89 protein-coding genes, 1 tRNA gene and 2 rRNA genes (2 of these 92 only partly in view) are annotated in these 115,343 nt (G+C 64.6%); 39 read left to right on the top strand and 53 right to left on the bottom strand.

Annotation, left to right across the window (positions count from 1 at the left end):
• Positions 1-732, top strand: the final stretch of a protein-coding gene (locus AC1DVS_RS05375; RefSeq protein ID WP_478020899.1) for an ABC transporter permease. The gene continues 1,776 nt to the left of window position 1, outside the view; 732 of the gene's 2,508 nt are visible here — the last part of the coding sequence; its start codon lies off the left edge, out of view; the stop codon is at positions 730-732.
• A gap of 257 nt (positions 733-989) precedes the next feature.
• On the opposite strand, the gene AC1DVS_RS05370 is transcribed toward AC1DVS_RS05375, so the two are convergent.
• The 9 genes from AC1DVS_RS05370 to AC1DVS_RS05330 form a co-directional block, all read right to left on the bottom strand.
• Entirely contained in the window at positions 990-1,535 is a 546-nt protein-coding gene (locus AC1DVS_RS05370) for an NADPH-dependent FMN reductase (protein ID WP_478020897.1), read from the bottom strand.
• A gap of 4 nt (positions 1,536-1,539) precedes the next feature.
• Positions 1,540-3,108 carry an aldehyde dehydrogenase (NADP(+)) gene (locus AC1DVS_RS05365; RefSeq protein ID WP_478020895.1) on the bottom strand — a complete coding sequence of 523 codons (1,569 nt, stop codon included), beginning with the start codon at positions 3,106-3,108 and terminating at the stop codon, positions 1,540-1,542.
• Positions 3,109-3,213: 105 nt separating this feature from the next.
• Positions 3,214-4,143 (bottom strand): polysaccharide deacetylase family protein, encoded by a 930-nt coding sequence (locus tag AC1DVS_RS05360; protein WP_478020893.1) that lies wholly within the window; start codon positions 4,141-4,143, stop codon positions 3,214-3,216.
• The gene (locus tag AC1DVS_RS05355) at positions 4,140-5,375 is read right to left on the bottom strand and encodes an SGNH/GDSL hydrolase family protein (RefSeq protein ID WP_478020891.1); all 1,236 of its coding nucleotides are present in this window, start codon (positions 5,373-5,375) and stop codon (positions 4,140-4,142) included. The genes AC1DVS_RS05360 and AC1DVS_RS05355 overlap by 4 nt, the downstream gene beginning before the upstream one ends.
• A 43-nt stretch (positions 5,376-5,418) precedes the next feature.
• Positions 5,419-6,888: a mannitol dehydrogenase family protein gene (locus tag AC1DVS_RS05350; RefSeq protein ID WP_478020889.1), complete on the bottom strand. Its 1,470-nt coding sequence runs from the start codon at positions 6,886-6,888 to the stop codon at positions 5,419-5,421.
• 229 nt (positions 6,889-7,117) lie between these two features.
• Positions 7,118-8,530, bottom strand: coding sequence for a glucuronate isomerase (gene uxaC, locus AC1DVS_RS05345; RefSeq protein ID WP_478020887.1), 1,413 nt, complete (start codon positions 8,528-8,530; stop codon positions 7,118-7,120).
• A 46-nt stretch (positions 8,531-8,576) separates the two neighbouring features.
• On the bottom strand, positions 8,577-9,788 hold the full coding sequence (gene manD / locus AC1DVS_RS05340; protein WP_478020885.1) for a D-mannonate dehydratase ManD: 1,212 nt from the start codon (positions 9,786-9,788) through the stop codon (positions 8,577-8,579).
• 11 nt (positions 9,789-9,799) lie between these two features.
• Entirely contained in the window at positions 9,800-12,184 is a 2,385-nt protein-coding gene (locus AC1DVS_RS05335; RefSeq protein ID WP_478021273.1) for a glycoside hydrolase family 3 N-terminal domain-containing protein, read from the bottom strand.
• 2 nt (positions 12,185-12,186) lie between these two features.
• Positions 12,187-14,592 (bottom strand): glycoside hydrolase family 3 N-terminal domain-containing protein, encoded by a 2,406-nt coding sequence (locus tag AC1DVS_RS05330; RefSeq protein ID WP_478020883.1) that lies wholly within the window; start codon positions 14,590-14,592, stop codon positions 12,187-12,189.
• A 152-nt stretch (positions 14,593-14,744) separates the two neighbouring features.
• On the opposite strand from AC1DVS_RS05330, the gene AC1DVS_RS05325 reads away from it, so the two are divergent.
• The 4 genes from AC1DVS_RS05325 (at position 14,745) to AC1DVS_RS05310 (ending at position 21,974) form a co-directional block, all read left to right on the top strand.
• Positions 14,745-16,898 (top strand): alpha-glucuronidase family glycosyl hydrolase, encoded by a 2,154-nt coding sequence (locus AC1DVS_RS05325; protein WP_478020881.1) that lies wholly within the window; start codon positions 14,745-14,747, stop codon positions 16,896-16,898.
• Positions 16,899-17,321: 423 nt separating this feature from the next.
• A complete protein-coding gene (locus AC1DVS_RS05320; protein WP_478020879.1) occupies positions 17,322-18,401 on the top strand; it encodes a LacI family DNA-binding transcriptional regulator in 1,080 nt (359 codons plus the stop codon).
• 105 nt (positions 18,402-18,506) lie between these two features.
• Positions 18,507-20,285, top strand: a complete 1,779-nt coding sequence (locus tag AC1DVS_RS05315) for an IlvD/Edd family dehydratase (RefSeq protein ID WP_478020877.1) — start codon at positions 18,507-18,509, stop codon at positions 20,283-20,285.
• 15 nt (positions 20,286-20,300) lie between these two features.
• A complete protein-coding gene (locus tag AC1DVS_RS05310; RefSeq protein ID WP_478020875.1) occupies positions 20,301-21,974 on the top strand; it encodes a glycoside hydrolase family 43 protein in 1,674 nt (557 codons plus the stop codon).
• A gap of 84 nt (positions 21,975-22,058) precedes the next feature.
• Here AC1DVS_RS05310 and AC1DVS_RS05305 read toward each other — a convergent pair whose 3' ends face one another.
• Both AC1DVS_RS05305 and AC1DVS_RS05300 read right to left on the bottom strand, forming a co-directional pair.
• On the bottom strand, positions 22,059-22,886 hold the full coding sequence (locus AC1DVS_RS05305; protein WP_478020873.1) for a hypothetical protein: 828 nt from the start codon (positions 22,884-22,886) through the stop codon (positions 22,059-22,061).
• Entirely contained in the window at positions 22,883-23,461 is a 579-nt protein-coding gene (locus AC1DVS_RS05300; RefSeq protein WP_478020871.1) for a hypothetical protein, read from the bottom strand. The genes AC1DVS_RS05305 and AC1DVS_RS05300 overlap by 4 nt, the downstream gene beginning before the upstream one ends.
• A 187-nt stretch (positions 23,462-23,648) precedes the next feature.
• On the opposite strand from AC1DVS_RS05300, the gene AC1DVS_RS05295 reads away from it, so the two are divergent.
• From AC1DVS_RS05295 to AC1DVS_RS05280, 4 genes are read left to right on the top strand one after another with little or no spacing between them, the layout of a single operon-like run.
• Entirely contained in the window at positions 23,649-23,987 is a 339-nt protein-coding gene (locus AC1DVS_RS05295) for a hypothetical protein (protein WP_478020869.1), read from the top strand.
• Positions 23,974-25,209, top strand: coding sequence for an NRAMP family divalent metal transporter (locus AC1DVS_RS05290; protein WP_478020867.1), 1,236 nt, complete (start codon positions 23,974-23,976; stop codon positions 25,207-25,209). The genes AC1DVS_RS05295 and AC1DVS_RS05290 overlap by 14 nt, the downstream gene beginning before the upstream one ends.
• Positions 25,206-25,559 (top strand): PRC-barrel domain-containing protein, encoded by a 354-nt coding sequence (locus AC1DVS_RS05285; RefSeq protein ID WP_478020865.1) that lies wholly within the window; start codon positions 25,206-25,208, stop codon positions 25,557-25,559. Before AC1DVS_RS05290 ends, AC1DVS_RS05285 begins: the two co-directional genes overlap by 4 nt.
• Positions 25,559-25,789 (top strand): PRC-barrel domain-containing protein, encoded by a 231-nt coding sequence (locus tag AC1DVS_RS05280; protein WP_478020863.1) that lies wholly within the window; start codon positions 25,559-25,561, stop codon positions 25,787-25,789. The genes AC1DVS_RS05285 and AC1DVS_RS05280 overlap by 1 nt, the downstream gene beginning before the upstream one ends.
• A gap of 305 nt (positions 25,790-26,094) precedes the next feature.
• On the opposite strand, the gene galA is transcribed toward AC1DVS_RS05280, so the two are convergent.
• From galA to AC1DVS_RS05265, 3 genes are all read right to left on the bottom strand, one after another.
• A complete protein-coding gene (gene galA / locus AC1DVS_RS05275) occupies positions 26,095-28,617 on the bottom strand; it encodes a beta-galactosidase GalA (protein WP_478020862.1) in 2,523 nt (840 codons plus the stop codon).
• Positions 28,618-28,878: 261 nt separating this feature from the next.
• Positions 28,879-29,559 (bottom strand): hypothetical protein, encoded by a 681-nt coding sequence (locus AC1DVS_RS05270; RefSeq protein WP_478020861.1) that lies wholly within the window; start codon positions 29,557-29,559, stop codon positions 28,879-28,881.
• A gap of 173 nt (positions 29,560-29,732) precedes the next feature.
• Positions 29,733-30,860: a citrate synthase gene (locus tag AC1DVS_RS05265; RefSeq protein ID WP_478020860.1), complete on the bottom strand. Its 1,128-nt coding sequence runs from the start codon at positions 30,858-30,860 to the stop codon at positions 29,733-29,735.
• Between the two features lie 76 nt (positions 30,861-30,936).
• Here AC1DVS_RS05265 and AC1DVS_RS05260 point away from each other — a divergent pair, with 76 nt between their 5' ends.
• The 3 genes from AC1DVS_RS05260 (at position 30,937) to AC1DVS_RS05250 (ending at position 34,339) form a co-directional block, all read left to right on the top strand.
• Positions 30,937-32,019 (top strand): citrate synthase/methylcitrate synthase, encoded by a 1,083-nt coding sequence (locus tag AC1DVS_RS05260; RefSeq protein WP_478020858.1) that lies wholly within the window; start codon positions 30,937-30,939, stop codon positions 32,017-32,019.
• 114 nt (positions 32,020-32,133) lie between these two features.
• Positions 32,134-32,667: a response regulator gene (locus AC1DVS_RS05255; protein ID WP_478020856.1), complete on the top strand. Its 534-nt coding sequence runs from the start codon at positions 32,134-32,136 to the stop codon at positions 32,665-32,667.
• Positions 32,668-33,598: 931 nt separating this feature from the next.
• Positions 33,599-34,339, top strand: a complete 741-nt coding sequence (locus tag AC1DVS_RS05250) for a DUF6445 family protein (RefSeq protein WP_478020854.1) — start codon at positions 33,599-33,601, stop codon at positions 34,337-34,339.
• 89 nt (positions 34,340-34,428) lie between these two features.
• Here the strand turns inward: AC1DVS_RS05250 and AC1DVS_RS05245 are convergent, their stop codons facing one another.
• On the bottom strand, positions 34,429-34,881 hold the full coding sequence (locus AC1DVS_RS05245; protein WP_478020852.1) for a putative quinol monooxygenase: 453 nt from the start codon (positions 34,879-34,881) through the stop codon (positions 34,429-34,431).
• A 185-nt stretch (positions 34,882-35,066) separates the two neighbouring features.
• On the opposite strand from AC1DVS_RS05245, the gene AC1DVS_RS05240 reads away from it, so the two are divergent.
• Positions 35,067-36,104 (top strand): hypothetical protein, encoded by a 1,038-nt coding sequence (locus AC1DVS_RS05240; RefSeq protein WP_478020851.1) that lies wholly within the window; start codon positions 35,067-35,069, stop codon positions 36,102-36,104.
• A 5-nt stretch (positions 36,105-36,109) separates the two neighbouring features.
• Here the strand turns inward: AC1DVS_RS05240 and AC1DVS_RS05235 are convergent, their stop codons facing one another.
• Positions 36,110-36,766 (bottom strand): energy transducer TonB, encoded by a 657-nt coding sequence (locus AC1DVS_RS05235; RefSeq protein WP_478020849.1) that lies wholly within the window; start codon positions 36,764-36,766, stop codon positions 36,110-36,112.
• Positions 36,767-36,887: 121 nt separating this feature from the next.
• Here AC1DVS_RS05235 and AC1DVS_RS05230 point away from each other — a divergent pair, with 121 nt between their 5' ends.
• Positions 36,888-37,526 (top strand): glutathione S-transferase family protein, encoded by a 639-nt coding sequence (locus AC1DVS_RS05230; RefSeq protein WP_478020847.1) that lies wholly within the window; start codon positions 36,888-36,890, stop codon positions 37,524-37,526.
• Positions 37,527-37,533: 7 nt separating this feature from the next.
• On the opposite strand, the gene AC1DVS_RS05225 is transcribed toward AC1DVS_RS05230, so the two are convergent.
• From AC1DVS_RS05225 to AC1DVS_RS05175, 11 genes are all read right to left on the bottom strand, one after another.
• Positions 37,534-38,511, bottom strand: a complete 978-nt coding sequence (locus AC1DVS_RS05225) for a phosphoribosylaminoimidazolesuccinocarboxamide synthase (protein ID WP_478020846.1) — start codon at positions 38,509-38,511, stop codon at positions 37,534-37,536.
• A 200-nt stretch (positions 38,512-38,711) separates the two neighbouring features.
• Positions 38,712-38,945 (bottom strand): DUF6894 family protein, encoded by a 234-nt coding sequence (locus tag AC1DVS_RS05220; RefSeq protein ID WP_478020844.1) that lies wholly within the window; start codon positions 38,943-38,945, stop codon positions 38,712-38,714.
• A 222-nt stretch (positions 38,946-39,167) separates the two neighbouring features.
• Entirely contained in the window at positions 39,168-40,016 is an 849-nt protein-coding gene (locus tag AC1DVS_RS05215) for an aldose 1-epimerase (RefSeq protein WP_478020842.1), read from the bottom strand.
• Positions 40,016-41,422, bottom strand: a complete 1,407-nt coding sequence (locus tag AC1DVS_RS05210) for a sugar porter family MFS transporter (RefSeq protein ID WP_478020840.1) — start codon at positions 41,420-41,422, stop codon at positions 40,016-40,018. Before AC1DVS_RS05210 ends, AC1DVS_RS05215 begins: the two co-directional genes overlap by 1 nt.
• A 39-nt stretch (positions 41,423-41,461) precedes the next feature.
• Complete coding sequence (locus tag AC1DVS_RS05205; RefSeq protein ID WP_478020838.1) at positions 41,462-42,346, bottom strand: SMP-30/gluconolactonase/LRE family protein; 885 nt, start codon at positions 42,344-42,346, stop codon at positions 41,462-41,464.
• A 2-nt stretch (positions 42,347-42,348) separates the two neighbouring features.
• On the bottom strand, positions 42,349-43,110 hold the full coding sequence (xylB, locus tag AC1DVS_RS05200; protein ID WP_478021271.1) for a D-xylose 1-dehydrogenase: 762 nt from the start codon (positions 43,108-43,110) through the stop codon (positions 42,349-42,351).
• 53 nt (positions 43,111-43,163) lie between these two features.
• Positions 43,164-44,321, bottom strand: a complete 1,158-nt coding sequence (locus tag AC1DVS_RS05195) for a fumarylacetoacetate hydrolase family protein (RefSeq protein ID WP_478020836.1) — start codon at positions 44,319-44,321, stop codon at positions 43,164-43,166.
• 115 nt (positions 44,322-44,436) lie between these two features.
• Positions 44,437-45,351: an enoyl-CoA hydratase-related protein gene (locus AC1DVS_RS05190; protein ID WP_478020834.1), complete on the bottom strand. Its 915-nt coding sequence runs from the start codon at positions 45,349-45,351 to the stop codon at positions 44,437-44,439.
• The gene (locus tag AC1DVS_RS05185; RefSeq protein WP_478020832.1) at positions 45,348-45,962 is read right to left on the bottom strand and encodes an Isoquinoline 1-oxidoreductase subunit; all 615 of its coding nucleotides are present in this window, start codon (positions 45,960-45,962) and stop codon (positions 45,348-45,350) included. The genes AC1DVS_RS05190 and AC1DVS_RS05185 overlap by 4 nt, the downstream gene beginning before the upstream one ends.
• A complete protein-coding gene (locus AC1DVS_RS05180) occupies positions 45,959-48,100 on the bottom strand; it encodes a xanthine dehydrogenase family protein molybdopterin-binding subunit (RefSeq protein WP_478020831.1) in 2,142 nt (713 codons plus the stop codon). The genes AC1DVS_RS05185 and AC1DVS_RS05180 overlap by 4 nt, the downstream gene beginning before the upstream one ends.
• A complete protein-coding gene (locus AC1DVS_RS05175) occupies positions 48,097-48,564 on the bottom strand; it encodes a (2Fe-2S)-binding protein (RefSeq protein ID WP_478020829.1) in 468 nt (155 codons plus the stop codon). The genes AC1DVS_RS05180 and AC1DVS_RS05175 overlap by 4 nt, the downstream gene beginning before the upstream one ends.
• 147 nt (positions 48,565-48,711) lie before the next feature.
• Here AC1DVS_RS05175 and AC1DVS_RS05170 point away from each other — a divergent pair, with 147 nt between their 5' ends.
• From AC1DVS_RS05170 to hpnN, 4 genes are all read left to right on the top strand, one after another.
• Positions 48,712-49,779, top strand: coding sequence for a glycosyltransferase family 2 protein (locus AC1DVS_RS05170; RefSeq protein ID WP_478020828.1), 1,068 nt, complete (start codon positions 48,712-48,714; stop codon positions 49,777-49,779).
• 139 nt (positions 49,780-49,918) lie between these two features.
• Positions 49,919-51,853 carry a 1-deoxy-D-xylulose-5-phosphate synthase gene (gene dxs / locus AC1DVS_RS05165; protein WP_478020826.1) on the top strand — a complete coding sequence of 645 codons (1,935 nt, stop codon included), beginning with the start codon at positions 49,919-49,921 and terminating at the stop codon, positions 51,851-51,853.
• Positions 51,843-52,310, top strand: coding sequence for a DUF2141 domain-containing protein (locus tag AC1DVS_RS05160; protein WP_478020825.1), 468 nt, complete (start codon positions 51,843-51,845; stop codon positions 52,308-52,310). Before dxs ends, AC1DVS_RS05160 begins: the two co-directional genes overlap by 11 nt.
• A gap of 8 nt (positions 52,311-52,318) precedes the next feature.
• Positions 52,319-54,931 carry a hopanoid transporter HpnN gene (gene hpnN, locus AC1DVS_RS05155; protein WP_478020823.1) on the top strand — a complete coding sequence of 871 codons (2,613 nt, stop codon included), beginning with the start codon at positions 52,319-52,321 and terminating at the stop codon, positions 54,929-54,931.
• 219 nt (positions 54,932-55,150) lie between these two features.
• Here the strand turns inward: hpnN and AC1DVS_RS05150 are convergent, their stop codons facing one another.
• Both AC1DVS_RS05150 and AC1DVS_RS05145 read right to left on the bottom strand, forming a co-directional pair.
• Positions 55,151-56,188 carry an MlaA family lipoprotein gene (locus tag AC1DVS_RS05150; RefSeq protein ID WP_478020821.1) on the bottom strand — a complete coding sequence of 346 codons (1,038 nt, stop codon included), beginning with the start codon at positions 56,186-56,188 and terminating at the stop codon, positions 55,151-55,153.
• Complete coding sequence (locus AC1DVS_RS05145; protein ID WP_478020819.1) at positions 56,185-56,790, bottom strand: ABC transporter substrate-binding protein; 606 nt, start codon at positions 56,788-56,790, stop codon at positions 56,185-56,187. Before AC1DVS_RS05145 ends, AC1DVS_RS05150 begins: the two co-directional genes overlap by 4 nt.
• A gap of 227 nt (positions 56,791-57,017) precedes the next feature.
• Between AC1DVS_RS05145 and ispH the strand changes: the two genes are divergently transcribed.
• A complete protein-coding gene (ispH, locus tag AC1DVS_RS05140) occupies positions 57,018-57,998 on the top strand; it encodes a 4-hydroxy-3-methylbut-2-enyl diphosphate reductase (RefSeq protein ID WP_478020817.1) in 981 nt (326 codons plus the stop codon).
• Between the two features lie 10 nt (positions 57,999-58,008).
• On the top strand, positions 58,009-59,154 hold the full coding sequence (gene hpnH, locus AC1DVS_RS05135) for an adenosyl-hopene transferase HpnH (RefSeq protein WP_478020815.1): 1,146 nt from the start codon (positions 58,009-58,011) through the stop codon (positions 59,152-59,154).
• On the opposite strand, the gene AC1DVS_RS05130 is transcribed toward hpnH, so the two are convergent.
• The 7 genes from AC1DVS_RS05130 to hpnA all read right to left on the bottom strand — a co-directional run bounded on the left by AC1DVS_RS05130 (position 59,074) and on the right by hpnA (position 66,947).
• Positions 59,074-59,859 carry a phosphorylase family protein gene (locus tag AC1DVS_RS05130; protein ID WP_478021269.1) on the bottom strand — a complete coding sequence of 262 codons (786 nt, stop codon included), beginning with the start codon at positions 59,857-59,859 and terminating at the stop codon, positions 59,074-59,076. The two genes, hpnH and AC1DVS_RS05130, sit on opposite strands and share 81 nt — an antisense overlap.
• A gap of 62 nt (positions 59,860-59,921) precedes the next feature.
• On the bottom strand, positions 59,922-61,883 hold the full coding sequence (shc, locus tag AC1DVS_RS05125; protein WP_478020813.1) for a squalene--hopene cyclase: 1,962 nt from the start codon (positions 61,881-61,883) through the stop codon (positions 59,922-59,924).
• A 10-nt stretch (positions 61,884-61,893) separates the two neighbouring features.
• Positions 61,894-63,150, bottom strand: a complete 1,257-nt coding sequence (gene hpnE, locus AC1DVS_RS05120; RefSeq protein ID WP_478020811.1) for a hydroxysqualene dehydroxylase HpnE — start codon at positions 63,148-63,150, stop codon at positions 61,894-61,896.
• Complete coding sequence (hpnD, locus tag AC1DVS_RS05115) at positions 63,135-63,974, bottom strand: presqualene diphosphate synthase HpnD (protein ID WP_478020809.1); 840 nt, start codon at positions 63,972-63,974, stop codon at positions 63,135-63,137. Before hpnD ends, hpnE begins: the two co-directional genes overlap by 16 nt.
• Positions 63,971-64,813 (bottom strand): squalene synthase HpnC, encoded by an 843-nt coding sequence (gene hpnC / locus AC1DVS_RS05110; protein ID WP_478020807.1) that lies wholly within the window; start codon positions 64,811-64,813, stop codon positions 63,971-63,973. The genes hpnD and hpnC overlap by 4 nt, the downstream gene beginning before the upstream one ends.
• Positions 64,813-65,940: a glycosyltransferase gene (locus AC1DVS_RS05105; protein ID WP_478021267.1), complete on the bottom strand. Its 1,128-nt coding sequence runs from the start codon at positions 65,938-65,940 to the stop codon at positions 64,813-64,815. Before AC1DVS_RS05105 ends, hpnC begins: the two co-directional genes overlap by 1 nt.
• Before the next feature lie 2 nt (positions 65,941-65,942).
• Positions 65,943-66,947: a hopanoid-associated sugar epimerase gene (gene hpnA / locus AC1DVS_RS05100; RefSeq protein ID WP_478020805.1), complete on the bottom strand. Its 1,005-nt coding sequence runs from the start codon at positions 66,945-66,947 to the stop codon at positions 65,943-65,945.
• A gap of 221 nt (positions 66,948-67,168) precedes the next feature.
• Between hpnA and hpnI the strand changes: the two genes are divergently transcribed.
• The 6 genes from hpnI to AC1DVS_RS05070 all read left to right on the top strand — a co-directional run bounded on the left by hpnI (position 67,169) and on the right by AC1DVS_RS05070 (position 74,290).
• Complete coding sequence (hpnI, locus tag AC1DVS_RS05095) at positions 67,169-68,320, top strand: bacteriohopanetetrol glucosamine biosynthesis glycosyltransferase HpnI (RefSeq protein ID WP_478020803.1); 1,152 nt, start codon at positions 67,169-67,171, stop codon at positions 68,318-68,320.
• The gene (gene hpnJ / locus AC1DVS_RS05090) at positions 68,317-69,762 is read left to right on the top strand and encodes a hopanoid biosynthesis associated radical SAM protein HpnJ (RefSeq protein ID WP_478020801.1); all 1,446 of its coding nucleotides are present in this window, start codon (positions 68,317-68,319) and stop codon (positions 69,760-69,762) included. Before hpnI ends, hpnJ begins: the two co-directional genes overlap by 4 nt.
• Positions 69,763-69,764: 2 nt before the next feature.
• Positions 69,765-70,604 (top strand): hopanoid biosynthesis-associated protein HpnK, encoded by an 840-nt coding sequence (gene hpnK, locus AC1DVS_RS05085; protein ID WP_478021265.1) that lies wholly within the window; start codon positions 69,765-69,767, stop codon positions 70,602-70,604.
• Between the two features lie 9 nt (positions 70,605-70,613).
• Positions 70,614-71,522 carry a ferritin-like domain-containing protein gene (locus AC1DVS_RS05080; RefSeq protein WP_478020799.1) on the top strand — a complete coding sequence of 303 codons (909 nt, stop codon included), beginning with the start codon at positions 70,614-70,616 and terminating at the stop codon, positions 71,520-71,522.
• Between the two features lie 20 nt (positions 71,523-71,542).
• Positions 71,543-72,517: a lysylphosphatidylglycerol synthase domain-containing protein gene (locus AC1DVS_RS05075; protein WP_478020797.1), complete on the top strand. Its 975-nt coding sequence runs from the start codon at positions 71,543-71,545 to the stop codon at positions 72,515-72,517.
• A gap of 69 nt (positions 72,518-72,586) precedes the next feature.
• Positions 72,587-74,290, top strand: a complete 1,704-nt coding sequence (locus tag AC1DVS_RS05070; protein WP_478020795.1) for a tetratricopeptide repeat-containing sulfotransferase family protein — start codon at positions 72,587-72,589, stop codon at positions 74,288-74,290.
• On the opposite strand, the gene nagE is transcribed toward AC1DVS_RS05070, so the two are convergent.
• Genes nagE through AC1DVS_RS05050 form a run of 4 tightly spaced genes read right to left on the bottom strand, consistent with a single transcriptional unit; the run spans position 74,278 to position 83,430 of the window.
• On the bottom strand, positions 74,278-75,957 hold the full coding sequence (gene nagE / locus AC1DVS_RS05065; protein WP_478020793.1) for an N-acetylglucosamine-specific PTS transporter subunit IIBC: 1,680 nt from the start codon (positions 75,955-75,957) through the stop codon (positions 74,278-74,280). The two genes, AC1DVS_RS05070 and nagE, sit on opposite strands and share 13 nt — an antisense overlap.
• Positions 75,954-78,446 carry a phosphoenolpyruvate--protein phosphotransferase gene (gene ptsP / locus AC1DVS_RS05060; protein WP_478020791.1) on the bottom strand — a complete coding sequence of 831 codons (2,493 nt, stop codon included), beginning with the start codon at positions 78,444-78,446 and terminating at the stop codon, positions 75,954-75,956. Before ptsP ends, nagE begins: the two co-directional genes overlap by 4 nt.
• Positions 78,443-80,695, bottom strand: a complete 2,253-nt coding sequence (locus AC1DVS_RS05055) for a family 20 glycosylhydrolase (protein ID WP_478020789.1) — start codon at positions 80,693-80,695, stop codon at positions 78,443-78,445. Before AC1DVS_RS05055 ends, ptsP begins: the two co-directional genes overlap by 4 nt.
• A gap of 38 nt (positions 80,696-80,733) precedes the next feature.
• Positions 80,734-83,430, bottom strand: coding sequence for a TonB-dependent receptor (locus AC1DVS_RS05050; RefSeq protein WP_478020787.1), 2,697 nt, complete (start codon positions 83,428-83,430; stop codon positions 80,734-80,736).
• A gap of 237 nt (positions 83,431-83,667) precedes the next feature.
• Here AC1DVS_RS05050 and AC1DVS_RS05045 point away from each other — a divergent pair, with 237 nt between their 5' ends.
• The 3 genes from AC1DVS_RS05045 (at position 83,668) to nagA (ending at position 86,613) form a co-directional block, all read left to right on the top strand.
• Entirely contained in the window at positions 83,668-84,402 is a 735-nt protein-coding gene (locus AC1DVS_RS05045) for a GntR family transcriptional regulator (RefSeq protein ID WP_478020785.1), read from the top strand.
• A gap of 70 nt (positions 84,403-84,472) precedes the next feature.
• The gene (locus tag AC1DVS_RS05040; protein ID WP_478020783.1) at positions 84,473-85,477 is read left to right on the top strand and encodes an SIS domain-containing protein; all 1,005 of its coding nucleotides are present in this window, start codon (positions 84,473-84,475) and stop codon (positions 85,475-85,477) included.
• Positions 85,474-86,613 (top strand): N-acetylglucosamine-6-phosphate deacetylase, encoded by a 1,140-nt coding sequence (gene nagA / locus AC1DVS_RS05035; RefSeq protein WP_478020781.1) that lies wholly within the window; start codon positions 85,474-85,476, stop codon positions 86,611-86,613. The genes AC1DVS_RS05040 and nagA overlap by 4 nt, the downstream gene beginning before the upstream one ends.
• Here nagA and AC1DVS_RS05030 read toward each other — a convergent pair.
• Positions 86,595-87,587 (bottom strand): cupin-like domain-containing protein, encoded by a 993-nt coding sequence (locus AC1DVS_RS05030; protein ID WP_478020779.1) that lies wholly within the window; start codon positions 87,585-87,587, stop codon positions 86,595-86,597. The genes nagA and AC1DVS_RS05030 overlap by 19 nt on opposite strands.
• A gap of 180 nt (positions 87,588-87,767) precedes the next feature.
• Here AC1DVS_RS05030 and AC1DVS_RS05025 point away from each other — a divergent pair, with 180 nt between their 5' ends.
• From AC1DVS_RS05025 to AC1DVS_RS05010, 4 genes are all read left to right on the top strand, one after another.
• Positions 87,768-88,394: a RibD family protein gene (locus tag AC1DVS_RS05025; protein WP_478020777.1), complete on the top strand. Its 627-nt coding sequence runs from the start codon at positions 87,768-87,770 to the stop codon at positions 88,392-88,394.
• Entirely contained in the window at positions 88,391-89,164 is a 774-nt protein-coding gene (locus AC1DVS_RS05020) for a hypothetical protein (RefSeq protein ID WP_478020775.1), read from the top strand. The genes AC1DVS_RS05025 and AC1DVS_RS05020 overlap by 4 nt, the downstream gene beginning before the upstream one ends.
• A complete protein-coding gene (locus AC1DVS_RS05015) occupies positions 89,164-91,020 on the top strand; it encodes a WD40 repeat domain-containing protein (RefSeq protein ID WP_478020773.1) in 1,857 nt (618 codons plus the stop codon). The genes AC1DVS_RS05020 and AC1DVS_RS05015 overlap by 1 nt, the downstream gene beginning before the upstream one ends.
• 151 nt (positions 91,021-91,171) lie before the next feature.
• Positions 91,172-92,710: a hypothetical protein gene (locus AC1DVS_RS05010; RefSeq protein WP_478020771.1), complete on the top strand. Its 1,539-nt coding sequence runs from the start codon at positions 91,172-91,174 to the stop codon at positions 92,708-92,710.
• Positions 92,711-92,835: 125 nt separating this feature from the next.
• On the opposite strand, the gene AC1DVS_RS05005 is transcribed toward AC1DVS_RS05010, so the two are convergent.
• Entirely contained in the window at positions 92,836-94,062 is a 1,227-nt protein-coding gene (locus AC1DVS_RS05005; protein ID WP_478020769.1) for a hypothetical protein, read from the bottom strand.
• A gap of 125 nt (positions 94,063-94,187) precedes the next feature.
• Between AC1DVS_RS05005 and AC1DVS_RS05000 the strand changes: the two genes are divergently transcribed.
• Together AC1DVS_RS05000 and AC1DVS_RS04995 are read left to right on the top strand one after the other, a co-directional pair.
• Entirely contained in the window at positions 94,188-95,354 is a 1,167-nt protein-coding gene (locus AC1DVS_RS05000; protein WP_478020767.1) for a glycosyltransferase family 4 protein, read from the top strand.
• 262 nt (positions 95,355-95,616) lie between these two features.
• Complete coding sequence (locus tag AC1DVS_RS04995; RefSeq protein WP_478020765.1) at positions 95,617-96,000, top strand: hypothetical protein; 384 nt, start codon at positions 95,617-95,619, stop codon at positions 95,998-96,000.
• 386 nt (positions 96,001-96,386) lie between these two features.
• On the opposite strand, the gene AC1DVS_RS04990 is transcribed toward AC1DVS_RS04995, so the two are convergent.
• Entirely contained in the window at positions 96,387-97,139 is a 753-nt protein-coding gene (locus AC1DVS_RS04990) for a hypothetical protein (RefSeq protein ID WP_478020763.1), read from the bottom strand.
• A gap of 99 nt (positions 97,140-97,238) precedes the next feature.
• Between AC1DVS_RS04990 and AC1DVS_RS04985 the strand changes: the two genes are divergently transcribed.
• The 4 genes from AC1DVS_RS04985 to AC1DVS_RS04970 all read left to right on the top strand — a co-directional run bounded on the left by AC1DVS_RS04985 (position 97,239) and on the right by AC1DVS_RS04970 (position 102,736).
• Positions 97,239-97,919, top strand: a complete 681-nt coding sequence (locus tag AC1DVS_RS04985) for a class I SAM-dependent methyltransferase (RefSeq protein ID WP_478020761.1) — start codon at positions 97,239-97,241, stop codon at positions 97,917-97,919.
• An 8-nt stretch (positions 97,920-97,927) separates the two neighbouring features.
• Entirely contained in the window at positions 97,928-100,057 is a 2,130-nt protein-coding gene (locus AC1DVS_RS04980; protein ID WP_478020759.1) for a GNAT family N-acetyltransferase, read from the top strand.
• A complete protein-coding gene (locus AC1DVS_RS04975) occupies positions 100,054-100,917 on the top strand; it encodes a glucosamine inositolphosphorylceramide transferase family protein (RefSeq protein ID WP_478020757.1) in 864 nt (287 codons plus the stop codon). Before AC1DVS_RS04980 ends, AC1DVS_RS04975 begins: the two co-directional genes overlap by 4 nt.
• 205 nt (positions 100,918-101,122) lie before the next feature.
• Positions 101,123-102,736 carry a hypothetical protein gene (locus tag AC1DVS_RS04970; protein WP_478020755.1) on the top strand — a complete coding sequence of 538 codons (1,614 nt, stop codon included), beginning with the start codon at positions 101,123-101,125 and terminating at the stop codon, positions 102,734-102,736.
• A gap of 53 nt (positions 102,737-102,789) precedes the next feature.
• Here AC1DVS_RS04970 and AC1DVS_RS04965 read toward each other — a convergent pair whose 3' ends face one another.
• The 10 genes from AC1DVS_RS04965 to AC1DVS_RS04920 form a co-directional block, all read right to left on the bottom strand.
• On the bottom strand, positions 102,790-103,716 hold the full coding sequence (locus tag AC1DVS_RS04965) for an alpha/beta hydrolase (protein ID WP_478020753.1): 927 nt from the start codon (positions 103,714-103,716) through the stop codon (positions 102,790-102,792).
• A gap of 17 nt (positions 103,717-103,733) precedes the next feature.
• Positions 103,734-104,813, bottom strand: coding sequence for an NAD(P)-dependent alcohol dehydrogenase (locus AC1DVS_RS04960; RefSeq protein ID WP_478020751.1), 1,080 nt, complete (start codon positions 104,811-104,813; stop codon positions 103,734-103,736).
• A gap of 11 nt (positions 104,814-104,824) precedes the next feature.
• Positions 104,825-107,440, bottom strand: a complete 2,616-nt coding sequence (locus AC1DVS_RS04955) for a TonB-dependent receptor (RefSeq protein ID WP_478020749.1) — start codon at positions 107,438-107,440, stop codon at positions 104,825-104,827.
• A gap of 121 nt (positions 107,441-107,561) precedes the next feature.
• Positions 107,562-108,428, bottom strand: a complete 867-nt coding sequence (locus AC1DVS_RS04950) for a helix-turn-helix domain-containing protein (protein ID WP_478020747.1) — start codon at positions 108,426-108,428, stop codon at positions 107,562-107,564.
• A 227-nt stretch (positions 108,429-108,655) separates the two neighbouring features.
• Positions 108,656-109,489 (bottom strand): p-hydroxycinnamoyl CoA hydratase/lyase, encoded by an 834-nt coding sequence (locus AC1DVS_RS04945; RefSeq protein ID WP_478020746.1) that lies wholly within the window; start codon positions 109,487-109,489, stop codon positions 108,656-108,658.
• Positions 109,490-109,517: 28 nt separating this feature from the next.
• Positions 109,518-110,966, bottom strand: coding sequence for an aldehyde dehydrogenase (locus tag AC1DVS_RS04940; RefSeq protein WP_478020744.1), 1,449 nt, complete (start codon positions 110,964-110,966; stop codon positions 109,518-109,520).
• A 109-nt stretch (positions 110,967-111,075) separates the two neighbouring features.
• Positions 111,076-112,080, bottom strand: coding sequence for a hypothetical protein (locus AC1DVS_RS04935; RefSeq protein ID WP_478020743.1), 1,005 nt, complete (start codon positions 112,078-112,080; stop codon positions 111,076-111,078).
• Between the two features lie 261 nt (positions 112,081-112,341).
• Positions 112,342-112,418: transfer RNA gene (locus tag AC1DVS_RS04930), tRNA-Met, on the bottom strand.
• Between the two features lie 88 nt (positions 112,419-112,506).
• Positions 112,507-112,621, bottom strand: a 5S ribosomal RNA gene (rrf, locus tag AC1DVS_RS04925).
• 192 nt (positions 112,622-112,813) lie between these two features.
• Positions 112,814-115,343 (bottom strand): 23S ribosomal RNA (locus AC1DVS_RS04920) (it continues 267 nt past the right edge of the window).

Genomic DNA, 115,343 nt, shown 5'->3' with positions numbered 1-115,343 from the left:
CTGAGCGAGGAAGGCGCGCGGCGGCTGGGTTTCACCGACCCGCAAACGGCATTGGGCAAGACGATCATGACCGGCCTGACGCTTCCCGAATATGGGCAGGTGCCGGCGAGCGTGATCGGGGTCGTCAGCGATGTGCGATATCGCTCGGTGCGCGAGCCGCTGCAGCCGATCTTCTATTTCTATCAGACCGCCGGCTATTTCAACCTGGCGGTGCGCTTCCAGGGCGTAGCACCCAAGGCTGTCTATGACCGGATCGAGACGATCTGGAAGCATCAGGTTCCCGACATTCCGTTCAAAGCCAAGTTCGTCGACGATGTCGTCCGCGACCTCTATAATGCGGACGAGGCGCGGGCCCAATTGTTCGGGATGTTCGCCATCCTGGCAGTGGTAATCGGATGCCTCGGCCTGTTCGGCCTGGCCGCCTTCACCGCGGAACGGCGCACCAAGGAGATCGGCATCCGCAAGGTGCTTGGCGCACGGACGCGGGATATCCTGAGGCTGCTGGTCTGGCAGTTCAGCCGCCCCGTGCTGATCGCCAATCTGATCGCCTGGCCGATCGCCTGGTGGGTGATGCGGGGCTGGCTGAACGGGTTCGACACGCGGATCGCGCTGACGCCGGTACCGTTCCTCGCTGCCGGGTTGCTGGCGATGCTGATCGCGATCGTGACGATCTCGGCCCATGCCTGGCGGGTGGCGCGCACCAGCCCGATCCGCGCGTTGCGGTACGAGTAAGAAGAGGTCACGGCAGGCCCCTTCCCTCGGCCTGCCGTGACTTTGTGGGGCAGGCTATTCGCGAATGGTCAGGGAATTTCGGGAGTCTGTAAGCGGGGTGACGATCTTGCGGTCGATTAAAGTTTTTACTATGATCCGCAACTATAGATTAGACAAATGCTGGCTACCACCGGCATATGCCTGAATATATTCGTGGATTATCCTTAAAGAGATCGCAGAATTGACTTTATAATTTCGGTATTACTGCGATTTATACTTCAAGGCTTAAGCGAAGCCACAAAGCCTGTCAGGAAGTGCGCCAGCTTCGCTCGCACTGCTTCGTCGGTGAGGTTGCCCTCCTCGTCAAACGCTTTGCCCGCACCCGAAACCATCAGCCGCCCGCCGGTCCACAGCTCGGTGCCGAGGGTGCGCAGCGTCGGGAGCCAGGCGTTCTGCGAGAGGATCGTCCCGAAGTTGCTGGGCGAGGCGCCGATCATGGCCACCGGCTTGCCGCCGAATACGCGCTGAGCGTCAGATGGCGGACGCGACATCCAGTCGATCGCGTTCTTGAATACGCCCGGCACGCCATTGTTATATTCAGGCGTGACGAGCAGCAGCCCGTCCGCTCCGGCAACCGCATCCTTCAGGACAGCCACCGCGGGCGGGATGCCCTCGGCCTCAACATCGGCATTGTAGAGCGGCACCCCGGCGATCGAATGGATCGCCAGCTCCGCCCCATCGGGCATCACGTCTCGCGCGGCCCGCAACAGGCCGGCATTATAGGAGTGCCGGCGAAGGCTCCCCGAAATGCCGACCAGTTGCATGCGCTCAGCGCTCGCCGTCGACGAGGCGCTCGATGCCGAGCGGGTTCGCCTGCTTCAGCGCGTCGGGGAGCAGATCGTCGGGCAGGTCCTGATAGGAGACCGGACGCAGGAAGCGATCGATCGCCATGCTGCCGACCGAGGTCGAGCGGCCGTCTGCGGTCGACGGGAAAGGCCCGCCATGGACCATCGCGTGCGCGACCTCGACGCCGGTGCCGAAGCCGTTGACGAGGATGCGGCCGACCTTGCGCTCGAGATGCGGGATCAGCTTGCGTGCCTCGGCATGATCGGCCTCGACGATATGGATCGCCGCGGTGAGCTGGCCTTCGAGATGATCGACGACGGTCGTGACCGTCTCCAGATCGGGGCAGCGCACGACGAGCGAGGCGGCACCGAAAATCTCGTCCTGCAGCTCGTGATGCGTGAGGAAATCAGCCGCCGTGGTCAGGAACAGGCCGGCCTGTCCCTGGCAGTTATGGCCGGGCTTGCCGCGCGCGACCGTCTCGACCGTATTGTGGCTGCCGATCGCCTCGACGCCAGTCTGATAGGCCTTGGCGATGCCGGGGGTGAGCATCGTCGCCGCGGGCATATCGCCGAGCGCCGCTGCCGCTGCACCGATGAAGGTGTCGAGATCGGGGCCTTCGACGGCGAGGATCAGCCCGGGATTGGTGCAGAACTGGCCCGCGCCGAGCGTCAGCGAGCCGACGAATGCCTTGGCGGTTGCCTCGGCCTTGGCGGCGAGTGCGTTCGGGAACAGGATGACCGGGTTGATCGAGCTCATCTCGGCATAGACCGGGATCGGCTCGGGGCGGTTCTGCGCGATCTTCATCAGCGCCGTGCCGCCGCCGCGCGAGCCGGTGAAGCCGGCGGCCTTGATGCGGGGATCAGCGACCAGGCCCTGGCCGATCGAGCGGCCCGAATCATAGAGCAGCGAGAAGACGCCCTCGGGCAGGCCGCAATCGGCGACTGCCTTTTGCACCGCGCGGCCGACCAGCTGCGAGGTGCCGGGATGCGCGCCATGTGCCTTGGCGACGACCGGGCAGCCGGCGGCGAGCGCCGAGGCGGTGTCACCGCCGGCGACCGAGAAGGCGAGCGGGAAGTTCGAGGCGCCGAACACGGCAACCGGGCCGAGGCCGATGTTGCGCAGGCGCAGATCGGGGCGCGGCGCTGGCTGGCGATCGGGCTGGGCGGGATCGATCCGCACATCGAGATAGCGGCCCGCGCGCACGACGCCGGCGAACAGCTTGAGCTGGCCACAGGTCCGGCCGCGCTCGCCTTCAAGGCGCCCGCGCGGCAGGCCGGTCTCGGCCATGGCGCGCTCGATCAGCTCGTCGCCGATCGCCATGATGTTGGCGGCAATCGTCTCGAGGAAGGTCGCACGAACCTCCGGCGACGTCTCGCGATAGGTATCGAAGGCTGCATCGGCGAGCGCGCAGGCGGTGTCGAGATCCTCCAGCGTCGCGCCGCCGAAGCTCGGCTCCATCGTCTCGCCGGTGTCGGCATTGATGCCGCGGATCTCGCCTTGTGTTCCGCGTACCGCGCGCGCGCCGATGAGCAAATCGCCGTTGATCGTCATATTCCTGGTCTCCCTTGAGCGTTCTCGAAGCCGGCTGGGACAGCGACTCGAAAAGAAGCGGCAAATTCCTGCGCGCTGGTAGCGCTACCGTCGCAGCTTAGATAGTCATTGTGCCGGCGCGTTCGAGGGGGGCCGGCAAAGGGAATCGAGCATCTTCGATACATTCTCTACCGGCGTCGCCATCAGGCCCTTGGCCTGCAGCTGCTGCGAGCGGGGCAATGCGGGCGGGAGATTCGGATCCATATCCGCCGCGAAAACCGGATCCGCCTCGGCTTTCGCGAGGGTGGTGAAGGCGAATCCTTCAGCGCGATATTGGGCGAGCAGGCGCGGCAGCATCCGCGCGTCGAGGGCGCCGAGATGCATCAGCAGCACATAAGGAATATCGCGGCCGTACAGTGCGCGCGCGTCCTTGCGGGTGGCCGCGGCAGTCTCGGCGGCGACGCGGAGATAGCTTGTCTCGAGGGTTGCGACCGCCGCCTTGTCGCCGGCCGCGACGCAGCGGGCATAGGGCTCGTTCCACATATAATCGCCGAAGCTCATCGTGACCTGGGCGATGCGATAGCCGCGCGCGGCGAGGGCCTTGCGAACCTCCATGCGCTTTGCCGGATCGTCGCCCTCGACGAGAAAGGGGTAGCGGAACCATTTAAGGTCGGCACCCTTCATCATCGGCGCGATCACGCTTTCGGTGTGATCGATATCGGCGAGATAGTCGGCGAGGCTGACCTGGTTGAGGTTGAGATGCTGCCAGCCATGGTTGCCGAGCGGGAGGCCAGCCGCGCGCCACAAGTCCAGCACGGGCGCCGCGTCAGGCTCTTTCGCGACCTGATATCCGTTGACGAAGCCGTACACCTCGACCTTTTCGGCCTTGAACGCAGCGATCGTCTTGCGCGCGATTTCGACGCGTGTCGTGTCGGGCGGAAGCGCGCTGTGCGAGGGCAGATCGTCGAAGGTCAGCGCGAGGACCGGCTTCGCCTCCCGCGCTGCCGCCGGGGCGGCAACCAGGGCGAGCAGCGCAAGGGCGGCGGCGGCCCTCACTTGAACAACTCCAGCGGGATAGAATCCGCCATCGCCTTGTATCCCGCCGCCGAAGGATGGAGATGATCGCCGGAATCATAAGCCGGCTTCATCCGCATCGGATTGGCGGGATCGCGGGTAAGTGCGTCGAAATCGACCACCGCGTCGAAATTGCCGGGTGTGCGAATCCAGCGGTTGATCGCCTGGCGGTCGGCCTCGTTGGCTGCGTCGGGATGATAATATTCCGATCCGCCATAAGGCAGGATGGTCGCGCCGATCGCCTTGATGCCATTGGCCTGCGCCCGTGCGACCATCTGGCGATAGGCGCCGATGATCCGGGCGACGAGGCTCGCATGCGCCTCGGCACTTTGCGGCGCTTCGCGGGTGAAGGTGCCGAGATCGTTCACCCCTTCGAGCACGATCAGATAGCGTACCCCCGACTGTGCGATCACATCGCGATCGAAGCGGGCGAGGGCATTCGGGCCAAGCCCGTCGAGCAGCAGCCGGCCGCCGCCGACACCGTGGTTGAGCACAGCGACATTGCGCGTCGCGGGGGAGGCCTGGAGCCGATCGGCCAGCCGGTCAGGCCAGCGATTGTCGCCATTGGTGGTCGCGCCGCGACCGTCCGTGATCGAATCGCCGATCGTGACGATGGCGCGCGCGCCGGCCGGGGCAACGACCTCGACGCCTGCGAGCTGGAACCAGTGCTCGACCTTTTTCGCATCGGGCAGGTCTGTGGCGCCGACCTGGTTGCCATGGACATACCAGGATGTCGCGCGCGAGCCGGGATGGCTGGTCTGGCCTTTGGGCGCATCGGGGAGGTGGATGGTCACAGCGAGGCTGGTGAGCGCGGGGACGGGGAAGGCCAGCGGGTCGGAGAGATAGCTTGCGCCGGCCGGGATCGTTACCTCAGCTGAGCCGTCAAAGGTCAGCGCTTGGTCGCTGCCTGGCTTGGTCCGCGCCGTATCGCGCGCCGCCGACAGCGCGATATGCGCTGCGTCGATCCGCAAGGGCTCGGTGCCGAACGCGTTGGAAAACATCACCCGGAGGCGCGGCCCGCCGACGGTGACCCGGACGATCTGGCGGATCGTGGTGTCGGTCAGGTCGGCGTCGGGAAGCGTGTTGCGATCTTCGGGGATCTGCTGCGACGATGCCCAGCTCCGCACCCAGGTGTCGCGCGGCGCGGATGCCGCCGATCCGGCCATGGCGGTGCACAGGATCGTCAGGGCGAGCGCACGCTTGAGCATCCTCATCGGCATTTTCCTCCGTCGATCATCATTCCGCGACGCTTGAGCTTCATGATGCGAACGCCTCCACCGTGCCTCGCGCACCATGCGCCGCGAGCGAGGTCAGGTGCCTGACGAGCGCGCCGCGCACCTGCGCATCCGCCGCGAGCGCGGGTGGGAAGATCGCGTCGATCGACAGCAGCGCGTCGACCTGCGCCGCCGGATCGCTGATCCCGGCCAGCCGCGATGCGGTGAGGGCTGCGAGCGGATCGTCGACCACATGCGGATTGCCGGCATCGTCGCGTCCGCCCTGCCAGCGCATCCAGGCGGCGACACCGAGCGCAAGCGCGTCCGCTTCGAGCCCCTTCGCGCGGCGCGCCGCGATCGTCGCGAGCAGGCGCTGGGGCAGCTTCTGCGAGCCGTCCATAGCGATCTGGCGGGTGCGATGCTGGAGCGCGGGGTTGGTGAAACGCTCCATCAGCGCGGTGCGATAGGCGGCGACATCGAGGCCGGGCGGTGGCGAAAGCGTCGCCTCGGCCTCGTCCCATAGCGCCTGGACGAAACGCTCAAAGGCTGGGATCGCGACGACCTCATGCACGAAGTCGATCCCGGCGAGGCCGCCGAGATAAGCGATCGCCGAATGCGCGCCGTTGAGCATGCGCAGCTTGGCTTCTTCCCAAGGCGCGACCGAGGCGGTGATCTGGACGCCGAGCGTCTCGAAATCGGGGCGCGGGCCGCAGAAGCGGTCCTCGATCACCCATTGCAGAAAGGGCTCGGCCTTGACCATCGCCTGATCGGTGAGGCCGAGCGACGCCTCCAGCCCGGCGACATCGGCCGGGGTCGTCGCCGGGACGATGCGATCGACCATCGTTTCCGGAAAGGCGCCGTTCGCTTCGATCCAGTCTGCCAGCTCGGCCTTGTGCGCGCGGGCGATCGCCAGCACCGCCTGTTCGAGCCGCCGGCCATTGTGCGGCAGGTTGTCGCACGAGATCGCGGTGAAAGGCTTGAGGCCGAGGTCGCGCCGTGCCGAGAGCGCCGCCACGAGGAAGCCGGGTGCGGTCTTGGGGGCGGCCAGGTCCCTGCAATCCGCGGCGACGTCGGGGTCGTCGGCCAGCAGCGCGCCGGTGGCGGGATCGAGCTTATAGCCTTTTTCGGTGACGGTCAGGGTGACGATATGGACGTCCGGGTCAGCCAGCCGCTCGACCAGGGCTTCGGGGTTTTCGGGGGCGACCAGCACTTCGTGTACCACGCCCATGACCTTGAGGCTGTCGCCCGAACCGTCGCGGGTGACGAGGGTGTAGAGCCCGTCCTGCGGTTTCATCTCGTCGCGCACGCCCGCCGAGCGCAGCGACGCGCCGGTGATGCCCCAGCGGAGATCGCCCGCCTCCAGTGCGGCTTCGAAGATCGCGGCCTGATGCGCGCGGTGGAAGGCGCCAATGCCGAGATGGACAACCCCGGGCTTTACGAGGGCGCGATCGTAGGAGGGGACGGCTACCGTTGCCGGGAGAGCGCCGAGCGTTTCGTTGGAAAGGCGTTTCATCACAGCTGCTCCCCAGCGAAGGTCCTACCGGACTCACACATTGCCGGGTGCGGAAATCCTTCTCCCCCTGTGGGAGAAGGAGGGAGGAGCGAAGCGACGGAAGGATGAGGGGGAGTGAGGCTCGGCGGCGCTAAACCAACGAGAGTCCCCCTCACCCTTCCCGTCACTTCGTGACGGGCCCCTTCCCTCTCCCACAGGGGGAGAGGGAGAAAGAAGGTCGTCACCACCCTCACAGCTTGTATGCCGCCTTGGCGAGATCATAGGACAGCGCCCGCGCAACCTCATGCGCTTCGTCCTCTTCCAGCCGGTGCTCCGCCACGAGCTGGGCTAAGAAAGTGCAGTCCATCCGCCGCGCGACATCATGCCGCGCCGGGATCGAGAGGAAGGCGCGGGTGTCGTCGTTGAAGCCGACGGTGTTGTAGAAACCGGCCGTCTCGGTCGCGCGCTGGCGGAAGCGGCGCATGCCCTCGGGGGAATCGTGGAACCACCAGGGCGGGCCGAGCCTGAGCGCCGGGTAATGGCCGGCGAGCGGCGCGAGCTCGCGGCTATAGGTGTCCTCGTCGAGCGTGAACAGGATCAGGGTCAGCTTCGGATCATTGCCGTGCGCGTCGAGCAAAGGCTTGAGGTTGCGCACGAACTCGCTCGGCAGCGGAATGTCGGCGCCCTTGTCGCGGCCGAAGCGGGCGAGCAGCGACGGGTTGTGGCTGCGATAGGCGCCGGGGTGGAGCTGCATCACCATGCCGTCCTCGATCGACATGCGCGCCATTTCGGTCAGCATCTGGCCGCGGAACAGCTCGGCCTCGGCTGGAGTGGCGCGGCCTTGCCGGACCGTCTCGTATAGCGCCTCGGCCTCGGCGCGCGGAAGGTCCGCGGTGAAGGCGCTTGGGTGGCCATGGTCAGTCGAGGTCGCGCCCGCTTCACGGAAGCGCGCGCGGTGGAACTGGTGGGCGCGCAGATAGCCGGCATAGGTGCTGATATCCTCGCCAGCCGTTTCGCCGAACCGCGCGATATTCTCCAGGAAGCCGGCCGCCTCGGGGTCCATCACCGGATCGGGGCGATAGGCAGTCATTACCCTGCCCTTCCAGCCGCTGGCGCGGATCGCGCGGTGATGGTCGAGCGGGTCGAGCGGGCTTTCGGTGGTGGCGATCGCCTCGATGCCGAAGCGCTCGAACAGGGCGCGGGGGCGGAAAGCGGGGGTCTTCAGCGCCGCGTCGATCGTGTCGTAATAATGATCGGCCGTGCCGGCCTCAAGCCGCACCTCCAGCCCGAAGCATTCGGCGAACACCCAGTCCAGCCACATCCGCGAGGGCGTGCCGCGGAGCAGGTAATAATTCTCCGCGAAGATCTTCCAGATCGCGCGGCCATCGGTCGCGGTCGCGGTGCCGTCCTCGGTCGGCACGCCGAGCGTCTCGAGCGGCACGCCCTGGCTGTAGAGCATGCGGAAGACATAATGATCGGGGACGATCAGCAGCTGGGCGGGATCGGCGAAAGGTTCGTCATAGGCGAACCAGGACGGATCGGTATGGCCGTGGGGGGAGATGATCGGCAGGTCTTTTACACCGGCATATAAAGCGCGCGCGATATCGCGGGTGCGGCCGTCGGCGGGGAACAGCCGGTCTGGATTGAGCGTCAGTCGAGTCATTGACTACCTTCGTTACGTGCGGGCGTGCCGCAGCGTGTAGTTTCGATCACCAATTGGTCATAGTGCCGTCTTCAAGACGGTTCACCGGGAGATAGGCGCGCTTATACTCGTAGGTGGCCGCGAGGGCTTCGTCGATATCGACGCCGAGCCCGGGCTTGTCGCCGGGATGCATCATGCCGTTCTCGAAGCTGTAGGCGTGGGGGAAGACCGCATCGGTCTCTTCGGTGTGGCGCATATATTCCTGCATGCCGAAGTTCGGCACCGACAGGTCGAAATGCAGCGCTGCGGCCATGCAGACCGGCGACAGATCGGTCGCACCGTGGCAGCCGGTGCGGACATTGTGCATATCGGCAAAGCTCGCGATTCGGCGGAGATGGGTGATGCCGCCGGCATGGACCACGGTCGCACGGATATAGTCGATCAACTGCTCTTCGATCAGCTGCTTGCAGTCCCAGATCGAGTTGAAGATCTCGCCGACCGCGAGCGGAGTCGTGGTGTGCTGGCGGATCAGGCGGAAATTGGCCTGGTTCTCGGCGGGCACAGCGTCTTCGAGCCAGAAGGGGCGATAGGGTTCGAGATCCTTGCCGAGACGTCCTGCCTCGATCGGGGTGAGGCGGTGGTGGATGTCGTGGAGCAGGTGAACATCCCAGCCCAGCGCCTCGCGCGCCTTTTCGAACAGGGCCGGCACCGAGCGGAGATATTTCTCGCTCGACCAGAGATTCTCGGTCGGCAGATCTGCATCGGCCGGCTCGTAGAAATAGCGGTCCTTCGACACACCATAAGTCGAGGCAAGGCCCGGTACGCCCGATTGCAGGCGGATCGCCTTATAGCCCTGCGCCTGGTAGTGGAGCGCGTTGTCGATCGTCTCCTCGACGGTTTTGCCATTGGCATGGCCGTAGACCATCACGCCTTCGCGGCTGGCACCGCCGAGCAATTGATAGAGCGGCAGGCCGGCGATCTTGCCCTTGATGTCCCAAAGCGCTGTATCGACTGCGGCGATCGCCGACATGGTAACCGGCCCGCGCCGCCAGTAGGCGCCCTTGTAGAGATATTGCCAGATGTCCTCGATCCGGTGCGCATCGCGGCCGATCAGGCAGGGGACGACATGATCCTGGAGATAGCTGGCCACACTCAGCTCGCGGCCATTGAGGGTCGCGTCGCCAAGGCCGTACACGCCTTCGTCGGTCTCGATCTTCAGGGTGACGAAGTTGCGCCCCGGGCAGGTGACGATGACGCGGGCATTGGTGATCTTTGGCATGGGGCTTCCAGTCAGGCGATCGTGAGAATCGCCGATTGCACCTTGGCCGAGCTGTTGCCCGCCATGATCTCGACGCGGCCGGGCTCGACGACTTCCTTCATCTCCAGATTCCAGATGCGGAAGGCCTTTGGCCCGAGCGTGAAGCTGACTTTCCGTGTCTCGCCGGCGGCGAGCGTGACGCGTTCGAAGCCCTTCAGCGCCATCACCGGCTGAGTGACCGACGCGCCGAGATGGCGGATATAGAGCTGGACGACCTCGTCGCCGGTCCGCTTGCCGGTGTTGGTGACGTCCACCGTGACGGTGACGTTGCCGTCCGGCGCGATGCTCGGCGCCGAGAGCAAGGGCTTGCCGACCTCGAAGCTGGTGTAGCTCAGCCCATGTCCGAACGGGAACAAGGGCGCGGCGTCATCGAATAGATATCCGCGCCGGGCGCTTGGCTTGTGGTTGTAGAAGAAGGGGATCTGCCCGGCGTTGCGGACCACAGTAACTGGCAGCTTCGCACCCGGGTTGATGTCTCCGAACAGCGCCTCGGCCATCGCAGTGCCGCCTTCCTGCCCCGCATACCAGCATTCGAGGATGGCGTTGGCCTTCGCCGCCACTGTCGGCCAGCTTGCCGGGCGGCCATTGATCGCGACCACCACGATCGGCTTGCCGAGCGCATGGAGCGCCTCGAACAATGCATTCTGTTCGCCGAGCAGGTCGAGATCGGCGCGGTCGCCGAGATGGTTCTTCGCATAGCCTTCGCGGCTGGTCAGCTCGGTATCGCCGATCGCGAGCAGGATCACATCGGCCCCACGCGCCGCCGCGACGGCTTCGGCAATCAGCGCGCGGTTCTTGTCGGGGTCGGCGAGCACGACCGCGTCGGCCGTATTGTCCTCGGTCGTGGTGATGAAGACGCCCTGAGCGTGGATTACCGCCGCATCGCCGATCTTCGCGCGCACGCCGTCGAGCAGGCTGACGCGCTGTTTCGGGAAGCTCGAATAGCCGCCGAGCCGGGCGATCGCCGCATTCGGGCCGATCACCGCGACCTTTTGCGTGCCGGCCTTGAGCGGGAGCGTGCCGTCATTGCTGAGCAGGCACAGGCTCTTGCGTGCCGCCTCGAGCGCCAGCGCGCGGGCTTCGGCATTGCCGGTGATCCTGGCCGCGAGCTTGGCGTCGCCATAGGGATTCTCGAACAGGCCGGCGCGAAACTTGAAGGTAAGGAGGCGCGCGACCGCGGTGTCGATCGCCGCCTGGCTGACCGTGCCTTTGCGGACCTGATCGGCAAGCCCGCGATAGGCGAAGCCGTCGGGCAGCACGCAATCGACGCCCGCCGCCAGCGCAAGCCGCGCCGCCTCGTCGCGATCGGCCGCGACATGATGGATCCGGTCGAGCTCCTCGACTGCACCGTAGTCGCTCGCGACGATGCCGTCGAAACCCCATTCGCCGCGCAGCACATCATGCAGCAACCAGCGATTGGCGTGGCTCGGGACGCCGTCAATCTCGTTATAGGAAGGCATCACCGCGCCGATCGCGGTGCGCTCGACCACTGCGCGGAAGGGCGGGAAGAAATTCTCGCGCAACTCGCGCACCGATATCTCGGCCGGACCGACATTGGTACCGGATTGCGGCTGGCCATGGCCGGTCATGTGCTTGAGCGTCGCGAACACCTTGTCCGGCGCGAGGCGCTCATTCTTGCCGACGCCCTGCAGTCCCTCGACCGCGGCGACGCCCATCTCGCCGCAGAGATACGGGTCCTCGCCAAAGGTCTCCTCGATCCGGCCCCAGCGCGGATCGCGGGCGATATCGACCACGGGAGAGAGGACATAGGGCACGCCCCGCGCACGAGCCTCGCGGGCGATCACGCTGTTCACGCGGCGGACGAGACCGGGATCGAAGCTGCCGGAAAGCGCGATCGCCTGCGGGAAGCTGGTCGCCTCAGTCACCATGAAGCCGTGCAGCGCTTCCTCATGGTACAGGATCGGGATGCCGAGCCGGGTCTTCTCCATCGCCCAATGCTGCGCAGCATTGTTGAAGGCGATATTGTCGTCGGGCGTCCGCCAGCGCGCCGCGGTACCGCCCTCGGCCGCGCCGATTCCGGGCCCGCCACGCTTGTCGGACGGGCGCGAGATCTGGCCGATGCCGTCGGGATAAGCGGTGCTGGCCTTCGCGGGATTGAAGGCGAGCCCGTCCATCACATCGGCCTTGGTCGCCCAGAGCGCGATCATCTGCGCGACCTTCTCCTCGAGCGTCATTCGCCCGAGCAGATCCTTCACCCGATCCGCGATCGGCGCCCGCGCATCCTTGTAGAGTGCGCTTGCGGTTTTCGCGAAGGCGAGCCCCGGCGTCAGCGCGAGCACTGAAGCCGAGGACAGCCAGCCCAGCGCCTGGCGCCGGCCGATCGGGGTGGAGGCGATGCTCACTGGGTGACGGTGAGCGTTGCGGTCTTCAGATCGACCGAGTTGGGGCCGGCCATGATCTCGAACTGGCCCGGCTCGACCACGCGCTTCATCTCGAGATTCCAGAGCTCGAAGGCGCGGTGATCGAGCGTGAAGCTCAGGGTCTTCGCTTCGCCGGGCTGCAGCGTCACGCGCTGGAACGCCTTCAGCTCCTTGATCGGCCGGGTGACCGAGCTGACCAGATCATGGACATAGATCTGAACCACTTCATCGCCCGCCCGCGCGCCGGTGTTGCGGACATCGACCTTGACCTGGACCGTGCCGTCCGGCCGGATCGTCGGGCTCGACAGCTGCGGCGCACCGATCGAGAATTTGGTGTAGCTGAGGCCATAGCCGAACGGGAACAGCGGCGTCGCCTCGCCGAACAGATAACCGCGATGCGCCGATGGCTTGTAGTTATAGAACATCGGCAGCTGCCCGACCGAGCGCGCAATCGTCACCGGCAGCTTGCCGCCTGGATTGACGTCTCCGAACAGCACGTCAGCGGCTGCGTTGCCGCCCTGCTCGCCGAGGTACCAGCCCTCGATCACTGCATTGGCATTGGCCGCAACCTTGTTGATCGAGAGCGGCCTGCCGTTGATCATCACCACGACGATCGGCTTGCCGAGTGCCTTCAAGGCGTCAAACAGATCCTGTTGCTGGCCAACCAGATCGAGGCTCGACCGGTCGCCGAGATGGCTGTCGGCCCAGGCCTCGCGGCTGGTCTGCTCGGTATCGCCGATCGCAAGCACGATCGTGTCGGCGCCCTTCGCCGCCTCGACCGCGGCGGCGATCCGCTTCGCATTCTCGGCAGGGTCGGCGAGGGTGACGGTGTCTGCCCACCAATCGTCATTCTCGGTGATCTTGACGCCTTCCGAATAGACTATGTTGGCGCGCGTCCCGACCTTCGCCTTGACCCCGTCGAGGATCGAAACAGTGACCGGCGGCTCGCCATAATAGCCGCCGAGGCGGGCGACAGCGGCGCTCGGGCCGATCACTGCGATGGTCGGCTTGGCCGCACCCGCTGCGGGGAGGGCCAGTGGCAGCACGCCATCATTCTTGAGCAGCACCATCGACCGCGCTGCCGCCGTTCGCGCCAGCGCGCGGGCCTCGGCATTGTTGGTGACCTTCACCGCCGCCGCCGCATCGGCATAGGGGTGCTCGAACAGCCCGGCGCGGAACTTCATCTCGAGCATCTTCCTGACCGCGTCGTCGATCAGCGCTTCGGAGACCTTGCCGGCGCGCACCGACGCGACGAGCGTCTTGTAGCTGCCGCCCTCGGGCAGGTCGCTGTCGACGCCTGCATTGAGCGCGAGCAGCGCTGCCTCGGCCTTGTCCGCGGCGATGTGGTGAATGTCCTGGAGCTGGTCGATCGCATAATAATCGCTGGTGATCGCGCCCTTGAAGCCCCATTCGCCGCGCAGCACATCGTGCAGCAGCCACTTGCTCGCATGGCTCGGCGTGCCGTCGATCTCGTTATAGCTGGGCATCAGTGCGCCCGGCCCGGCGCGCGTGATCACCTGCTCGAAGGGCGGGAAGAAATTCTCGCGCAGCTCTCGCTCGGAGATCGGCGCCGGGCCGATATTGGTGCCGCTCTCGGGCTGGCCATGGCCGGTCAGATGCTTGAGCGTGGCGAAGACCTTGCCGGGCGCGAGCTTTTCAGGCTTGCCGGCGCCTTCGAGACCTTCGACCGCGGCGACGCCCATCTCGCCGACCAGATAGGGATCCTCACCAAAGGTCTCCTCGATCCGGCCCCAGCGCGGATCGCGGGCGACATCGACCACGGGCGACAGGGCGAGGGTGACGCCCCGCGCCGCGATCTCGCGCCCGGTAACGACATTGATCGCGCGGATCATGTCCGGATCCCAGCTTGAGGCGAGGCCGATCGGGATCGGGAAGCTGGTCGCGCCGACCGCGGCATAGCCGTGCAGCCCTTCCTCATGGAACAGGATCGGAATGCCGAGCCGGGTTTTGGTGAGGGCATAGCGCTGCAGATCATTGACCAGCTCTACCGTGCTCTTGATGCCCCGGCGCGCCACGACGCGCGGCGAGGAGGGACCGTCCGCATCCGAGGGGCGCGAGAAACCGCCAAGGCCATCCGGATACAGCGCCGCAACCTTGGCGATATCGATGCGCTTGTTCGCATCGAGCATCTTGGTCTTTTCCTGCCAGACCGTCAGCAGCTGGGCGACCTTCTCCTCGAGCGTCATCCGCTTGAGCAGATCTTCCACGCGTGCGTCGACCGGTGCGCTGGCATCCTTGTAGAGCGGCTTCGCCTCGGCGGGCGCGGCCGGGGGCGGCGCGGCGCTGAGCGCGACCGGCGCGGCGCAGGCGAGCAGCAGGACGAACGAGCGGCGGACGAAGCGCGACGCGATAGTGGATGGCATTATGGGGAACCCCTCCTGTGGACACGGTGTCGTCGGACAAGCCGCCGCGCCACCGCTTTTTCTGATAGCGCTACCATGATAAGTCAGGCAATGTCTGTCAATTGCCGATGGTCGCCGGGAGAGCCGGCCCGGCGCGCGTGAGAGGAAGTTCGATGAGTCGCTTGGTAGCATGGTGTGCGGCTCTGTTCATTTTGGCCGGCGCCCTGCCCGCGACCGCTGCCCGTGCCGAAGACGGCTATGATCTGTGGCTGCGGTACCGCCCGCTCCCGGTGGACATCCAGGCGCTGGCTCGCGTCCGTGCGACCGCCATCGTCACCGACAATCGCGACCCCTCCATTGGAAAAGCTGTCGAGGAGCTCGATCGTGCGCTTGGCGGCATGCTCGGCAGCGCCCCGCCGACGAGCGCGACGGTCTCGGCCGGTGCGATCGTCCTCGGCACAGCGGCCGAGCCGCGCATCCGGGCGCTTGGCCTGCCGCTCGCCCAGCTCGGCGATGAAGGCTATCTGATTCGCAGCGTGACCATCGACGGCAAGCCGGTGACCGTGATCGCGGCGAATAGCGGCATCGGCGTTCTTTATGGCAGCTTCGCGCTGATCGAGCGGCTGGAACGCGGCCAGCCTCTCGATGGACTCGACATCGCCTCCGCGCCGAAGCTCAAGCTCCGCATCCTCGACCATTGGGACAATCTCGATCGCACCGTCGAGCGTGGCTATGCCGGGCAGTCGATCTGGGACTGGTGGAAGCTCCCCGACTTCAAGGACCAGCGCTACACCGATTATGCGCGGGCCAATGCGTCGATCGGGATCAACGGCGCAGTTCTCAACAACGTCAACGCCAAGGCCGACAGCCTGACCGCGCCGTATATCGCCAAAGCGGCGGGGCTGGCGAAGGTATTCCGGCCCTATGGCATAAAGGTCTATCTCTCTGCGCGCTGGTCGGCACCGATCGAGATCGGCCATCTCAAGACCGCCGATCCGCTCGACCCCGCCGTCGCTGCGTGGTGGAAAGCGAAGGCGGACGAGATCTATGCCGCCATTCCCGATTTCGGCGGCTTCCTCGTGAAGGCGAATTCGGAAGGTCAGCCGGGCCCGCAGGACTATCACCGCAACCATGCCGATGGCGCTAACATGCTCGCCGCCGCAGTGAAGCCGCATGGCGGGGTCATCATGTGGCGCGCCTTTGTCTATGCGCAGGAAAATCCCGAGGACCGCGCCAAACAGGCTTATGACGACTTCAAGCCATTGGACGGCAAGTTCGCCGACAATGTCATTGTCCAGGTGAAGAACGGCGCGATCGATTTCCAGCCGCGCGAGCCCTTCCATCCCTTGTTCGGTGCGATGCCGAAGACCCCGCTGATGATGGAATTCCAGATCACCAAGGAATATCTCGGGATGGCGACTCACCTCGTCTATCTCGGGCCGCTCTATGAGGAAGTGCTGCAGGCCGACACCTGGGCGCACGGCAAGGGATCGACCGTCGCGAAGGTGATCGACGGGTCGCTCGACCATCATGCGCTGACCGGCATGGCCGGCGTCGCCAATATCGGCAGCGACCGCGACTGGAGCGGAGCGACCTTCAACCAGGCGAACTGGTTCGTGTTCGGGCGTATGGCCTGGGACCCCGAGGCATCGGCGAAGGCGGTTGCGGGCGAATGGTCCGAGCTGACCTTCGGGCCCAACCCGCAGATCACCCCGACGGTAGTCGACATGATGACGACGTCGCGCGAGGCGGTGGTGAACTATATGGAGCCGCTCGGCCTCGCCCATATGATGGCCACCAGCCATCATTATGGCCCGGCGCCCTGGGTGCATGAGCTCGCCCGGCCCGAGTGGAACCCGGTCTATTATCACAAGGCGGATGCGACGGGCATCGGCTTCGACCGGACGAAGACCGGCAGCAATGCCGTCGCCCAATATGCGCCCAAGGTCGCGGCGATGTTCGCTGACCCGAAGACCACGCCGGAACGGGACCTTCTCTGGTTCCACCATGTCGGCTGGGATCAACGCATGACTTCGGGCAAGACGCTGTGGGAAGAGCTTGTCGCGCATTATGCGCTCGGCATTGCGCAGGTCGGCGACATGCAACGTAAATGGCGGATGCTGGCGCCGCTGATCGATGGCGAACGCTACGCCAAGACCGATACCTTCCTATCGATCCAGCAGCGCGAGGCGCAGTGGTGGCGCGATGCGTGCCTTGCCTATTTCATGAGCGTTTCGGGTCGTCCGCTGCCGCCGGGCGAAGCGCCGCCGGCGCGTTCATTGGCAGACTATGAGGCGATCACCTTCCCCTACGAGCCCGGGAAGTAGCGCGGTAACATAGATTAGAGCCTGACTGGCGATTTCCTTCGCCCCGCAGCATTGACAGCCAGTCGCCAGAGGCATAGCGTCAATGTGATCGCTATCATTTATGTTCGGCGTGAGACAATGAGAGACCCGATAGAGGTCCGATTTGAGGGGTATGGCTTGAGCACCAATCTTGAAAAATTCCTGGTCGTGCGCGTCAGGCAGGGCCTCGCCCCTGTCACCCACAGCGGACGCTTCTGATGCGGAGGCCGTCGGATCTTTCCCCCCGTCGCCCTTCACACATCGGCATGGATAGCCCTCGCTAGCCGTGCCGATCTTTCTCCCCTGGGGCGGCTGGCGCGAGTCAGTCGCCCATTTTGTGTGTCCGCCCATGTTGCGGACTGCACCGCAACATCGTAGCCACCGTGCCAAGGGGAGCATCACGATTTGAGGCAACGTACATCTCGGCGGCAAAAGACCACCGCCACGATCAGCGATGTAGCCGAGAAGGCCGGCGTTTCGCCCATGACCGTGTCGCGTGTCCTGAACGGCGAGAGCAATGTCCGGCCGGCCACGCGCGAGGCAGTAAATGCCGCGATCGCGGCGCTCAGCTATTCTCCCAATCCCGCCGCGCGCAGCCTTGCCGGTGCGCAGCCGATCCGGATCGGCCTGCTCTACAGCAACCCGAGCGCTGCCTATCTCAGCGAGTTCCTGGTCGGCAGCCTCGATTGCGCCACCCGCGCCAATGTTCAGCTCGTCGTCGAGAAATGCGATGACGACGAACATGCCGATGAAGCGGCCCGGCGCCTGTTGCTGGGCGGCATCGAAGGCATCGTCCTGCCGCCACCGCTGTGCGACTCGGAACGCCTGCTTGCCGTGCTGCGCGAAGCCGACGGCCTCGCGGTCACGGTCGCGAGCGGCCATCCGGCGCCCGGTTTCTCGGCAGTGAGCATCGACGACCACCGCGCCGCCTTCGAGATGACCCGCCATATCGCCGCGCTAGGCCATCACCGGATCGGCTTCATCATCGGCAACCCGAACCAGACCGCCAGCGCACGCCGCCTCGCCGGCTACCGCGACGCGCTCACCGCGCTCGGCCTGCCGCAGGACGATGCGCTGATCGTGCAGGGCCTTTTCACCTATCGTTCGGGTCTCGATGTGGCCGAGCAGTTGCTCGACGTGGCTGATCCGCCCTCGGCGATCTTCGCCAGCAATGACGATATGGCGGCGGCCACGGTCGCGGTCGCGCATCGCCGCGGACTCGATGTGCCGGGCGACCTGACTGTCTGCGGCTTCGACGACACAGCCCTGGCCACGACGATTTGGCCGGAATTGACAACGATACACCAACCGATCACCGATATGTCGCTGGCGGCCGTTGAGCTGCTCGCAAAGGAGATTCGCAGCCGCCGCGCGGGGCAACGTGAGGACCCGAGTCATATCCAGCTCGACTTCACGCTGGTGCGCCGGCAGTCCGATGCCGCACCACGGCGGCGGCCGCCGGTCGTCGCGTCGCGCGCGCCCTGAGCTGCCCCGAGGGCTCGCAAGACTATTTTTGCGATAGCGACCTTCGAATTGAGGTCGCCGTGGTTCTATGTTACCGGTACCAATGATAGTTGTCAGGAGAGAGACGTGCAGCGTGAACCCGTAAAGGCCTTCCGGTCGCGTGACTGGTTTGCCGATCCGGAGCGGTCGGACATGACGGCGCTCTATCTCGAGCGCTTCATGAATTACGGCATCACCGCGAACGAGCTGCGCAGCGGCCGGCCGATCATCGGCATCGCGCAGACCGGCAGCGATCTTTCGCCCTGCAATCGGATCCATGTCGATCTCGCGCGGCGCACCCGCGAAGGCATCCGCGACGCGGGCGGCATTCCGATGGAATTCCCAACCCATCCGATCTTCGAGAATTGCCGGCGCCCGACCGCCGCGCTCGACCGCAACCTCGCTTATCTCGGTCTGGTCGAGATCCTGTACGGCTATCCGATCGACGCAGTGGTCATCACCACCGGCTGCGACAAGACGACGCCGTCCGGCATCATGGCCGCCTCGACCGTCGACATCCCGTCGATCGTGCTGTCGGGCGGACCGATGCTCGATGGCTGGCATGAGGGCGAACTGGTCGGCTCCGGCACCGTCATCTGGCGTTCGCGGCGCAAGCTCGCGGCGGGCGAGATCGACGAGGAGGAGTTCCTCCGCCGCGCGACCGACAGCGCGCCCTCGGCGGGGCATTGCAACACCATGGGCACCGCCTCGACGATGAACGCGGTGGCCGAAGCGCTCGGCCTGTCGCTGCCGGGCTGCGCGGCGATCCCCGCGCCGTACCGCGAGCGCGGCCAGATCGCGTACGAGACCGGGCGCCGCATCGTCGACATGGCGTATGAGGATCTGCGCCCGTCGAAGATCCTGACCCGGGCCAGCTTCCTCAACGCGATCCGGGTGATCACCGCGATCGGTGGTTCCTCCAACGCGCAGCCGCATCTGATGGCGATGGCGCGCCATGCCGGGGTCGAGATCAACCCGTCGGACTGGACCGAATATGGCTATGACGTACCGCTGCTGGCCGATGTCCAGCCGGCGGGCCGTTTCCTCGGCGAGCGTTTCCACCGCGCGGGCGGCGTGCCGGCGATCCAGTGCGAGCTGGCTGCTGGCGGACTGCTCGATACGAGCTGCATCACGGTGACGGGGCAAAGCGTGGCTGAGAATATCGCCGGGCGCGATGCGCGCGACCGCGAGGTGATCCGCGCCTTTGCGACGCCGCTGCAGGAGAAAGCTGGCTTCCTCGCGCTGACCGGAAACCTGTTCGACTTCGCGATCATGAAGACGAGCGTGATCTCGGCCGAATTCCGCCAGCGCTATCTGAGCCATCCCGGCAAGGAAGGGATTTTCGAGGCGCGCGCGGTGATCTTCGACGGATCGGACGATTATCATCACCGCATCAATGACCCCGCGCTGGAGATCGACGAGAATTGCGTGCTGGTCATGCGCGGTGCCGGGCCGATCGGCTGGCCGGGATCGGCCGAGGTCGTTAACATGCAGCCACCAGACGCGCTGATCCAGCGCGGCGTGGCCTGGCTGCCGACGCTTGGCGACGGACGGCAATCGGGGACGTCGGACAGCCCTTCGATCCTCAATGCCTCGCCCGAAAGCGCGGTCGGCGGGGGGCTTGCCTGGCTGCGCAATGGCGATGTGATCCGGATCGATCTCAACGCGGGCACCTGCAACGCGCTGGTCGAAGCGGCCGAGATCGCGAAGCGCAAGGGCGAGCCGGCGCCGCCGATCCCCGAGAGCCATACGCCGTGGGAGGAGCTGTACCGCGAAAAGACCGGACAGCTCGAGGATGGCGCGGTGCTCGAGATGGCGTTGAAATATCGCGGGATTTCGGCGAAGACACCGCGACATAATCATTGAGGTGATGGGGGACTGATGCGGATACGGGCCATGATCGCCGCGCTGCTGGCGCTGCCGCTCCTCGTTGCGGCGGCGCCAGTGCCCATCGCCTATTTCGACTGGTTCGATTATCGCGGTGAGGACCCGGTCGACCGCGCGATGAAGGCCGGGCCGGAGGCGTATCGCAACCCGATCCTGCAGGGCTTCTATCCCGATCCCTCGATCCTCCGGGTCGGCAGCGACTATTATCTCGTCAATTCGAGCTTCAGCTACTTCCCCGGCCTGCCGATCTTCCGCAGCCGCGATCTCGTTTCCTGGATCCAGATCGGCAATGCGATCGACCGGCCCGGGCAATTCGACTTCAAGCATATCGGCCTGTCGCGCGGCATCTTCGCGCCCGACATCACTTTTCATGCCGGGCTCTTCTATCTCGCCGGCACCTGCGTCGATTGCGGCGGCAATTTCGTGATGACGGCGAAGAGCGCGGCCGGCCCCTGGTCCGACCCGCACTGGAACCCGATCGACGGCATCGATCCCTCGCTGTTCTTCGATGATGATGGCCAGGCCTGGATCCTCAACAACGGTCCGCCGGTGGGCAAGCCGCGCTATGACGGCCACCGTGCGATCTGGGTCCAGCGCTTCGACACGCGGACGATGAAGCCGGTTGGCGAGCGCAGCGTGATCGTCGATGGCGGGGTACGCCCGGCCGACAAGCCGATCTGGATCGAAGGCCCGCACCTCTTCCGCAAGGACGGTCTTTATTACCTGATCGCGGCCGAGGGCGGTACGGCGGAGAACCATAGCGAAGTGGTGTTCCGCAGCCGATCGGTCACCGGGCCCTATGAGCCCGGGCCGGTCAATCCGATCCTGACCCAGCGCACGCTCGATCCGGCGCGGCCCTTTCCGATCACCTCGACCGGCCATGCCGATTTCGTCGCCACGCCCAAGGGCGACTGGTGGAGCGTCTTCCTCGGCACCCGGCCGTACCGGGACGACTTCTACAATATCGGCCGCGAGACCTTCCTGCTGCCGGTGCGCTGGCAGAATGGCTGGCCGGAAGTGACCGCGCCGGGGGCGGCTGTTCCATACGTCCATGCCCGGCCCGCCCTGCCGCGCCAGGCGGCGGCGGTGCCGAACAGCGGTGCCTTCCATGTCCGCGACGAGTTCACCGGGAAGGCGCTGGCGCCTTATTGGGTGCAGATCAGGGCGACCGATACGCAGTGGCACGGGCTGTCGGGCGGTGCGCTCGGGCTGGTCGCACGGCCGGTGGCGATCGGTGGGGCGGGAGACCCTTCGTATCTCGGCCGGCGCGTGCAGCATGGCTGGGCGACGGCAGAGACGCTGGTGCGGTTCGCGTCGAAGCGTGAGGGTGACCGCGCGGGGATCGCGGTGGTGCAGGACCCCGCCTATTTCTACGCCCTGTCGCTCGCCCGCACTGCTGCGGGATCGGCGATCGTGGTGGAGAAGCGCAACGGGCCGAAGGATCTGGCCGGCGGCGTGCCGGTTGCCTCGGTGCCGTTCAAGGGCACGACGGTGCGGCTGCGGATCGTGCTGCGCGGCGCGCTCTGCGACTTCCTCTATGCGGGGGCTGACGGGACCTGGCATGTGGTGGCGAAGGACCTCGATGCGACGATCCTGAGCACCAAGCATGCCGGCGGGTTCATCGGTGCGACGGTCGGGCCGTTTGCGAGGGCCGGCGGGGCTGACTGACGCGGCTTGCACGCAGTTTCCGTATTGGACGTTGCTGCATGCGGCCAGTAGGTGAATCGCGACCGAGCGCTAGCCGCGGGGGCCTTATTGCCCCGGCTTGCCGGTCCGCAGATCGACCGCCCGGCCATGCTCATAGCCCAGGATGCCGGGGATCGGCGCGAGCCGGTTGATGCCGCCGGCGCCGGGCTCGTAATATTCGCCGACCACCTCGAACTGCGCTGGCACGAGACCAAGGGAGCGCAGCGCTGCGGGAACCGGCGTGGTCGAGTCCGGCGGCACCAGCGCCTCGCCAAGCACAAGGCCGTATTGGAACATAGATGCCCCCAGATTGTCCTCAAGATGCGGGACAGGGGATGGCTTGTGGACCTTGTCGGCATAGAGCGAACCGATATCGGTGATCACCCCGGCCCGCGCGTCGAAACGAACGGTGCCCAGGCAGTTGCACGTCACCAGCATGTTGCCGCCCGCCATAACCCCGTACAGGATATAGGTCCCGGGCGGAACTTCGAGCAGGATCGTGCGCATCTCGCCGTCTTCGAGGAACTTGCCCGAATCGACGACGAAGCTGTTGGCCTTGCCGGCATAATCGAACTCGAATGTGTCGATGCCGGGCGCCTTGCCGTCCTTCGCCTTTTTGGTGAGCTCGGGCAGGGCCTTGTCATAAGCGAGCTTCCGGGCCGCACGATACTCGTCCAGTTCCTGCGTGGTTGGAATGCGCAGCATCACGTGCTGGATGGCGGACATGCCCGATTTCGCGTGGCTCGTCCTCAGGAGCAGATAGGCAACATCGGCGCGAAGAGCCGCGGGGGCGGTCAGCAGCGGTGTGACGCCGGCATTGTCCTTCGCTAGGGCCGTAACCGGTGTCGCCACGGCGATGGACAGGCCGAGCAGCGCGAGTGCGATCCGTTTCATTCGGTTACCGCCTCATCCTGTGGCTTGGGCGAAGCGGCGAGCTTGGCCTGCATCAGCAGCAATTGCTGCTCGTCATCCTTGTTCAGCGCATTCCAGGCGTCTTCGGTGATCGCATAGCGCTCATAGCCGCGGGTGCCCATGCAGCGGCGCATCTTGTTGCTGCGCGCGCCGCGCTCCATCTTGGGCGCGATGATCGCGGCCAGCCCGCTGAAGACGACAACGCCGACCATGGCCGTTAACATGTCGGGGCCAACGACCATGGGCGAACCCTGCCTGGTCTTTCGCCGATGGGCCTCGTCCCACGGAATGAACCCCGGGACCTTTGCCGGCCCCGCCACGACCAGATGCCCGCGGCATTCCAGGAGATCCCGATAAGCGTCGGCGAAGCTGACTGAGGGATTGTTGAAGTAATAGAATTTATAGCCCTCGCTACGGACTTTCGGATCCTGCGAAGGGGAGACATCGGGAAGCTTCACCGTCGCGGGATCGGGCAAGCCTTGCGGTGTATCCGCCGCCTGCGCCGCGGCCGGTAAAGGCTGCGCGAGCAGGAGCAGGATCGGGATGTATCTCATCATGCAACAATCGTCAGGCATTTCACCGATCAGGACAAGTGCCTGATCGTTTTTCGCGTCTCGACTGGTCTCGCCACGCCCGCTTTGCGCTCGCAGGTGGCGCAGACCGGCGGGGCACCGGCAATGCACGGGTGTTCAAAAGCAGGGCGGGCATCTCGGAACGGCGGTGTATCGACTGCGTTGTTCTCGGATGGCTGGCCGATCCTTATGCCTGTTCTTGCCGTTGACCCTCGCCGGCTGCGGGGGTGGGGGCGCTGAGCTGGCGGCGGTGAAGAGTGCGCATTCGCTGCTGGCGGAATGGGCTGCGGTCGAGGGGATGGCGGCGGCGGGGCGGGTGCCCGCGACGTACGCCGACGAGATGCGGCAAGAGGCGAGGCAGGGGCTCGCTTCCGATCGCCCGGCGCTGAAGAACCGAGACGCGACGGCGGCTGTTGATGCCGTGCTCTCGGCCTCGGCTGTGAGCGAGCCGCAGCTGAAATCCGCCGCCGACATGCTCGACGCGATCGAGAAAAGCCTTGAAGATCGCTGAACTTTCGCTCGGCATATTGACGGCCGTTGGCGGCTTCGTCGATGTCAGCGAGCTGGTCTTCATGCCCCAGGCGGGGTCGCGCTTCGGCTATGCGCTGGTCTGGCTGGTGGTGCTGGCGACGATCATCATCATCGTGTTCGGCGAGATGAGCGGGCGCACCGCCGCGATCGGCAAGCAACCCTTGTTCAACCTGATGCGCCACCGGCTCGGCCTCTCGTTCGGCCTGATCGTGCTGATCGCATCGCTGATCGCGAACACGATCATCTGCGCAGCGGAGATCGGCGGGGTCGCGCTGATCCTCCAGCTGGTCAGCGGCCTGCCCTTCCGGCTGATGGCGATCGCGGCGACACTCACCTTCGCCGCCTCGATCTGGCTGCTGCCGTTCAAATGGATCGAGCGCTGCTACGGCCTGCTCGGCCTTTTCATGATCATCTTCCTGGTGGCCATCGTCGCGATCCATCCGCCCTGGCACGCGATCGCGGGCGGGCTCGTGCCGCAAGTCCCCGCGGGGCTTTCGCATATCGACCTGATCGCCTTCAGCTATTTCGCGGTCGCGCTGCTGAGCGCAGTCACCTTCCCTTACGAGACCTGCTTCTATTCTTCGGGCGGGATCGAGGAGGATTGGGGGCCGAAGGACCTGGCCGTCAATCGCGTGACGACCATAGTCGGCTTCGGGCTCGGCTCGCTGCTCGCGCTGGCGCTGATGGCAGGCGGCGCGCAGCTGTTCGGCCCGGCGGGCATCTCGCCGGAAATGCCGGGGACAGTCGCACTGCTGGCGGCAGTGCCGTTCGGCAAGACGGGACTGCTGCTCGCGCTCGCCGGCATGTTCTTCGCCATTGCGGGGGCCGCGATCGAGACCTGCCTCGCCAATGCCTATAGCGTGGGGCAGTTCTTCGGCTGGCGCTGGGGGCGCAGCCAGGCACCGCGCGAGGCGCCGCGCTTTACGCTCTCCTGGCTCGCCTTCTTCGCGGCGGCGCTGGCGATCGTCATGACCGGCGCCGAACCAGTCCAGCTCGCCGAATTTGCCGTGGTCGCCTCGGTTCTGGTGCTGCCCTTCACCTATCTGCCGCTGCTGCTGATCGCCGGCGACCGCCAGCTGATGGGCGAGCATGTGAATGGCATGGTCTCGAGGACTCTGGGCTGGGGCTTCTTCGTCCTGATCTGCATCGCCGCCCTGGCCGCTTTGCCCCTGTTCGTCCTGACGCGTGGAGGGCAGCTGTGAAGGCGACCGACCGGATCGGGCTGATCGGCGAGGTGCGCGATCTCCAGATCATCGACGTGGACGGCTGCAATTGCGGCATCGTCGATGATGTCGAGCTGGATGGCGAGCCGGGCGGTGAGCTGGTGATCGCGGCGGTTCTGGTCGGGCCGGGGGCTTATGCTTCGCGGCTGCCGCGCTGGGCGATGTGGCTGGTTCGGCGCGTTGCGGGCGGTGGCTGTGTGCGCGTGCCGTGGGGCGAGGTGGAGAGCATCACGAGCGTGCTGTGTCTGCGGTGTCGGGCGGATGAGCTGGGGCTTGCCCGGGGCGAGGTGGCAGCGGCGCGGCTGTTGCCTCGGGTTGGAGGTGCCTGATGCGGTTGGGCGATCTTTGTGGTGCCAGGGTTGAGTCCGAAACGGGCGAAGCCATTGGGCGTGTGTCCGAGGTTCATGCCGAGCGGGGGCGGGTTGTTGCGCTTGGGGTTGGGGCTGGGAGCTTTTTGTCGCGGCTGTTTGGTGGGGGGCGTGGGCGGCGGGTTGGCTGGGATGAGGTGGTTGCGGTTGAGGATGGGAGGGTTGTCGTCAGGGGGCGTGGGGGTTCCTAGACGAGATTGCAGGATCGAAACCTGTGAGCCCCTCCCCTTAGGCTACTGGATTCACACATATTGCTGGCGCCGTTCTTCCCCTCTCCTCTTAGGAGAGGGGCAAGCTGCGCAGCAGCGCGGGGTGAGGTTGATGGCGAGGCGCTCGTTCCTACCAGTCACCCTCACCCTTCCCGCCGCTACGCGGCGGGCCCAGTGTTGGGTCGGCCATGCCCCCGGCATGGCCTGAACAGCGCGGGGCGCTGTTCACCCAACACTCCTCTCCCGCTGGGAGAGGGCGAAGTCTGGCAACCGTCCCCCCGCCTTCTTCAGACCAAGGGCACCGCCGGGCGGAGCTTTGCGCTTTGGGCTCGCAGGAGCAGCTTCGCGGGTGCCAAGGGGGTGGCGAACGGGGAGGCTTCCACGGCTTCGATCATGATCGGGCCGCTGCGCTTGCCGGACTGGATGATGAGCTGCGCCAGGCCGTTGAACAGCGAGCGTTCGGAGCCCTTGTCGCTTTCCAGGCAGTTCGGATCGCCATTGCCGACACCGATCAGCTTGCCCGCGCCGGAGACCCTGAAGCGCAGCTTGTGGTTCGCGGTCGGGACCGGGCGGCCCTTCGCGTCGAGTGCCTCGACCCGCACCATGGCGACGTCTTCGCCGTCGGCATCGATCGAGGTGCGATCAGCGGTCATGCGGAGCGAGTGGGCGGGGCCAGTCGTTTCGTGCCGCTCGGTCAGCACCACGCGGCCGCCGCGCCTGCCGCGGGCTTCGATGACGCCGGGCTGATAGACCGCTTTCCAGGCGAGATGGCCGAGATGCGGCACGCGCTGCACGCCGAGGCTCTTGCCGTTGACGAGCAGTTCGACCTCATCGAGGTTCGAATAGACCCAGATCGCGATCTCCTCGCCTTCGCGGCCCGACCAGTTCCAGTGCGGGAAGAGGTGAAGGCTCGGCTGGGTGCGCCACCACGCCTTGTAATAATAGAAATAATCCTTCGGGAAGCCGCACATGTCGACGATGCCGAACTGGGAGTTGATCGACGGCCAGCCATAGGGCGTGGGCTCGCCGCGATAATCGAAGCCGGTCCAGGCGAAGCCGCCGGCGAGCCATTCGCGCGAGCCGTAGATGCTCCACCATTGCTCAGGCGTTTCGCCCCAGGGCACGACGCCGTCATAGCTGCTGATGGTGTTGCGCGCCTTGTCGCTGGAATATTCGCCGCGCGTGGAAATCGCGCTCGACGTCTCCGATCCGTAGACCGGGCGGGTCGGATGCTTCTTGTGGAAATCGTCCGGGAATTTCGAATTGTAATTGAAGCCGATGATGTCGAGCGGATCCGACACGCCCTGCTCGTTGGTGCCGTTGACCGCCGCGGAAACGACGCGGGTTGGATCGAGCGCGTGGCAGTGCTTCACCATGGTCGCCGCGATCGCAGCGCCCTGCTTGGCCATCTCGCCCGATTGTAGCAGCCATTCCTCATTGCCGATCGACCAGATGATGATCGACGGCGAGTTGCGATGGCGCTTCACCATCAGCTCGAGCTCCATCAACCCTTCGGGGTTGGAGCTCATCTGGCGCGTTTCGCACATCATCATCACGCCGGCGCGGTCACACGCCTCGACCCATTCGGGCGTCGGCATATTGTGCGAGGTGCGCACCGCGTTGCAGCCCATTTCCTGCAGCACCGACAGGCGGAAGGCGTGCAGCTGGTCCGGCAGGGCGGCGCCGACGCCGGCATGATCGTGATGGTTGCAGGTGCCCTGGATCTTCACCGACTTGCCGTTGAGGAAGAAGCCCTTGTCCGCATCGAAGCGCGCGCTGCGCACGCCGAACGACACGCGCTCGGCATCGCGCAGCGCGCCGCCGCTCAGCACCTTCACGACGGCAGAGTAGAGATAGGGCTGGCCCGGCCCCCAAAGCTGGGCGGCGGCGATGGTCGCGGCGGCGGAGAAATCGGCCGAGGCGCCGGGGGCGATCTCCCGGGCGGGCGCGGTCGCCGTCGCGACGGTGTGGCCGTCAGCGTCGAGGATCGTCCACTCGATCGCGGCTTCGGCGGGCTGATCGCTTTCATTTTGAACGACCGTGGCGAGATCGACCTTTGCCCCGCCGTCGGCCGGTGCGGCGCGGACGACGCTGTCCCATTTGCCGATATGGAGCGGATCATGCTTGGTCAGCCAGACATGGCGATACAGCCCGGCGCCTTCGTAGAACCAGCCATCGCCAAAGCTCGCATCGAGCCGCACGACGACGACATTCTTGGCGCCATAGGCAAGGAAATCGGTGACGTCGAAGCGGAAGGGCGCATAGCCATTGTCGTTGCGGCCGATGAAGCTGCCATTGACGAAGACGACCGCATCGCGGAGCGCGCCGTCGAACTCGATCCAGATGCGGCGGCCGCGATCGCTCTCCGGGATTTCGAAGACCCGCCGATACCAGCCGATGCTGGTTTCGGGATAGCGGCGGCCGAGCGGCTTGTAGCCGTGCGAGCGAGTCTTGCTTTCGCCTTCACCGCCCTCATCATTGACGAAGGGGAGCTCAACCGCCCAGTCATGCGGCAGATCGACCGCGCGCCAGCCGCTATCGTCAAAGGCGTGCTTGGAGATCTTGAAGTCGCCGGTCTTGGCGAAATCCCCCTGCCCCGCGCCGAAGCCGAAATCCTTGGCGGGATCAGTGCCGTGCCCGAAGGCGAACCGCCAGCCGAAGTCGAACAGCAGTTCCTCGCGGGGGAGCGTGCCTGTGTTCAGGCGGGCGGCTGCGTCCAGCGGCTTTGCGAGGGCGGTGCGCGGGAGCATCGTGGCGGCGGTGAGCGCCAGGCCGGAGGTTACCATTTTGCGGCGGGTTAGGTCGTTCATGGGAAACTCCTGACGTGGGAAGCTTGATAGCAGTTCGCGTAGCAGGACCCGCGTGGGAGCGTGGGGCCAGACATCCTCGGGCGCTGCTTCGGCCGGGGTGCACCCCCGGCCCGCATCGCTCGCGCCAGTGATCTGATATGTCAGACATAATGGCAAGTCGATCTTGCTTGGGCTTGGGGGTTTTGTCCAAGCTTCTTCATGCCGGTTTCCCCTTTTGCGTGCGCGGCGGCGGCGCGGGGTGCCACGGTTGCGCGTGTCACCCTAGGGAATCGGGGCGTAGACGGGGGCGTAGATAATGGCGCAGCCAGACCGCGGGGCAGAGGAGGGCGAGGTCGTCCCGGGGAATAGCGGCCCGGGCTCTGACGGGGGCAGAGGCTCGGGCGCGGGGTCCGGCTCGGGCGGCGGCTCGGGCGGTGGCGCTGGCTTGGGGTCCGGCTCGGGCGGCGGCTCCGGCTTTGGCGGGGACTCCGGCACGGCGGCCTCTGGCGGTGGGCGGCGGAGCGGCACCAGCGTCGACGTGTACGCGTCGGCACGGGCGAGCGCCTTTTCGATCATCTCCTTGGCGGTGGGATCGCTCTTAACCTCCTCACGGATTTGCCATTTCCTCGGCTGGCGCACGCGGAGCCAGTGCAGTGCAGCGTTGGGATCGGGCGGGAAATGGTGCGTGTAGGTGGCGTAGACCGGCTTATCGTCGCCTACATGCTTGAAAACCTTGGTGCGCTCGACGCTGCACCCGACGGCTCGGGAATAGAGCGCGCGCTCGACCCGGGCGTCGGCATGTTCCTTGCCGACCACCACCGCCTCGGCGAATTCCTCATGGGTGTTGCGCCAGCGATAGATGGTGCGGACGCACACCTCGAAATGCTCGGCCAGCTCCTCGTCGGTGGCGCCGAGCTGGCACATCCTGCGGGCTTGCTCCACGAATTCTGGTTTGTAGATCATGGCGCTGTGGATAGCGCGGGTGCGGTTGGGGTTGAATCAAGGTGGGCGCGGGCAAAATGTCAGTAGGGTTCTGACTGTTTTGGTGGGATCAGATTTTTAAAAATTACCATTATAAATCAGTAGTATATGTATTAGATATGTGCACTGTCACCGGAATCCCGGAGCATCGGCGGCTATGGCAGCGGCCCGACGTACCGAGCTCGCGGGCGAATAAGGCCACCCGAGCGCACCTGCTCGATCGCATGGGCCAGCCAACCCACGGTGCGAGCTGCCGCGAAGAGGCGGATCGCAGCGTCCAGCGGCAAATCCTGCACGATGACAAGCGCTGCTGTGGCGAAGTCTACGTTCGGCTCGTGACCTGTTTCCGCAACCACCACACTGCGCAACTCCGCGAGCTCGTCGGTCAACGTGATGGCATCGAGCAATGCCGCCGCACGCGGATCAATGCCAATATAAAGTGGGTGACCGAACCCCGGTAACGTGCGGCCCTCCGCCAATCTTCGGCGCACCAGTGCCGCAGCGCCCTCGGTCCCGGCTTCGCGCGCGAACCCTAGCGCTGCCGTCGCGGCTGCCCCGTGCAGCGGTCCGGTAAGGGCGGAGAGCCCGGCCATCAGGCAGGCAGCAAGCGGTGCACCGGTCGAGGCAGTCACGCGGGCCGCGAAGGTGGATGCGTTCAGCTCATGGTCTGCCATCAGCACCAACGCTCGCCGTATTGCATCCTCCGCCGCCGGTCGCTCCCAGGCACGCGCGAAGCCTTGGTGGACCGTGTCCGCAGACGCTGCTCCGAGCGCGCGGGACATGACCCCGACGAGCCCGACCGCTTCCCCCAGGAGCGAGCCCTCGACCCGCCCGTACGAGGGCCGGGCCCCCGGAATGAGCGCGGCGAGGTGCGCGAACGCATCGGTCAGCCCTGAACCAGGCGGCGCGTCCGACGACAGAGGACGCGCTCCGAGCAGCAGTTCTGCCGCCTCCTCCAGTCCGGCGGTCCCGGCAAACTCGACGGCGTCCCGACCTCGGTAGAGAAGCCGGCCATGGGCGACGGTGGAGATGGCTGTCTCGAGGACCGGCTCACCCCAGGAGATTGAGCCGCTCGCCACCGCGCTGCGGGACCGGCCGCGCCCGCGCCGGGCGGCGAGCGACGCCACGTCGTCAGCACTGTAAAGGCTCCGCCTGGGATCTGAAGGGTCAGGCAAAGCCGCGATCCGCCCGCGACTGACATAGGCATAAAGCGACTGCGCGCGGATGCCGAGCCGGTCGAGCGCTACGCTACGCGGAATCCACTGGGCCACATGACATCCCATAGTTGATTATATTGATCAAGATTGACGAGGATAGCCGTGAAGGCGACCTGCCGTCTACCGAATCACGGAGATTGGAATGGCGGACGGACTGGAAGGCGTGGTCGCGGCGGAAACCCGGCTGTCCATGGTCGACGGCGCAGCCGGACGGCTGGTGATCCGTGGATATGACGTAGAGAGCATGGCAGAAGGGCCTCCGTTCGAGACCCTGCTCCACCTCCTCTGGACGGGACTCATTCCTGATCTGCCCACTGCACCAGAGCTTGGCGGCATGCTCGGCCAGGCGCGGGCGGCGGTATTCGAGAGGCTTGCGCCTCGCATGCCCTCCGTTGCGGACCTCGCCCCCATGGACGCGCTGCGAGCGCTCATAGCGCAACTGCCGGATGGAGATGATCTGGGCACGGCGCTCCAACTCGTCGCGGCGCTCGCCGTGCTGACACCGGCCATGGCGCGAGCCCTGGACGGCGGCCATCCGGTAGCGCCGGATCCGGCGGCGGACCACGCCACCGATATGCTCGCCATGCTCGGCCAAAGTCCCGACGAGGGCCGCGCCCGCGCGCTCGCCGCCTACCTCGCAGTTGTGAGCGATCATGGGCTAAACGCCTCCACGTTCGCCGCTCGCGTTGTCGCCTCCACCCGCGCCGGGCTTACCTCGGCGGTGACCGCCGGCCTCTGCGCACTGAAAGGGCCGCTTCACGGCGGAGCGCCGGGCCCCGTCATCGACATGCTCGACGCGATCGGGAGCGCGGACCGGGCCGAGAGCTGGCTTGAGGAGGCGCTCGACCGCGGCGAGCGGCTGATGGGCTTCGGACATCGCATCTATCGGGTGCGCGACCCCAGGGCGGACACCCTGAAGCGGGTGATCACGACGCGCCTGCGCGCGGGGTCGAGCGACCGGTTCGACCTCGCCCGCGCCGTTGAGACCGCGGCACTCGGTGCACTCCGGCGGCGCAAGCCCGACCGCCCGCTCGACGTCAATGTCGAGTTTTATACGGCGCTGCTGCTCGAGGCGCTTGGTTTTCCGCGCGAAACCTTCACCTGCGTGTTTGCAGCAGGCCGGGTGGCGGGATGGGTAGCCCATGCCGCCGAACAGGTGGCTGGCGGACGCCTTATCCGACCGCAATCGCGCTACATTGGACCGATGCCCAGCAAGGCCGCCTAGCCTCAACGGCCTAAGAGCCGCATGACCCAGATGCAGTCGTTCGGCGCGACTTGAGCGCTCCCCAAAACCGGACATTCGTTCAGGTGCTGCTAACGGCCGGGACTGGGCATTACGGTGTGCATTTATTCCGGCAAGTGGGAGAATAAACTGCACGCGGCTAAGCAATTAAATGAGCCGTCACCGCAATTGCTGTCGCCGCAATTCCCAGTCCGTCCGGCAACGGGCTCGCTTGATCGATCGCATCGCCGAGGGGGCGCCAATCGCGGGAACTTCCGCGACGAAAGCTGGTTCGGCGCGGTGGTGAGTGTGCGTACCGTTCTTGTGCTCGAGGATGAGCCTCTGATCCGCCGGGCGACGGCGGAGATACTCGCTGACGCGGGGCATAATGTCCTGCAGGCCCAGTCTGGGGTCGAAGCGCTCGCCCGTCTGAACGAGCACGCCGTCGACGTGATCGTGGCGGACATCAACCTTCCAGGAAAGCTGACCGGACTGGAGCTGGGGATGCTCGCGCTGTTGGCGGTTCCCCGGCTCAGGCTTGTGGTGACGTCCGGCGGCAACGCTCCTGAGGGCTCGCAGATGCCACCGAACAGTGTGTTCCTGGCAAAGCCGTACCGGCCCCATGAGATCTGCGAGGCTGTGGAAGCGTAAGCCTCACTCCCGAAGCTTCTATTCGCCGCATCCGAATGGCGCCGTGGCGACGACGAATCTGTAGCGGCGTGAGAACCATTGCCGCGTGATCATCACCGGAACACGATCCTCCGTCACCGGGCCGATCAGCACCTTCAGATTGGCGGGGCATCCGTAAAGCTGAGTGCGCGCATCATTGGTTCTCCTGACCGGATCTGTACAATGTTCTGTACAGATAGGAAATGTCAGTGGACCCTCATGACATTTCCAACAGGCGATGATGGCCACCCGTCGCTGTACCGCATGTCTCGCCGCACAGCCTCACTGTCACAGACCCCGATGGGCATGACATAATTCTCCAACGCCGACGCTCGTTTTCCCGGCTTTCCCCTCGTGAAAGCCCGTCTTCACGCCGAAACCAGCGCCGAATTATGTCACACTCTCCAACATTCCCGCTACGGGTTCGCGCTCTTGATTCAACCGGTGCCGCAAGTCGGCCATAGCGACATGGCGTACCGTCAGAAGCGGCCGCTTTGCTCTTTCACATGACCGGAATTCTCGCCAGCGCGCGTCGCCCGCGAGGAAAGGGCCGCACCCTCACAGGCGCGACCCCTTCGGTTCAGCACCGGCTTTACGGTACCACCTGCAATGCCAGCTAACCACGCCGGGTCGGCGAGGCCGGTTTGCCAACGCAATGCAGGCGGCTGCCAACCGGCGGGGCTTTTGGTTGCGGTGGCAGTGCATTTAATTGCTCACTCAACCAGAGATCAAGGTCAGATTACCTTAGGAAGATCAATCTTGTGACAGTATCAATTGGACATCAACACGTCCGGAAACCCCCAATTGTATCCGCCCATCTCTTACCGCCAGACGGGGACGAGTTGCAGTCAAGCTGACAGCGCAGACCGGTGGTTGACGTTGCACATTGATGGCAATAGGCGGTCCGGGATAGTTGGTTCTGCGCTTGTGGGGCAGCGGACTGATCTGGAGGCCGACGGGCGGGGCGGACGGGCTCGAAAAGGCGGACGACATCGAACCACATTTGCTCCATGTCGGACACGAAAAAGTGCCCGTCCTGATTGTCGACAACTATGTCGCCGACCTTGACGCGATCGTCAGTCGCGCGCGCGCGCTGTCTCCCTACCCGCAAGCCACTGGCCCATATCCGGGTGAGCGCCATTTCATCACGCCAGGCGACAGCCTGATGGCTGATTACATCGGTCCCATGCTGAACACCCTGGCACCCATTATCAGCGATGCATTCGAGGCAGAGATTCTGGGGGCCACATCGGCAGCCCTCTCAAGGGTAACGACGCGCCCCGAAAAGCTCACAAGGTATCAGAGCCATCCGCATTTTGATGACACCAGCGGCAAGATGATCGCCATTTTGCACTATTTGACCGCCACCATGGGCACTGCCCTCTACCGCCATCGCGCCACTGGACTGGAGCGAATAACCGAAGACAAGCGCGACTATTATTTAGCGTCGATAGCGCATCTTGGGGCCCGCGAAAGTTACATGTGCGGATCAAATGACGAATATGAAATGACTGCCGCAATCACCGGGCACCGCGGCAGAATTGCCGTTTACCCAAGCAATGCTCTTCATTCGGGAATGATTCCTCCAGATCACTTCACGGATCTGGGGTGCCCGGAACGACTGACTACGAACATCTTCATTCGCCTTGTATAGACCTCGCGGGGGATCAGCGTCTTTGCTTGCGGCTCGGACTGCGATGGGTGGCGAGTGATGGCCAGGCCGCTTACTGTTTCAACAAGGTGTCAGATGCACGTGACAGCACCGCCCGCGAGACCTTTCGATTTCGCGCAGAGCATGATCGCATGGGTCGGGACGAGCTGGAGTGACTTCACCATTTTCTCAGTCGATGTCTTGTATTTGAGAAAGTGCGGCGAGCGGATATGCGCCTCGTACGCGGCTCGGCTGGCATAGACCTCAAGCAGCCGGATTTGAGTCGGATCGTCGGCATATTGGACAGAATGGAGCATCAGGACGCCCGGCTCCAACCGGACGGAGGCCTCCTGTTCTTCGGCAAGGATAGCTTTGTAGGCTTCGAGCTGAGCACCGTCGATCGTGATAATGGCAAGGCGGACCATGATGTCGGACCGGGCCGGCGCTGGTTTTGAGCCGGCCCTGGCGGCCGAGAGGCTGACGGCGCCCACCAGGACCGCTGCACCGAGCGCAACGGCAAGCCTTGTCATCAACTTCGTCGGCATGTTCGCATCCTCTTTGTCGAGATCGAAATCCTCCCGAGCTTATCAGCTTGGCGCCACGACGCATCCCTGGAGGGCCGCGGCTGAACTCGGGGGTTACGTTCAAACGAGCGCTTAAGCGGCTTGCCAGCGGCCCGGGTTTCACGCCTATAATCCGCCAATATATAAGCGGATAGGAGGATCATCCCGTGCGATTCCAGACGAAGCTGTTCGCGCTGATGCTCCTGATAGCGCCCCCCGCTCTCGCGTCCGCATCGCCAGGCCGGATCGGCAACGCAGTGATGCAATTGCGGTTCGAGAGACCTGGTGATCCAGGCAGCTATCGTGGAACACGCTTTGACTGGAGCGGGATGGTCCGCAGTCTGCGGGTGCGGGGTCATGAAGTCTATGGCCCCTGGTACGACCGCGTCGATCCCAAGATCTACAACAATGTGCAGCTGACTCGCCCCGATGGGACGGGAGAGGTGGTCACCGGCATTGCCAGCAGTGGCCAGGGGCCAGCGGAGGAGTTTGCAACCGACGACAAAGCGCTGGGCTTCGACGCGGCTGCGCCTGGCGGTTTGTTCCTGAAGATCGGCGTCGGCGTGCTGCGCCGCCCCGACGTCGAACCCTATGATCGCTACCGCGCCTATGAGATCGTCGATGGCGGCCGGTGGACCACGAAAATCGCCAAGGGCGCTGTCATATTTCGCCAGGTCCTGGCCAACCGGGCGACCGGATATGGCTATGAGTACACCAAGACGATGCAGATCATGGGTGATCGACCCGTGCTCGTGATCCGTCACCTGCTCCGCAACACAGGCACGAAGCCGCTCGTCACGAGCGTCTATGATCACAATTTTTTTGCGACCGGCAGGCCCATAGACTCAGGGTACAAATTCGTCGCGCCGTGGCCGATTGCGGCTGAATCGATAAGCCGGCCCGATCTGGTGCGGGTCAAAGGCAATGACCTCGACATTCTTCGCCCCTTCGCACCGACCGACATGATTGCCGTGTGGCTCAAAGGTTTCAACGCCACGCCGCGCGATTATAGTTTTCGGGTCGAGGATGCCCGCACCGGGCTCGGCTATTCAGTTCAGGGGGACCGCCCGCTCGACCGCGTCATGCTGTGGTCGATCTGGACGAACGTGACCGTGGAGAGCTTCATCCGCTTGCAGGCGGACCCTGGGAAGGAAGAGCGCTGGAGCTACACCTACACCTATTCCGCGCCCGAATTGCGGAGATAGTGATTTTATTTAGGCGGTAATATTCTTTGGGGGTTGTCGTCCGCTACCACCACCTTGTCGTCCGGCCCGGTTTGCGCCGTGAACATTACGCTGAATGACTGCACGGATGGCACCGGCTTGCCGTCTTCATCCAGCGCCGGCTTGAAATGTACCGTCTTCAGCGCTGTAGTGCACAGCAGCTTGTCGAGCGCATTGGCCGCTTCCTTTCCCACGTGGTTGTCGCATGCCACCGCATTGCCGGTCGCGTCGACCGTCAGAACAGCTGAGTGCACTTCGTAGGTGGCTGCGCCCTGGGGCATGCGGGAAACCGCGAGCACCAGATCCGAGATCGCCGGATATTCGAGCTTCTCCCGCGGATTGATGTAGACATTCTCCACGGTCACGATGCCATAGGCAGGCTTGCCGGACCGGTCGGCCCCGGGGCTGTAACGCGACGTCATGAAAGCGGCGCACGACGCGTCGTCAAAGGCGCGATCACCGCTTTCCTGAAGCACGTCGCACCGCAAGGCCTTGCCGGTTGGGGAGACCGTAAGCTTCGCCCGCACGACGCGGCCGGCGCTTTTTCGCACCTCCCGCGAGACCTCGGGCTTTCGCAAGCTTGTCGCTACCGGGACCCTTGGCCCGAGCTGAGCGACTTCGGCGGCCAATAGCGCAATGAACATGATTCACTCCTGTTGCCAGCAGGTTAGCTGGAGCGAGGTTTCGTTGCAATTGCGGATCATACAGGCTTCACGGCAATGAGGTTTTACCGGGAGGCGATCGATGGACTCAGGATCAAGCAGAATGAAGCTGTACTTCAGCCGGAACCCCAATCCTCGCCTTGCGGTCGCGGTTGCGCAGTATCTGAATGCCGACGTCGAGTATGAATACGCCTCGCCTTTCGCGCCCGGCGAATCCGAGAAGTTTCGGCCGCTCAATCCCAATCTCTCGATACCGATCCTTATGGATGCAGGGAAAAGCCTGTGGGAGGCGGATGCGATAGCCTGCCGGCTTTCGCGTGCCACCGGTTCCGAATTCTGGCGCAGGGGCGACGATGAGCCGGAAATGATCCGCTGGATCAGCTGGGGCAAAGATAACTTCATGCGCGCGTGCGACGTGGTGCATTTCGAGCTCGGGACCAAAAGGCGGTACGCGCTCGGGCCCATCGATCATGTGCAGCTCGAAGAGGGGATATCGCGATTCCATGCGGCCGGCCGCATTCTGGATGCGGAGTTGGCCGGCCGGGAGTGGCTGGCGGGCGACACGGTCTCCTACGCGGACTTTCGGATGGCGGCGTTCTTGCCGTTCAACGATGTGGCGAAGCTGCCGCTGGACGAATATCCTTCGATCCGCCGCTGGTATGACCGGCTTGAAGCTATCCATGCCTGGCGGGAGCCGTTCGACGGACTCGATGCACCGGATTTGCCGCCGATAAAGGGGTGAAGCCGGATTACCCTGCGAAAAACGGCGTCAAATTGGCGCGGACCCGATCCAGTACCGTGGCGCCGTTGAGATCGGGGATGAAGGGCCGGCCGACGATCTTCTCATAGGCTTCGACATAGACGGCGGCAGTGCCGAGGATGAGGTCCTGCGGGATTTCGGGGATTTCGTCCGCATAGGGATCACAGCGCGCTGCCACCCATGACCGCACGAAATCCTTATCGAAGCTGTCCGGGCGCTGGCCGGCCTCGAAGCGCGTCTGGTAGCTCGCCTGATGCCAATAGCGGCTGCTGTCGGGCGTGTGGATTTCATCGGCCAGCATGATCTTGCCCTCGGACGTGACGCCGAACTCATATTTGGTATCGGCCAGGATCAGCCCTCGTTCTTCCGCCAAGGCCTGACCGCGCGCGAACAGGGCGAGGGCGATCGCGCTGAGCTCGTCCCATTGTGCCGTGGTCAGCAATCCGCGCTTCAGAATGTCGGCCGGCGTGAGCGGTTCGTCGTGCCCGCCGTCAAACTCCTTGCTCGTCKGGGTGATGATGGGCTCGCGCAATTGGGCATTGTCACGCAGGCCCTCCGGCAGAGTCATGCCATACATCGAACGCTGGCCCTGCTTGTATAGGGTGAGGATCGAGGTTCCGGTCGTGCCCGCAAGATAGCCGCGCACCACGATTTCAACCGGGAGGATATCGAGCCGGCGGCAGAGCAGGACGTTCGGGTCGGGATAGTCGAGGACATGATTTGCGCAGATGTCAGCTGTCCGTTCGAACCAGAAGCGGGCGATTTGCGTCAGCACTTCACCCTTGAAGGGGATTGTGCAGAGGATACGATCAAAGGCGCTCAGCCGATCACTGGCGATGATGATGCGGCGACCGTCCGGCAAATCATAATTGTCGCGGACCTTGCCCCGATAATGGTTCGGGAGTTCGGGGATCGTGCCATCGTCCAGGGTGCGCGACGCGAACGCGGCAAAATCAATATTCGACATAAGCTGACCCTCCGGGCGACAGGACTGGCCCCTAGCCCGGCCCGCGACGATTGTCAGGGGCGCGTTATGGTATGTATGGCCGCCTGAGGAGTCAGGATGCTCGCCATTTCGTCGCTGTTAGCAGTAACGGACACATCAACCTGAGCTGACGTAGAGCGCGCGCAAACCATTTTATTGCGCCAATTGACCCAGGTTCGGGCTTAAGCCGGAACAGGCTTTGCGATAAACTGGAGAGTGAACAGAGGCGTCCTTTCCGCATCCGAGACGGTCATCGTCCACTGCTCGGCATTCCAGAAACGCTCGGGCATCTCCCGGAGAACCTCGCCTGAGTATCGAATCGCTTCAAGGCGGGCGGCGGCTAGATCCGCATGCTCTGATCCATGGTGATCGCGATGGTCTTCGCCGTCGACAATATCAAATAAATACAGTGGCATAGTTGCTCCCAGCTCAAGGCGAGAACATTGGCCTCCCTCAATCGCAAGTGCGTCAAAAGTTAGCCAACACTATGACAACATAGGTTAATGTTGCTGATCTGTAAAATGTCGTGCCATGAATAGCTCACCGCGCAGCCTTCGAAAGAAATTCGATGGCCGTTGATGGATGATCCCATCACGCGAATGGCCGGAGATAGACTTTCGTCCCTCGGGCGCTCACGTCTACCGCTCCACTCCAACCCGCATCACCAGTATGCGAGCTTCGCCCGGGGCCAGAATGTCGAACACGCCGTCGGGCTGGTTGAAGGCATCGGGCAGGTGGCTCACCGGCTCGAGGCAGCAGAAGCTTTCGCCCTCTGGGTGGTAGAGGTGCAGGTCGCGCGCACCCTCTGCGGTGACGCGGACGATCTGGTCGCCTTTGTCCAGCGTGGCGACACCGTCCCAGCCTTCATAACTGTGATCGATGAAGCCGGCCTCGGCGATCGAGGCGCCTGATGCCCAGTCGCCGAAATGGTTGGCCGGGGCAGGCTCGCTCGGGATCTGGAGATCGTCGGTGAGCCAGACCCGCTCGGTGTTCAGCCGCAGCGTCGTGCCGGGCTGAATCGCGAAATAGGGATGGAGGCCGATCCCGGCCGGCATCCGCTCGCGCGACTTGTTCGTGAGAGTCAGGGTGACGCTGAGCCCAGCCTCGTCGAGCGCAAAAATCTGTTCGGCGTGCCAGGCCCAGGGCCAGCCATCGCCGCCGTCATGGGTGAGTGCCAGCACCGCCTTCATCGTGCCAGCCTCGGTTGCTGTCCAGCCGCGCTGCCAGCCGGTGCCGTGCAGGCTGTTGGGATGATCGCCGAAATTGAGCGGAAGCTGGAGATCGCGTCCGGCAAAGCTGAACCGGCCGCCGGCGATGCGGTTGGCATAGGGGGCGAGCGGGAAGCAGGCGCTTTGCAACGGATCCGTCGCGCCATCGGGGGTGGGGCGGAGGATGTCGGCGCCCTGATACCGGAGCGCGCCGATCGCGCCCCCGAGGGCGGGGAGGAGATCAAGCTCCCACCCCGCCCCCGCGAGTGCGACGGTCATCAGCCGACCATGTCTTCGAGCTCGCGGCCCTTGGTTTCGTTCACCAGCGCCTTCACGAAGAAGTAGGAGACGAAGGCGCTCGCGGCATAGAAGCCATAGGTGATCGGCAGGCCAGCGTTGGCCGCCATCCACGGGAAGCTGACGCTGATCAGGAAGTTCGCGCCCCATTGCGCGAGACCCGAGACGGCCAGACCGGAACCGCGGATCTGGTTCGGGAACATCTCGCCGAGCATGACCCACATGATCGGGCCCCAGCTGAGGTTGAACAGGGCCGAGTAAGCGAGCGCGCTGATAAAGGCGAGCTTGCCGATCATGGGATCCATGTGCAGGCCGGCAGCGCCGGTGGTTGCGGTCGAGAAGCAATAGGCCATCGTCGCGAGCGTGATCGCCATGCCGACTGAACCGAACAGCAGCAGCGGCTTGCGGCCGATTTTGTCGACGGTGAAGATCGTGAACACGCAGGCGGCAATCGAGACCAGGCCCGAGATGATGTTGGTGATCAGCGCGTCGTCTTCGCTGAAGCCGACCGACTGCCACAGCACCGAACCGTAATAGAACACGATATTGATGCCGACGAACTGCTGGAACACGGCGAGGCCGATACCGGCCCAGACGATCGGACGAACCTTGCCGCCCGCATCGAGCAGATCGGAGAATTTCGGACGGTGATGATCGGCGGCGAGGCTGTCGCGGATCTCGGCGACCTTCTCCCGGGCGTGATCGGCGCCGAACAGCTTGGTCAGCACCACCTCGGCCTCGGCATCGCGGCCCTTCATCGCCAGATAGCGCGGGCTTTCCGGGATGAGCAGCAGCGTGAAGAAATAGAAGACGGCGGGGATGACCTGGAGCCAGAACATCCAGCGCCATGCCGGATAATCGAACCAGAGATTTTGGGTCGAGCCGCCGGCGCTGTGCGCGAGGGCGTAGTTGGCGAAGAAGGCACCGGTCAGGCCGGTGATGATCATCACCTGCTGGATGCTCGACAGCCGGCCGCGGATGTTCGCTGGCACGACCTCGCTGATATAGACCGGCGCGAGCACGCTGGCCGCGCCGACGCCGAGGCCGCCGACGATGCGGGCGAGGATGAACATGATCGAGGAGGTCGCGGCGCCGGCGCCGAGGGCACTGAACACGAACAGAACGGCGGCGATCATCATCACCGAACGGCGACCGATGACGTCTGCGAGACGGCCGGCAATGAAGGCGCCGGCAGCGCAACCCAGGAGGATGGCGCCGACATTGAGGCCGGTGCCGAGCTTCGACAGGTCGAAGGCCTTGTTCAGCCCCTCCTGCGTGCCGTTGATCACGCCGCTGTCATAGCCGAACATGAAGCCGCCGATCGTCGCCACCGCGACGATCAGCCCGATAAAGGCGATATTGACCCGCCCCGCGCCTGGTGTTGCCATTCTTGTTCCCCTCTCCATTATCCGGCCTTTATTAGCCGCTTAGCTTCCCAAATTCCCGACCTCCGTCACCGGCAAGCCGGGCACGTCGACCTCGAATGCGAACAGATTTCCGGCCTCAGGCTGGGCCAGGAGCGCGGCCTCGTCCAGCCCCTTTCGGGCGCTGGTGACATAGGCCGTCTTCAGATCGGGACCGCCAAAGGCGAGCTTGGTGATGTTCGCGGCCGGCAGCTTGACGACTTCGAGCAAGCCACCGTCCGGCGAGTAGCGACGCACGCCCCAGCCGCCATACAGGCCAGTCCAGACACAGCCCTCGACATCGACGACCGAGCCGTCGGGCCAGCCGGCGCCTTCCTCGATGGTGACGAAGGGCCGCGCAGCGCCGAGCGTGCCGTCATCATTGACGGTGACGGCGTGGATCACCTTGCCGAGCGTATCGGTGTGATAGAGCGTGCGGCCGTCGGGCGAGAAGCTTGGGCCGTTGGTGATCGATACCGGATCGAGCCCGGCATGGCGCACACCGGCGGCATCGAGCGCGTAGAGATGGCCGGTCACGCCAGATTCGCCGTCATCCATCGAGCCGAACCAGATGCAGCCCCGCGAATCGGTGGTGGCGTCGTTCAGGCGGTTGCCGGGCAGATGCGGCTCAGGCTGGACGACCGAGGTGAACACCCCGGTCTCGGCATCGAAGCGCTCAATGCCGCGCTGCATGCCAACGACGAAGCCGCCGCCTGACGCCGGGAGGACCCAGCCGATCTGCGACGGCGCATCCCAGCTGGTCAGCGCGCTGGTCGCCGGATCGAAGCGGTGGAGGCGCTTCTGCTTGATGTCGACGAACCAGAGTGCCTGCTCGCGTCCGACCCAGACGGGACCCTCGCCGAGCGTCGCGCCAACGTTGCACACGCGGCGCACTGAGGTCGCCGCCATGGTCAGCGCCAGCCGGCGTCGATGAAATAATCATGGCCGGTGCACATCTTCGCATCGTCGGATGCGAGGAAGAGCACCAGGGCCGCGACGTCGACGGGCTGGATGCGGCCCGAAAGGCACTGCGCGTCGACGATCTCGGCCTCGCCCTCGGGCGTGTACCATTTCATCTGGCGCGGCGTCTGGACATTGCCCGGCACCACGGTGTTCACGCGGATGTTCGCGCGGCCGAGATCGCGCGCCATGCTGCGCGTCATGCCCTCGATCGCTGCCTTCGCCGTCTGGTACAGGATGAGATCGGGAAGCGCGAGATGCCAGCTGATCGAGCCAAAATTGAGGATCACGCCCTGGCCCGCGCGCTTCATCGCCGGCACCACGGCCTGGGCCGCGAAGAACTGGTGGCGCAGATTGACCGCCATCCGCTCGTCCCAATATTCGGGCGTGACTTCCTCGATCGTGTGGCGATCGTCATTGGCGGCATTGTTGATCAGGATATCGACGCCGCCGAGAATGTCCTCGAGCTCAGCCATGGTCCGCTTGACCGAAGCCATATCGGTCAGGTCGCAGCGCTGATAGACCGGCACATGCACCGCATTCGGGGCGAGCCGGGCGACCACGTCACGGCTCTCTTCGTCCATGACGTCGACGAACGCGACCTGCGACCCTTGACCGACAAAGGCCTCGACCAGACCGGCGCCGATCCCGCTGCCACCACCCGTAATGATGACGCGCTTGTTCATCAGGCTGGGGTAGATTGCCCGCCCCACGCCAGCGACTTTTGCCTGCAACACCGGTTCTCTCTCCAAATAAATATCTTCGATCATGACGGACGGCCCAACAACCCTCGGCCAGCGAGATTACGCATCAGATCGCCGATCCCGAACTGCCAGGGCGGCGCTGCCTTCGATGTGGTGACACGGTTGACCAGCCGGCCGATTCGCGGTGCCGCGATCGTGACCACGTCCCCAACCTTGTGGGTGAAGCCGTGCCCGGGAACATCACGGTCCTGGGTCGGCGCGAACAGGGTGCCGAGGAACAGCACGAACCCGTCGGGATATTGATGCTCGCTTATCGTGTGGCGGAGCAGATCCTCCGGGTCGCGGCTGATCTGGTTCATCGAGCTGGCACCGGTCAGGCGGTAGCCGTCAGCGCCTTCGATCAGCAGCTCGACTTCGGCGTTGCGGACATCGTCCATGCTGAAGCTGTCGTCGAACAGGCGGATGAACGGCCCGATCGCGCAGGAGGCGTTATTGTCCTTCGCCTTGCCGAGCAGCAGCGCCGAGCGCCCTTCGAAATCGCGCAGATTGACGTCGTTGCCGAGCGTCGCGCCGACGGATTTGCCGGCCGAATCGGCGAGGATGACGACTTCGGGCTCAGGATTGTTCCAGGTCGAATCGGAGCGGACGCCGATGTCGCCGCCCCAGCCGATCGTGGAAAGCACCGGCGATTTGGTGAAGACCTCGGCATCGGGGCCGATCGCCACTTCGAGATATTGCGACCACATGCCGTCTTCGATCAGAGTCGCCTTGAGCGCCGCCGCCTCGTCCGAACCCGGCACGACTGCGCGCAGACTGCCGCCGATAATGCCTTCGAGGCGGCCGCGCACTTCGGCTGCGGCCCCTGCATCGCCGCGTGCCTTTTCCTCGATCACGCGCTCAAGCGCCGAGACCGCGAAGGTGACGCCGGCCGCCTTGACGCATTGCAGATCGATCGGGCTCAGCAGCTGGAACTGCGAATCGCCTCCGACGCTGATGTCGAGTTCGTCGAGCGCGCCAAGCGCTTGGCCTGCGTTGTCATCGAGCGCGCGAGCCTCGACAAGCGCTGAGACTGTAGGGGCCACTTTCGCCATGTCGTAAACCACGCCACCGGCGATCAGCACGGGCGTCGGGCCCTCGCTGCCGGCGATTCTGCCAACGAATCGTCCCTCACGCCAATCCGCCGGCAAAGCGTCCGCCGCCCTGAAGCTCCCTTCCTTCATCCCACTCCGCTCAATTTCGCTATTGATAGCGCTACCATTGAGCGCCAGCGGCCTTGTGTCAAGGTCTCGAATTCGCCGGAAAGTGTGAGTCGGGCGCTAATATTAATGACAGGGCTCAGCGATAATCGGGCTCTTCGAACCAGTTAGCGAAGGCGGGCCAGCCTTGCGAGACGCTATCCGGGAAGTGCGCGGGGCGCTTTTCGAGGAACGATGCAACACCCTCGCGCGCATCGTCGCTTGCACCGCGCGACCAGATGGCGCGGCTCTCGATTCGGTGGGCCTCCATTGGATGGGTGGCGCCGAGGCCAGTCCAGAGCATCTTGCGCATCAGCGAAACCGAGACCGGCGCGCTCTCCGCCGTCAGCTCCAGCGCGAGGGCACGCGCTGCGGGGAGGAGATCGTCGGCCGCGTGCAGGCTACGGACGAGGCGGCCCTTCAGCGCCTCTTCTGCCTCGAAGATACGGCCCGAATAGCACCAGAGCAGCGCCTGCTCGATGCCGACAAGCCGGGGCAGGAACCAGCTCGAGGCGGCCTCGGGCACGATCCCGCGCCGAGCGAAGACGAATCCGAATCGCGCTGAGTCGCTCGCCAGCCGAAAATCCATCGGCAGGGTCATGGTCGCGCCGACGCCGACCGCAGCGCCGTTGATGGCGCCGATCACCGGCTTCTTCGAGGCGAAGATGCGCAATGAGAGGATGCCGCCGCCATCGCGCACCGCCGGGTTCGCATAGTCGACGCTGCCGTCAGCGCGGATCGGCGACTCGGCGCCATCCCATTTCTTGCTCTTCGCGTAATCGAAGGTGGCTCCGCCGGCGCCCGCGAGATCGGCGCCGGCGCAAAAGGCGCGGCCATTCCCGGTGACGATGACGGCGCGCACCGAATCATCGGCGTCCGTCGCATCGAAGGCAGCGACCATGTCAGCAAGCATCGCCTTGTTGAAGGCGTTGAGCTTGTCCGGCCGGTCGAGCGTGAGGGTGGCGATCCCGTCCGCGTCAGTCTCGAGCCGGATCGTCTCGAAGTCCCGACTCATGCCGGGCACTTCGCCCCGCTATCCACCCATGCCCTGGTCAGCGCGCCGAACTGCGCCTGGGTGCCTGGCGCGGGTGTGCGGCCCTTGCCCGGATGCCAGCCCCAGCCGACGAGCACGTCGCTCGTGTTGTGCTCGACCAGCTGATCGAGCGTCTTGTGGCCGTTGCGCGCCGGATCCTTGATCTGGGTACAGATCTCGCCGAGCGTCTTGCCCTCCCATGCCATTGCCGCCGGTGCGAGGCTCCATTTGCGGTTGCCGGGAATGCTGCGCTCGCCATTGGCGAAGGCCACATTCTCGCGGCCGTGGCAGGTGGTGCACTCCATTCCGGTCGCACCGAAATTATACGGCCCGCGCTCGACCGGCGGGCTGTGCACGTGCATGTCGTCACCCTGGAGCGGATGATCGCCGCGCGGGTGACAGTTGATGCAGCGCGGGCTCTGGATGACCTTGCCCATCTCGTTGAACAAGGCGACCGAGCGCGCATCCTTGTCGGCGATCGAGGCGAAAGCGGCCGGCGATTTGAGCGGGGCCGGATCGGTATTCGCCGCGAGCACGGCGATCGGCAAGGCGAGCGCGGCGACCGCGAGCGCAATTGTGCGGGGCGCGATCATGCGTTCTCTCCATGCGCGAAGGGCAATCGGCGGACCGCCTTGCCGGTGAGGGCGCGCCAGGCATTGGCGACAGCGGGGGCGAGCGGCGGCAGGCCGGGCTCGCCGACGCCGGTTGGGTTCGCGCTCGATTTGATGATCGCGACCTCGACCTCCGGCATCTCGCCGATCCGCAGGCTGCGATAGGTGTCGAAATTGCCCTGCGCGATGCGGCCGCCCTCGCCCAGCACCAGCTCGGCATAAAGGGCGTGGCCGAGGCCATAGCCGATCCCGCCTTCCATCTGGGCGCGGATGACATTGGGATTGACCGCGATGCCGCAATCGACCGCGACCCAGACCTTATGGACCTTCGGCAAGCCGTCAGCGCCCTTCGATACTTCGGCAACCTGGGCGACATAGCTGCCGAAACTCTTGTGCATCGCCACGCCGAAGGCGCGGCCCTCGGCGGGCTTCCTGCCCCAATCGGCCAGTTCGGCGACGCGGGTCAGCACGCCCTTGGCGCGATCCTCCTTCATCAGCGCGAGCCTGCCCTTGACCGCATCCTTGCCGCCAAGCGCGAGCAATTCGTCCATGAAGGTCTCGACCGCATAGGCCGTATGGGTGTTGCCGACCGAACGCCACCAGAGCGTCGGCACGCCATTTTCCATGACATGGCAGCCGATCCGGCAATTGGGCCAGGCATAGCTGCTGCCGGCGGCGCCTTCGACGATCGAATCGTCGATGCCGTCCTTGATCCCCATCGCAGCCATCGGCGTGTTGGCGAAGAAGGATTGTGCCGCGACCACCTGGTCCCAGCCGATAATGTCGCCCTTCGCGTCGATTCCGCCCTTGAGCTGATGCACCACCAGCGGGCGATAGCGGCCGCCCCTGATGTCATTCTCGCGGGTCCAGACGAACTTGACCGGTGCCTGGGGGTGGGCCTTTGCGGCAAACCCCGCCTCGGTCGCGAAATCCTGATCGGGCGTGGCGCGCCTGCCAAACGAGCCGCCAGCATATTGTTCGTGGAGCGTCATGCTCTCGAAGGGGATGCCGAGCGCCTTGGCTATGGCGCGCGTATCGCCGACCTGGAACTGGCTGCCCATCCAGACATCGGCCTTCCCGCCACTCAGCTCGATCACCGCATCCATCGGCTCCATCGGCGCATGGGCGAGGAAGGGGAAGACATAGGTCGCCTCGATCGTCTTAGCCGCGCCGGCCAGCGCGCCGGCCGCATCGCCCTTGGCCTCGGCCTGCTTGCCGGGGGTGGCGGCGGCGGCCTTGTAGGCCTTGATCAGATCGTCGCTCGAGCGCGTCTCGGCCTTGGCGAGATCCCATTCTACCTTCAGCGCCGCCCGGCCGCGCATCGCCGCGAATGTATCCTTGGCATAGACCACGACGCCTGACGGAATCGCCTCGACAGCAACGACGCCGGGCACCGCCAGCGCCGCCTGCTTGTCCACTGACTTGACCGTGCCGCCGAACGCCGGCGGGTGGAGGATCGCCGCATTGACCATGTTCGGCCGCGAGACATCCATGGTGAAGACAGCGGTGCCGTTCGATTTCGCGACGCTGTCGATCTTGGGCACGTCTGTGCCGATCAGCGTGAACTGGTCGGGCGTCTTGAGCACCGGCTTTTCCGGCACCGGAAGCAGGGCCGCATCGGCTGCGAGCTCGCCGAAGCTGGCCTTGTTGCGGCCATGGCTGACCACGCCTTTCGACACCTTCACCTCGGCGGCGGGCACCTTCCAGCGCTTCGCGGCTGCCTCGACCAGCATTGCGCGTGCCGCCGCGCCGGCGTTGCGCATCTGCATCCAGCTGTTGGCGATCGCCGTCGAGCCGCCAGTGCCCATCGTGCCGAACATCAGGTTCTTGTAGAGCGGATCGTTGGCGGGGGCGAAGGCGATCCGCATCTGCGCCCAGTCAGCATCGAGCTCATCGGCGACGATCGTGCTGAGACCAGTCGCCGGGCCCTGGCCGAATTCGACATGCTTGATGACCACAGTGACTGTGTTGTCGGCGGCGATCCGGACAAAGGCGTTGGGGGCGAAGGGCGCGCCCTCGGCCGGCGCGGCGGCGGCTACGGCGCGGCCCATCGGTAGCGCGAGGCCGATGACGAGCCCGGAGGATGCGAGGAATTCGCGGCGGCTGGCGATCGCGGTCATGCCGTTTTCTCCAGCGTCTTGGCGGCATCGTGAATTGCCTGGCGGATGCGGACATAGGTCGCGCAGCGGCAGAGATTGCCGGCCATGCCGTGATCGATATCGTCGTCGCTCGGCTTCGGCTTTGCGGAAAGCAGGCTGATCGCCGACATCACCTGCCCGGACTGGCAGAAACCGCATTGCGGCACGTCGATCGCGACCCAGGCGGTTTTCACGGCTTCCGCGGTCTTGCCGGCGACGCCTTCGATCGTGGTGACTTTCCTGCCCGCGATCGTGCCGACGGGCGTCACGCAGGAGCGGCGGTTCTTGCCGTCGAGATGGACGGTGCAGGCGCCGCACTGAGCGATGCCGCAGCCATATTTGGTGCCGGTCAGTTTCAGATGATCGCGCAGCACCCAGAGCAAGGGCGTGTCGGGATCGCCATCGAACGACGTGGTCGTTCCGTTCAGGAGGAACTCAATCGCCACGCCGCGTCTCCCTGTTGTCCGCAATCGATTAATAGGTACGGGAGGCGACAATCGGAAGGGCTGCGTAACGGCTTTTTAGGCAGGGGGTCGCAATAAAGGTGCGATGATCCCGGGCCAGACCTTCGACAGCGCCAGGCGGGCCGCGGCATGAGCGCGCCCGCGATCAGTGTGATCATGGCGGTGTATAATGGCGCCGACCTGATCGGCGAGACGCTGCGCAGCCTGCAGGCGCAGCGTTTCGGCGATTTCGAGGTGATCATCGTCGATGATTGTTCGACTGACGATACGCGCGCCGTCGTACGCGGCTTTGGCGATGCGCGGATCAAGCTCGTCTCGCTGCCCACAAACCAGGGCGTTGTCGCCGCCCGCAACCGCGCCGTCGCCGAGGCGCGCGGGCGCTATATCGCCGCGCTCGACCATGACGATCTTTGCCACCCCGATCGCTTCGCGCGCCAGGTCGCCTGGCTCGACGGAGATCCGGGGACCGTGCTGGTCGGCACGGCCGCCTCGATCCTCGAGGATGGCGTTGTGCGGCCGGGATCGCTGGCGCCGGTCTCGACGCCGATGCTGATCGAATGGCTGCTGCGGATCGAGAACCCACTGGTCTGGTCGTCGGTGATGATACGGGGCGATGTCGCGCGGCAGCTCGATCCGTTCCAGCGGCCCGAGATGGTCTATGCCGAGGATTTCGACCTTTATCACCGCATCGCCCGGTTCGGCGCCATTGCGCGGATCGACGATGAGCTGATGACCTATCGCCGCCGAAGTGGTGGCATTTCGCAGCGCCATGTCGATGCGATGACGGCGCGCGGAATCGATGTGCTGGCGGCCTGCTATGCCGATGCGCTCGGCGACGAGGCGCGCGCTATCGCAGAGTTGGTCGTGCGCTATGTGATGGGGCAGAAGCAGGTGCCGAATCGCGCGACTTTCCAGCAGCTTGGCGAAGCGCTGATCACGCTGCAGGAGGATTTCATCGCGACGCACGCGCCAGATCCGGACAGCCTCAACCTGATCCGTTGGGAAACGGCGCGGCGCTGGGCGCGAATCGGGCGGATCGGCCTGCGTACCGGCCAGCTCGACCTGGGCGATGCGATTGCGGTGCGGCCCGACCATCTTGGGCTCGGCTATGCGGGCATCGACGATCTCATCATGTCCCGCCTCGTCGGCGGAGCCCGGGCGGTGCAGCGCCGCCTGGCGGAGCGCGCCGCCGGCTGAGCGCCGGATAGCTGACACCAAAAAGCCGAGATGTCCCGATATCGCCTGTCTTGAGCGCGGGTGAGGACGCGCCGGCGCATGCGTCGAGTTGCGTCTGAATCGGCATCGGCTAGAAGGCCGCGAGGAGATTTCAGTTTTTATGAACCTCGATTTGAAGACACCATTGCTCGACACAGTGCATGTGCCTGCGGATTTGCGCGCGCTTGCGGCGGGCGATTTGCGGCAGCTGGCAGACGAGTTGCGCGCCGAGACGATTGCGGCGGTCGGGGTGACGGGTGGTCATCTCGGGTCGGGTCTTGGCGTGGTCGAGCTGACGACGGCGATCCATTATGTGTTCGACACGCCGGCTGACCGGCTGGTGTGGGACGTCGGGCACCAATGCTATCCGCACAAGATATTGACCGGCCGGCGCGACCGGATCCGCACGCTTCGTACCGGCGGTGGGCTTTCGGGCTTCACCAAGCGGAGCGAGAGCGAATATGATCCCTTCGGGGCGGCGCACAGCTCGACCTCGATTTCGGCAGCCCTTGGCTTTGCGGTTGCCAACAAGATCGCAGGCAAGCCGGGCAAAGCGATCGCAGTGATCGGCGACGGGGCGATGTCGGCTGGCATGGCCTATGAGGCGATGAACAATGCGGAAGCCGCCGGCAATCGGCTGGTGGTGATCCTCAACGACAATGACATGTCGATCGCGCCGCCGGTCGGGAGTCTGTCGGCTTATCTGTCGCGGATCGTGTCGAGCCGTGAGTTTCTGGGTCTGCGCGATCTGGCGCGCCGGCTGGCGAAGAAGCTGCCGCGGCCGCTGCACTCCGCGGCGAGGAAGACCGACGAGTTCGCCCGCGGCATGGCAATGGGCGGCACCTTGTTCGAGGAGCTCGGCTTTTATTATGTGGGGCCGATCGACGGACATAATCTGGAGCAGCTGATCCCGGTGCTCGAGAATGTCCGCGATGCGGAGGAAGGCCCGATCCTCGTTCATGTCGTGACCAAGAAGGGCAAGGGCTATGCGCCTGCCGAGGCTGCGGCCGACAAATATCACGGCGTGCAGAAGTTCGATGTGATCACCGGCGTGCAGAGCAAGGCGCCGCCGGGCCCGCCGCAATATCAGAATGTGTTCGGCGCCCAGCTGGTGGCTGAAGCCGCAAACGACCCGACGATCTGCGCGATCACGGCGGCGATGCCGTCAGGCACTGGCCTCGACAAGTTCGCATCCGCCTACCCTGAGCGCTTCTTCGATGTCGGCATTGCCGAGCAGCATGCCGTCACCTTTGCGGCAGGCCTTGCCGCGCAGGGGATGCGGCCGTTCTGTGCGATCTATTCGACTTTCCTGCAGCGGGCCTATGACCAGGTCGTGCACGATGTCGCGATCCAGAACCTGCCGGTCAGGTTCGCGATCGACCGGGCCGGACTGGTGGGCGCTGACGGCGCGACCCATGCCGGCAGCTTCGACGTGACCTATCTCGCAACGCTCCCGAACTTCGTGGTGATGGCAGCGGCTGACGAGGCTGAGCTGGTCCATATGACCCACACAGCCGCGCTTCACGACACAGGGCCGATCGCGGTGCGCTATCCGCGTGGCAACGGCACCGGTGTCGCCCTCCCGACGACGCCTGAGCGGCTGGAGATCGGCAAGGGCCGGATCGTGAGAGAGGGCAAGAAGGTTGCGATCCTGTCGCTTGGCACCCGGCTTGGGGAAGCGCTGAAGGCAGCCGATGCGCTCGATGCACGCGGGCTATCGACCACGGTTGCCGATCTGAGGTTCGCAAAACCCTTGGACGAGGAGCTGATCCGCAAGCTGCTGACCACCCATGAGGTTGCGATCACGATCGAGGAAGGCTCGGTCGGCGGTCTTGGTGCGCATGTCCTGACGCTTGCGAGCGACACTGGCCTCATCGACGCAGGCCTCAAGCTCCGCACGATGCGCCTGCCCGACGCTTTCCAGGACCAGGACAAGCCCGAAACGCAATATGCCGAAGCGGGCCTCGATGCCGATGCCATCGTCGAAACCGTGCTCAAGGCTCTCCGCCACAACTCAAGCGGCGTCTTCGAGGAAGTGCAGCGCGATGCTGTTTAGGCCTGTACGTGCCTCGCTTGCCCTGTTGATCGGTTCCGTCGGCCTCACCGCCGCGGCGCCGGTGCCGACGGGCACGCTGACGGTCCAGATCAGCAATGTCCGCAATGCCAAGGGCGTGGTCCATGTCGATATCTGCCCGCAGAAGCAGTTTCTGGGCGACGACTGCAGCTATGTCGGCGACGCGCAGGCCCGCGCCGGCGTCGTGACCGTGACGGTCGCCAACCTGCCGCCCGGACAATATGCGGCTCAGGTCTTCCACGACGAGAACCACAACAAGAAGGTCGATCGCGCGCTGTTCGGCATTCCCAAGGAGGGCGTCGGCTTTTCCAACGATGCGCGGATCAGCCTCGGGCCGCCGAAATGGGCCGATGCGCGGTTCAATTTCAGCGGCCAGCCGCAGACGATCACGCTCAAGATGCGGTATTTTCTAGGTCCATCGGGTCCCGCCGCGCGTTGAGCCCCGGCATGCGTTCGCCCATTCCCGAGATTGTCTCCGCGAGCATAAGGCGGCCCTGGCTGACGCTTGGGCTGTGCCTGGTGCTGACGGCGCTGTCGCTCCTGTTCGCCATGAACCGGTTCGACATGACGACCGACACGGCGGCACTGATCTCGCCCGATGTCGACTGGCGCAAGCAGGAACGGGCGATGGAAGCTGCCTTCCCGCAGCTCAGCGACGTGATGCTGGTGGTGGTCGACGGCAAGACGCCGGAGCTGGCCGAGGATGCCGCGGCGAAGCTGACCGCCCGGATGGCAGCCGATCGCACCCATTTCCGGCTGGTCCGGCGGCCCGATGGCGGCGATTATTTCGCGCGGGAAGGCCTTTTGCTCGGATCGCGCGAGGATGTGCGCCAGGCGACCGCATCGCTGATCGAGGCGCAGCCATTGCTCGGGCCGCTCGCCGCCGATCCCTCGCTGCGCGGGGTGGATAGCGCGATCTCGGCGATGCTCGACGGGGTGGAGGCGAAGTCCACCACGCTCGACCAGATCGACAAGCCGATCCGAGCGCTGGCCGAGGCGACTGAGGGTTCGCTTGCCGGCAAGCCGACCTATTTCTCGTGGCAGCAGCTGTTCGGAAGCAAATCAGGGCCACTCAGCGCGCCGAAACGGCGGCTGATCCTTGCTCAGCCAGTGCTTGATCACAGTGCGCTGATGCCGGGCGAAGCGGCGAGCGACGCGGTGCATGCGGCCGCCGGCGCGCTCAAGCTCGATTCAGCGCATGGCGTCTCCGTCCGGCTGACCGGCGAGGTGCCGCTCGCCGATGAGGAGTTTGCGACGCTGCAGGAGAATATCGGCGCGGTCGGGCTGGTGATGTTCGCCGCGATGCTGGTGACGCTGTGGTTCGCAACTCGGTCGGTTCGGCTGGTCGCGGCGATCCTCGGCACGATCGTCGTCGGGCTGATCGTCACCACGGCGGTCGGGCTGCTTGCGGTGGGACGGCTGAACCTGATCTCGGTCGCCTTCATTCCGCTCTTCGTCGGGCTCGGCGTCGATTTCGGGATCCAGATCTCGGTTCGCTTCAATGCCGAGCGGGCGGCGGGCCTGGAGCCTTTCGCCGCGCTGCAGGCGGCGGCGACGGCGCTCGGCGCACCGCTGCTGCTCGCGGCGGGGGCAGTGTTCCTTGGCTTCGGGGCGTTCCTGCCCACTGCCTATGTCGGCATCGCCGAGCTTGGCGTGATCGCCGGCCTCGGCATGGTGATCGCGCTCCTGCTCAATGTCACGCTGTTGCCGGCGCTGATCTTGCTGTTTCGGCCGGGCGTGCCGCGGCGCGAGGTCGGCTTTGCCGAGCTGGAGCCCGCCGACCGCTTTCTCGAAAAGCACCGCAAGCATGTGCTCCGCGCGTTCGCGCTCTCGATGGCGGCGAGCATCGCGCTGCTGCCGGTCGTGGTGTTCGACTTCAATCCGCTCCACCTGCGTGACCCGGACGCGCCGTCGATGCAGGCTCTGGCTGACCTGACCCGCGACCCGGACCGGACGCCGAACACGATCGATGTGCTCGCGGTGAACCCCGATGCGGCGGCTGGGCTTGTCCGGCGGCTGTCGGCACTCCACGAGGTAAAGCAGGTGGCCTCGGTCGACAGCTTCGTGCCTGACGACCAGCCCGCCAAGCTCGCCTTGATCCAGGACGCGTCGCTGTTGCTCGACCTGACGATCAATCCTCTCGATGTGGCGCCTGCTCCTAGCGATGCGGAGCTGGTGGCATCGTTGCAGCAAGTCTCCGGGCGGCTAACCTCCATCGCAGGTGCCGACACAGGCAAGGGCGCAGCTGACGCGCGGCGACTCGCCGCCGTGTTCGAGAAGCTCGCGTCGTCGACGCCCGAACGGCGCGCGTCGGTAAATGCCATGCTCGCCCAGCCGCTGGCGGTGATGCTCGATCAGATCCGCGCCACGCTCCAGGCCGAGCCGGTAACGCGAGAGACGCTGCCGCCAGACCTGGTTCGCGACTGGATCGCGCCCGATGGCCATGCCCGGCTGCAGGTCTTTCCGAAGGGCGATGGCAATGACAATCAGGTGATCAAGCGCTTCCGGACGGCGGTGGCGACGGTGACGCCGGCCATATCAGGCTTGCCGGTCGCGACCCAGGCGGCAGCCTCGACAGTCGCCGGCGCCTTTGTCCAGGCCGGGGTGATTGCCTTCCTGCTTGTCAGCCTGCTGCTTTTCCTGGTGCTACGCAACGTGCGGGAAGTGGCCTTCACCCTGGCGCCGGTGGTGCTGTCGATCTTCCTGACGCTCGCCACCTGTGTCATCATCGGGCAGCCGATCAATTTCGCCAACATCATCGCCTTTCCGTTGCTGTTCGGCGTCGGCGTCGCCTTCCATATCTATTTCGTGATGGCGTGGCGTGGCGGCGCGACCGACCTGCTCCAGTCGAGCCTCGCGCGCGCGGTGCTGTTCAGCGCGCTGGCAACGGGGACTGCATTCGGCAGCCTGTGGTTGTCCGACCATCCAGGCACGGCGAGCATGGGCAAGATCCTGATGATCTCGCTGGCCTGGACCCTGATCTGCGCCCTGGTGTTCGAGCCGGCTTTGCTAGGGCCGCCATTGAAGGCGAAGGACAAAGGCGAACTACCTACCGCTTAGAGTATCCCGCCTCAGTTTGAACCGCAATAGTAAAGTACACACTTCACTATTGCGGCCGCCCGTCACGGTGGTGGGCCATCCGCCATGCAGTCTACCGAAATTATCCAACAGCCGTGCGGGTCGCCGCGAAAACAGGCACAACTGGGCCCAGCCTCCGCTGGGGGAAGCATAGCAGAATGCGGCTCGAACTCGCACGCAGCCGGGCGCAACGCACGCCGCCTAGGGCTTGGCAGGGACCGGCGCGGCCTTGGGCGCGGTGTCGCTCGGTGAGGCCGGATCGCTCAGTGGATCGTCGAGTGGACTCGCCTGTCGGGCGGCTGGATCGCCCAGCGGATCGTCGAGCGGGTCAGTCGTGGTATCGGCCTTTGCCGACCGGCTGTGCAGCGCCTGGATCTCGGCTGCGCGGTTCTGCAGATAGACCGAGCGCAGCGTGGCATAGGGATCGACCGCGCTGTCGAGCAATGCCTTGAAATCCGCATCCGATTCAGCGCGATCATCGATGCCGCTGATCACGCCCCTTGGTATCTGATATTCGAGACGATCGAACGGATTGCCGATCGCAACCGGGAGGACGAAATCGTCGCCCTGACCGGCGAGCAGGTCCCGGAGCGTCGTTGGCCCGATGATCGGCAGGAAGAGATAGGGGCCAGGGCCGACACCATAATAGCCAAGGGTGTTGCCAAAGCCATTGTCGTGGTGCGGGAGCCCGATGTTGCGCGATTTGGCAACATCGATCAGCCCGCCGACACCGAGCGTGCTGTTGATGACGAAGCGCTCGAAGGTCTTGAACGCCCTGCCCGGCTTGAGCTGGAGCAGATCGTTCAGGAACACGATCGGCTCGCCGAGATTGCTGAAGAAGTTGCGCAGGCCGGAGCGCACCGGCTTGGGCACGACATGGCGGTAACCCATCGCGACCGGGCGGATGAAGGTGCGGTCGGCAAATTGAAAGCCGGCGAACAAGTGGCGATTGAGGCCCTCGAGCGGGTCGCCATGCGCATGGCCGACGACGGTGGCGTTGACCATGGGCGACGCGGTCCCGTCCGGCACAGCAGCCTCGGCGGCGGGATCGACCAAAGGGTCGAGCGCGATCGCAGGCGCGGCCGGCTGATCGGCGGACGCGGGCGGTGCAGGCGGCGTGGCCTGCTGATCGGTTTGCGACTGTACCTGCGCAGCCGGCGCGACTGCGACGACGCTTTCAGCTTTTTCCGGAGTCGCGCCGAGCAGCGCGATGGTCGGCAGGACGAGGCCGAGGCTCAATTGTCGGCCTTGGCAGCGAGCGCATCGAGGTGGCGGATCAAAGCCTTGGCACCGCCGGTCGCCAGGACCCGCGAAAAGTCCGACCGGCGCGTGGCAAGCTGGCTGATCGAATTGCGATAGAACACATCGACGATCTTCCAGCTCCCGCCGCTCGCGCGCAGGCGATAGGCGATCGAGACCGGCTGATCATGGGGGATGATCAGCGTCGTGCGGACGAGACTGTCCGTGCCGCGCGACTCCACCTTGGGATCGATGGTGAATTTCTCGCCGGAGAAAGAATCGAAATTGGTGGCATATTGGCCGATGATCATGCGGCGGAAGGCGGCGACGAGCGCGGTCTGGTCGGCCGGCGCGATGGTGTTCCAGCTTGCGCCGATCGTCAGCCGGGTCATCAGCGGCACGTCATAGGCGCGGTCAACCACCGGACCGATCGCAGCCGCACGGCCGCGCGGGCCCATTGCCTTGCCGCCTTTCATGATGGTGATCAGGCCATCGCACAGCGACTGAACAGGCGCGCGCGCCGCGTCGCTGGCCTGGGCGAAAGCCGCCGGCACAGGCGCGACGAGCGCTGCGACAAGGGCTATGGGAATGATGTTACGCATACAAAAAGGCTCCAATATTCCCCGCGCCGTCATCTACCGGCGCGGTCGTGTGAAATCCACCCTCACCTGTGTCGCGCATGATACAGGCCCCAACCTGAACGAAACTGGGCGCAATTTGGCCCTTTTGTATCGGCATACACGTCGCTATCTGAACGCTAACGGCGAAACCACATCGCCGATCCGTGGGGCGGCTACGTAAACCGGAAATAGGGGCTGGGCTCGGATTGATGACCGCCGAAAACACTGAGACGCTGCGTATAATCCTGGCCAAACCGCGCGGTTTCTGCGCCGGCGTGGTGCGGGCGATCGACATTGTCGAGCGCGCGCTCGATCTCCACGGGGCGCCCGTCTATGTGCGGCACGAGATCGTCCATAACCGGCATGTCGTCGACAAGCTCAAGGCCAAGGGTGCGATTTTCGTCGAGGATCTGTCCGAAATCCCGGCCGGTTCGCCGACGATCTTCAGCGCACATGGCGTCGCCCGCTCAGTGCAGGACGACGCGCGGCTCCGCGATCTGCCCGTGCTCGACGCCACCTGCCCGCTCGTCACCAAGGTGCATGTCCAGGGGCGCCGCTATGCCAGAGCGGGCCGCACGCTGATCCTGATCGGCCATGCCGGCCATGCCGAAGTGGTCGGCACCATGGGCCAGATCGACGCACCGATCCATCTCGTCTCGACCGCGGCCGAGGTGGAAGCCCTCCCCCTCCCGACCGACACCCCGGTCGCCTATGTCACCCAGACCACGCTCAGCGTCGACGATACGCGCAGCGTGATCGCTGCGCTCAACGCGCGGTTCAGCGATGTCGAGGGACCCGACGTCTCGGAAATCTGCTACGCCACCCAGAATCGCCAGACCGCGGTGCGCGATCTGGCCCGGGTCAGCGAGTTGCTGATCGTGGTCGGCGCCGAGAACAGCTCCAATTCCAACCGGCTGCGCGAGATCGGCGTCGAGATGGGCGTGCCGAGCTATCTCATCGCTGACGGCTCCGGGGTGGACGCTGGCTGGCTGGAGGGTGTATCGGCCGTCGGCATCACCGCTGGCGCCTCTGCCCCCGACGAGCTGGTCGAGGATGTGATCGCGGCACTCGCCCGGCTGCGGCCGATCGAGGTGTCGCAGCTCGACGGTGTCGAGGAAAATATCGAGTTCAGCCTGCCGGCCGAACTGAGAAATGTACGGCCTCGCGGCGTGACCGCGATCGCCAGTTAGGACCAACGCGATGACCCTCCCCCTTTCCCAGATCGCCCGCATCGGCGCCTATACGCTGAGCCAGCACATCAAGGGCGGCCGCTATCCGCTGGTGCTGATGCTCGAGCCGCTGCTGCGCTGCAATCTCGCCTGCCCAGGCTGCGGCAAGATCGACTATCCCGATGCGATCCTCAACCAGCGGCTGAGCTTCGAGCAGTGCATGGAGGCGATCGACGATTGCGGCGCCCCCGCCGTATCGATCGCAGGCGGCGAGCCGCTGCTCCACCGCGACATGCCGAAGATCGTTCAGGGTTATATCGCGAAGAAGAAGTTTGTGATCCTGTGCACCAACGCGCTGCTGCTCAAGAAGAAGATCGACGACTATAAGCCATCGCCCTTCTTCACCTGGTCGATCCATCTCGATGGCGACAAGGGCATGCACGACCACGCAGTCGATCAGGACGGCACTTATGAGGTGGCGATCGAGGCGATCGAGCTGGCCAAGGCGAAGGGCTTTCGCGTCCAGGTCAATTGCACCGTGTTCGACGGCGCCTCGCCCGACCGGCTCGCTTCTTTCTTCGACGAGATGGAGAAGCGCGGCGTCGAGATCACCATTTCGCCCGGCTATGCCTATGAGCGTGCGGCCGACCAGGAGCATTTCCTCAACCGCACCCGCACCAAGCAGTTCTTCCGCGACGTCTTCTCGAAAGGCGATGGCGGCAAGAAATGGACCTTCACCAATTCGCCCCTGTTCCTCGACTTCCTGGCCGGCAACCAGACCTATGAGTGCACGCCCTGGTCAATGCCGCTGCGCACCGTCTTTGGCTGGCAGAAGCCCTGCTACCTGGTCGGCGAAGGCTATGTGCAGAGCTTCAAGGAGCTGATGGAAGGCACCGAGTGGGACGATTACGGCGTCGGCAAGTACGAGAAATGCGCCAACTGCATGGTGCATTGCGGCTTTGAGGGCACGGCTGCGACGGATTCGATCCGCCACCCGCTCAAGATGTTCTCGATCGGCCGCAAGGGCGTGCGCACCACCGGGCCGATGGCGCCGGATATCGATCTCAGCAACCAGCGTCCGGCGCAGGACGTGCACTCATCGCACGTCGAGCGGGAGCTGGAGATCATCCGCAAGGCCAACCCCAAGGCCGCCAAGCACGTCGCCAACGCGGCGTAATTCGCTGAAGGCGCGGCCGGCGTGAATGCCGGTTCGGATCAGGGCGGGCAGCTGGGTTGGGTTGCGGGCCAGTGAAGCGAGGACCGCGCCGAGCGCCATGCTGCCGTCTGGTTTCATGCCGACAAGTGCGGCGGGCGGGAGTGCCTCGTTCGCGCTGTCCGAGATGACCCTTATGATGGCGAAAGGCAGATTGTAGCGCGCGGCGACGCGGGCGGCGATGTGAGATTCCATGTCGACGGCGAGGGCGCCGGTTTCGGTGTAGAGTGTCTGTTTCAGAGTGGCTGTGGCGATGATCGTGTCGCTGCCGATGATCGTGCCCACCTGAGCGCCTGGAATTTTGACCGCCAACATTTCGACCAGCGCTGCGTTCCCTCTCCCAGCGGGAGAGAGCATCGGGTCGATCATGCCCCCGGCATGATCTGAATAGCGCGGGGCGCTATTCACCCGATGCTGGAGCCGCGAAGCGGCGGAAGGGTGAGGGTGATTGGATGATCCCACCTCGCCTCTCACCCTCACCCTTCCCATGCCTTCGGCATGGGCCCCTTCCCTCTCCCGCTGGGAGAGGGAGCCTAGTACGAGGTCGCCCGCGTTTAGTCCGGGCGCCAGCGCGCCGGCCAGGCCGCAAGAGAGAATCGCAGTCGCACCCTCTGCAGCTGCCTCGAGCTCCCGCTCCAGCCGCTCGCCATCACCGCCGCCAGCAACCACCACAACGCCCGGCCGAAGCAGAATCCTGGCCTCCTTGTGCAGGCCGGTCGCGACCAGGATCGTCACATGCCGAACGCGACGCGGCGCGTGTTGGAGCGTTTGAGGTTGCGGTAGCGGGCCATTGCCCAGAGCGGGAAATATTTGGGGTAGCCGTGATAGCGCAGATAGAAGACCCGCGGGAAACCGCCGCCGGTGTACATTTCCTGACCCCAGAGTCCGTCAGCCTCCTGATTGGCCGCGAGCCACGCGATGCCGCGCGCGACGGCGGGGGAATCGACATCGCCCGCCGCCATCAATCCCAAGAGCGCCCAGGCGGTCTGTGACGCGGTCGAGGGCGCGGGCGTATAGCCGGCATAGTCGAGCGCGTAGCTGTCGCAATCCTCACCCCAGCCGCCATCCGGGTTCTGGATCTGGGTCAGCCAGGCGACCGCCTTTGCGACGATCGGCTCCTCGGGGCCGATGCCGGCAGCGTTGAGGGCGCACAGCACTGACCAGGTGCCATAGACATAATTCACGCCCCAGCGGCCGAACCAGCTTCCGTCGGGCATCTGCTCCTTGGCGAGATAGTCCAGCGCCGCCCGCATCCGATCGCTGTCGCGCGCCTCGCCGAGCTGAGCGAGCATCGAGACGCAGCGGGCGCTGACGTCCGAGGTCGGCGGATCGAGCAGCGCGCCGTGATCGGCGAAGGGCAGGTTGTTGAGATAATGATAGCTGTTGTCCGCATCGAACGCGCCCCAGCCGCCATCGCGGCTTTGCAGGCCGACGGTCCACTCGACGCCACGATCGATCGCCTCGCTGCGATCGACGTCGTTCAATGCGCGGGCGCGGTCCATCGCCATCACCACCACGGCGGTGTCGTCGAGATCGGGATAGTGCGCGTTGTTATATTGGAAGGCCCAGCCGCCGGGGCGGACGTCTGGCTTTTCCCCGGCCCAGTCGCCCTTCACGTCGAGCACCTGGAGCGGCTTCAGCCAGTCGAGAGCGCGCACCGCTCGCGCCTCGGCGTCATCGCCACCCGCTTCGAGCATCGCATGCGCGGCGAGCGCTGTATCCCAGACCGGGGAGACGCAGGGCTGGCAATAGGCCTCGTCCTCCTTGATCACGAGCAGCTTTTCGACCGATTTCCGGGCGATCGCGCGGGCGGGATGGTCCTCGGCATAGCCGAGACAGTCGAACATCATCACGCTGTTGGCCATCGCCGGATAGATCGCGCCAAGGCCATCCTCGCCGTTGAGGCGCTCAAGCACGAAATCGACACAGGCTTGGATCGCGCGGGCGCGGGTCTTTTTCGGCCACAAGCCATTGGCTGCCTTGAGCACGACGTCGAGGGCATTGAAGCCGTGGGTCCAGAGCCATTTGGTGTCGGCGGCCTTGGTGCCGGGGCGGATCTTCTGGCCGGTGTAAAGCTCGTCGACCTTCACGCCGAGGGCATTGCGCGCGACCGGCTGGACTGAGCACAGCACCAGCAGCGGCACCACGACTGTCCGTGCCCAATAGGACATCTTCGAAAGATGGATCGGAAACCAGCGGGGCAGCAGGATCAGCTCCGGCGGAAGCGTTGGCACGGTCGACCATGGCCCGGCCGCGTACAAAGCGAGCTGGATGCGGGTGAAGACGTTCGAGGCCGCTGCGCCGCCCGCTGAGAGGATAGCAGCGCGGGCGCTCGCCATATGGGGCGCATCGACCGGATCGCCGATCATCTTCAGCGCATAATAGGCTTTTACCGAGGCGCTGACATCGAAGGCGCCGCCATGGAACAAGCCCCAGCCATGATGCTCAGCTGACTGGATGCGACGGAGATAGCGGCCGATCTTTGCTTCGAGCTCCGCATCGACCGGTTCGCCGAGATAGTGGCGGAGCAGGACATATTCGGCCGGGATAGTGGCGTCCGCTTCGAGCTCGAACACCCAATGCCCGTCCTCGCGCTGTTGCGCCGCGAGCGCCGCGGTTGCGCGCTCGACGGCCGCCTCGACGGCCGCGAGCGGCGCAGCGGCGCCGGCGATCTCTGAAAAGCCCTGATGCATCGGCTCGTCCTTACCCCGCCAGCACGCGCCGCGCCACGGTTTCGCCCGAGCGGAGTGCGCCCTCGATCGTCGCGGGGAGACCGGTATCGGTCCAGTCGCCGGCGAGGAAGAGGTTGCGCCACCGTGTCGTGGCGGGCGGGCGCTTGGCATTCTGCTCGGGCGTGGCCGCGAAGGTCGCGCGCTTTTCCTTGACGATCTGCCAGGCGGGCATCGGCGCGTCGATCGACAAGGCAGCGCAGATATCAGCCCAGAAAATCTCCGCCAGCGACTCACGGTCCTGATCGACGATGCGGTCTGCGGCGCTGACCGTCACTGACAGGCGATCGGGGAAAGCGAACACCCACTCCGCCGTGCCGCCGAACAGGCCGAGCATCGGCGGTGCGCCGGCGGGCGCGGGAAAGGCGAAATGGCCGTTGACGATCGCGCGAAAATCGTCGGGCGCGGCGAGGCCCGGAACCAGGGCGGTTGCGACCCAGGGCGGCACTGCGAGGATTACCGCCTCGCTCGCTTCGACCGGCTCGATACCAGCGCCCCAATCGAGCCCGGTCACGCTGTCGTCATCGAACGCAATGGCACGCAGGCGTCGCCCAAGCACCACCGACGAAGCGCGCGCGTCGAGCCAGGCCAAAGCTGGCTCGATAAAGGCAGCGCCGAGGCTCGGTTCGGCGATGCGCGGCCGCATCGCGCGACCGCCTTTCGCAACCGTTTCGCGCAGCACGCTGGCCGCCAGCAGTGAAGATCCCTCAGCCGGGGCGGTGTTGAGGGCGGCGAGCAGGATCGGCTCGATCAGATGCGACCAGACTGGCCCTTGCGGCTCGATGCGGGCATCGATCCGCCCCTCCTGCTTCGCCAGCAGCCGGGCAAGCGGCACATAATCCGCCGCCCGGGTGCCCGGCACGCGCCGGGCCGGCACAGCGACCCACCATGGCACTAGGCCGTCGTTGATTCGTACCGTCCAGCGCGCGCCGTCCTTCAGGTCGTGAAAGGTGAAGTCGGCATGATCGGGCCCGGCGAGCGGCGTGGTTGCGCCGATGCTTTCGCGAAACCGCGCGACCGCCGGATTGCCCGACAGCACGAGGTGATTGCCGTTATCGATCGTCAGGCCGAGCTGCGGATCATGATAGGAACGGCACCGGCCGCCCGCCTGTGCAGCCGCCTCCGCAATCGTGACCGGCACGCCCGCTTCGGTCAGCGCCACCGCGGCGGAGAGGCCCGCCAGGCCGGCGCCGGCAATCGTTACCCGGCTGAAGCTCACCGGATCAGCCACAGCCGCGCCACCGTCCAGAGCAGCCCGAGCTTCGATACCTTCACCCGGTGGCGGGGTGGCTTCCAGCCGACCGCCTCGGTCTGGCGCAGCACCTTGGCATAGGCCGCCTCCATCAGGCGGGGCGCAATCAGATGCCCGCGCGGGCGCGTGGCGAGAAGCTCGTGGGCCTTGCGGTAGTGATCGTGCGCCGTTGCGGCGACGGCGCGGCACACGTCGTCGATCAGCGGATCGGCGATGACCTCGAGGGGCGTGGTGAGGGAGATGCCGGCGGCGGTGATGGCTTCGGCCGGGAGATAGACGCGGCCGATCCCGGCATCCTCGTCGATATCGCGCAGGATATTGGTGAGCTGGAGCGCGCGGCCGAGATGATAAGCTAGCTCGATTCCCGGTGCTTCGTCCATGCCGAAGACGCGTACCGACAGGCGGCCGACTGCCGAGGCGACACGGTCACAATAGAGATCAAGCTCGGCCCAGCTCGGCCAGCGAATGTCCCGATCGACATCCATCGCCATGCCGTCGATCACGGCTTCGAAATCCGCGCGATCGAGATTGAAGCGCCGCACGGCCTCGGCGACCAAAGCCGCCTGGCCGGCCGGGCCGCCGGCGTAGAGCGAATCGAGATCGGTGCGCCACGCGTCGAGTGCCGCCATCCGGCCCGCGGCATTGCCCTGCTGATCGTCGGCGATATCGTCGACCAGCCGGCAAAAGCCGTAGATCGCGTACATCGCCTCGCGCTCGGCCCTGGGGAGCACGCGCATGCCGGCGTAAAAAGAGCTGCCCGAGACCTGCTTCTGCAGGCCGGCGGAGTTTAAATCAGTGGTCATGCCGCGCGCCGGAAGAAGCTGCCGGCGGCCGCGCTGGTCGCGAGCAAGGCGGCTTCCCACGGGCGGTGATGGACTCGCTCGCTGAGCGGATCGCGCGCTTCGAGGCGTCCGCACAGGCTGACAGCGAGGCGGTGGATGATCGCGACCTCGGCGGCAAGGCGGCGATCGGCGATCGTCGTGCTGAACCTTGCCGACTGATCGAGCAAAGTGCGGGTCGGGGCGACGAGTGAGACAATCGCTACCCTGAGTGCCGGCGTTGCCACATCCACGCCGAGATCCTCGATCCGTGCGCCGGTCGCGGCGAAGGTCGACGCGGGGATATAGACCCGGTCGAGCGTGCGGTAATCCTTGCCGCAATCCTGCAGGTGGTTGATCACCTGAAGCGCTGCGCAGAGCGCGTCGGAGGCGGGCCAGGTCGCGCGATCCTCGCCGTGGACGTCAAGCACGTAGCGCCCGACCGGCATGGCGGAATAGCGGCAATAGTCGATCAGCCCGTCCCAATCGGCATACCGGTTGACGGTGCAGTCGCGTTCGAACGCTGTGAGCAGATCATGGGCATGGACCGGATCTAGCTTTCGCTCCGCCATGACTGCGCGGAGCGCCACCGCTTCGGCGGTGCCCTCGGGGTCGCCATCGAGCCCGGCGCGCATGCGGCCGAGTTGCGCGAGCCTTTCGGCTGGCGGCAATGTCTCATGGTCGGCGATATCGTCCGCCAGCCTAGCGAAGCGGTAAAAGGCCATGACCGGCGCGCGGTGCTCGGGCTTGAGCAGCATCGACGCGACCGGAAAATTCTCGTCGCGATGGCCCTTGCCCGAGGCGAGGTCTGCGGGATCAGCCATCAGCGCATCTCTGCCGCCTGAGCGCGACCCTTCCACATTCCACCACGTCCCCGCATATGCTGCCACGCCGATAGCAAGGTGCAGCCGGCGTAGAAAGCGGCGATCAGCGGCAGCGCAATGCCCCAGAGCGGCGAGCGGCGATAGAAGCGGGCGATCGGCTGGAAGGAGATCGCCATCAGCAGCCAGGCAGCGAGACCGGCGAGGCGCGCCGCTCCGGCGGCGAACAGCGCAAGTGCCGGCGGCACGCCATAGACGAGCGCGAGACCGACCAATGTGCCGGCGAGCATCAACGGCGAATAGCGGAGCTGGGCATAGGCTGAGCGGGAGATCATCGCTGCAATGACGCCGGCGCCGTCATAGGGCCGGATACTGCGCGAGCGATCGGTTAGGCCGAGCCAGATCCGCCCCTGCTTCTTCAGCAGCGCGCCGAGGGTGCAATCGTCGATCAACGCGGTGCGGATCGCGGCGATGCCGCCTGCCCTTTCTAGTGCGTCGCGGCGGATCAGCATGCAGCCGCCGGCCGCGCCGCCGATTCCCTTCGGCTTGTTCACGCGGCCAAAGGGATAGAGCATCTGGAAGAAGAAAACGAAGGCCGGGATCAGGGCGCGTTCGGCGAAGCTGTCGCAGCGGAGCTTCGCCATCAGTGACACGAGGACGAGATTGCCCGCCTCGCCACGCGCGACGAGGGTGGTGAGCGTGTCGGGCGCGTGCTCGATATCGGCGTCGGTGAGCCAGAGATAGTGCGGCTTTGCGCCGGCATGCTCAATGCCTTGCGCCACTGCCCAGAGCTTGCCGGTCCAGCCGGCTGCGAGCGGTTGGCCTGTCAGGACCTGGAGGGAGTGATTACCGTTGAGGCTGCGAGCGATGGCGGAGGTGCCGTCGCTGCTCGAATCGTCGACGAGGATGACGCTGAAGCTGCCCGGATAGTCCTGCGCGACCAGGCTTCCGATCGAGCGCGCGATCACGTCTGCTTCGTCGCGCGCCGGGACGATCGCCACCACCTCGGGCCAGGCTGCGGGCGGTGGGGGCAGGTCGCGCGTATCGCGCTCCCGGGTGAGCCAGAAGCCGCCATGCGCGAAGACGAGGCCAAACCAGATGGCGAGGCTCAGCATTCCCACCGCAACCATGATCACCGGATCATCCCTGCACCGCGGAACCAGGCGACTGCGTCGGCCACTGCTTCTTCCCAAGGGCGGGCGGTGTAGCCGAGCTCAGCCTCGGCCCTGCCTGAGCTGAAGAACATCTTGTGCTTCGCCATCTTGAGCGAATCGACCGTCAGGAACGGATCCTTGCCGGTGATCCGCGCGAGCGCCTCATTGGCGTAAGCGAGCGGGAAGAGCGGCGCGCGTGGAAGGCTGACGGTCGGCGGCTTGCGCCCCACCGCGCGGGCGACGGCGCCGATCATCGCGCCGAGCTGAACGTCCTGCCCGCCCAGGATGTAACGCTGGCCAACCACGCCGCGTTCGAGCGCGAGCACATGCCCTGCCGCGACATCGTCGACATGGGCGAGGTTCAGGCCGCTGTCGATAAAGGCGGGCATTCCGCCATTCGCCGCCTCGACGATGATCCGGCCCGTCGGGGTCGGCCGCACGTCGCGCGGGCCGATCGGCGTGGAGGGATTGACGATCACCGCCGGCAGGCCGCGCTCGGCGACCATCTGCTCGACCAGCCGTTCGGCGACGACCTTGCTGCGCTTATAGGCCCCCGTCGCCTGTTCGGGCGTCGCGGCATGGCTTTCATTGGCGGGGACGCCGCCGGGCTGCGGCTTCAGCGTCGCCACGCTGCTGGTATAGACGAGCCGCTCGACCCCCGCCGCCAGCGCGGCCTCCATCACCGCTCGGGTGCTGGCGAGATTGTTGCGGACGATCTCTTCGGGATCGGGCGCCCAGATGCGGTAATCGGCAGCGACGTGGAACAGGTAGCGGGCGCCTTGGGCAGCGCTGAGCATTGCTTCGGGGTCGCGGGCGTCGCCTTCGACCAGATTGCCTGGGAAGTCGTGGAGATTGGTTCGCGGGCTCGATGTGCGGACCAGGCCGCGAACCCGCCGCCCCTGTGCCGCGAGTACGCGCGCCACCGCTGAGCCGACGAATCCCGACACACCGGTGACGAGGACAATATCCGAATCCTGGCTCACCCCGCCTCCGCGTCTTTCGATCGCGCGCTCTACACAGGATGCGCGGCGGACGATAGGGAGGGGGGAATGAAGCCTGCCCCTTTATCGTCATGCCGGACGTGTTCCGGCATCTACCGATCCGCAGGCGTCGCGACGGTGATATGCGCGGCACGGTGGACCCCGGAACAAGTCCGGGGTGACGGAGGCGGGGGTTTGGTCTTCGATCTCCCCGGGTGGCGTTGATGCTCGCGGCGATCCTCGGCTGGACGCTGCTGACACTGGCTTCGGTAGGCACGCTCTACACGGTAGCGGCAACGGTCGTGTTCAAGCGGTTCTTCGCGCTCCAGCCGCCATCACCACAACGCACCGAAGCCGTTACACTGCTGAAACCGCTCCACGGCGCCGAACCGCTGCTGAACACCAATCTCGCCAGCTTCCTGGCTCAGAATCATGACGGACCGATTCAGCTCCTCTGCGGCGTGCAGCGCTCCGACGATCCTGCGATCGACACCGTCGCGGCATTGAAGGCGAGCCACCCCGCAGCGACGATCGATCTGGTGCTCGATCTCACCGTGCAGGGCGCCAGCGGCAAGATTTCGAATCTCATCAACATGATGCCGCGAGCTGCGAATCCGATCGTTATTCTCAGCGACAGCGATATCGCCGTCGAGCCGGATTATCTTGCCCGAATCCTCGCCGCGCTCGACCAGCCGCGCGTCGGCGCGGTCACCTGTCTCTATCGTGGGCGCGGGGATGCGGGCTTCTGGTCGCGGCTTGGGGCGGCGGGGCTGAGCTATCAGTTCTTGCCTGGCGCCGTGTTTGGCATTGCGTTTAAACTAGCGCGGCCGTGCATGGGATCGACCATCGCGATGCGCCGCGAGACGCTCGACCGGATCGGTGGCTTTGCCCGCTTCGCTGACGTGCTGGCCGATGATTATGCGATCGGGGCGGCAGTCGAGGCGCTGGGGCTGAAGGTCGTTGTCCCGCCAATGCTCGTCGTCCATGGCTCGGACGAACGGAGCTTTGCCGAGCTGTGGCGGCACGAGCTGCGCTGGAGCGCGACGGTGCGGGGCGTGGTGCCCGGCGCCTTTGCGGGCTCGGTGATCGGCATGCCGTTCCCGCTCGCGGCGCTTGGCGCGGTGTTCGCACCTGCGCATGCGATCGGCGCGCTGACTGTCCTCTTTTCGCTCCTCGCCCGCATGCTTGTCGCGCATACCGTCGACCGCACAGCAGGCGTGCGGACAGCGCCCTTTTGGCTGCTACCAGTGCGCGATTGCCTCACCTTCGCGATATTCGTCGCAACCTTCTTCACCCGTTCGGTTGATTGGCGCGGACAACGGCTTAGAATGGGAGCAGACGGCCGCATCACGGCCGACCCGGAGATTTCCGCATGATGCGTACCCTGTTTCTGCAAGCGCCCTCGTTCGACGGTTATGATGGGGGTGCCGGCGCGCGCTATCAGATGAAGCGCGAAGTGAAGTCCTTCTGGTATCCGACCTGGCTCGCACAGCCCGCCGCGATGGTCGAAGGATCGAAGCTGATCGATGCGCCGGCGCACGACCAGAGTTGGGACGACATCAAGCACGAGTTCGACGAGCGCGATCTCGTCATCCTCCACACCTCGACGCCGAGCTTCGGCCAGGACATCCGGACAGCGGCTCTGATCAAGGAGCGCAACCCGAAGATCATCATCGGTTTCGTCGGCGCCAAGGTCGCGGTCGAGCCGGACAAGAGCCTCGCCGCCACGCCGCACGTCGATTTCGTCGCGCGCGAGGAATATGATTTCACGATCCTGGAAATCGCTCAGGGTGCGCCGCTCGCGACGGTCGACGGCATCACCTGGCGTGCGCCCGACGGGGCATTCGTCCGCAACAAGGATCGTGCGATCATCGAGGACATGGATGTCCTCCCGATGGTCTCGCCGGTCTACAAGCGCGACCTGACGATCAACAAATATTTCGGCGGCTATCTGCTCCACCCCTATGTGAGCTTCTACACCGGGCGCGGATGCAAGAGCCGCTGCACCTTCTGCCTTTGGCCGCAGACGATCAGCGGCCATAATTACCGCTTCCGCTCGGTCCCCAAGGTGATCGAGGAAGTGAAGTATATCCTGGAGAATATCCCCGAGACCAAGGAGATCTTCTTCGATGACGACACGCTGACCGACAACCACGCCCGCGTCGAGGAGCTGGCGATCGCGCTCGGCCAGCTCGGTTTCGGCAAGAAGGGTTTCGGGGTTTCGTGGAGCTGCAACGCCAAGGCCAATGTGCCGCGCAAGACGCTCGAGGTGCTGAAGGCGAACGGGCTGCGCCTGCTGCTGGTCGGCTATGAGAGCGGCAACCAGCAGATCCTGCACAATATCAAAAAGGGCCTGCGCGTCGATGTGGCGAAGCAGTTCACCAAGGATTGCCATGAGCTCGGCGTGGTCATCCACGGCACGTTCATCCTCGGCCTGCCGGGCGAGACCGAAGAGACGATCGAGGAGACGATCAATTATGCCAAGGAGATCGATCCGCATACGATCCAGGTCTCGCTGGCCGCGCCCTATCCGGGGACGTTCCTGTACAAGCAGGCGACCGAGAATGGCTGGTTCGACAACAGCAACGATCTGCTGACCAATGGCGGCAACCAGATCGCGCAGCTCAGCTACCCGCATCTGCCGGCGAGCGTGATCTTCGACAAGGTCGAGGAATTCTACAAACGCTTCTATTTCCGCCCATCGAAGATCTGGTCGATCGTGTCCGAGATGCTGCGCGACTGGAACATGATGAAGCGCCGGCTGCGCGAGGGCGTTGAGTTTTTCGACTTCCTGCGCCGCCGGAAGGAAGCCGTCTGACACTGGGCAAGAAACGCCTGATCGTCACGTCGGACGATTTCGGCGCCGATATCGCCGTCAACGAGGCAGTCGAGCAAGCGCATCGCGAGGGCATCCTGACCGCCGCGAGCCTGATGGTTTCGGGCGATGCCGCGGCCGATGCTGTCGCCCGGGCGAAAGCGATGCCGTCGCTGGGGGTTGGCCTCCATCTGGTGCTCGTCGAAGGGCGACCGACGCTGCCGCCCGAGCAGGTGCCCGACCTCGTCGATACGAGCGGCCATTTTCGCACCGACATGGTGCGTGCGGGCATCACCATCTTCGCCAAGCCCGCCGCGCGGCGCCAGTTGCTGGCAGAGGTCGAGGCGCAGTTCGCTGCCTTTGCCGCGACCGGGCTGCCGCTCGACCATGTGAATGCGCACAAGCATTTCCATGTGCACCCGACGATCGCTTCCGCGATCCTGAAGACGGGGAAGCGCTATAGCATGAAATCCGTGCGCGCGCCGGTCGAGCCGCGCGCAGTGCTCGCCAAGATCGAGCCTGGTACCGGCGGCGTGGATGTCGCTTATCTCTGGGCGCTGCTCGTCCGCCGACGGATGCGCGCGGCGGGGATAACAGTGCCAGATCAGGTGTTCGGCCTCGCATGGTCGGGCGCGTTCGACAGGGCGCGGCTGCGCGGACTGATCGCGCATCTGCCTGATGGGCTAACCGAGATTTATACGCATCCGGCAACAAATGATCGCTACCCGGGCCATGCCCCCGGCTATGCCTATCGCGCTGAGCTTGCAGCCTTAACCGACCCTCTTGCGCGCGAAGCGATCTCGCGCGAGAGCATCGAACGGGGGTGTTTTGCGGACTTTGCGTGAGACTGTGCCATGAACCTTGCGACCGGACATCATCAGTTCGACGACCGGCAACCGATCCCGGATGGGCCAATTCCCCTGGGCAGCGAAGCCCACAAGATCCTGTTCTGCCGGGCGCTGCTCGAAACCCATGACCCCTATCGCCCTGCACTGATCGACTGGCCAACGCTCGAGCCCGATACCCGCGACAAGATCGTCTCGCTGCCGATCTGGGACATCGCCGTCGCGACCGAAGGCCGCGCGGGCATGAACGTGAAGACCTATGGCGAGGATATCGCCGATCCTCTGCTCAAGGCCGCGGTCGACATGAACGGCTTCGAGGAAAGCCGACACAAGATCGTCCTCGCCGACATGGTCCAGGCGTATGGCATCGAGCTTGCGCCCGAGCCGGAGTACAAGCGCCCGCGCGACCCGGAATTCGCCTTCATGCGGACCGGTTATTCGGAATGCATCGACAGCTTTTTCGGCTTCGGCCTTTTCCGGCTCGCCAAGGATTCGGGATTCTTCCCCGAAGAGCTGGTCGAGACCTTCGAGCCGGTGATGCGCGAAGAGGGGCGGCACATCTTGTTCTTCGTGAACTGGGTCGCCTGGTGGCGCCGCAATATGCCGTGGTGGCGCCGGCCTCTGTTCGAAGCCAAGATATTGATCGTCTGGATGTTCCTGATCGGCGAGCGGATCAGCATGGCCAAGGGCATGGGGGACGACAACACCAAGGCGCAGGAGAATAATTTCACGCTTAACGGCTCGAAGGAGCTGGGGGTCGAGGTGACATTTCCCGAACTTGCCCGTATCTGTCTTGCCGAGAATGATCGTCGGCTGGCGCCCTATGATCCGCGTCTGATCCGGCCACGATTCGTGCCGGCCATGATGCGCTTGGCGCTTCGGTTCGCCGGTCGTTCGGGCGGGGGAGAGAAGGACTGAAAATTTTTGCGCGTGTGGGCATGTTGCTCGCGACCCTGTTCGGGTTGGCGGCTGCGATATGGGCATTCGGTTCGATCGGCTTCGACAGCGTCATCGCGGTCGCGCGGCAGATCGGGCTCGGCGGCTTCCTGCTCTATTGCCTCTGGTCGATCGGCGTGTTCGCGATCCTCGGCGCGGCCTGGCTGGTGGTGGCGCCAGGTGAGGCGCTCGAACGGCTCGGCTGGTTCACCTGGGCGCGACTGGTGCGCGAGGCAGTCTCCGATCTGCTGCCCTTCTCACAGATCGGCGGCATCGTCGTCGGCGTGCGTACGCTGACTGTACGCGCGATCCCGACCTCTCGCGTCTATGCCTCGTTCGTCGTCGACATGACGACCGAGATGGCAGCGCAGCTTGTCTTCACCCTGTTCGGCCTGGCGATGATGGTGACGATGCTCATGGAGGGCGGCGGTGCGGTCACCCTACGCCCGCTGATCCTTGGCGGCACTGCGGTGATGGTGGCGGTGATGGCGATGTTCTTCGCCGCCCAGCGCCCGGCAATCGCGCTGGCGGGCCGCATTGCTCAGCATTTCCTGCCCGGATCGGCGATGGCGACGACGGACATCACTGACGAACTGCGCCGCATCTATGCATGGCGCGGGCGGGTTACGCTTGGCTTTGTGCTCAATCTCGCCGCCTGGATCGGCACTGCGATCGGCAGTTGGATCGTGCTGCTGATGATGGGCGCCAATATATCGATCTGGTCGGCACTGGCGCTCGAGAGCCTGATCTTTACCCTGAGGAGCGTCGCCTTCGCGATCCCCGGCGCGCTCGGCGTGCAGGAAGCGGCCTATGCCCTGGCGGCGCCCCTGTTCGGGCTCGCGCCCGAAACCGCCCTGGCGCTGTCGCTGGCAAAGCGCGCGCGCGATGTGAGCCTCGGTCTGCCGACATTGCTTGCCTGGCAACTGGGCGAGGCGCGCGCGGTCTTGCGGGCAGCGCGGAGCGCCTCAGCCGGCTGACGCTGTCGCCGGCAGCGGGACGCGATGGGGATGTTCCGCACGATCGCTCATGTCGCTATCAGGAATCGCATGGACGCTGACGATCTGCCCACCGCCATCAATCGCGCCCGCCACGCTTTCAAGGAGGGCCGGCTCGACGTGGCGGCAGCGATCGTCGACGGCCTGTTGAAGACAGACCCCGTCTGCCTCGACGCGCTCGAGGTGAAGGCGATGGTGCTGCAGGCAGGGGGCGATCGCGCCGGGGCCGAGGCGACGTTGCGCGCTGCAATCGCGGCGGCGCCGGAGCGGCACTGGCCCTATGACGATCTCGCCCGGCTGCTTCTGGGATCCGGCAAGCCTGCGGATGCGGAAGCCGTGGTGCGGGCTGCGCTCGCGGCGGACGGTGCCAACGCCAATGCACACGGGATGCTCGGCGTGATGCTGTCCGAGCGCGAAGAGCTGATGCCGGGCGCCTGGCATTTGCGACGGGCGCTCGACCTGGCCGGGCGGCATCCGCAATTGCTTGCCGGGCTGGGGCGCAATCTGGCCCGGCAAGGCGCGCTCGAGGAAGCGGAAGCACTGCTACGCGAGGCGGTCGAGCAAATGCCTGACCAGCTTGTACCGCGGGTCCATCTTGCCGAGGTGGTCGAGCAAAGGGGGCGGCTGGATGAGGCGAAGTCAGTATTGGCGGCAGCCGGAGCGATCGCCCGCGAACGTGGACAGGATGTGACGCTGCAGGAAGCGACGCTGGCGGCGCGCACGGCGGACTGGCGAAGCGGCCTGGCGGCGCTCGATGCGGTGAACGATCCCGCAGGCGGCGCGCTGCTCCTGCGCGGCCGCTTGCGCGATCGGGCGGGGCGGTTCGATGAGGCCTGGGCGGATTTCGTGCTGGGCAAGGCAAAGATCGCGTGCGCGACCGGCCGTAATTATTCGCGCGACAAGGTCGAAGGGCACATCGCCGAATTGTGCGCCTTCTTTTCGGCTGAGCGGTTCGCGGCAATGCCATGCGCCGGAGTGCGCAGGGATGTCCCGCAGCCGATCTTCATCCTTGGCTTTCCGCGGTCCGGCACGACCCTGACCGAGCAGGTGCTGGCCAGCCATTCGCGCATCCGGGCCGGCGGAGAATTGCCGTTCACCGCCGAACTGCGCGACTTTGCCGCGCTGACGACCGGCGCACCGTTTCCGGCGGGACTGGGCGCGCTGGCAGCGGCTGACCAAAGCCACCTCCCTGCCCTGTTCCGCGACTTCTATCTGGCGCGCGCGGAGAGCCACGGCCTGCTGGCGCCCGGCGCGGATTTCTTCACCGACAAGATGCCGCTGAACGAGCTGTATCTCCCCTTGCTGCGTATCGCTTTCCCCGAAGCCCCCGTCATCGCGGTGGCGCGGCATCCGTTTGACGTCATGGTGTCAGTTATGGCGCACGATATGACGCACGGATTCAACTGCGCTTATGAGATCGGCGACGCCGCGCATCATTTTGCCGCAGTATCGACGCTCGACGCCCACTATCGCGATACGCTTGGGATTGTGCCGCATGAGCTCATCTATGAGCGGTTCGTCGCCGGCCAGGAAAGCGAAACGGGGCGATTGATGGCGCATTTCGGATTGGAGATGGAGAGCGCGCAGTTGCGCTTCCACGAAAGCACCCGCTTCGCCCCGACGCCGAGCTATGCGCAGGTTCAGGAGCCGCTCAATGACCGGTCGATCGGCCGCTGGCGGAACTATGCCCGGGCGCTGGAGCCTGTGCGCGATGTGCTGGGTGACGCGATTGCGCGGGCGGGTTATGCTGGCTGAAGTGCCTGCGCCACGGGATCCGCGTCGCCACTGACCAGCAGGTGCACCGCATCGGTTGACGGACGCACGATCATCCGCACGCCGAGTGCCGTCAGCCCGGCTTCATCGACCTGCGTCGGATCGAGGAGACGCAGCCACACCCGGCTCGATGCGCCGCCGGCCTCGAGCACATTGGATCGGCCGCCGAGCGCGGCAAGCCATGGCCTGGCATCCGCGGTTTTCGGCGCGATCTGGGTGGCCGCATGGCGCATCTCCATAGCGACGCCATCCGCAATCGGGCCGAGCACCACTTGAAGCGCCTCCGCCGAGGGCCGGACGAAACCACGCGCGCCAAGCTTCCTCAGACGCGGCTCGTCGACCAGTGCCTGATCGCGCACCACTAACCTCAGCCGGGTGGTGCAGGCATCGATACTGCCGAGATTGGCCGCGCCGCCGAGCGCCGCGAGAAACGCGGCACCACGCTCCCCGGCGGTGTCGGCAATCTCCTCGCCGACCGCTTCGAGCTCACGTCCGGGCGTCTTGATATCGAACCGTATGATTGCCCAGCGAAACACGCCGTAATAAATTCCGAAATAGGCGAGCCCGACCGGCAGCAATACCCAGGCTCGGGTCGCCTTCGAGAAATTCAGCACATAATCGAGGAAGCCGGCCGAAAAGCCGAATCCGAGCTTGACCCCGAGCAGAGACATCAGCGCCATCGCGACGCCGGTCAGGATCGTGTGGAAGAAATAAAGCAGCGGCGCGAGGAACATGAAGGTGAACTCGATCGGCTCGGTCACCCCAGTCAGGAAGGCCGTTAGCGCCATCGAGAGCAACATGCCGCCGACGGCCTTTCGCCGCTCGGGCAATGCGGCGTGGTACATGGCGAGGCAGGCTGCGGGGAGGCCGAACATCATCACCGGAAAGAACCCCGACATGAAGCCGCCCGCGCTCGGATCGCCGGCGAAGAAGCGGTTCAGATCGCCGGTCGCACCGTGATAATCGCCGAGGATGAACCAGGCGACATTGTTGATGACGTGGTGGAGCCCGGTGACGATCAGCAGACGGTTGAGCACGCCGTAGAAAAACAGCCCGAACACGCCGGCATGGACGACGCCGTTGCTCAGCCCGTCCACGCCCGCCGTGATCGGCGCGAAGCCGAAGCCGACAACCGCAGCGACCAGCAACCCCGCCAGGCCCGAGATGATCGGCACGAAACGCCGCCCGCCGAAAAAGGCGAGATAGTCGGGCAGTCTGAGATTGCCGTAGCGATTGTAACAGGTGCCCGCGATCAGCCCGGAGGCGATGCCGATCGGCACCGAGAGCTTGGCAATAGCCTTTGCCCGCCACGCCGCCTCGGCAAGTGCCGCCATATCCTTGGAGAGGTTGGCGACGATTTCGGGAGGGACGTGAAGCAGGGTCATTGCGCCGCGCGTCGCGACCAGGAAACAGACGATGCCGGCAAGGCCAGCCGCGCCATTGCTGTCCTTCGCGATGCCGACGCCGATGCCGAGCGCGAACAGCAATCCGAGATTGTCGAAGATCGCACCGCCAGCCGCGGCGACAAAGGGGATATCGAACAGATCCGGCTGGCCCAGCCGCAACAACAGGCCAGCGATCGGCAAGACCGCGATCGGCAGCATGAGGGCGCGGCCGAGCGGCTGGAGCGATTGCAGCGAGAGCTTCATGCGGCTTTCTCCAGCGAGGCTTGCACAAGAGCGCGGACGGCAGCGGCGTCGGGCGAAGCAAGGGCGCGCATCGCCAGATCACGACACGCGGAGAGATCGAGGGTGCGGACCAATGCCTTGGTCTCTGCGATGGCGGTGGGCGAGACCGACAATTCGCTGACGCCGAGGCCGAGCAGTACCGGCACGGCATCCGCCACGGCGGCGAGTCCGCCGCACAGACCGACCCAGCGGTCGTACGCCGTAGCCCCCTTCACCGTCTCCGCGATGAGGCGGAGCACAGCTGGATGGAGCCCGTCCAGGCCGGCCGCAACGGCTGGATTGGTACGGTCGCGGGCGAGCGCATATTGGCTGAGATCGTTGCTGCCGATCGAGAAGAAGGCGACTTCCGCAGCGAGTTCCGCCGCCATCAGCGCTGCGGCGGGAGTCTCGACCATAATCCCGAGTTCGGGCGCGTCGGCGCCGAGGTCGCGCGCCAACCGCTCCAGCAGCATACGAGTATCCAGCACCTCGAAACGATCCGCCACCATCGGCAGCATGATCCGGAGCGGGCCGGTACAGCGAACGCGGAGCAATGCGCGGAGCTGAGTCTCCAGCAGGTCCGGCCGGGCGAGCTGAAGCCGGATGCCGCGCAGCCCGAGCGCGGGATTCTCCTCGGTCGCCATGGGCAGCCAGGGCGCGGGCTTGTCGGCGCCGATATCGAGCGTACGCACGATCAGCGGACGATCGCCAAGCGCATCGGCCACGCCCTGATAGGCGGCAAGCTGTTCGGCTTCATCGGGCGGACTGGAGCGATCGAGAAACAGGAATTCAGTCCGCAACAGGCCGCAGCCCTCGGCACCCAGCCCAACGGCGCGGTGCGCCTCTTCTACCGAGCCGAGATTGGCGGCGACTTCGATCCGAACGCCATCGGCGGTGCGGCAATCTTCGTGCGCGCGTGCCTGTGCCGCCTGACGATGAGCGGCGCGCGACACATGGCGGGCGCGAGTCTGCGCAAGGACCGATGCATCGGGCGCGATCAGCAGCACGCCCGCATCGCCGTCGAGGATGAGGTCGGCACCGTCTTCTATCTCTAATATCCGCGTACCGAGGGCGGTGATCATCGGCAGGTCGAGACCGGCGGCGATGATCGCCACATGCGATGTCGCGCCGCCCTGCCCCGTCGCTATGCCCGCCAGTCCCGCATCGGCAAACGCCATCAGCTGCGAGGGGAAGAGCTCATCGGCAATGAGGATCGCGCCAGGGGACGGGAGAGCGGGCGCGGCGGCGGCGCCTGTCAGTGCGGCGAGCACGCGTCGCTCGATGTCCCGCAGATCGTCGAGACGTTCGGCGAAGCGCCGATCATTCGCTTGGCGCAAGGGCTCGGCGAAGACGGCAATCGCCGCACGCCAGGCAAAGCCTGCGCTTTTGCCGGCGTCGATCGCTTTATGGGCGGCAGCCTCGACCGCCGGATCGTCGAGAAAGGCGAGGTGGGCGGCCGCGATCGCTGCCTGCGGGCCTTCATCTTCCGCGCTTGCGGAGAGTTCGGCACGGATTGTTGCCCGGGCTGCTGTAAGGGCTTCGCGCTCGACGCCCGGATCAGCTGCGTTTTCGGCGACTTCAATCTCCGCGTCGCGGAGCACGAAGGCCGGGCCGATAGCGAGCCCCGGAACGGCGCCGACGCCCTGCAGGCGGGATGGCAGTGGGACCATGGGGAGTGGCGGCGGAGCGGGTGGCCCAGCCTGGATCGGCAGCAACTCGCCCATGCCGCTTTCGATCAGCTCAGCCAGCGCAGCGACCGCGTCGGCAGCCTGCGGCCCCGAACCTTGCAGGCGAAGCGATGCGCCGTGCGACAGGGCCAAAGCGAGCATCGCGACGGGGCTCCGCCCCGAGGCACTGCGTCCGCCGGCCGTCAGTTCGATCTGCGCATCGAACTGTGCGGCGAGCGCGGCCAGCCGCGCTGCGGGCCGGGCGTGGAGGCCGTGCGCCAGCGGCAATCTGATCTCGCGTGCCGCCGTGATCGCCACAGGGGCGGCGGCCTTCTCCGCGCTGGCTTGCAAGGCGCGCAGCACGAGCAGCGGCTCGCCTGCCTGCACCGGCCCGACTGGCGGAAAGGAGATGATCTCGAACGCATCGCCATTGGTGACGACGAGCGGTGTGACCAGACTTCGGGCACGGCGAGCAACGGCGTCGAGATCGAAGGTGATGAGCAGGTCGCCGGCAGCGACGCGCTGTCCTGGCGCCACATGCGTGGTGAACCCCTCGCCTGCCAGCGCGACTGTCTCCAGCCCGATATGGAGCAGCAGCACCGCGCCACCGTCAGCGTCGATCGTCACCGCATGCTTTGCCGGATGGACGACGGTCACCACGCCATCCACAGGCGAAACCAGCCTTCCTTCGACAGGATCGATCGCAATACCATCGCCCAGCATCCGCTCGGCGAAGACGGGATCCGGCAGTTCGGAAAGCAGGGTGATCCAGCCGGACAGCGGGCTTTTGATCGCGATCGTCATGGCGCAGGTTCAAGGGTCAAGCGGTCGAACATCCATAGCGGGTTGGGGCTCGACTGGGTGAAGGTCATGCACAGGTCGTGATGCCCCTGTTGCGGCGCGATGTTGCCGGAAAGCCGGGTGATGCCGCTGTTCGCCGCCGCCGGCGCGAGCGAGATGGTGGCAATCACCGGGCCGGCACAATCATCGCGCCGTACCAGCAGCTCGCCTTTGGACGTGGAAGGCTTCGCGAACACCACATGCTTCAGGTCGGTGCCGAGCGAGAAGTTGAAGGGCAGACTCCCGACATCCGCTGCGATGGAAACCGCTCCGGAGAGCGGCGCGTCGGGCCAGATCCAGCAGGGATGCATGATATCGCCCCACAGGACCCGGCGCTTGCCGTTGGTCGGGCCATCATCCTCCAGCCTGAGCGCAACGCTTTTGCTGCACAGCCGCATCTCGGAAGCGGTACGGGTGCGCAGCAGCGCGGGTGCGACCGTCCAGCTCCGCACGGTTCCGAGTGCTGCTCCGTCCGCAAAGGCCTGCACCTTCAGGCGCGTACCCGAGGCGAGATCAAGCGGCGCCGCAACTATGGGTGAGGTTGCGAGCGGCGCTGATCCGTCGGCGGTATAGTGAAGCGCACCAATCGCTGCCGGTTGCTCAAGCGTGACGCTCAGCCCACCGGACGACTCTGCGAAGCGGGCAAGCGGCTCGAGCGGTGTCTCGTCATAGGCGAGGCCAAGCGCCTTGTAGCGGGCGAATTCGGCCACCAGTCGGGCGGAGAAACCCGGCCAGTCCCGCGCCTGCCGCGACCAGCCGAGCTCAGCGATGATCGCTGCGCGCGGCCACAGCATGCGGTCGGCATAGTCGGTGGTGCGGACATGCTCGGTCCAGAGATTGCCCTGAACGCCGATGATGCGCGCATGCTCCGCCTGGGTCAGGCCGGCGGGAACAGGATCGAACGCGTAGAGCTGCTTCCAGTCAATCGCGTCAGTGCGGCCCGGCGGCTCATCGCCGGAATCGCTCTGGAAATGGTCGAGATAGAGGATCGGCGAGGGCGACAGGATCGCATCATGCCCCGATTTCGCCGCCATGGCCGCGCCCTCGACGCCGCGCCATGACATCACGGTCGCGTCGGCCGGGACCTGCCCTTCGAGGATTTCGTCCCAACCGATCAGTCGCCGGCCGTGCTTCGCCAGATAGGTACCGATCCGCGCAGTGAACCAGCCCTGCAGCGCAGCCTCGTCTTTCAGGCCACGCGCCTTGATCCGCGCCTGGGCGCGCGGGTCCGCCTTCCACTGATACTTCACCGCCTCGTCGCCACCGACATGGATATAGCTGCTCGGGAACAGCGCCATGACTTCGTCGAGCACATTTTCGAGGAAGGTGAAGGTCGCATCCTCGGTATTGAACAGGTTCGGCAGCACGCCCCAATCGGTGCTTGGAGCCGGTAGCGGCTGCGCTGTCGAACCGAGCTCGGGATAGGCGGCGACCGCTGCGGTGGCATGGCCGGGCATCTCGATCTCTGGCACGATCGTGATGTGGCGCTGCGCGGCGTAAGCGACGATCTCGCGGACGTCGGCCTTGGTGTAGAAGCCGCCATAGCGCACTGGCTTGCCGGTCTTCGGATCAAGCCCGGCGGCACCGGGCGGCTGGCGCCATGCGCCGATCGAGGTCAGGCGCGGATATTTGTCGATCTGCAGCCGCCAGGCCTGATCATCAGTCAGATGCCAGTGCAGGACATTGAGCTTCTCCATCGCCATGCGATCGATCAGCTGTTTCACATAGGCGGGCGGCTGGAAGTGACGCGCTGAATCGAGCATCACGCCGCGCCAGGTGAAAGCGGGCGCATCGTTGATCGTCAGCGCCTTGATACGGCCGTCATGCGCTGCGGCGATCAGCTGCCATAGCGTCGTCGCGCCGTAGAAGAGGCCGGTATCGGTCGCAGCGGAAACAGTCACGCCGCTTGGGGTGACACTCAGGCGATAGGCCTCGCCGCCCATAATCGAAGCGTCGTGCCGGAAGCGAATCTTGCCGCCCGCGGCCAGACGCAAGGTCGGGCCACCGCTTCTGGCGACGAGATCAGTCAGCCGCCGCGCCGCGGCGATGCTGCCGGCATCGGCCGCGGCGATCCCTGCGTCAGCAAACAAAAAGCTGCCCGCCTGCGGCGTCACGGCCGCAGGCAAGGGCAGCAGGGGCAGCTCGGGAGGAGCGGCGCATAGGGCCGCCGGCATGCAGGACACCATGACGGCGGCAAGGAGGAAACAGCGCATCGGGCGATCCTAAACGTTACAACCGATGCGCGACAGGCTCAGAAATGGACCTTGCCGCCGATCCAGAAAGTGCGGCCATTGTTATAATAGGCACGCGGGATCGAGGGATCGCCCACGAAATAATAGAGCTTCCGGTTGAGCAGGTTCTGCGCATCGGCGGTCAGCGCGAAATTCTTCGTGATGTTCAGCGTGAACGAGCCGTCGAGCGTGCCGAAATCATCCTGCCACATCGGTGTCGAGCGATCGATGCCAGACCGGAATTTCGACCGGAAGGTATAGGCAAGGCGTGTCGAGATCAGCTTGTTCTCATAGTAAGCGGTCACGTTGAAAGTATGCTTCGAATTGCCGTCGATCACCCCGCCGCCAGCTGCCTTGGCATCGGCATAGGTGTAGTTGGCGAGCATGCCGAAGCCGGCATAGATCGGCTGCTGCCAGTTGATCTCGACGCCCTTGTTGGTGCCGCCCTTGCCGTTGACCGGGCCAGTGATCAGGAAGTTGGCGCCGGCCGGGTGCTGCTGCGTGATCAGGAACTGGGTGAAGGTGGCGCTGGTGATGTAGGAGCTGATATCGAGATAGAAGAGATTGACCGACAGCAGCGACTGCTTGCCATAATACCATTCAGCCGCGACGTTGAACTGCCATGCACGGGTCGGATCGAGATACGGGTTGCCGCCGGCATTGCCGGTCAGCGCGAGATCGCTCACCGTGAACGCCCCCGCCAGCTGCGCATAACCCGGACGAGTCATTGTCCGTGCAACCGCGGCGCGGAACAGCAGATTGGGCTGGGCATTGAAGGTCAGGTTGGCGCTGGGCAGGAAATCCCAATAGCCGCGCTTGACGACGACGGTGCCGCAGGTTCCGCAGAACGGCGTGACGGCATTGGCGACGAGTGCGTTGGGCGAATATTGCAGCGTGTCGAGATTGGTATGTACCGCGCGAACACCGATATTGCCGCGCCAGTCACTGTCATTGCCGAGCTTGGCCATGGCATAGACCGCCTCGGTCTTCTCCTGCACTGAATAGCTCGCCTGCGGATAGAAGGCGAAGTGGCGGCCGCCATTGGTGGCGAGTTCGGTAAGCACCTTGCCTTCGTCGGCGACTGAATAAGGCGGCAGCCCACCGATGCCATTCGCATAATTACTCGGGGTCAGCTCGCCATTGAAGACGGTACCGAGGCCGACCGTGTTGCTGCCGGAATAGGCGCCGTTTCCGGCCCAGGAATAGGCGGTATAGTCGAGCGAGCGCTTGTGGTCGGTATAGCGGCCACCGACCTTGATCGACTTCAGGAAACCATTGCCCATGTCATATTCGGCATTGGCATGGACATAGGTTTCCTCATCCGGGGAGACGATGCGGCCGCCCCATGACCAGCTATAGTAATTGTTGAGATAGGCGGCCGATTTCGGATCGGTCGGCAGGCCGGGATATTTGACCGTCGCACCCTTGTCGGCCAGTGCGTAGTTCACGCCGGTATTCCAATAGGTTTCCCAAGCGAAGGTATCGGTCGTTGCGCCCATGCCCTTTGTATAGCCGGCCTCGGCCGATAGGGTCAGATGCTCGGACGGCTTCCATTTGGTGTCGAGGTTTATCACCCAGGTCGAGGAATAAGCCTGGCGGAAAATGTCGTCCTGAACCCGGCCCTGTACCGGCGAACCGTCAGCCGTCGTCGCGTTCCACGATGCCTGGGTGAGATAGCCGTTGGTCACCGTGTAATTGGCGAGCGCATAGGCATTCGTCCCCGGCGTCGAATTATTGCCGATCGTGCGCGCGATCCAAGCCATTGAGTTGCGGTTGACGTTGTTCGCATCCATCCGCGTGTAGATGCCGTTGAGGTTCACCTCGAAACTGTCGTCGGGCTTATATTGTGCGGCCAGCGTGCCGCCTTTGCGCACCCGCTGTTGGGTAAAATAGGCAGAGCCGATCAGATTGGGGGCGGCCACCGTCTTCCCCGAATTGGCGAAGTTGGTGTAGCTCGTATAGCCTAGGAATTCCTGTCCATCTCGGCGGAAGTCCCGCTTCTGATAGAAGCCGGCGACGAGGACACCGAACGTGTCGTCCTGGTTCTTCCAGCTGTACAGGCCCGAGACCTGCGGATTCCATTTGCCGGCGAGGTCATTGTAGTTCGCCTGGGCGGTCACGCTGAAGGTGTTCGCCTTGAGGTCGAGCGGCCTGCGGCTGTGCAGGTTGATCGTGCCGCCGATGCCGCCTTCGACAAGATCGGCCTGGGACGATTTGAACACCTCGAGCTGGCCAACGATTTCCGAGGGCAGCAGGCTGAAATCGAAGCTGCGGCCGCCAGAGGTCTGGTCGAGCACGAACCAGTCGCCGGTCGCGACCGAATGTCCGTCGAGCAGGGTGAGGTTGAGCGTCGGGTCAGTGCCGCGGATGGAGACCGACTGGTTCTCGCCGAAGCCGCCGGCATTGGCCGATCCGGTAACGACGTTGACGCCGGTCAGGCGGCCGAGCGAATCGGCCACGTTCTTGTCGGGGAACTTGCCGATATCTTCAGCGCTGATCACTTCGGAGATCATGTCGTTGTTGCGCTTTGCCTCGAGCGACCGCTGGATCGAGCCGCGGATACCGTTGACGACGATGTCGTCCTCGGCCGACTGCTCCTGACCAGCCGCGGGCGCCGCGGCGCTAGCGGACACTTCCTGTGCCTGCGCTGGAATAGCGATGGCGAGCGCGAGAGCACTTGCGGTTCCGGCCAAAATTGCCTTGTGAGCCTGGATCATGGTTATTTCCCCTTTTTTGGGCCTATCCAATGGAAAGACCAAAGCACGACCAAATAGGCCGCATGAGATACCGCTTTCTCGCGGTTTGCCCCATACCAAGCCTCTACCGCCCCATTACGCGCACCAATTCATAAATATGCAATACCAAAAATGATGCCAATTCCATTTTTTTCACTTTTGGTATTGAACTGGTACTAACGTTGGCTCTAAGGTCGGTCCAGGCCGGAAGGAAGAAGCATGTTCGTTGATCGCATCGGAACGCTGGACGGGACGGACACAGCGCCCCTCTATCTCCAGTTGCAGCGCGTCCTACGCAGCGCGATCGAGCGTCAGGTTCTGGCGCCCGACGAAGCGCTGCCGGCTGAGCGCGATCTCGCCGACGCCTATAAGGTTTCGCGTGTCACCGTTCGCAAGGCGCTTGACGGCCTGGTCGATGCGCGGCTGCTGACCCGGCGGCCGGGTGCGGGCACTTTCGTCGCGGCGCGGGTCGAGAAGAATTTCGCGACCATCTCCTCCTTCACTGAAGACATGATCTCGCGCGGCCGCCAGCCGCATAGCGAATGGCTGACGCGCACCGAGGGCACGGTCACGCCAGAGGAAGCGATGGCGTTCGGGCTCAGCCCTGGCAGTCCGGTGTTCCGCTTCACGCGCATCCGCTATGCCGACGGGCAATCGATGGCGCTGGAGCATGCGACCATCCCCGCGCAATCGCTGGGGTCGCTCGAGGCGGTTACCGATTCGCTCTATGCGGCGCTCGGAGCGGATCGGCCGGTGCGCGTGCTCCAACGGCTGCGTGCTGTGCTGTTCACCCCCGAACAGGCCGGATTGCTCGGGATCGAAGCTGGTTCAGCGGGGTTGGAGATCGAACGGCGCGGCTTTACGCAGGACGGGCGTACCGTCGAGGTCACCAAATCCTATTATCGCGGCGACGCCTATGATTTCGTCGCCGAGCTGAGCGTCTCACCCCTCTAAGCCAATTTTCGGAGTTGCTGGTTTGCCTGTTGTGCCGCCCCTTCTTGTGCCCAGTGCCGAAGAGACCCTGATGTTCAGCGAGGCAGTTGATGCCGGCCGCGTGGTGCGCGCCCAGCGCGCGCGCATCGGCAGCGCATCGATCGCGCTGGGCCAGGCGCTGCGGCAGACGCCCCCTCGCGCGGTCGTCACGCTGGCGCGGGGAAGCTCGGACAATGCAGGCACCATCGCGCGCTATCTGGTCGAGACGCATCTGCGCCTGCTGACCAGCTCGGCCGCACCATCGGTGACCTCGGTCTATGATGCCGCCCCGGCGCTGGCGGGTACGTTGCTGCTCGCCATCTCGCAGTCCGGCCGGAGCCCCGATCTGCTGGCATCGGCAGAGGCGGCGAAGGCCGGCGGCGCGCGCCTCGTCGCACTGGTCAATGACGAGGCCTCGCCACTGGCTGCCGCCGCCGATGTCGTGCTGCCGCTGTGCGCTGGCCCGGAGCTGAGCGTCGCCGCGACCAAGTCGTTCGTCGCGAGCGTGGCGGCCATGCTGCACCTGATCGCCGACTGGAGCGAAGACGTCGAACTGGCCGCCGCACTCGATACATTGCCCGACCTGCTCGACCAGGCCTGGGCGCTCGACTGGTCGCCTGCGCTTCCCGCGCTGGAGACGGCGACAAACCTGTATATTGTCGCGCGCGGCCATGCGCTCGGCGCGGCACAGGAGATGGCGCTGAAGATCAAGGAAACCTGCGGCTTTCATGCCGAGGCATTCAGCGCGGCCGAGGTTCGTCACGGGCCGATGGCGCTGGTCGGCCAGGGTTTTCCCGTGTTGCTGCTCGGGCAGGACGACGAGAGTCTGCCCAGCGTGAAGGCGCTTGCGGCCGAATTCGCGGGGCGCGGCGCTGCGCTGATGAGCGCTGGAGTCGATGCGTCGGGCATCCGCTTGCCGGTCCTTACGGCGCATCCGGCGCTGCAGCCGTTGCTCCAGGTCCAGAGCTTCTACCGCCTCGCCAATGCGCTGGCGGTCGCACGCGGTCGTGATCCCGATCGGCCCCCGCATCTCGCCAAAGTCACCGAGACGGTATGACGAGGACGGCATTGATCAACGCGCGGGTGCTTCTGCCCGCCGGCTTTCGCGACGATGTGTGCGTCGTGGTCGAGGGCAGCGACATTGTCGCCGTCTCATCAGCCGCGCCGGACGATGCGGAGGTCGTCGATCTCGGCGGCGCCACGCTGGTTCCGGGCTTTATCGACAGCCAGGTCAATGGCGGTGGCGGCCGGCTGTTCAACGATGACCCAAGCGTCGAGACGATCGCGGCGATCGCGGCGGCGCATCGCACCTTCGGCACGACCGGGCTGCTGCCGACGCTGATCAGCGACGATCTGGCGGTGGTCGAGCGGGGTATCGCCGCAGTCGATGCCGCGATCGAGCGAGGCGTGCCCGGCATCCTGGGCATTCATATTGAGGGCCCGTTCCTCAGCCCGGCGCGCCGCGGCATCCATGCCGAATCGAAGCTGCTGCGACTCGATGATGGCATGATCGATCTGCTCGCATCGGGGCGTCGTGGCCGAACCTTGCTGACGCTTGCTCCCGAATGCGTGACGCCCACGCAGATTTCCCGATTGGCGGCGGCAGGCGTGATCGTTTCCGCCGGCCATTCCGATGCCCGATACGAGACCGTCCGGACCGCGATCGAGCATGGGCTGACCGGCTTCACCCATTTGTTCAATGCCATGTCGCAGCTCGCCAACCGGGCGCCCGGCATGGTCGGCGCGGCGCTCGAGGATGATTCGACTTTTGCCGGCATCATCGCCGACGGGCATCATCTTCACTCAGCCACGCTGCGGGTTGCCGTGCGCGCCAAGGGCGTGGGCAGATTGATGCTGGTGACTGATGCAATGCCGAGCGTCGGTTCGGACCTGCCGAGCTTCCCGCTCCAGGGGCGCGAGATACGGCGTGATGGCGATACACTGCACGGCGATGACGGCGTGCTCGCGGGATCGACCCTGACCATGGACCGCGCGGTGCGGATGATGATGGAGCAGGGACGCGTTTCGCTACAGGCGGCGGTGACGATGGCATCGGCGACCCCGGCGGCCTTTCTCGGCATTGGCGACCGGACCGGGGCGATCGTTCCTGGGCTCCGGGCTGACCTTGTCGTTCTGGACGGAGCGCTCGAGGTACGGGAAAGCTGGATCGCGGGTCAGCGCGCCATCATCTGACCCAATTGCCTGCGCAGCCTGGTCTTGGTGTCGGCACCGAGATCACCGCGAATTCCGCGATGATTTGGGGCGAGATGCGCGGCTGATTCCCCGTCGAACACGAAATGCTCGAACATTGCACGCCAAGCGGCACGCTGCTCTTCGGGCAGGCCTGAAAAGGCGAGCAGGGCGTGCACCATCACGTCCATCGGCGCGAGGCCGGGTTGCGGGGGCGGTGCCGCGTCCCACCAATAATTGACGAGGATGCTGATCGGATCCAGCGACCGCACATGATGCCACCACATGTGCGGGATGTAGAGCGCATCGCCCGGATTCAACTCGGCAACCAGTGCCCTGGCCATCGCCTCGGCGGCGCGCGGGAAGCGACTCAGATCGGGCGCATCGGGATCGAACAGGCTCACCGGCGTTCCCGCTGGGGTGAACTCGAACGGGCCGATATAGAGATTCGCTGCCTGATCGGGCGGGAAGAGCGTGAACCGCCGCCGGCCGGCGACAGCTACCGCGATGTTGCTCGACATGTCGTGATGGGTGGCGACGCGGATGCGGTTGCCGATCCAGATCCGTGGCTGGATTGCGGGATCGAGCATGTCCAGCCGGTTCGCCTCCGCGAATCCGGGAAACGCATCGCCAACGCCCACAGCCTGCGCCGCGATCGCCGGTGATGCCGCGCTCGATGCAGCCGCGCGCAAACGGTCGACGATGCTGGCAAACGTCGCCGATTCGCGTGTGAAGTTGAGCTTGCTCAGGTCTTCACCGTAGAAAAGTCGTCCCTCGATTTCAGGTGAGCCGATCGCGACGCTCATAGGGGCGCCGCTGTCGAACCCCTGGAGATAGAGCGCGGGATCGGCGGCGCGCACCACCGGCCAGTGCGCCGCGAGACCGCGCAGGACGAGCGGGCGCCGTGCCTCAAGAAGGTCGGCGACGCTGGGCGCCGGGCTGGTCGCTGAATGATCGTCGACATGTGTCGGAGGCATGGATTCACGTCACCTTTGTAGCGCTGCCAGCGACACATTGCCGCACCGCGAAGGCCCTGCAAAGCCGGAAGCGCCGACGGAGTTCGGTTCTAAATGGTTGTAACCCTTCTTATCCTTGCCCTTCTCCCCATGCTATTCGCCGCCAGCGTTGATCGCGATCGCACAAGGCGGGAGAAGCGAATGCGGCGGCCGTTCATCCACATCAATTTCGCCACGGAGGACCTGCAGAGCGTCCGCGAGGCGCAGGGCATTTCCGGCAATATCTCCTGCCGCGCCGACTGGCACCGGGTTCATGTGCTGCGCGAACGCTATGATGCGATCGCGGTGGGCGGGAAGACCTGGAACCTCGATCGACCCCGACTCACGGTTCGCCCCGAAAAGCTCGGCCGCACGCCGCGCCGCCAGCCGAGCCGKGTGATCTTCGCCGGTTCGCAGCCCTGCGCCGTGTCGCAGCCCGGCGCGCCCGCCTTCGTCATCAGCTCGCACGACGATGTCGATCCATGCGCGGTCGCGCTGGCGATGACCGGCCATGACCTGCACGGCCCGCTGGAATCGCTCTATGATCACGGCATCGAGAGCCTGTTGGTCGAGGGCGGCCCGACGCTGCTCCGGTCCTTTTTCAGCCAAGGTTTCGCCGATCTGGTGACCATCTTCGTGCGCGCGGGCACCGCCGAAGGTGCCGATCGCGGTGCCCGTGACAGTCTGGGTGGACTGCCTGTTGGTTTTCGCGCAAGCGCGTTCGGCGAGGGCTTTCTGCTTGAATCGGGCATGGCCAGCGCGGTGCTCGAAGCGGCGGCAGCGCCGTGAGTAAAGGCCAACCCGTCCGATTCGTCATCTTCGCGGCGCCGCGGACCGGCAGCAATCTGCTGTGCAGCCTTTTGAACGCCCATCCTGATATCCTGTGTCACCACGGCCTGTTCAATCCCGGTGGCGTGCATTGGGCGCGGGACCGGCGTGGCAGCGGCGATGTTGCCGAGCGGGACCGCGACCCTGTGGCATTTCTCGATACTCTCTGGTCCTCTGGCGGCGACGCCCGGGCAGTCGGTTTCAAGATGAACCGGGATGAGAGTGTCGCGGCAGCCAATGCCCTGCTGCGCGATCCGGGCGTGCTCAAGATCCTGCTGAAGCGCCGCAATCGCGTGCGGACCTATGTCTCCGAGGAGATTGCCCGTCGCACTGGCGTTTGGGAGACGTATGACGAGCGGGCGGAGGCGGAAATTCCGGCGCTGCGTGTCGAGGCGGGGGATCTGATTCGGCATAGCGATCTCAATGCCGCTTATTACGCGGCGCTTGAATCAAGTCTCCAGGCGACGAGACAGACCTGGTTCGAAACCGACTATGAGGCGCTGGCTGACCGGGGCGAGATGGCGCGAATTCTCGCCTTTCTCGGCGTCGAGGCCAGCTCGGCCCTGCCTGCGGCCAGCTACAAGCGCGGCCCGGCCGATCTCGGTGCGGTGGTGGCGAATTTCGACGAGCTCGCCGGCACCCTCGAAGGAACCGCGCTGCTGGATGATCTCTATCGCGCCGACGCGCCCGAACTCCAGTGCCATAGTTTCACGCCTGAGGAGCAGTGCTGATGCTCAACGCCGACATCGCCCCGATCGCAGTCGACAGCTTCACCCGCCATCGCGGACCGGTGACCTCGGTCGCCGCCATTCCCGGCCGCGCCGCCGCTATTGCCGTTGCCTATGACGGCGCGGTCTCGTTGTTCGACCTCAATGCCGGCACCGTCGAGTTGCTCGGCTATCACCGCCATCTCGCCAATCATGTGACAGTCAGCGACGATGGCCATTGGGCTGCCTCCTCCTCCTCCGATTACGACGTGCATATCTGGGACCTGCGCGAACGAGCCCTGGCGCTCGTCCTGCGCGGGCATAGCGACGATGTCGAAGGCTTCGCCTTTGTCGACGAGCAGACGGGAGTGTCCGCCTCACGAGACAGGCGGATCATCGTCTGGGATCTCGTCACCGGCGCGATCCGGCGGACGATCGAGGGGCATGAAAAGGACGTGCTGTCCGTCGCCTGCCGCGACGGGCTGATCTATTCGTCGGGCGACGACATGACGCTCAGGCAATGGGAGCTCGCGACCGGCAGGCTGCTGCGCACCTGGGGCCCGTTCGAGACCGAGACCGACACCTGCGCGATCGACCTGCTCAACCATCGGGTGGTGCTTGGCTGCGACGACGGCGTCATCCGCATCTTCGACAATCGCGACGGGCGCTCGCTCGCCGCGATCGAGGCGCATGGCTCCGGGATCAAGAAGGTCGCGGTCTCGCCGGTCAATGGCGACATATTGTCCTGCGCCTATGACCAGCGGATCACGATCTGGGATGCGCAGAGCTTTGCCCCCAGGGTCGACCTGGAGAATCACGCGGCGAAATGGGAGCGGTCGTTCGGCTGGACCCCCGATGGCTCGGCGATCCTGGCCGGGACCTTTGACGGCACCGTGGTGCAATGGGATGCGGCGTCGGGCCGGATCGTCCGCGAGATCGGCGGGGCGGCGGGAGATCAGGGCAATGCCTGTTTCAACGAGGCAGCCGCCGCGCCGGACGGCAGCGTCGCGCTGGTCGCCGATGACGGGATGGTGCGGATGATCCGGCTGACGGAGCGGGAGGCTTTGCTCACCGCACGTATCGCGCCGCCGGGCGGGCGGCGGCTGATGAACGCGGTGACCCGCGATCCGGCGTCGGGCCGGGTCATCGCCGGGACGCATGATCACAAGCTGCATATCTTCGCCGGTGCCGGTCTTGAGAGCGTGGCCGAGGTGGCGCTTGGCCAGGGGCCGATCAATTCGATCCGGGTCGCCAGTTGCGCCGGCCATGAAGGCGCGTTGTTCGCTGCCTGTTACAGCGGCGCGATCGTTCGCGTCTCGCCGGACGGAGGCGAGGTGTTGGCCCATCCCCTCCACGACGGCGCAGTGAAGGCGCTCCGCCTGCATCCGAGCGAGCCGCTTGGCGTGAGTTGCAGCGCCGATGGCGGGCTGCTCTCCTGGACTTTGGACGGGGATATCCTGCACCGCTTCCCGGGCCACACCGCGATTGTCGATGATGTCGATATCTCCCCCGCCGGCGATCAGATCGCCAGCGCCTCGCGCGATTTCACGCTGAACGTCTGTCAGGTTGCGGATGGGCGCCTGACCCATTCGATCGAGCTCGGCCGCCGCTCCCCCAAATCGCTCTGCTTCTGGGATGCCGACACGGTGATCGTCGGCGATTATTGGGGGGCGCTGCTCAAGGCGGACCTTCGCACCGGCAAGATCGCGCGCCGGACGATTGCCGCAAATGGCATCTCCTCATTGGCGCGATGCGGTGAGGATCTGGTCGCCTCGTCGTACGATGGCGGCGTCTATCTCGTTTCGGTCACTGACCTTGCGGTTCGTAATGTCTATCGGGCAATGACGCAGCGAGTGGACAATAGTTTAGCCCCGTTCTGACTGTTGTTTATGGCTGGAATTCTTGTCGACTCCCGGCCTTGGCTGTATTCTTCGCGCAGACCATAAAAGGGGATGCAAAATGACGCCAAGTAAATGGCTGCCATCGCTGTGCGCTGTCTTGTTGGTTACTGCCATATCAACCGGCGACTCGGTGAGATCGCAGACCCCCGTCGGACCAGCACCCCTGTGCACCGTCAGCAGTGCCGAATTCAACAGCTGGAAGGCACCCGGAAAAGCGGGCGGCTTCGTGCCGCCGAACAGCGCGACTTTCGATCCGTCGACGCCCTGCGCCTTTTACAAATGGTCGTCGCAGATGTTTCTCTGGCTGACGACCCGCGACGCGACCGGCGAGCTGAAGATGTTCTCGCCTGCCTTCGACACTGCGGTCGAAGACGAGGACACCAGCGCCTTCCAGTTGGTCCGCAACACCGCGGGGCTCGCTGCCGGCCAGAAAACGCGGGCGAAGTTCCGCGTGCGCGTCAACAAGCCCGAGGTCCTCAAGCTCAAATCAGCCAATGGTGACCCCGGAGATACCGGATCGACCGGACAGGCCGGCGGCGGCGTGCTGATCGTCAACGGGAAATCCATTCCAGTGCCCGGCAAGACCGGGCTCGCGACCTACCCGGTCGTCTATTATGCGATCGAGGAGAGTGACGTGTTCTCGGCGCTCGCGGCCGATTGGCGCAAGGTGCCTTATTATCTTGCCGGCCCCAACAAGACCAATTTTCCGATCACGCTCGACCAGGCGAAGCAGATCCAGGCGGCTGCCGGCAAGCCCCTCCCCAACCTTGCCCAGCTCGCGGTCGAGGTGAAGACCGCGTGGGTCGACACCGCCTATCTGACGCGTGCCCAGGCGGGGAGCCTGATCAAGATCACCTCGGACGTGCCCGCCTTCTCGCAGTCCCTCAACAGCAAGGGTCAGTTGCAGCTGACCTGGGACGGCAAGACCATGGTCACGCGCACGCTGGCGATGGTCGGGATGCATGTCGTGGGCTCGGTCAACTTCCATCCCGAAATGGTCTGGGCGACGTTCGAATCGAACCTCAACGCCCCGGACGCGACCTATTCCTATCTCAACCAGAATTACGATCCGGCCACCAAGACCTGCAAGTCCGGCACCTGCCTGAACACCGTCAGCTTTAGCGTCTCGAGCAGCACGCCCACGATCTTCTACAACGGACCCGCAGGCGCGCCCGCGCCGTCCGACGTGGTCGTCCAGACGGCGACGTCCAGCGCCAGCAACACGGCCATCACCTCGAGCTCAGCAGCCCTGGTGGCGACCAATGTCGCCCGCCTCAATCCGTGGGGCAGCCAGCAACCGGCAACGCCAACGCTGACCGATCCGGTGATCCTCAACAACACCTTGCTGGTCTCGCTGATGAAGTCGCTGCAGCCGAAGCTCGCCGCATCGGGCGGCAGCGGCCCGACACTCGCCAATTACTTCCTGGGCGGGGCGATCTGGAGCAACCGCATCATTCCGCCGCAGCCGGGCAATGTCGAGATCGGATCGCTGTTCGTGGCGAACACGACGATGGAGACCTTCCAGCAGGTGCGGCCAGGCAACCCGGATCCGGAGGCCACGGCGAGCAACTGCTTCAGCTGCCACGGCCAGTTCAATGACGACGCTGGCAAGCCAAAGCCGGGGACAAGCATCAGCCATGTCTTCCCGAGCGTTGTGGAGACCAACTGAACCAGAGCGGGCTGTGCTTCGATGGAAACCCAGCCCGCTCAAGAGTCTTTGTGGTCGCGTGCTTGTTTGCGAATATTCCACCTATTCGCAGCACGCTCCGGGGGCTCTCCCGTCCCGCCCCGCGATCAGAACCGGATTGCCTGGCGGTGGAAGGCGCGGGCCATCAGCGGATCGCCGCCATGCGCGAAATAGCGGTCGCGATAGTCGCGCGCGGTGATGGCGTTGACGCTGCTGTTGCTGTGATCCGAGCCGTAGAGGAAGATGTCCGGCGCCTTGTCGGCGAGGCGGGTGATCCAGTCCTCATAGATGCTGCGCTTCTCCGCGAGACTGTAATGAGTCGCGCTGAAGATGGTGCTAAAGGCATTGCTCCACCAGATGACCGAGCCGGGCTGATTCTCGATCCGCGCCAGCAGCGCGCCGGGTTCCAGGATGCTGCAGAGGAGATAGTCGTGCCGCAGCGCACGGAAGCGCTGCCAATGGCTTTCGAACAGCTCAGCGCCGCCCCAACGCGCCAGCTCCGCTGCCCATAAGCGCTCCAGCTCATGCCGGTCCATATTGTCCGGCGATGCGCCGGGCCAGAGATAATAATGGGCGCCATTCTGCCGTTCGAACAAGGCGCGCAGGTAACCGGGATAGTCGCGGCCATCCCATTCGCTGTCGAGACGGCGCCTGAAATCCAGCGCCTGATGGCTGTAATCGAAGAAGACGATTTGGCTGTCCGCATCGATGCCGTGCGTGGCGAGGATGCGGTTCGGTTTCAGGCCGGCGGCGACGCAGTAAAGGGTGGAGACGGGCGATGTGAACCCGGGTGGCGGCTCGGCGACATCGTCATAGGATTCATAGTTGAGCACGAAGACGCCGCGCCCGGCCTTTTCGCTCATGTCGTCGAGGAAGCCGAGGAACTCCGTCGCGCCGCCGAGATCGGGTTGCAGGTCGAGCAAATGGCCTTCGAGATCGGGGCCGAACGGCACCGGTGCCGCCGCGTCAAAAGTCGGTTTGCCACGTTCGGCCCATGCACTCAGATCGACCAGCAGGCAGCGATCGGGATCGCCGGCGAAGACGAAGTGGCGGCCTGCGACCCATTGCTCCAGCGCATCGAAGAAGTTGCGGGCTTTCCCCCCATTGGGGCCGGCATGTTCGGCGACGACATGGCCATAGCCCTGGACGAGACAGTAGCGGCTTCCCGTCGTTCTGGCTCGGGCGAGGATGCGGCCGAGATCATGATCCTCGAGAATGTCGCCGGAATAATGCCAGCGCAGCCAGGACACGGTGAGGTCCCTTGCCCTGCCCTCGGGCGCGGCGGCAATCGCGGCTTCCGGAGGCCCCAGCAATCCGCAGATCAGGTCGCGCACATGTTTCTCCCTCGATGACGGGCCGGACTCTATCCGCTGTCGCCGTGGAGGAGCAGAGTTGATGCCGCCATTTTGACCGGTAAACCGGCTTGACCGCAGCGCTCGCCGCAGCGCGTATGGCGGTGATGGGCGCCAGACTCCTCCTGCTGCAGGATGCCGTGTATTTCCCGTCTTATGGCGGCGGCAACAAGGCCAATCGCCTGCTGCTGACCGCGCTGGCGGCGCGTGGTTTCGAATGCCATGCGGTGTCGCGCATGCCCGGCGAGCGCCGTATCCTGGCCGACCGGTTCAGCGCGCCGGCGCTCGAGGCGCGGGGCATTGCCGTCGAGACAAACCCGCATGGCATGTCCTATCGCCACCACGGCGTACGGGTTGAGGCGCTCGATCTCGCCGCGACCGGTGCGGCGGCGCGGATCGAGGCGGTGATCCGCGCGGTGCGAGCCGACTGGATCCTCGTCTCCGACGATCGCCCGGCCATGCTGCTCGATATCGCACTGCGCCATGCGCCGGACCGGGTGGTGGCGCTGGTCCACACCCATTTCCATCTGCCGTTCGGCCCCGAGGCGGAGAGGTGTGATCCCGACCAGCGCGCGAGGCTGGCGCAGGTTCGAGGGATCGTCGCGGTGAGCGACTATAGCCGCGCGTACATCCGGGACTATGGCGGGCTGGAGTCCAGGGTCCTCCATTTCCCGGTGTTCGGCGATGGGCCTTTCGAACCGGTAGCTCGCCCGGATGCCGGCTATGTCATGATGATCAACCCCTGCCTCGTCAAAGGCCTGCCGATCTTCCTCGAACTCGCCGCGCTCTTCCCTGAGACGCGCTTCGCCGCCGTGCCGACCTGGGGCGGCGACGAGGCGGTGCTGCGCGATCTGGCCCTGCTGCCGAATATGACGGTGCTGCAGCCGGCCGACGATGTCGACACCGTACTTCGCGAGGCGCGCGTGCTGCTCGCCCCGTCGCTGGTGCCGGAGACGTTCGGCTATGTCGCGATCGATGCCATGTTGCGTGGCATTCCGGTTCTTGCCGGCAATCTCGGCGGCCAGCCCGAAGCCAAGCTTGGCGTGGATTTCATCCTGCCGGTCGCGCCCGCCCTCAAGACGGAGACGGGCCATGTCGCGCCGCCTCAGGATATCGGTCCCTGGCAGTCCGCGCTCGGTACCCTGTTGTCGGATGACGACGCCTATCGGCGCTGTGCGCTCGCCTCCCGCGAGGCGGCATTGCGCTTCCTGCCCGAGACCGATGCCGGGCATTTCGTGGCGTATCTGGAATCGCTTCAGATCACAGCGGGATAAATCGCATTGACCGCAGACCGGTCGGGATTGCGCTTACCCCGCGACTCCTTCAGATTCGCGAGATGGGCCAACCAGCAAAGCCAGCACGAACCCTTTTCGGCCCCTTGCTGGCCGCGGCGATCCTGATCGCGGTCTTCGGCACGATCGCGATGTTCGCACTGGGAGATGTGTGAGATTGCATCTACCGCCACGCGCAGCCAATCTGCACGCGGGACACGCCTCTGTGATGAAGGGGTGGCAGAAGGTCATTCTGATCTCAGGGATGATCCTCGTGATTGCTGTCGTGACGCTGCCTCTCTGGGGAATGGCTCCAGCGGTCTTTCTTGATTCCGAGCGAACGGTGATCTCGCGCGCGGTCTCGCCAGACGGGAAGCGTACTGCGCAGGTCGAACGAATAGTCGTCGGCGGCGTACCCACGATCGTGGTAATGGTCAGACCCGCGTGGATGCCCAACTGGTATCTGGCTGGTTGCGCAGCGGCTTCACACTATCAGGATGCGGCCGCGCGCATCCATTGGACATCGAACAGCGCGATAAACATCCGACACACGGATAGTCGGCTTTTCTGGGACACCAATTCAGCCCCTTTTCACAACGATCCCTGCGAAAACCTGTCGGTCACTTTTGAACCAGCCCGTAATCCGTAGAGCCGCAGCCCCCATCTCAGTCGATTTATGAGGTCTCGGTCCGGGGCGCCCGACCGCAGTTTTACCCTGTTCCTGACGAATAACAGGGAAAGAACAGGGAAGATTTTATTTTCTGGCCCGATTTTGGCTCTTTTGTTGGATTTTTTCGGCAAATTCAGCGTGGCTATTCAATGGCTTGAAACCTGCTCTCCCTGTTAATTCCATAACAGGGAGGAGGTTGGAAATAACAGGGAGCGCTGTTGGAAATAACAGGGTGGAGTGGGCCCGTAACAGGGAAGGAACAGCGACCGAGAAGCGCTGTAGTTTCGACCGTCATGTGAAAGAGCGAGGCTGGGATCTGCATCCCGTCCGGCTCGCACCATGCGACGATTCGGGTCGCGGTTGAATCAACGCCCCGTCTCGTGCAGCTCGGCCTCGAGTTCGCTGCCCCGCAATTGCTCGCTGAGTGCATCGAAATTGACGATCGTCTCGTGTAGCGCGACGGGGGTGAGTTTCAGGGTCTGGCCTTCGGGCAGGGCCGGCCGGCCCTCAATGCCGAGAAGGTCGAGCGCCGGGTCGAGCCCATTCGGTGAGAACAAATCCTCATACCAGAGCTCCGCACAACCCTGGCCTGATCCGCGAAGGGCAGATTCGGTCTCACGGTAAAAGCGCTGATGGAGCGCGACATTCTCCAGCAGTTCGTCGCGGTCGACATGAATTTTCGGGCGCGGCGCTGGGACGCCGTGATCGTCATAGACAACCCATTCCCCCGTCTGCCGCGCCAGCAGCAGCGACACGAAGCTTTTGACCCGGTTGCGACGCTTGAGGATGATCTTGCGGACCTGCGCATCGGGCAGCACCGCACGATAAGCGGGCTCATGCTGCCAGAGGCACATCTTGAAGCCGACCGCGCGGCGATCGAGACTGGTCCGCCACACACGCTCGAGGAACTCCACCGGATCGCTCTCCCGCTCCTCCATGCTGCCGAGGCGGAAATCGCTGCCCTGAAGATGCCGCGCGACGCCGACGACATGCGGGTTGAAGATCTCGTGGTGACACAGGATTTCGGGATGCGAATTCAGCACGGTGCAGAGAAAATTGCTGCCGGTTCTGGTTGCATTGAGGATGACGAATCGCACCACATTGGGGAGGTCTCCCACCGTCCGCTCCATTGAAGGTTTCACCGCCACGAATTAATCCTGTTGAGCAACATATGTAACTGCGCCGTCCGTCAACGGGGAAAGGAACCGGATCTCCTCATGACGACCGACGAACGCTATGCGGCGGCTGATGTGTGGGACACCAAGCACCGCGCGATCCTTGCCGTGGGGGATCTCGATCGGTCGAGCATCTGGCTCGAACCCTTTCTGCCGCTGCTGGAGAGTCACGAGGTCGGCACTGTGCTCGATCTCGGTTGCGGCACCGGATATGACGCGCTCGCCCTGGCGCGGCGTAGATACCAGGTCGAGGGGGTGGACTATGCGCAGGTCGCGATCGACGAGGCGATCCGACTGGCGGAGACCGAGGGGCTGACGGTTGATTTCCGGCAGGGCGATATCGGGCTGCCTTTATCTTACGCAGACGGCGCATTCGACGCGGTGATCAGCAACCTGGTGCTGCACAGCTTCGCCGATGCGGCGCTGCGACGCATTGTCGGCGAAGTCGATCGCTGCCTCCGGCCGGGCGGGCTTTTCCTGTTTCACGCAAATGCGATGGAGGATCTCGCACAACGGCTTTCAGTCCAGCCGCCGGAGCGACAATTGGGGCCGAGATCCTTTGTACTGGCGGGTGGCCAGACGATGCACTTCTTCAGCCGCGACTATTGCGAGACCCTGCTCGCCGATTGGGTGCCGCTCGTGCTGGAGCCGGCGACGAGCTTCGATGCCGGCGGCAACGCGATCAAGACTGTATGGCGCTGCGCCGTCCAGAAAAGGCCCTGACCTCGCCCGTGACTGGTCGCATCGTCGCCGTGGTCGATCCCTATGATGCCGGCGCGATGCTGGCGCCGGCCTTTGCCGAGTTGGGCGTCGCTGCGGTGATGGTGGGGAGCACGCCAGGGATCGCGCCGGGAGAAGGCGCCCTGTTCGATCCCGCGACCTTCCGGCATGTGCTGCCGTGGTACCACGATATCGCGGAGACCGTCGCGACGCTGCGCGATCTCGGCGTCGAGCAGGTGATTGCCGGCTCGGAGCGCGGGGTGGAGCTGGCCGATCAACTGGGTGCGGCGTTGGCGCTGCCGGGCAATGACACCCGGCTCAGCGCGGCGCGGCGCGACAAGGCTCGCATGATCGAGGAAGTGGGCCGGCACGGCATAAGGGTGCCGCGGCAGATCGAATCCGCCAGCCTGGACGAGATCCTGAGCTGGATCGATGCGGGCGGCCATTGGCCCGCCGTGCTCAAGCCGCGCCGGGCCAAGGGATCGGACGGCGTGCGGCTGTGCGCTTCAGCGGAAGAGGTAACGCGCGCTTTCCACGCCATTCATGATCAACCAGACCGGCTCGGCTTTCACAACGAGACTGTGCTGGCGCAGGAATTCCTGGTCGGCCGCGAATATGTCATCGACACCGTCAGCCATGAGGGCCGCCACCGGCTTGCGGCGCTCTGGGGTTATGGCAAGCCGGCGCCGGGCTTCGACTCGATCGGGCTGTTGTCGACCAAGACATTGCTGCCGCCGCAGGGCCCGCTCGCAGACACGCTGTTCGCCTTCGCCGTGCGGGTGCTGGATGCGCTGGAGATCCGGTATGGCGCCGGGCATATCGAGGCGATCGTCGATGACGACGGGCCGGTTCTGGTCGAGATCGGCGCGCGGCTGCACGGCGGGCCGCCGGCGCATCTGATGGCCAGGGCGACGACGGGGACAAGCCAACTCGACCTGCTGGTGCAGTCCTGTGTCGATCCTGCTGCATTTCTGAAGGACGTTGGCGATCGCTACGTCATGAGCGGTGGTGCAGTGATGGCACTGCTGCGGGATATGGATTTAAGGGGCGAGATCGAGACGCTGCCTTCGGCGCGGATTGTCTGGAATGAACAAAATGGGCCCAACCCGCCAGCCGTCGCGGGGCTCGCCACCCTGATCCATCCGGACCCGGAGGTCGTCGCAGCCGACCTGGAAATCGTGACCGGCGGCATTGCCTGCGAGACCCTCGAACGCCGTGACGCGATCGAAGCCTTGGTGCCGGAGTGGCGCGCGCTGCTCGAGCGCTCGCGCTGCAATCGCGCCTTCAGCGGGCCGACCTGGTATCTGGCTGCACTCGAGGCGTGGCCCGACCAGGCGCCGCGGGTGATCGTCGCGCGCCGGGCCGGGCGGATTGCCGGAATCTTCCCGCTGGTCTGGCAGCCGGAGGACGAGACAGCGCGCTTCGCCACGCGGCTGAGCGATTATAACGATCTGATCGTGGCGGACGGCGATATGGCTGCGGCGCGGCGGCTGATGATCTTCGCGCGGCGGCACTTTCCAAACCTCGAACTCAACTGCATCCGCATGGATTCGAACTGCGCGCTCGCCGGAGTGGAGGCGCCGGTGCTGGTCGAGAAGAAATTCATCTGCCCGATTGCCGACCTTTCCGGCGGCTATGAGGGCTGGTTTACCTCGCGCAGCCCCGGCTTCCAGCGTGAGCTGGCGCTGGTCCTGCGGCGCGCTGCGCGGAACGGAATCACTGCCCGCCGGCTCGGCCCCGAGCGCGATGCGGGCGTTGATCCGGCCGGTTTCTTTATCGAGATGCAGCGTGCGCGCTTCGGCGAGCGCAGCCTGTTCCTCCGCGACCCGGCGGCGCAGGCCTTTGTGGCCACCGCGCTTGCCACGCTGTGGCGTGAAGGCAGCGCGCCGCTGTTCGGCCTTTGGGCGGGAGAGCGGCTGATCGGGTTGAACATCTGCATGTTGGGGGCGAACAGCCTCGGCAACTGGAATGCGGGATTTATCGCCGACTTTGCCACCTTCTCACCCGGTATGCTGATGGCGAATGCGGCCGTGCGCGAAGCCTGTGCGCTGGGTCTGGCCGAGTTCGACTATCTACGCGGTATCGAAACCTACAAGTTGCGGTGGTGCGCGGGCCAACGCGAGATCGGACGGTTGGTATGACCGAAATACCCCTGCGCTCCGATCCCTGGTCGATCGGGCTTTATACCGGTCCCGATCCGCTGCATCTCGGCCCGCTACCGGGTGTCGCCAATCCGGTCTTGACGCGCGAACAGGTAAGCGATGTACCGGCCGACTTCGTCGCCGACCCGTTCCTGTTGCGGCGTGACGGCGCATGGCATCTCTTCTTCGAGATCCTGAACCATGAGCGGAGGACGGGCGAGATCGGCTGGGCTAGCAGCCCGGATGCGGTGACCTGGTCCTATGGCGGGGTCGTGCTCAGCGAGACCTTCCATCTCTCCTACCCTTGCGTGTTCGAGCATGAGGGGGAGGCCTATATGGTGCCCGAGACGCTGGGCGCCGATGCTGTCCGCCTCTACCGCGCCGACCCCTTCCCGACGCACTGGGTGCCGATTGCCGATCTGATCCCCGGCCGGATCGCCGATCCGACTCCGTTCCGCTTCGAGGGGCGCTGGTGGATGTTCGCCTGCCCCACGCCCGACGCCCATGACTCGCTGTCGCTCTACTGCGCCGAGGATCTGGCGGGGCCGTGGCGCGAACATGTGGCGAGCCCGTTGATCACCGGCGACAAGAGCCGGGCGCGGCCGGGCGGGCGAGTCGTGGTCTGGGACGGGCGACTCTATCGCTTCGCCCAGGATTGCGGGCCGCGTTATGGCAGCGGCGTGCGGGTGTTCGAGATCACGCGCCTGACGCTTGAGGATTATGCCGAGCGGGAATGCGCCGAGAGTCCGATCCTCGGGCCGACGGGCGCGGGGTGGAACGGCAAGGCCATGCACCATGTCGATGCCTGGCAGATTGCCCCCGGCGAATGGATCGCCGCCGTGGACGGTCTGCACCGATAATCCGGAAGTACTGCACCAGAGGATTGCAGCCAATCTGACCTCTTCTCAGATTGCCGGGGCTTCTGCCTTCTTATAGACCAAGATCATCCCGAGTTTTTCATAAAGTACAGGTGCTTATAGATTTCTCTAAAGGGAGGAGCTCGTCTTGAAAACCGTTACTTTCCTGTTTGGCGCAGGTTCGTTGGCGGCCGCCGCCGCTGTGGCCATGGCTCAGACATCTTCGCCCCCACCGCCGCCCTTCGGACCGACAGTCGCCCCCGGCCGGACGATCCAGACGGCTGACATGACCAATCCCCAGCCGCTGATCCCGGGCGACATTTATCGCAACGGCAATGTCGCGCACCAGGATCTGGCGACGTTCGCATGGCTCGAATTCATCTCGGCAGTGTCGCCCAATGCGCCTGGTGCGCGCGGCGTGCCCGGCGGCAGTTTCGCGAGCACGGGCACCAGCAGCACACCGCCGCTGGTCTGGGAGACCTATCAGCACCGGACGGAACTGCTCCCCTGCAATGTATCCGGAGGCAACGCGACACCGAGGCCGCCACAGCCCTGGGGCGCTCCGCCCACCTATGTGACGACAGTCTCGCCTCCGACCCCTACCCCTACCCCGCCACCCCCGCAAATGTGCAGCACCATCACGGTGCCGGGTGGGAACCCCTATAACAATCTCGATGAGGCCAATCAGATCGGCCAGAATATCCTCCTTTTCCCGACCCAGCCGGGGGCGGGCCCGAACCCGGCCACTGACGCCCAAGTGCTGTTCGAGGCCAAGGCCAACCAGTATGAATCCAATTATGTCGCGCAGAATTACCAGTCGCTGATCCCGCAATTCCCGAAATTCCACTTCTCGCCGGGGATCACGCTGCCGACCACGACGGTGGAAGTGAAGGCCGCGTGGCGCCCGCTTTCCTCGATCCCGGCGAACCAGCAATATCGCTACCACGTCGCCAATGTGATCACCTATAGCGGCACCGACACTAATCCGGTGCCCAAGGTGGTGCCCTATGCGCTGATCGCGCTGCACATCATCCACAAGACGCCCAATTATCCCGCCTTCATCTTCGCGACCTTCGAACAGGTCGACGATTTCAAGAACCAGGTGACCGGGCAGCCGAGCGGCGTCTATTACGTGCCGGCCTATAATTCGGTCTCCTACGCTCTTCCCCCGACAACCACCTTCCCGCCCAGCGGCACGACGGTGAACAACCCCAAGATCAACTTCTCCACCACCGCACCCAAGGCCTATCCTTATGGCACCAAGGGTGTGTCGCTGCCGTTGGGGGCGGTCACCAGCATTCCCGGCTCCAAGGTCGTGAATGGTGTCGTCACCGTGCCGGTCACCTCGCCGGTGCCGACCGTGCCCGAGGTCGCCACCGTCAACAGCCAGGCGCTTGCCGCGATGCAGAGGATTCCGGGTTTCGGCCAGAATTTCGTCTGGCAATATTACAAGCTGACCGGCGTGCAGGCGATCCCGACCAATGACGAGACCACGCGCGACTTCTATCTCGCCAACATCGTGGTCGAAAGCAGCCAGCCAGGCATCCAGCTGTTCCGCGGCTTTCCGCCGATCACCCAAGGCGTGCTGGCCAACCAGCGCAACCAGACCAACGTAATCGATTATCACAACAGCCCAGGCTCGCTGACGTCGAGCGGCGGCTGCCAGGGCTGTCACGGCGTCGCCCAGACTCAGAACGGGTTCGACTTCAGCTTCCTCTTCTTCGGGGCCGCGGGAGGCGGGTTCTCGCCCGAGCCCAAGGGTGTGCCGGCTCCGGCGGTCGCGCAGGCGCGGCTGGTCCAGAAGAAATATCTGCAGAAATAAGCATTGGGGGCGTGAGGGAGCAGCGGAAATGTCCGCCTGCTCCCTCATGACTTTCAGCGCGCGACGAATCCGCTGATGAAGGCGTCGAGGTCAGCGAAAGCCTCCTGGCCGCGCAACAGCCCGGGGCCCTGCACAATGAAGGAATGGGTAGCGCCCGGATAGCGCTTGGTCACCGTGGCAACTCCGGCCTGGGCCAATAGCTGGCCATAAGCCTCCCCTTCGGCGCGCAGGAGATCATATTCGCACGTCAGGACAAAGGCCGGCGGCAGGCCTGCGAGGCTCGTCGCCCGGATCGGTGCCAGGCGCGGATCATGCCGCACTTCATCATTGGGGACATATTGAGCGGTAAACCACCGCATATCGTCATGAGTGAGAAATGGGCTTTCGAACGCGGACAGTGCCGGTGCGTCCATGTCCGCGTCGGTCGCTGGGTTGAGCAGGAGCTGCGCCGCGATCGGCGGTCCATCGGCATCGCGGGCCAGGAGGCACATGACCGCCGAAAGATTGCCGCCGGCACTATCGCCACCGACGATCAGCGGCAGTTCCTGACCCAGCAACCGCGCGGCATTGGCCGCCGTCCAGTTCAGCGCGGCCAGGCAGTCGTCAACGGCGGCCGGGAACGGGTGTTCGGGGGCGAGGCGATACTCCACCGACAGGACCGCGCAGCGCAGCCGCTCCGCATAGGTGCGGGAGCTCGCATCGGAGGATTCGATGTCGCCCAGCGTCCACCCGCCGCCGTGGATGTGCAGCATCAACGCGCGCGGCGGTGCCTTTGGAACATAGAGACGCAACCGGACATCGCCGTCAGGCGTCGGGACCTTATAGTCCTCGACCCGCGCCATCTCGGGCCCGGGCGGCATCATTGTCACGACCCCGGCAAAGGCCGCGCGCATTTCGGCCGCTGACGTCTCGCCGGGTTTCGGCAAGCCGGCGGCGCTGAAGTGCTCGAGCATCAGCTGGATGTCCGGATCGATCGGCATTGGATTCCCCCTGATTGTCAGGCGTCTCGCATCAGCAGGACCGGCTTGATCACCGCCCCCGATTCCGATGCGTGGACTGCCTCCTCGATCGCGGCGAACGGATAGGTGCGGACGAGCTTTTCCAGCGGCAGCATGCCCGCTTTGTAATATTGGATCAGCCGCGGGATAAACAGCTGCGGGTCAATACCACCCTCGACGACGCCGACGATGCGGCGGCCCATGCTCATCATGGCGGACGGATCGAGATCCATCGTCTGCCCGGGTGGATAGGCACCAACAAGCGCAAGGGTGCCCCGCGTCGCCAGCTTATCGATACAGGCTCCGACAAGCGCCGGAACGCCGGTGGTGTCGACGATGTGGTCAAAAGGACCGGCCAGCGCCGCCATATCGTCGACCGCCTCGGTCGCACCCAGCTCCATGGCGAGATCGAGCCGGTGGCGATGGCGATCAAGCACCGCGATCCGGCCCGCGCCGGCGATCTTCGCGGCCATCACGGCGGAAAGGCCCACCGTACCGGCGCCGAAGATGGCGATGGACTGGCCCGCCGCGACCCGCAGGGTTTCAAGCACGGTCCCGGCGCCGGTCTGGATACCACAACCCAGCGGCGCCAGCAGTGCGAGCGGCAGGTCCCGGTCGATCTTCACGACATTGTCGATGTGCGCGAATGCGTAGGTCGCGAACGCCGATTGGCCGAAGATATTGGCGCCGATCTTTTCGCTCCCGCGCCAGATGCCGCCTTGTCCGGGTGCGGTTACGCCAAGGAAATTGCGGGGAAAGAACTCGGCGCAATAGCCCGGCTGGTGATCATCACAGGCCGCGCAGGTGCCGCAGCTGTGGAAGCTGAGCAGCACATGATCGCCAGGCTCGACACTGATGACACCGGGGCCGACGGCCTCGACGACACCCGCGCCTTCATGGCCGAAGATGCAAGGGAAAGGGACCGGCAAGCCCCCGTCCCGCATCACCATATCGGTATGGCACACGCCGCATGCATGGATTTCCACCTGGATCTGCCCCGGTCCGGGTGGGTCCATCCGCAACCGGGCGAGCCGAAAGGCACCGCCCGGCGCGTCGACGAGCGCCGCTTCAATCTCCATCCCCGGCACGATCAGAATTTGAAGCCGAACCGCGCATACCATTCGCGCGGCGGATTATAGGTCCCGAAGATCGTGCCGTCCGCGATATTGGAGCCGCCCGAGGTCAGGAAGCGCTTGTCGGTGAGGTTGGTTGCTCCGGCAGTGAGCGTCCAATGCCCGCCAGGCTCCTTATAGGTGAGGCTGGCATTGACGATGTCGCTGGCCGCCCGCTGCAACAGGAAAGTGCGCTGCGTATCGTTCCAGGCGCTGGAGGTGTGCGTCCAGTCAGCGAGCGCAATCAGCGACCCGCCATTGCTGAGCTTCGCCTCGTAACGCGGGCTGAGATTGACTTTCCAATGGGGGGTTTTCGGCAGATCTTCGCCGACCAGGGTGCCCGCCTGGAATATGTTGGCACCGCCGACCGCCGTGGCCGCAGGGCTGACCGAGGTGTAATGGGCATCGATATAGCCGAGCGACCCGTTGATGGTCAGGCCATCGATCGGCGCCGCCACCATCTCGAGTTCGAAGCCACGGATGCGGGCGTTGCCGGCATTGGCGACTGTCGGCGAGGTCCCGACCTGGATGTTGAGCTGGATGCCCTTGTAATCGGTGCTGAAGGCCGCCGCGTTCAGCTGCAGATGCCGGTCGATCAGCGTCGATTTGATACCGGCTTCCCAGGTGGTCGCCTTTTCCTCATCGAAGTCCGGCGCGACATTGCCCTGCGGGTTGGTCAGGCGGGTGGTCCAGCCGCCGGTCTTGTAGCCCTTGGACCAGCTGCCATAGACCATGATCCTGTCGTCAGGATGCAGCTGAATGCCGAGCTTCGGGGAGAAATTGCTGAAGCTCTTGTGGTTCGTGCCCGGCGTATAGACCCGCAACGGGTTCGAGGGATCGGGGAACTGGTTCGCCTGTGCGCAGGTGATGGGCGCGAACAGCAGGACCTGGTTGGGGGAAATGTTGCCGTTGACGTCCGAGCACCCGAACAGCTTGTAGTTGAAGCCGTTCAGCTCCTGCTGTCCGCCTTCGAATGTCTTCTTCTCATGGGTGTAGCGACCGCCGGCAGTGAAACCGATCCAATCGATCGGGCGATAATCGAGCTGGCCGAAAAAGGCGTAATTCTCGGTCTTGAGCTGGTTCGGGCCATCGACCTGGATCTGCCCCTCGGCAAAGGTCACATAATCGTGGAGGTCGCCGGCTTCCTTGAAATAATAGGCGCCCAGAACATAATTCAGCTTGTTGTCCAACGCCTTGCCGAGCAGCTGGAATTCCTGGCTGAACTGCCACTGGTTCATCTTGAAGCTGAGTTGCAGGAAATTGAGCGGCGAACCATCGGCATCAAGCCCGGCGTTCCAGTGGAGTGCGCGGTACGCCGTGATCGATTTCAGCGCGACATTCTGCGCCAGGTCGAAATCAAAGGTGGCGCCAAGGCCCCAGCTCTGGAGGCGCGAATAGCTGTTGCCGGTCGCATAGCTGCGATCCGGATCGCTGATCAGGAAGCGGCTGTCCCATGGCAGGCGATCATTGCTCGCGTTGCCATCGACATTGACGCTGGCATAGCTCGGCACCTTGAACTGCGGGTTGAATTGAGTGCCCGATACGCCGCAAAGCGCCTGGGCACCGCGCGCCGCGATTTGCGCCGAGGTGCTGCCGATGCAGAAATTATAGAGGCCTGCGAAATTGAAGCCGGTCGTGCCGCTCGGATCAAGCGCGGTGCCGGGCAGGTTGGTCGTGCCGGCGAAATTTCCGGGCACATTCGGGAAGATGCCAAGCACTTTGTTGGCCGAGGTGCTCCTGTCCCTTGAATAGTCGGCGGACAGGGTCAGCTTGACCGCACCGCCATCATCCCATTTCAGCTTGCCGCGCACGCTTCCGCTGTTGACCGCGCCTTCGTCCTGCGCGCTCTGATAGCCGGCGGCGTCAAACGCGGTGAAGGACGGCGTATTGTTCGCGCGCTGATCGGGAAAAGGAATCCGTTTGAGATAGCCGTCCTGGGTCTTGATGCCGAAGGTGAGCGACGAGGTCAGGTTCTCGGTGAGCGGCAGATCCACAGAACCCCGCGCCTGAAGCAGGTTGAAGCTGCCCCCGGTGAGGTCGCCGGAAACCTTCAGGACATGGCCCGGATCGCGCGTGACGATGGAAATCGCGCCGCCGATGGTGTTCCGGCCGAACAGCGTACCCTGCGGCCCCTTGAGCACTTCGACCCGCTCGACGTCGAGCAGATCCTGATTGGCGCCAACCGTGCGTGCGAGATAGACGCCATCGAGATAGACGCCGACGCCTGGATCGATGTTGAAGGCGAAATCATCGGAGCCGATCCCGCGGATATAGGCGGAGAGGACTGCGGTTGAGCCGGAAAAGGGCGTGCCCGCATCGAGGTTCACGTTCGGGGCGATGGACGAGAGCTGCGCGACGCTTCCAACCGCGCGCTCCTGCAGCGTCTCGGAGGTGAAGGCGGAGATCGCGATCGGCACGTCCTGGACATTTTCGGCACGCTTCTGCGCCGTGACGACGATGTCGGCGATGCCGCTATTATCCTGGCTGGGGGCTGCCTCAGCGGTCGCGGCGGGGGGAGGGCTGGTCTGCGCCATGGCCGGAAAGCCGATTAAAGCGGTCGAGGCGAGCAGCCATGCTGCCGAGGATTTGCCCATCTATTGTCTCCCAAAATATCCGCCTGTCTCCGGCGGAATTGAGGAAAGTATAGGCGGTGGAAGTTAACGGGTCTTGGATTGGAGCGAACGGCGACAATGGACGGATGCGAACCGGCTCCGGTCAATTGGTCGCTGTCTTGCCTCGCCATTGGCTGGGCGGCACGCCGAAGCGGCGGCGGAAGCACCGACTGAAAAACGCTGAATCGCTGAAGCCGACCTCAAAGGCGATATCGGTGATGCTGTGGTTCGCGCCGTGGCTGAGCATCTCCGCTGCTTGCCCCAACCGCCGCTCGGCAATGAAGGCGGTCGGCGTTAGCGCGGTGTAGCGCGCGAATGCCTTCTGGACCGCACGCGGGCCAAGGCCGGTCGCCTGTGAAATCGTCGCCGTGCTGAGCTCGGGATCGCTGAGATTGCTGAGCGCATATTTCACGGGAGATTGAAGCGAGACATCCTCGCGGAACGGGAGCGATCGCCGGCTGCAGGCAATGCGTGCGGCTGAGGCCACCACGTCATCGACGCTTTCATCGACCTGATCGAGCATATCGCGCTCGCACCACAGGCCTTCCAGCATGTGCTTCAGAAAGGCGACATTGGGATCCTGGCCGGAAAGGAGCTGGCCGTGGAAACCAGCCGCCGACAGCTCAGGGCCGATCATCGCCGCCGGCACCTGCAGGATCAGGCAATCATTGCGCTCCGAAATATCGATCGCATAGGGCCGGGAATCATCGGCGATGATGATGTCGCCGACACCGGCGGTGAAAGCCTCATCGCCGCAGATCATGGTGAGGCGACCGCGCCGCTGCAGATGAAAGACGAGGTTGTGCGTGTGGTCGATACTCGCGATCCGGCTGACCCGGGCGCGCTCACTGCGGGCACGGGCGAGGCCGATACGACCCAGCGACCAGCGCGCCAGATCCGCCTTGATTCCTTCGGGCACATTGGCGGTCATGCCCGGAAAAGTCTCCGCGACAAGCTCGCTCCAGAACATCCGGCGCCGCTGCAACGGCACCAGGCTGGTGGAGAAACGTTCGATCGCGCTCAGACGAATGCCTCCAGCGTGACGGCATTGCCCGCGTCGGTCAGGAACGTGAATGCGTGCGCCACCCCTTCCCTCCCAAGGTGATCGCGGGGAAGAGCAAGCGACCCCGCTTTCGCCTCATTGTATGCCTGGCATACGTACCTGGCAAGCGGCAAGGCATCCACCCTCATCCCGGCTCAGCGCTGCTTTTCGAGATCATAGGCGCCGAGGCCCGGCTTGAAGCTTTTGTCGTCGATGAACTGCCTGATGCCTTCCTTGCGGCCATGATTGTCATAGCTGTTGGCGGCTTCCTGCGCGCGGATCAGATAATCCTCAGCATCGTCATAGCTCATGATGCCGACACGGCGGACCGCATCCTTGGTGGCCTTGAGCGCGACTGGGTTCTTCTTCAGCAGCACATTGGCCACCTCAGTCACGCGAGCCTTCAGATCGGAGAGCGGCAGCGCCTCATTGACGAGGCCCCAGTCCGCGGCGGTCTTGCCGTCGACATTTTCGCCCATCATTGCGTGGTACATCGCCTTGCGAAACGGCATCAGCTCAGTCGCGACCTTGGTTGCGCCGCCGCCGGGGAGGATGCCCCAGTTGATCTCGGACAGGCCGAACTGCGCATCCTCGGCGGCAAAGGCGAGGTCGCAGGCAAACAATGGGCCGTACCCGCCACCGAAGCACCAGCCATTGACCATCGCGATGGTCGGCTTCTGATACCAGCGCAGCCGGCGCCACCAGCCATAGCTTTCGCGCTGCGCCTGGCGGGTCGCGCCGAGGCCCTTGGCTTCGGTCTCACGGAAATATTCCTTGAGATCCATGCCCGCCGACCAGGCAGTGCCCTCGCCGGTGAGCACCAGCACCCCGACATCGTCGCGATGTTCGAGGAGGTCGAGCACCTCCATCATCTCGCGATTGAGCGTCGGCGACATGCAGTTGCGCTTCTCGGGGCGGTTGAAGCTCACCCAGGCGATGCGGTCGACAATGTCATAGGCCACGGTGCCCAGCGGGGAGGTTTCAGTCATTGGGGTTCCGTTCAAAAACAGCTGAAAATCAGATTGGGTAATGGCCCGGCTGGGTCTCGATCGTGATCCAGCGCAGCTCGGTGAAGCTCTCGACGCCCGCCTTGCCGCCGAAGCGGCCGTAGCCGGAGGCCTTGGTGCCGCCGAACGGCATCTGCGCTTCGTCATGCACGGTCGGGCCGTTGACATGGCAGATGCCCGATTTGATCTGCCGCGCGACACGAAGACCTCGCGCGGTGTCGCGAGTGAAGACAGCTGCCGAGAGACCATATTCGGTGTCGTTGGCGAGCTCGATCGCGTGCGCCTCGCCGCGAGCGCGCGCGATGCCGACGACCGGGCCGAAGCTCTCGTCGCGGAATAGCCGCATCTCGGGCGTCACCTTGTCGATGACATGCGCCGGCATCAGCACGCCGTTGGCATCCCCGCCGACCAGCTGCTGCGCACCCTGCGCAAGCGCATCGTCGATCAGCCCACGCACGCAATCGACCGTCTTCTGATCGACCACCGCACCAAGCGGCGTCTTGCCCTCGCGCGGATCGCCGACCGGCATCGAGCCGACCTTGGCGGCGAACTTCTCGGCAAAGGCATCGGCGACGCTCTCGACCACGATGATCCGCTCGGTCGACATGCAGATCTGGCCCGAGTTCATGAAGGCGCCGAACGCGGCCGCCTTCACCGCCTCGTCGAGATCGGCATCGTCGAGGACGATCAGCGGCGCCTTGCCGCCCAGCTCGAGCAGCACTGGCTTCAGATGCTCGGCCGCGCGTTTCGCGACGATCTTGCCGACTGCTGTCGAACCGGTGAAGTTGATTCGGCGCACCGCCGGATGATCGATCAGCGCCCCGACGATCGCGGCCGCATCCTTTGGCGCGTTGGTGACAAGGTTGACTGCGCCCTTGGGCAGGCCCGCTTCCTCGAACGCCTCGACGATCAGCGCATGGGTGCGCGGGCATTGCTCCGACGCCTTCAGCACCACCGTGTTGCCGCAAGCGAGCGGCATCGCGATCGCGCGCACGCCAAGAATGATCGGCGCATTCCACGGCGCGATGCCGAGCATCACACCGACCGGCTCGCGCAGCGCCATCGCAATGCAGCCCGGCTTGTCCGAGGGGATCACTTCGCCGCTGATCTGGGTGGTCATCGCCGCAGCTTCGCGGACGATGCCCGCCGCCAGCATCAGATTGAAGCCGGCCCAGCCCTGGGTGGCGCCGATCTCGCCCATCATCGCGTCGATGAACTGGGGCGCCTTCGCCTCGAGCGCGGCGGCCGCCTTCATCAACAGCGCGCGCCGCGCATTGGGTCCGAGCGCCGACCATGCCGGGAAAGCTGCCGCCGCCGCATCGCAGGCCGCGTTCGCGTCTGCCACGCTCGCCGCTGAGGCGGTGGTCGCGATCTCACCCGTCACGGGATTGAGGCGATTGAAGGATTCGCTGGTCTCGCGGGACTCGCCCGCTACGCGAAGGGAAATTGCAGTCGCCATCAGCCTCTCCTCTTATTGTTATGTTGCATAACGTATTTGAGAAGGCGCGGCAATGCTGTTTTTGTGACGTCGATGTGGAGTTGGCGGGCGCGGCGGTGCGCGCTGGAAGCTAATCGATGCGCTTGCGGGCGACGGTCCATTGCGGATCGGTGCACAAGCCGCAGTCCTTCCCGACAAAGGCCTTCGCCGCGACCTTGTCGCCGGACAATTGCCAGTCGAGCCATTTGACGGAAACCTGGGCGACCGCGCCGCCATTGGGCTGTGAGAAGGTTCCGCCATGGCCGACCGGCAGGTTGGCCACCATCACCGGCACCGTGTCGATCCGCGCGACATCGTCCATGCCGTTCGGATAAGCGATGTCGGTCGGGCCGCCGAGAATATAGAATATGGGGGTGTGGAGCTTCCTGAGCAGCGTCTTGTCGACATTCAGCCCGGCGATCGGATTGGTACCGTCAGCAAAGATGCCGCTATTGTTGATGATAACCGCATGGACCCGCGGATCGGCGGCTGCTTCGATCGCCTGGAGCCCACCGCAGCTATGCCCGGCCACGGCCAGCTTGTTGAGATCGAGCCGGTGGAAGAAGGGGCTGCCGCGGCGATCATTCTCGGCATAGGCCCAGTCAATCGCTGCGAGCAAAGCTGCAGTACTGGTTTTGACCGTCAGCAGCTTGCCGCCCGCGGCCGCGGCCTGTGGTGGCGCGGGTTTGGGGGCGGGCGGCGGAGCGCCAGGGCCGCTCAGGATCCTCCCCGGGGCTATGGCGAGATAGCCATGCGAGGCGATCTGGGCGAGATGGAAGCGAGCGCTCGCCCCATCATCCGAGCAGGCGCCATTGCCCCAGATAAACAGGCCCAGCTTGCGGCTTCCCAACCGATTCAGATCAGCCGGGTGATAGATGACGTGATCCGGCAGTGACGGCACCATTTCCTTGAGAGCCGGGAAAGCCCCCGTACCCGGCGTATCCGGCAAAGCCACCTGCGGTTTGGGTTGGGCCGCTACGACGCGGGTGGGATCGACCGTGGCTGTCGGACTTACCTGGCCGATCGCCGCGGCGCCGGCCGTGGCTGACAGCACAATCACGGCGATCACAGCGCAAGACGCAAGGCGGTTCTTCACGGTCGCTCTCCATTTTCCCGTTCGCGCCGACACCGAAGCCAGTCGCACTCGAAGCGGTTCCGGCGTGCCGGAAGACAGGTTGCGACAAGCCAACACGCTGAAACATTTGCGATTTGATCTCGCGGAATTGCTATAAGCTATGACTATCTCGAGCAGCGCGCAAGGCGCTTGCCGGCCGGCGCCGCGCTCCGAGAGGAATGTCGCGGAGCCCAAACGCAAAAAACCCCCGGAGCTTGCGCCTCGGGGGATTTCGAATGTCGTTGGTTGCGGGGACAGGATTTGAACCTGTGACCTTCAGGTTATGAGCCTGACGAGCTACCGGGCTGCTCCACCCCGCGCCAAGGTTCTCCACCCGCTGAAAGGCGGGGGAAACATGTGAATGGGTTCTTGTATAGAATGCGTTTTTTGCTGCTCACCGGCTACAATGCCTGGCGACGACCTACTCTTCCATCGCTTGAGCGATAGTACCATCGGCGCAGTCAGGTTTCACGGCCGAGTTCGGGATGGGATCGGGTGGGGCACTGACGCTATAGCCACCAAGCAATGAAGCCGGTGAAGCACCCCACACAGCCGGAGCTGTGCGGGTTTCCCAATGAAGGGATGCGAAAAACGGTTCTAAAATCGATGCACTTTTACCTGAATTCTAGGCGTAGTTGTTTATTAGGCGTTGCTGTCAATCATCCGACAATCACCGCAATGCTGGTCACCCAGAATTGTCGTTGATGGTGGGACTCTCAAGCGCAAATAGAGCAATTAGTATCGGTTAGCTCCATGCGTTACCGCACTTCTACATCCGATCTATCAACGTCGTGGTCTCCGACGGCTCTATGAAATCTTATCTCGAGGGAGGCTTCCCGCTTAGATGCTTTCAGCGGTTATCCCGTCCATACATAGCTACCCTGCTGCGCTCCTGGCGGAACGACAGGTACACCAGAGGTATGTTCAACCCGGTCCTCTCGTACTAGGGTCAACTCCTCTCAAATTTCGACGCCCACGGCAGATAGGGACCAAACTGTCTCGCGACGTTCTGAACCCAGCTCACGTACCACTTTAATTGGCGAACAGCCAAACCCTTGGGACCTGCTCCAGCCCCAGGATGTGATGAGCCGACATCGAGGTGCCAAACAACCCCGTCGATATGAGCTCTTGGGGGTTATCAGCCTGTTATCCCCGGCGTACCTTTTATCCGTTGAGCGATGGCCCTTCCACGAGGGACCACCGGATCACTATGACCGACTTTCGTCTCTGCTCGACTTGTCAGTCTCGCAGTCAGGCTGGCTTATGCCATTGCACTCTAACAGACGGTTTCCAACCGTCCTGAGCCAACCTTCGCGCGCCTCCGTTACTCTTTAGGAGGCGACCGCCCCAGTCAAACTACCCGCCACAGAGGGTCCCTGATCCAGTTTCATGGATCGAGGTTAGACATCAGAAAACAACAGGGTGGTATTTCACCTATGGCTCCACGTCAGCTGGCGCCAACGCTTCAAAGCCTCCCACCTATGCTACACAGTTCTTTCCTAATGCCACTCTGAAGCTGCAGTAAAGGTGCACGGGGTCTTTCCGTCTAACCGCGGGTACTCCGCATCTTCACGGAGAATTCAATTTCGCTGAGCATGTCCTGGAGACAGTGGGGAAGTCGTTACGCCATTCGTGCAGGTCGGAACTTACCCGACAAGGAATTTCGCTACCTTAGGACCGTTATAGTTACGGCCGCCGTTTACCTGGGCTTCATTTCGCAGCTTGCACCACTCCACTTAACCTTCAGGCACCGGGCAGGCGTCAGGCCCTATACGTCGTCTTGAAGCCGACTTAGCAGAGCCCTGTGTTTTTGCTAAACAGTCGCTACCCCCTGGCCTGTGCCCCCTCAAAGTGCTTGCGCATAGTGAGGGCCTCCTTCTTCCGAAGGTACGGAGGCAATTTGCCGAGTTCCTTCAGGACACTTCTCTCAAGCGCCTTGGTATACTCTACCTGACCACCTGTGTCGGTTTCGGGTACGGTCTATACGGTGGGGCTATTTCCTGGAACCTCTTCGAAGCCCATCCAATCCAATAAGGATGAACAACTCACGAGATCCGTCACACACCACCAGGTCACGGAATATTAACCGTGTTCCCATCGACTACCCCCTTCGGGCTCGTCTTAGGGGCCGACTCACCCTGCGCGGATTAGCCTTGCGCAGGAACCCTTGGTCTTTCGGCGAGAGGGCATCTCACCCTCTTTATCGCTACTCATGTCTGCATTCGCACTTCCGATACCTCCACGGCCCATTACCAGGCCGCTTCACAGGCGTACGGAACGCTCCGCTACCGCTCATCTTGCGATGAACCCTAAGCTTCGGTGCGTGTCTTGAGCCCCGTTACATCTTCGCCGCAAAACCTCTTATTTAGACCAGTGAGCTGTTACGCTTTCTTTAAAGGATGGCTGCTTCTAAGCCAACCTCCTGGTTGTTTTGGAAGTTTCACATGCTTTCCCACTTAGACACGACTTGGGGACCTTAGCTGTAGGTCAGGGCTGTTTCCCTTTTGACGACGGACCTTAGCACCCGCCGTCTGTCTCCCGGATATTACTCGCAGGTATTCGGAGTTTGGTTAGGTTTGGTAGATCTCGCGACCCCCTAGCCCATCCAGTGCTCTACCCCCTGCGGTATTCGTCCGAGGCACTACCTAAATAGTTTTCGCGGAGAACCAGCTATTTCCCGGCTTGATTGGCCTTTCACCCCTAAACACAGCTCATCCGATAACTTTTCAACGTTAATCGGTTCGGACCTCCAGTGCGTGTTACCGCACCTTCATCCTGGCCATGCCTAGATCGCCGGGTTTCGGGTCTAATACATCAAACTTAGTCGCCCTATTCAGACTCGCTTTCGCTGCGCCTACACCTAACGGCTTAAGCTTGCTTGATACATTAAGTCACAGACCCATTATACAAAAGGTACGCAGTCAGGCCACATGAGCCCTCCTACTGCTTGTAGGCAATCCGTTTCAGGTACTGTTTCACTCCCCTCATCGGGGTGCTTTTCACCTTTCCCTCACGGTACTAGTTCACTATCGGTCGCATACGAGTATTTAGGCTTAGAGGGTGGTCCCCCTATGTTCAGACAGAATTACACGTGTTCCGCCCTACTCGAGTCCTGAAGTCTCACTTTCGCATACGGGGCTGTCACCCGCTATGGCCAGTCTTTCCAAACTGTTCTGCTAGTTGAACTCCAGGCACTGGCCTGGTCCGCGTTCGCTCGCCACTACTAACGGAATCTCGGTTGATGT

This window comes from Sphingomonas sp. P3_C5 (assembly GCF_056402635.1).
The sequence above is the reverse complement of the archived record's forward strand: the minus strand, read 5'-3'. Positions and strand labels throughout refer to the sequence as shown.

Excerpts from the sequence above, each read along its gene's own strand:
- galA (WP_478020862.1), bottom strand. The coding sequence starts at position 28,617 with ATGAACGACCTAACCCGCCGCAAAATGGTAACCTCCGGCCTGGCGCTC.
- AC1DVS_RS04985 (WP_478020761.1), top strand. The coding sequence starts at position 97,239 with ATGACGACCGACGAACGCTATGCGGCGGCTGATGTGTGGGACACCAAG.
- AC1DVS_RS04960 (WP_478020751.1), bottom strand. The coding sequence starts at position 104,813 with ATGGAGATTGAAGCGGCGCTCGTCGACGCGCCGGGCGGTGCCTTTCGG.
- AC1DVS_RS05210 (WP_478020840.1), bottom strand. The coding sequence starts at position 41,422 with ATGGCAACACCAGGCGCGGGGCGGGTCAATATCGCCTTTATCGGGCTG.
- AC1DVS_RS05030 (WP_478020779.1), bottom strand. The coding sequence starts at position 87,587 with ATGCCTCCGACACATGTCGACGATCATTCAGCGACCAGCCCGGCGCCC.
- AC1DVS_RS05075 (WP_478020797.1), top strand. The coding sequence starts at position 71,543 with ATGTTGCTCGCGACCCTGTTCGGGTTGGCGGCTGCGATATGGGCATTC.
- AC1DVS_RS04965 (WP_478020753.1), bottom strand. The coding sequence starts at position 103,716 with ATGCCGATCGATCCGGACATCCAGCTGATGCTCGAGCACTTCAGCGCC.
- AC1DVS_RS05325 (WP_478020881.1), top strand. The coding sequence starts at position 14,745 with ATGAGTCGCTTGGTAGCATGGTGTGCGGCTCTGTTCATTTTGGCCGGC.
- ispH (WP_478020817.1), top strand. The coding sequence starts at position 57,018 with ATGACCGCCGAAAACACTGAGACGCTGCGTATAATCCTGGCCAAACCG.
- dxs (WP_478020826.1), top strand. The coding sequence starts at position 49,919 with ATGAACCTCGATTTGAAGACACCATTGCTCGACACAGTGCATGTGCCT.
- AC1DVS_RS05215 (WP_478020842.1), bottom strand. The coding sequence starts at position 40,016 with ATGACCGTCGCACTCGCGGGGGCGGGGTGGGAGCTTGATCTCCTCCCC.
- AC1DVS_RS04970 (WP_478020755.1), top strand. The coding sequence starts at position 101,123 with ATGGCTCAGACATCTTCGCCCCCACCGCCGCCCTTCGGACCGACAGTC.
- shc (WP_478020813.1), bottom strand. The coding sequence starts at position 61,883 with ATGCATCAGGGCTTTTCAGAGATCGCCGGCGCCGCTGCGCCGCTCGCG.
- hpnC (WP_478020807.1), bottom strand. The coding sequence starts at position 64,813 with ATGGCTGATCCCGCAGACCTCGCCTCGGGCAAGGGCCATCGCGACGAG.
- AC1DVS_RS05355 (WP_478020891.1), bottom strand. The coding sequence starts at position 5,375 with ATGAGGATGCTCAAGCGTGCGCTCGCCCTGACGATCCTGTGCACCGCC.
- AC1DVS_RS05105 (WP_478021267.1), bottom strand. The coding sequence starts at position 65,940 with ATGGTTGCGGTGGGAATGCTGAGCCTCGCCATCTGGTTTGGCCTCGTC.
- AC1DVS_RS05145 (WP_478020819.1), bottom strand. The coding sequence starts at position 56,790 with ATGCGTAACATCATTCCCATAGCCCTTGTCGCAGCGCTCGTCGCGCCT.
- hpnN (WP_478020823.1), top strand. The coding sequence starts at position 52,319 with ATGCGTTCGCCCATTCCCGAGATTGTCTCCGCGAGCATAAGGCGGCCC.
- AC1DVS_RS05300 (WP_478020871.1), bottom strand. The coding sequence starts at position 23,461 with ATGATGAGATACATCCCGATCCTGCTCCTGCTCGCGCAGCCTTTACCG.
- nagE (WP_478020793.1), bottom strand. The coding sequence starts at position 75,957 with ATGAAGCTCTCGCTGCAATCGCTCCAGCCGCTCGGCCGCGCCCTCATG.
- AC1DVS_RS05080 (WP_478020799.1), top strand. The coding sequence starts at position 70,614 with ATGAACCTTGCGACCGGACATCATCAGTTCGACGACCGGCAACCGATC.
- uxaC (WP_478020887.1), bottom strand. The coding sequence starts at position 8,530 with ATGACTCGACTGACGCTCAATCCAGACCGGCTGTTCCCCGCCGACGGC.
- AC1DVS_RS05160 (WP_478020825.1), top strand. The coding sequence starts at position 51,843 with ATGCTGTTTAGGCCTGTACGTGCCTCGCTTGCCCTGTTGATCGGTTCC.
- AC1DVS_RS05350 (WP_478020889.1), bottom strand. The coding sequence starts at position 6,888 with ATGAAACGCCTTTCCAACGAAACGCTCGGCGCTCTCCCGGCAACGGTA.
- hpnD (WP_478020809.1), bottom strand. The coding sequence starts at position 63,974 with ATGACCACTGATTTAAACTCCGCCGGCCTGCAGAAGCAGGTCTCGGGC.
- AC1DVS_RS05330 (WP_478020883.1), bottom strand. The coding sequence starts at position 14,592 with ATGCCATCCACTATCGCGTCGCGCTTCGTCCGCCGCTCGTTCGTCCTG.
- AC1DVS_RS05245 (WP_478020852.1), bottom strand. The coding sequence starts at position 34,881 with ATGCCGACGAAGTTGATGACAAGGCTTGCCGTTGCGCTCGGTGCAGCG.
- hpnJ (WP_478020801.1), top strand. The coding sequence starts at position 68,317 with ATGATGCGTACCCTGTTTCTGCAAGCGCCCTCGTTCGACGGTTATGAT.
- AC1DVS_RS05310 (WP_478020875.1), top strand. The coding sequence starts at position 20,301 with ATGCGGATACGGGCCATGATCGCCGCGCTGCTGGCGCTGCCGCTCCTC.
- AC1DVS_RS05205 (WP_478020838.1), bottom strand. The coding sequence starts at position 42,346 with ATGGCGGCGACCTCAGTGCGCCGCGTGTGCAACGTTGGCGCGACGCTC.
- AC1DVS_RS05015 (WP_478020773.1), top strand. The coding sequence starts at position 89,164 with ATGCTCAACGCCGACATCGCCCCGATCGCAGTCGACAGCTTCACCCGC.
- AC1DVS_RS04950 (WP_478020747.1), bottom strand. The coding sequence starts at position 108,428 with ATGTTCTGGAGCGAGCTTGTCGCGGAGACTTTTCCGGGCATGACCGCC.
- AC1DVS_RS05045 (WP_478020785.1), top strand. The coding sequence starts at position 83,668 with ATGTTCGTTGATCGCATCGGAACGCTGGACGGGACGGACACAGCGCCC.
- AC1DVS_RS05365 (WP_478020895.1), bottom strand. The coding sequence starts at position 3,108 with ATGACGATCAACGGCGATTTGCTCATCGGCGCGCGCGCGGTACGCGGA.
- AC1DVS_RS05180 (WP_478020831.1), bottom strand. The coding sequence starts at position 48,100 with ATGACCGCGATCGCCAGCCGCCGCGAATTCCTCGCATCCTCCGGGCTC.
- AC1DVS_RS04945 (WP_478020746.1), bottom strand. The coding sequence starts at position 109,489 with ATGACTGAAACCTCCCCGCTGGGCACCGTGGCCTATGACATTGTCGAC.
- AC1DVS_RS05190 (WP_478020834.1), bottom strand. The coding sequence starts at position 45,351 with ATGAGTCGGGACTTCGAGACGATCCGGCTCGAGACTGACGCGGACGGG.
- AC1DVS_RS05185 (WP_478020832.1), bottom strand. The coding sequence starts at position 45,962 with ATGATCGCGCCCCGCACAATTGCGCTCGCGGTCGCCGCGCTCGCCTTG.
- AC1DVS_RS05220 (WP_478020844.1), bottom strand. The coding sequence starts at position 38,945 with ATGCCACTGTATTTATTTGATATTGTCGACGGCGAAGACCATCGCGAT.
- AC1DVS_RS05370 (WP_478020897.1), bottom strand. The coding sequence starts at position 1,535 with ATGCAACTGGTCGGCATTTCGGGGAGCCTTCGCCGGCACTCCTATAAT.
- AC1DVS_RS05270 (WP_478020861.1), bottom strand. The coding sequence starts at position 29,559 with ATGATCTACAAACCAGAATTCGTGGAGCAAGCCCGCAGGATGTGCCAG.
- AC1DVS_RS05305 (WP_478020873.1), bottom strand. The coding sequence starts at position 22,886 with ATGAAACGGATCGCACTCGCGCTGCTCGGCCTGTCCATCGCCGTGGCG.
- AC1DVS_RS05195 (WP_478020836.1), bottom strand. The coding sequence starts at position 44,321 with ATGAAGGAAGGGAGCTTCAGGGCGGCGGACGCTTTGCCGGCGGATTGG.
- AC1DVS_RS05280 (WP_478020863.1), top strand. The coding sequence starts at position 25,559 with ATGCGGTTGGGCGATCTTTGTGGTGCCAGGGTTGAGTCCGAAACGGGC.
- AC1DVS_RS05295 (WP_478020869.1), top strand. The coding sequence starts at position 23,649 with ATGGCTGGCCGATCCTTATGCCTGTTCTTGCCGTTGACCCTCGCCGGC.
- manD (WP_478020885.1), bottom strand. The coding sequence starts at position 9,788 with ATGCCAAAGATCACCAATGCCCGCGTCATCGTCACCTGCCCGGGGCGC.
- hpnI (WP_478020803.1), top strand. The coding sequence starts at position 67,169 with ATGCTCGCGGCGATCCTCGGCTGGACGCTGCTGACACTGGCTTCGGTA.
- AC1DVS_RS04975 (WP_478020757.1), top strand. The coding sequence starts at position 100,054 with ATGACCGAAATACCCCTGCGCTCCGATCCCTGGTCGATCGGGCTTTAT.
- AC1DVS_RS04995 (WP_478020765.1), top strand. The coding sequence starts at position 95,617 with ATGATCCTCGTGATTGCTGTCGTGACGCTGCCTCTCTGGGGAATGGCT.
- hpnH (WP_478020815.1), top strand. The coding sequence starts at position 58,009 with ATGACCCTCCCCCTTTCCCAGATCGCCCGCATCGGCGCCTATACGCTG.
- AC1DVS_RS05000 (WP_478020767.1), top strand. The coding sequence starts at position 94,188 with ATGGGCGCCAGACTCCTCCTGCTGCAGGATGCCGTGTATTTCCCGTCT.
- AC1DVS_RS05260 (WP_478020858.1), top strand. The coding sequence starts at position 30,937 with ATGGCGGACGGACTGGAAGGCGTGGTCGCGGCGGAAACCCGGCTGTCC.
- AC1DVS_RS05170 (WP_478020828.1), top strand. The coding sequence starts at position 48,712 with ATGAGCGCGCCCGCGATCAGTGTGATCATGGCGGTGTATAATGGCGCC.
- AC1DVS_RS05235 (WP_478020849.1), bottom strand. The coding sequence starts at position 36,766 with ATGTTCATTGCGCTATTGGCCGCCGAAGTCGCTCAGCTCGGGCCAAGG.
- AC1DVS_RS05070 (WP_478020795.1), top strand. The coding sequence starts at position 72,587 with ATGGACGCTGACGATCTGCCCACCGCCATCAATCGCGCCCGCCACGCT.
- ptsP (WP_478020791.1), bottom strand. The coding sequence starts at position 78,446 with ATGACGATCGCGATCAAAAGCCCGCTGTCCGGCTGGATCACCCTGCTT.
- AC1DVS_RS04955 (WP_478020749.1), bottom strand. The coding sequence starts at position 107,440 with ATGGGCAAATCCTCGGCAGCATGGCTGCTCGCCTCGACCGCTTTAATC.
- AC1DVS_RS05230 (WP_478020847.1), top strand. The coding sequence starts at position 36,888 with ATGAAGCTGTACTTCAGCCGGAACCCCAATCCTCGCCTTGCGGTCGCG.
- AC1DVS_RS05050 (WP_478020787.1), bottom strand. The coding sequence starts at position 83,430 with ATGATCCAGGCTCACAAGGCAATTTTGGCCGGAACCGCAAGTGCTCTC.
- AC1DVS_RS05040 (WP_478020783.1), top strand. The coding sequence starts at position 84,473 with ATGTTCAGCGAGGCAGTTGATGCCGGCCGCGTGGTGCGCGCCCAGCGC.
- nagA (WP_478020781.1), top strand. The coding sequence starts at position 85,474 with ATGACGAGGACGGCATTGATCAACGCGCGGGTGCTTCTGCCCGCCGGC.
- AC1DVS_RS05265 (WP_478020860.1), bottom strand. The coding sequence starts at position 30,860 with ATGGGATGTCATGTGGCCCAGTGGATTCCGCGTAGCGTAGCGCTCGAC.
- AC1DVS_RS05055 (WP_478020789.1), bottom strand. The coding sequence starts at position 80,695 with ATGCGCTGTTTCCTCCTTGCCGCCGTCATGGTGTCCTGCATGCCGGCG.
- AC1DVS_RS04940 (WP_478020744.1), bottom strand. The coding sequence starts at position 110,966 with ATGGCGACTGCAATTTCCCTTCGCGTAGCGGGCGAGTCCCGCGAGACC.